Consider the following 114428-nt stretch of genomic DNA (forward strand, 5'->3'; position numbering starts at 1 on the left):
TGCCAGGCAGGTCCGCGACAAGTGGTTCGGCCTGCGCACTTCGGACGGGCAGTAACCCTTCGTTAACCATACTTAACGACGATACCGGGTCATGAGCGGTGGAAGGCTCTTGCCCAGCCTTTTGTCCGCGCATTCGAATTGCGATAATCCGACGTCGAGTTGATTCTTTCCTTGCACGGCACGGGGCAGACCGCGCAAGGCAGGCCATGCACATGGCGGAGCGGGGCAGATGTCGAAAGCGGCGCAACAAAGCGAACCGTCGATGGAGGAAATCCTCGCTTCCATCCGGAAGATCATCTCGGATGAGAACGATGGACCCGCCGCGGCACCGGCTGCCAAGCCGGCAGAGGCTGCCGCTCCGGCGCCCGCGCCCGCAGAACCCGATCCGGAGCCGGAAGCAGCAGAAGACGCCGATGACGGCATCTTCGAACTGACCGACGAGATGGTCGCGGCCGAACCGCAAAAGGTCGAGCCGGCAGCGCCCGAGGTCGATTTCGATCTGGACGCCATGGTCGCCGAGGCAGCCGCAGAGCCCGATCCGGAACCTCAACCGGCGCCCAAGCCTCAGGCGAAGCCGTCTGCTGCCACGATAGATGCCGAGCGACTGATCTCGCCGGCGACCAATGCGGCCGTTGGTTCCGCTTTCGGCAAGCTGGCCAGCACCATCCTCAGCAAGGATTCGCACACGCTGGAAGATCTCGTGAAGGAGATGCTCCGGCCCATGCTGCAGGAATGGCTGGACGACAATCTTCCCACGCTCGTCGAGAAGCTGGTGCGCGAAGAGATTGAACGGGTCTCGCGCGGCCGATAGCGCCTTCCGGTTGACACTGCACCAGAGGCTGGGCTTTACCACCTGACGGCTCGCCGCCGCGGCTCCTCGCCGCGTGCGCACGCCGACCTTCTTCACTGGCGGTGTTTCAACATGCTCGACAAGACCTACGCGCCCGCATCCGTCGAGGCGCGCATCTATGCTGACTGGGAAAAGCAGGGCGCATTTGCAGCCGGAAGCGGCGCGAAGCCCGGCGCGGACAGTTTCTGCATCGTGATTCCGCCGCCGAACGTGACCGGCTCCCTGCACATGGGCCACGCGCTCAACAACACGCTGCAGGACATTCTCATCCGCTGGAAGCGGATGCTCGGCCTCAACGTGCTTTGGCAGCCCGGCACGGACCATGCGGGCATCGCCACGCAGATGGTTGTCGAGCGCGAACTGGCGGCCAATGGCGAGCCGTCACGCCGCGATATGGGCCGCGACGCCTTCGTCGACCGCGTCTGGCAGCAGAAATCATCGTCCGAGAACACGATCCTCGGCCAGCTCAAGCGGCTCGGCTGTTCGTGCGACTGGTCGCGCACACGCTTCACCATGGATGACGGGCTGTCGGCAGCCGTCCTCAAGGTCTTCGTGGAACTGTATCGCGAAGGGCTGATCTATCGCGGCAAGCGGCTGGTCAACTGGGACCCGAAATTCGAGACCGCCATTTCCGATCTTGAGGTCGAGAACCTCGAGGTCGACGGCCACATGTGGCACTTCAAGTACCCGCTGGCGGGCGGCGAGACCTACGAATACATCGAGAAGGACGAGGACGGTAACGAGACGCTGCGCGAGACGCGCGACTACATCTCCATTGCCACGACCCGTCCGGAGACGATGCTGGGCGACGGCGCGGTTGCGGTGCACCCCTCCGACGAGCGCTATTCCTCCATCGTCGGCAAGCTGTGCGAGATTCCTGTCGGCCCGAAGGACCAGCGCCGCCTGATCCCCATCATCACCGACGAATATCCCGACCCGGAATTTGGCTCGGGCGCGGTGAAGATCACCGGCGCGCATGACTTCAACGACTATGGCGTCGCCAAGCGAAACAGCATTCCCTGCTACCGCCTGATGGACACGCAGGCGCAGATGCGCGCCGACGGCGAACCTTATGCCGAGGCCGCCGCGACCGCGCAGAAGATCATCGAGGGGTTGCAGCTCGGCGAAGCCGAGATCGACGCCATCAACCTCGTGCCGGACGAGTTCCGCGGGCTGGATCGCTACGAGGCGCGCAACCGCGTTGTCGAGCAGATCACGGCGGAAGGCCTAGCCGTCATGGTGCCGGAAACCGATCCGCGCCTTGGCCCGGTCAAGGCGCCCCTGGCACCGGAGGAGGGCGGCGAGGTTCGCGCCGAGGTGCCGCTGGTCGAAAACAAGAAGATCATGCAGCCGTTCGGCGACCGCTCGAAGGTCGTCATCGAGCCGATGCTCACCGACCAGTGGTTCGTCGATGCCGAAAAGCTCGCCGGCCCGGCCATCGAGGCGGTGCGTGACGGGCGCACCAAGTTCGTCCCTGAGAACTGGGACAAGACCTATTACAACTGGATGGAAAACATCGAGCCGTGGTGCATCTCGCGCCAGCTCTGGTGGGGCCACCAGATCCCGGCCTGGTACGGGCCGGACGACACGGTCTTTGTTGCAGCCGACGAGGCCGAGGCACTCGATCAGGCGATCCAGCACTACCTGGCCGAGGAAGGTCCCTGGAAGGCATGGGTCGAGGAGCGCATCGACAACATCGAGCCGGGCGACATCCTGCAGCGCGACCCGGACGTGCTCGACACATGGTTCTCATCCGCGCTGTGGCCATTCTCGACGCTCGGCTGGCCGGACAAGACCGATGAACTGGAGCGCTATTACAAGACCGACGTGCTGGTCACCGGCTTCGACATCATCTTCTTCTGGGTCGCCCGCATGATGATGCAGGGGCTGCACTTCCTCGACGAGGTGCCGTTCCACACCGTCTACATCAACTCCATCGTCGTCGATAAGAACGGAAAGAAGATGTCCAAGAGTCTGGGCAACGTTCTCGACCCGCTCGAACTGATCGACGAATTCGGCGCGGATGCCACGCGCTATGCGCTGGCGAGCCAGGAGGTGCAGGCCCGCCGCACGCTGCGCATGTCCGATCAGGCGGCCGCCGGCGGCCAGCGCTTCGGCACCAAGCTGTGGAACGCTGCCCGCTTCACCGAAATGAATGGTTGCGAGCGCGTGGACGGGTTCGACCCGCAGGCGACCACGGTCGCGCTCAATCGCTGGATCATCGGCGAACTGGATGCAGCCGTCGCGTCGGTCACGGCAGCGCTGGAGGCCTACCGCTTCAACGACGCGGCGAACGCGATCTACCGCTTCATCTGGAACACCTATTGCGACTGGTTCCTGGAACTCGCCAAGCCCGTTCTGATGGGCGAGGATGGCGCGGCGAAGGACGAGACGCGCGCGACCACTGCGCATGTACGTGACGAGATGCTGAAGCTGCTGCATCCCATCATGCCTTTCATCACCGAGGAACTGTGGCAAAGCGCCGATGGTGCCAAGCCGGGCGACACCGCGCTCATCCAGGCCGAATGGCCGGTTGCGACGGGCCGCGTGGACGAGGGCGCCAAGAGCGAGATTGACTGGGTCATCGATCTGATTTCCACCGTCCGCTCGGTTCGCACGGAACTGAACGTGCCGGCGGGTGCCAAGGTGCCGCTGGTCTTCGTAGCGGCGAACGACACCACGCGCGAGCGCTTCACCCGCAACGAAGAATCCATCCTGCGCCTGGCGCGGCTGGAATCGGTCGGGTTCGCCGACGCCGCGCCGGAAGGCTCGGTCCAGCTGGTGGTTGGCGAGGCGACCGTAGCGCTCGTGCTCAAGGAACTGGTGGACGTTGCAGCCGAAACCGCACGCCTCACCAAGGAGCGCGGCAAGCTGGAGAAGGAAGCGGGCGGGCTTGAAAAGAAGCTTTCCAACGAGGGCTTCCTCGCCAAGGCGCCGGAAGAGGTGGTCGACGAGCAGCGCGAGCGGCTCGCCGAGGCACAGGGGCGTCTGGCCAAGGTCGATGAGGCAATCGGGCGGCTGAAGTCGCTCGGCTGACACCATCCATGCGGTTGACGCGTTGCAGGTTTGCAACAGCGTCAACCATTACAAACGATCGTCCCAGCCTCGCCGCAATGCGCCGCGATTGCGCCACAATACCGCGCGTAATCGTTGCTATCTGCAGTGCTGAGCTGCTGTCGTGTTGTCGCCGTCGGGCTTTCGGCTGACACCGCGCGGGAGGGATCACCCATCACCGGGCAGGCTATGTTGCGCGCTTGCAACGCTGCATCGGGAAGGAGCAAGGCACCTGCGGTTTGCCTTGCCGATGGCATTTTCACCGTGGCAGGACAGCAGGCAGATTGCGCCAAATCCGCGCACGTTGTGCGGGTGCGCGTTTGCGTATGAGGGATATTGCGTCGTGGACGCCAAAACATTCGACAAGAGCCGCCTACCGAGCCGCCACGTGACGGAGGGGCCGGACCGTGCCCCGCACCGTTCGTTTCTCTATGCCATGGGCCTCACCGAAGAGCAGATTCACCAGCCGCTGGTTGGCGTGGCGAGCTGCTGGAACGAGGCTGCGCCGTGCAACATTTCGCTGATGCGCCAGGCGCAGGCCGTGAAGAAGGGCGTTGCGGCGTCTGCCGGCACCCCGCGCGAATTCTGCACCATCACCGTGACCGACGGCATCGCCATGGGCCACCAGGGCATGAAGGCGTCGCTCGTCTCGCGTGACACGATTGCCGACTCTGTCGAACTCACCATGCGCGGCCACTGCTACGACGCGCTCGTCGGCCTCGCAGGCTGCGACAAGTCGCTGCCGGGCATGATGATGTCCATGGTGCGCCTCAACGTGCCGTCGATCTTCATCTATGGCGGTTCCATCCTTCCCGGCACCTTCCGTGGCCGTCCCGTGACGGTTCAGGACGTGTTCGAGGCCGTCGGCCAGCATTCGGTCGGCAACATGGACGATGAAGCCCTGCACGAGCTGGAAATGGCGGCTTGCCCGTCTGCCGGTGCGTGCGGCGCGCAGTTCACCGCCAACACCATGGCCTGCGTCAGCGAGGCCATCGGCCTTGCCATGCCGTATTCCTCCGGTGCGCCTGCGCCCTACGACCTGCGCGATGCCTTCTGCATGGCGGCTGGCCGCCAGGTGATGAACCTGGTGCGCAACAACATCCGCGCCCGCGACATCGTAACCCGCGAAGCGCTGGTCAACGCGGCGGTCGTCGTCAGCGCCACGGGCGGCTCCACCAATGCGGGCCTGCACCTTCCGGCCATCGCGCACGAGTGCGGCATCGACTTCGACCTGCTCGACGTTTGCGAAATTTTCAGGCGGACGCCGTATATCGCTGACCTGAAGCCCGGCGGCAAATACGTCGCCAAGGACCTGTACGAGGTCGGCGGTATCCCGCTCGTCATGCGCACGCTGCTCGACGGCGGCTACATGGACGGCAAGTGCATGACGGTCACCGGACGCACCATGGAAGAGAACCTGGCCAGCGTTAAGTGGAACGACGAGCAGGATGTCGTGCGCCGTCACGACAACCCGATCACCGAGACCGGTGGTGTCGTCGGCCTGCAGGGCAACCTTGCTCCCGATGGCGCGATCGTGAAGGTCGCCGGCATGGCCAAGCAGGTCTTCTCCGGCCCGGCGCGCTGCTTCGACTCCGAGGAAGAGTGCTTCGCCGCCGTCAAGGATCGCAAGTACAAGGAAGGCGAGGTTCTCGTCATCCGCTACGAAGGCCCCAAGGGCGGCCCCGGCATGCGCGAAATGCTGTCGACCACTGCCGCGCTCTACGGGCAGGGCATGGGCGACAAGGTCGCGCTCATCACCGATGGCCGGTTCTCCGGCGCAACTCGCGGCTTCTGCATCGGCCACGTTGGCCCGGAAGCCGCCGTTGGCGGGCCGATCGGCCTTATCCGCGATGGCGACATCATCGAAATCGACGCCACGACGGGCAAGCTGGACGTGCGGCTGTCCGACGAGGAACTGAACAAGCGGCGCGAGGCCTGGACCGCGCGCACCAATGACGGGACCTCGGGCGTGCTGTGGAAGTACGCCCAGCAGGTCGGTCCGGCACGGGCAGGCGCGGTCACCCATCCCGGCGGCGCCGCCGAGGTAAAGTGTTATGCGGACGTGTAATCGAGTTCTGGGTTCTGCGTTGCTGGTTGCCTCGCTGACGCTTAGCGGCGTCATTGCGAGCCAGCCGGCATGCGCCGACGACTACCCTGAGCTGAGCGAAGATGTCGGCCCGGTGAAGGCGTTCCGCTTCGGCGCGCGCGCCTACCTGTCCGGTGACTTCCGCTATGCGCTCAAGGCGCTGGAGCACGCCGCCAAGGCAGGCCACGCCATCGCCATCTGGAAGCTCGGCAAGATGTATGCCGACGGTGACGGCGTGGACGAGGACGACCAGCGCGCCTTCGACTACTTCCGCCAGATCGCCAACGCGCATGCCGACGACAACCCGCATTCGCAGATGGCGAGCGTCTACTCCAACGCCTTCGTGCAGCTTGGCAACTATTACAAGGCCGGCATTCCGGGCAGCCAGGTCGAGCAGAACTACGGCGAGGCGGCGCGCATGTACATGCACGCGGCGACCTATTTCGGCGATGCCGACGCGCAGTACGAGCTGGCCCGCATGTATCTCGACGGCAGCGGTGTGCCGCGCGACCCGGCGCAGTCCATCCGCTGGCTGTATTCGGCTGCCAAGAAGGAGCATGTCGCCGCACAGGCGCTGCTGGGTGACCTGCTGATCTCCGGCGCGGACGTTCACGCCCGCCCGGTGGAAGGCCTCAAGTGGCTGCTGATTGCCAAGAACAAGGCAGGCCCCGCCGACCGTGACTGGGTGCTGTCGCTGCACTTCAAGGCGATGCAGGCAACCAGCGCCGACCAGCAGAGCGCAGCCGAAACCGCCGCCAATGCGTGGATTTCGTCCGCCGCGCAGTAGGTTTTGAAGACTTGGCCTGAACCCTCAGGCCGCGATTTCCGCAATGACCGGCACGTGATCCGACGGCTTCTCCCAGCCGCGCACGTCCTTGTCGATCTCCACGCCCTGGAGCAGGTCGGCGGCCTGCGGCGAGAGCATCAGGTGGTCGATGCGGATGCCGTTGTTCTTCTGCCAGGCGCCAGCCTGATAATCCCAGAAGCTGTAATTGCCGGGTGAGGCGTCGCAGGCGCGGAAGGCATCCGTGAAGCCGAGCGCCGTCAATTCCCGGAACAGCCCGCGAGACTGCGGCTGGAACAGCGCGTCGTCGCGCCAGTTCTCCGGGTGGCGGGCATCTTCCGGCATCGGGATGACGTTGTAATCACCCGCCAGCACCAGCGGCTGTTCCTGTTCAAGGCTGTCGCGGGCATGGTCGATGAGACGGCGCATCCAGGCGAGCTTGTAATCAAACTTCTCGGTGCCCAGCGGATTGCCGTTGGGCAGGTAGAGCGATGCGATGCGCACCGCGCCGTTGTCGGTTGAAACCGTCGCCTCGATGTAGCGGGCCTGTTCATCGCTGTCGTCGCCGGGCAGGCCGCGCGTCACGTCCTCCAGCGGGCGCTTGGAGAGCAGGGCGACGCCGTTGAAGCTCTTCTGGCCGTGAGTCTCGACATTGTAGCCGAGCCGCTCGATGGCCTCGCGCGGCACGGTCTCGTCCATGCTCTTGAGTTCCTGCAGACACACGACATCGGGCTGCCGGTCCTCAAGCCAGGCGCAGACATTGTCGATGCGCGACTTGATGCCGTTGACGTTCCACGTGGCGATGCGCATGCCGGTCAGATCGAGAAGCTGGTGCCGCAGCCGCAGGACGCGGTCGCGTTCGGGTTCTTTACCTGGAAGGACTGGCCGATCAGGTCGTCGACAAAGTCGATTTCCGACCCTTGCAGGTACATGAGCGAGACAGAATCGACCAGCACGGCGATACCGTCCTTCTCGATCACCAGATCGTCGTTCTCACGCTCCTTGGTGAGATCGAATTCATACTGGAAGCCCGAGCATCCGCCGCCCGACACGGCCACGCGCAGGCACGTGCCTTGCGGCTCACCGGCAATGATCTTGCCGATGCGGCGGAATGCGCGGTCGCTGACGGTAACTGTTTCCGGATTTGTCACGAATGATGCCTTTCGACTGGTGCCGGGCGCTTCGAGTCGACCCGCACCTGTGAACAGGGTTAAACGTAAGATCGCGCGGGCCGGAGTCAATCCGGCTGCCTCAGCTTCATTCGGACGGATCGCTTGCAGTTCAACTCACACGGCCTCGCGCCCTATGCCTCGCAGGACGCGGACAGCAAGGGGAGGCTCGTCTCCGAGCCAACCAGCCCGACACGCAGCGAATTCCAGCGCGACCGCGACCGGATCATCCATTCCGCGGCGTTTCGCAGGCTCCAGTTCAAGACGCAGGTTTTCGTCTTGCATGAAGGAGACCATTTCCGCACCCGCCTGACCCACACCATCGAGGTGGCGCAGGTGGCGCGCTCCATCGCGCGCAATCTGAAGCTGGACATCGATCTCGCCGAGGCCATCGCGCTGGCTCACGACCTTGGTCATTCGCCGTTCGGCCATGCAGGCGAACGGGCGCTGGACGCGAAGATGCAAGGGTACGGCGGGTTCGACCACAATGCCCAATCGCTGCGCGTCGTCACTCGGCTGGAGCGCCGATACGCGGGCTTTGACGGGCTGAACCTCACGTGGGAGACGCTGGAAGGCATCGTCAAGCACAACGGGCCGCTGCTGGATGCGCACGGCAACCCGGCTGGCGACTACGCGGGCAAGACGATTCCCGGCGCCATCACCGAGTTCGATGCGCTCTTCCCGCTGCGGCTGGACAGCTTTGCCTCGCTGGAAGCGCAGGCAGCCGCCGTCTCCGACGATATCGCCTACAACGCCCATGATGTGGACGATGGTTTGCGGGCCGGGCTGTTCACGCTGGACGACATTGCAGGCGGCGTCGAGATCGTCGGCATGATCGTGCGCGAGGTCGACCGGATCTACCCGCATCTCGACAGGGCGCGCCGCATTCACGAGACCTTCCGCCGCCTCATCACCATCGCCATCGAGGACGTGCAGAAGACGGCCGCATCGCGGCTCGGAAAACTGCACCCGGCCAGTGCCGAGAGCGTGCGGGCCACTGACGCGGCCATCATCGGCTTTTCGGATTCCTTCCTGAAGGAGGTCGCCGTCCTGCGCACGTTCCTGTTCGAGCGCATGTACCGGCACCCGCACGTCAACGCGACGATGAACGCGGCAGCTGGCATAATCGGCGACCTGTTCGACACTTATTTCGCCGATACAGAATTGATGCCGCAGGACTGGCGGGCAGGGACGGCGCAGATGGACGAGACGCGCCGCGCGCGCCGCGTGGCCGACTACATTGCCGGCATGACCGACAGATACGCCATTTCCGAGCACCGCAGACTGTTTGACCACACGCCGGATTTGCGTTAGGCGGCGCCAACACAAGGCTGCGCCACCGCGGCCCGACCCTTAAGGTACATTTTGATGGACGTTTTCAAGGACTTCGCCGGGCGCGTCGAGCGCGCCGTTGCCGCGCTGGCGGCCGAGCGGGGCACCACGCTTCCCGACGGGCTACGCATAACCGTCGAACCGCCGCGCGATGCAACCCACGGCGATATCGCAACAAACGCCGCGATGCTGCTCGCAAAACCCTTTGGCGCAAAGCCGCGCGACATCGCCGAGGCGCTCGCCCCGAAGCTTGAAGCCGACGACGTGCAGGCCATCGACATTGCCGGGCCGGGCTTTATCAACCTGCGCCTGTCGGACAGCTACTGGCAGCACATGCTCTCGACCATCGTGAGCGCTGGCACCGACTACGGCATCTCCGACATGGGCGGTGGCGAGAAGGTCAACGTGGAGTTCGTGTCCGCCAATCCGACGGGGCCGATGCATGTCGGCCATTGCCGTGGCGCGGTCGTGGGCGATGCCCTTGCGGGCCTTCTGGCGCGTGCCGGCTTTGACGTGACGCGCGAGTACTACATCAACGATGCCGGCGCGCAGGTCGATGTCCTGGCCCGTTCCGCGTACATGCGCTACCGCGAAGCTTGCGGCGAGGATATCGGCGAGATCCCCGAGGGGCTTTATCCCGGCGATTACCTCAAGCCGGTTGGTGCGATGCTGCGCGAGGCACATGGTGACGCACTTCTCGGCAAGCCCGAAGGCGAGTGGCTCGCCACCGTGCGGCAGACCACGATCGACGCCATGATGGAGATGATCCGCGCCGATCTGGCGGAACTCGGCATCGTGCACGACGTGTTCTTTTCGGAGCAGACGCTCATCAACGGCCCCGACGGCGACCTCGTGGCCGAGACGATTGCCGACCTGCGGGACCGCGGCCTGATCTACGAAGGCCGTCTGCCGCCGCCCAAGGGGCAGCTCCCCGAAGACTGGGAAGACCGCGAGCAGACGCTGTTCAAGGCGACCGAGTTCGGTGACGACGTCGACCGTCCGCTGATGAAGTCGGACGGCTCCTACACCTATTTCGCCAACGACATCGCCTACCACCGCAACAAGTACCTGCGCGGCTACATGCGCCAGATCGACGTCTGGGGCGCCGACCACGGTGGCTACGTCAAGCGGATGACGGCTGCGGTGAAGGCGATCAGCAACAGCGAGGCCTCGCTCGAAGTGCGGCTGTGCCAGCTCGTGAAGCTGTTCCGAGCCGGTGAGCCGGTGCGCATGTCGAAGCGTTCCGGCGACTTCATCACACTGCGCGACGTGACCGATGAAGTCGGGCGCGACGTGGTGCGTTTCATGATGCTGATGCGCAAGTCCGACGCGCCGCTCGACTTCGATTTCGCCAAGGTGGTGGAGCAGTCAAAGGACAACCCGGTCTTCTACGTGCAGTATGCGCACGCCCGCGCCAAGTCGATCTTCCGCAACGCCGCCGAAGCCTTCCCGGCGATCTCGTTCCCGCTTGCGCCGCTTGAGCCGGGCGATCTGGACGCGGTCGCGGAAGAGCCCGACCTGGCGCTCGTTCGCCAGCTGGCGGCCTTCCCCAGACTGATCGAAGGTGCCGCTGAAGCAGGCGAGCCGCACCGCCTTGCATTCTACCTTTATGACCTCGCCAGCAGCTTCCACGGCTTGTGGGCGCTGGGCAAAGACATGCCACAATTACGTTTTATTCACGAAAATAACGAACAACTAACCAAGGTTCGATTGCATCTCGTAGCTGCCGTGGCGAACGTGACCGCGGCAGGGTTGGGCGTACTCGGGGTCAGGCCTGCTGAAGAGATGCGATGATGACCTCAGCCGGTCGCGTTTTTGGGGAAACGACGCTCGAGGCCCCATGAAACACCGGCAAATCGTGGCGAATCCGGCGTTCTTGCCGTTTCACGCCGTGCGATTATGCATGAGAGGACATTGCGTATGACGCATGATCGATCCACCGGGGGAGAAGACACGCTTTTCGCCGATCTGGAGCGCGAGCTCGATTCGGCACAGTCTTCCAACACTCCGCAGCCTGAGGCACCGTCCGACGATCCGTTGGCGGAACTTGCCCGGCTGATCGAATCCAGCAAGGGCCAGCCGGCGAAACCCGGCGCGCCGCAGCCGGCACCCGCCAGCCAGCCGCGGGCCAGCCATCCCGCTGCAAGCCACCCGGCTGCGAGCCATCCGGCCGCCGGCGGAGCCGACAGCATCGCGCAACCGCCGCGCCCGCCCCAGCCGCAGGCACGTCCGGCGGCACCGCCCCCGCCGCCGAAGCCCGAACCGGCTGCTTCGGTCGCCTATGAAGACGATCTCACGGCACAGCTGGAAGCCTCGCTCCAGGGCATGGACTTCTCGGCCGGGTCTGACCCGTTCGCCCATCCCGGCGACACCGCAAGTGACATGGTTGCGCCCGAGCGTCCCGCGCCGAAGCCAGCCCAGCCGCGCGTCCACGCCGCGCCCGCGCGCCCCGCGCCGCAGCCCGAGCCGGAAGACGATGATCCGTTCGCGAGCCTTGAAAGCGCGCTGAGCCAGGTGGTTGCCGAAAGCACCCCGCAGGCAGCGCCCGCATCGCGCCCGGCCATTGCCGCGAGCGCCAGTGCCAACCCGTACGCCGCGCACTCCCAGTACGATGAAGGCTACCAGTCGAGCTATGACGACCTGGAGCCCGGCGTTCAGTACGAGGACGGTGCGCCGGAATTTGAAGACGTCGACGAGCATGGCTCGCCCTATGATGATGACTACGAGTACGACGATGAACCGCGCTCGCGCCGTGGCGTCTACATCGTCGGTGCGCTGCTTGGCCTCGTGATCGTTGGCGGCGCGGCTGCCTACGGCTTCAAGGCCGTCATGGGTGGCGGCGGGGACGATGTTCCCTTCGTTGCCGCTTCCGATGAGCCTGTGAAGACCACGCCGGAGGCGACCGACCAGTCGGGTTCGTCCCAGCAGGGCAAGCTCGTCTATGACCGCATCGGCGGCAACAGCGACGATCCCGACGACAGCCAGATCGTCTCGCGTGAAGAACAGGTCGCCGTGAATAATGATGGCCGCGCCGTTCGCGTGATTTCGGGCGAGGGTGCTCCGCCGACTCCGAACGTCGAGTCAGACGAGGATTCCCGCCGCGTTCGTACGCTGACCGTGCGTCCCGACGGGCAGATCGAAACACCCCCGCCGGCGCCGCGCGCGCCCGAGCCGGAACCCCAGCAGATCGTTCAGCAGCAGCCGGCAGGCCAGGCCCCGACTTCGGGTCAGGCCGCACCGGGCAACCAGCCCGTCGCCGTGGCCCCGTCCGCAGCGCCGCCGCCGGTTCCCTCTGCTGTTGCGACCAACACCGGTCAGAACAGCCAGCCGCCGTCGCAGCTTGATGTGGTGCGTCAGAACGCCCAGCAGCAGGCCCAGAGCCAGGGTGTGCCGCTGCCGCTGACGCGTCCGTCCACGAGCCAGCAGGACCAGGGCCAGACCCCGGTCGCGGTTGCACCGGCACAGATTCCGCAGGCACCGCCCGCGGCGATCCCGCAGGCACCGCGCCAGGTTCCGCAAAGTGTGCGCATTTCGCGACGTGGCTCCGACGATGCCGCAGCACCTGTCATCGCTTCGCAGCCCCAGCAGACGCAGATCGCGCAGGCGCCCCAGTCCGTGCCGGTCGCCGTTGCCCCGCAGCAGCAGGCACCTGCCGCCGCGCCGCAGCAGCAGGCCAGCGTTTCGCAGCAGGCCGCCGCGCCGATCACCTCGGGCTATGTCGTGCAGATCGCTTCCAGCCGCAGCGAGGATGATGCCCGCTCGGCCATCGGTCGCGTCGAAGGGCAGGCCGGAAGCGCGCTGAATGGCTATCGCGGGCAGGTCCAGCGTGCCGATCTCGGCAGCCGTGGCGTGTTCTACCGCGCAGCCTTCGGGCCGATGCAGTCCATGTCGGAAGCGACGTCTGTCTGCAATCGCCTGAAGTCGAACGGGATCGACTGCTTCGTTCGCTAAGCTCGCGCGGGTTTGCCCGCAGCGAGAACCAGATTGTGCAAAGGCGGTGGCGTCGCTTGACGCTGCCGCCTTTGTGCGTCTAATCCGATTGTGGCCATTTTCTCCTACATCAGCGGCGTTGCCGGCACCGAACTGACCGAAACGGAGCGCGCGCTCTTCAGAGAGCGTCCCCCGTGGGGCGCGATCCTGTTTGCCCGCAATATTGCCGATCCCGATCAGGTCCGTGCGCTGGTCACCTCCATCCGTGAGATTCTGGGCCGCGAGGATGCCCCCGTCCTGATTGACCAGGAGGGAGGCCGCGTACAGCGTTTGCGCCCGCCGCACTGGCCGGAATATCCGCCAGCCAGCGTCTATGCCGACATCTTCGACGACGACAGTGACGCCGGGCACCGCGCCGCGTGGACTGGCGGGCGGCTGATCGGCGAGGACCTGCACGAGCTCGGCATCAACGTCGATTGCCTGCCTGTCGCCGACATCAGCTTCCCCGAAACCCATGACGTGATCGGCGATCGCGCCTATGGCGATTCGCCTGAAAAGGTCATCGCACTGGCAACTTCCGCCGCCGAAGGCCTGATGCAGGCGGGTGTTCTGCCGGTTCTCAAGCATATTCCCGGGCATGGCCGCGCGAAGTCCGACAGCCACAAGGAGCTGCCCATCGTCACCGCCAGCCGGACGCGGCTGGAGACAATGGACTTCGCAGCCTTTGCAGGTCTGCACCACCTGCCGATGGCGATGACCGCCCACGTCGTCTACACGGCGATCGACCGCGACAACTGCGCCACGAATTCCCGCAAGGTCATTCGCGAGATCATTCGCGGCGATATCGGCTTCGATGGACTGCTGATGAGCGACGATCTGTCGATGAAGGCGCTCACCGGAGCGTTCGAGGAGCGTGCCGCGCAGGCGCTGGATGCCGGTTGCGACATCGCGCTCCACTGCAACGGCGATATCGACGAGATGCGAGCGGTTGCTGCCGGCTCGCGCGTTCTGGCCGGCGATTCGGCTGACCGGGCCGAGCGCGCCATGAAGCAGGCAGTCCGGCGCAGTTGCGACACGCACGCACTGCGTGAAACGTTCCGCGCGCTGACCGGCTACGGGGTGGCGTCGTGACGAACGTTTTCGAGGAAGACGTCGCCACCAAGCCTCCCGAAGAGGGCACGCCGCTCATCGTCGACCTCGAAGGCTTCGAAGGTCCGCTTGACCTGCTGCTGGCGCTGGCGCGCACCCAGAAGATCGATATTGCGAAGATGTCGATCCTGGCGCTCGCCGAGCAGTATCTCCATTTCATCCAGCAGGCCCGCCAGCTTCGCCTGGAGCTCGCCGCCGACTATCTCGTCATGGCGGCTTGGCTCGCCTACCTGAAATCGCGCCTGCTACTGCCCGAACCCGAGGACGATGAGCCGACGGGCGAGGAACTCGCCGAAGTGCTGGCGTTCCGCCTGCGGCGGCTTGAGGCCATGCGCGAGGCGGCCGCCAAGCTGATGAACCGCAACCGGCTCGGGCGCGACGTGTTCGCGCGCGGCCAGCCGGAAGGCGTGACGTCGATCCGCAAGAGCGAATGGGAAGCCGACCTCATCGACTTGCTGAAGGCCTATGCCGAACGCCGCCAGCGGGCCGCGCCGCGCACCTACGTGATGCGCAACCGCGACGTCTGGCAGCTCGGCGAAGCACGTGCGGCGCTCACGCGGCTTCTGGGGCCAATTGCCGAATGGACGCCGATTGACCGTATCCTGGCAGAGTACATGGGCGAGGGGCCAAAGCGCGGCACCGTGCTGGCCACGGGCTTTGCCGCGAGCCTTGAACTGGTTCGCGAAGGCATGGCGGAGGTGCGGCAGGACAGGCACTTCGCGCCGCTCATGTTACGGTCGGCACGCAGCGAGTAGAGTTTGGACATGGCGAAACCCGACAACGACGAACGCGCAGTGACAGGCGAGGCCGGTTCTCTCGGCGAGAACGTGACGGTGCTGACCACGCACGCCACGCAACTGCGCATGGTCGAGGCGCTGCTGTTTGCCGCCAGCGAGCCGCTGGATGAAGCCTCCATCGCCGCCCGCATGCCGGAAGGCTGCGACGTGCCGAAACTGCTGGAGGAGCTGCGCGAGGACTATTCGCGGCGCGGCGTGAACCTCGTGCGCTCCGGCAACGCCTGGCGGATGCGCACGGCAGACGATCTCGCCTTCCTGCTCCGCATGGACAAGGTCGAGCAGAAGAAGCTCTCGCGCGCAGCCCTCGAAACACTGTCGATCATCGCCTACCACCAACCGATTACGCGCGCCGAGATCGAGGAGGTGCGCGGCGTCTCGCTGAGCCGCGGCGTTCTCGACGTGCTGCTGGATACTGGCTGGATCCGCATGCGCGGCCGCCGTCGCACCCCCGGTCGGCCGGTCACCTACGGGACAACACCGGATTTCCTCGACCATTTCGGTCTGGAGAACATTCGCGATCTGCCCGGAATCGACGAGATGAAGGCGGCGGGCTTCCTCCAGACCGATATTCCCGACCACCTCAAGGTGCCGGTGCCAAACGACGATGAGGCGCTGGCAGCTGACGAGGATCCGCTCGACGAAGAAGGTACCGATGCCGAGTTCGCCGAACTCGCAGATGAAGACGACGCTCCGACGCAGTAACGCCAGCCCTCAAGCTTTTCCTTGCATTTGGCGGCGTCAGGCGCGATTGCCTCGGTGCAAGAGCGTTTCAGGTAGCCAGGTTTGCGTATGACCCCAGCAGCGACGAAAGAACGCCCCCCGGAACCGGCTGGCCGGGCAAAGGCACGCACGCGTGCCGGCGCAAGCATCGCGGCGGAGGTTTCCTTTGCCGGTGTGTGCCATGCCTACGGTGCCGTGCCCTCGCTGCGCGGGGTCGATCTCGACATCGCGCCTGGCGAGGTGATCTGCCTGCTCGGTCCCTCCGGTTGCGGGAAATCGACCTTGCTGCGGCTGACGGCCGGTCTCGACGCGGTCACAGCCGGCGCGATCCGCATCAACCGGCGCGACGTCTCCTCGACCAAGCTGACTGTGCCGCCTGAAAAGCGTGGCGTCGGCCTGATGTTTCAGGACTACGCGCTGTTTCCCCACCTGACGATCCTCAAGAACGTCATGTTCGGCCTGCGCGAACTGTCGCGCGCCGACGGCGAACGCGAGGCGATGAATGCGCTGTCGCGCGTCGGTCTCGATTCGTATGCCCGGCAATATCCCCATGCGCTTTCGGGTGGCGAGCAGCAGCGCGTTGCGCTGGCGCGCGCCATCGTGCCGCGCCCGAGCGTGTTGCTGATGGACGAGCCGTTCTCCGGCCTCGACAAGCGGCTTCGGGATTCGGTGCGTGACGACACGCTGTCGGTGATGCGCGAGACGCGCGCGACCGCGATGCTGGTGACGCACGACCCCGAAGAGGCCATGCGCATGGCCGACCGGATCGTGCTCATGCGCGAGGGGCGAATTGTCCAGATCGGCACGGCGCTCGAGCTCTACAATCAGCCCAACGACATCTACGCTGCGCGCTTCTTTTCGGAGGTGAACGAACTTGCCGGAACCATCCATGATGGGATGGTCGATACGCCGGTGGGACGGTTTGCCGCGCCGGGGCTGGAGGAGGGGCAGCGGGTCACGGTCTGCATCCGACAGCAGGGCATCGAGCCGGTGGGTGACGCCGAGACCATCGGAACAGTGCCCAGCGTCGTCGGGCGCGTTCTGGCCCGCCGCTTTCTCGGAGAGGTGGATATCCTTGAACTTGCCTTGGAAGGACTCGACCAGACGCTGACCGCAAGGGCGCGAAACGTCGGCGATCTGGCGGTGGGTGGTGACATCCGGATACGGGCCAACCCGCAGGACGTGCTGGTATTTCCCGCCTGAAATTTCAGCGTTAATCAGACGAATGAATGGGCATGAAGGTGTGTTGCGACAATGCGTTGCGCCCTATATCTTCGCCCACAACGATTTTTCCAGTTTCCAGGGAGTACCCGGTCATGATGCCGAGTTGGTTTCAAATTCTGCTTGTCGTCGTCTTGCTCGTGCTGCTGTTCGGCCGCGGCAAGATTTCCGAGCTGATGGGCGATGTCGCGAAGGGCATCAAAAGCTTCAAGCAGGGCATGTCGGACGACGATGACGCGACTGCTGACGTGCCTGCCGAATCCAAGACGATCGACCATCAGCCGACCGAAACCGTGAAGCCGGCCAAGGCCAAGACGAAGGTCAGCTAAGGCACTTGCAGGTTCGCGAAACCGGGGACAGCAGCGCGCACTGAGTGAAACTCGCCGCGCTGCGTCATGGAAGGCGCATGTTCGATATCGGCTGGACGGAAATGGTGGTGCTCGCCGTGGTCGCGATCCTTGTGGTCGGGCCGCGCGAGTTGCCGCGCATGTTGCGCTCGATTGGCCAGATCGTTGGCAAGCTCAAGCAGATGAGTGGTGAATTCAAGCGCCAGTTCAATGACGCGCTGAAGGAAGCCGAGCTCGACGATATCAAGTCGAGCATCGACAGCGCCAAGAGCGCGATCCCGAAGAACCCGATGAAGCAGGGCTTCGACAGCCTGACAAAGACCGGGAACGAGGTGAAGTCGGCCATCGAGACGCCAAGCATGGCCAACCAGAAGTCGACCCCGCCCAAGCCCGCTGCCAGTGCCACGACCGGCTCCGCGACGCCGAATGCTGCCGGCGCTGCCGGTACCACGGCGGTTGCGACCTCTTCCAAGGCCAAGGTTTCGGCGAGCGCGGCCGACAAGAAGCCCGCCACAACGACCGGAACAAAGGCGGCAGCGGCAAAGCCGGCGGCATCGAAGCCCGCGGCGAAAAAGCCTGCTGCGACGAAGAAGCCTGCCGCCGCCAAACCTGCTGCCAAGGCGACGAAGACGACCAGCAAGCCCAAGCGCACCTCCACGGCGAAAACGCCGGCGAGCGGCGCCAAGAGCTGAACTGACAAGAAAGCGATCCGGCCTTGAGCAAATCGGACACGGACGACGAGGACATCGAATCCTCCAAGGCGCCTCTCGTCGAGCACCTCATCGAGCTCCGCCAGCGCCTGATGTGGGCGATGGGTGCGCTTCTGGTGTGCTCCGTCGCGTGTTTCTTCGTCGCGACCGAGATCTTCAACCTGCTGCTGTTCCCGTATGAGTGGGCCGTGGGCGACCGGCGCGAGCTGGAACTGATCTACACCGCACCGCAGGAATTCTTTATCACGCAGCTCAAGTTGAGCGTGTTCGGCGGGTTCTTCATCGCGTTCCCGATCATTGCCACGCAGCTTTATCGTTTCGTTGCGCCGGGCCTGTACCGCCACGAGCGCTCCGCCTTCGTGCCGTACCTGATTGCGACCCCCCTTCTGTTCGTGTTGGGCGCGTCCATCGTCTTCTTCATCGTCATGCCGCTGGCGCTCACCTTTTTCGCTGGCATGGAGCAGACGGGCGCGGAAGGCCTTGCCTCGATCACGCTGCTGCCGCGGGTCAGCGAGTACCTTGGCCTGACGATGACGATGATCCTGGCGTTCGGCATTTGCTTCCAGCTGCCGGTGATCCTCACGCTGCTGGCGCGGGCAGGGGTGCTCACCTCCGATACGCTGCGTAACGGACGGCGCTACGCCGTCGTCGCGACCTTCGCCGCCGCCGCCATCCTCACGCCGCCGGATCTGTTCAGCCAGACCGGGCTTGCGCTGCCCACACTGCTTCTCTACGAAGCTTCCATCCTGGCAGTTCGGCAGGTCGAGAAGCGCCGCGAGCGCGAAGCAGCCAAGGCCGAGAAGGCCTGAGGCAGGTCCGACCGCAGGTGCCGGGTGCGGTGTCGCGCTTTGCGCGCGTGTTTCCCGCGTAGCGTTCTCCCATTCATCAGTGGTGGATAGATGCACGATATCAATTGGATACGCGAAAACCCTGAAGCTTTTGATGAAAAGCTGAAAGCTCGTGGGGCGGAACCCCAATCCGCCGCCGTGCTGGCACTGGACGAGAAGCGTCGCGCCCGTATCGCGGAGCTTCAGGCGATGCAGGAAAAGCGCAACGCCGCCTCTAAGCTTATCGGGCAGGCCAAGCAATCCGGTGACGAATCGCGTGCATCCGAACTGATGGGGGAGGTTTCGCAGCTCAAGTCGGCCATCCAGCAGGGCGAGGAAGACGAACGAACCCTTGAGGCGGAGATGGAGGCGCTGGTTGCCGCGATCCCGAACCTGCCGCTCGACGGCGTGCCGGAAGGTGCCGACGAAAACGACAATGTCGAACTGCATAAGTCCGGCGAGAAGCCTGCGCTCGATTTCGAGCCGAAGCAGCATTTCGAGCTGGGCGAAGCGCTCGGCCTGATGGACTTCGATACCGCGACGAAGTTGTCCGGCGCGCGGTTCGTGGTCCTGAAAGGCGCATTGGCGCGGCTTGAGCGTTCGATCGCGCAGTACATGCTGGACACGCACACACAGACCAACGGCTACACGGAAGTTAACCCGCCGCTGATGGTGCGCGACGAGGTGATGTACGGCACCGGCCAATTGCCGAAATTTGCCGACGACCAGTTCCGCACCGAGGATGGCCGCTGGCTGATCCCGACCGCCGAAGTGCCGCTGACCAACCTGGTGCGCGAATCCATCATCGAGGACGAGACGCTGCCGCGCCGCTACACCGCCTATACGCCGTGCTTCAGGCTTGAGGCCGGTGCTGCGGGTCGCGACACGCGCGGCATGATCCGCCAGCACCAGTTTTCCAAGGTCGAACTCGTCTCGGTGACTCGGCCGGAGGAATCGCTCGATGAACTGGAGCGGATGCGCGAATGCGCCGAAGGCATCCTCAAGGGCCTCGGGCTGCACTACCGCGTCGTGACGTTGTGCACCGGCGACATGGGCTTCGGCGCGCGCAAGACCTATGACATCGAAGTATGGCTGCCCGGGCAGGACGCATACCGCGAGATTTCAAGCTGCTCGGTCTGCGGAGATTTCCAGGCTCGCCGCATGAATGCGCGCTACCGCCCGAAGGACGCCAAGAAGCCGGCCTTTGTCCATACGTTGAACGGTTCCGGGCTTGCTGTCGGCCGCACGCTCGTCGCAGTTCTGGAAAACTACCAGAACGCCGACGGTTCGATCACCATTCCAGATGCGCTGCAGCCCTACATGGGCGGGCTGAAGAGCATCACCGCGGCAACCTGACCTGAAAGCGAAGAGAATATATGCGCATCCTCATCACCAATGACGACGGCATTCACGCACCTGGCCTGAAGTCGCTGGAAAAGATTGCGCGCGATCTCTCCGATGATGTCTGGGTCGTGGCGCCGGAATTCGACCAGAGCGGCGTGTCGCATTCGCTCTCGCTCAATGACCCGATGCGGCTGCGCGAGGTCGGCGACCGACATTTCGCGGTGAAGGGAACGCCGACCGACTGCGTCATCATGGGCGTGAAGCACATCCTCGATACCGCGCCGGACCTGGTGCTGTCGGGCGTCAACCGTGGCCAGAACATTGCCGAGGACATCAAGTATTCCGGCACAATCGCCGGTGCCTTCGAAGGCGCGATCCTCGGCCACCGGGCCATGGCGCTGAGCCAGGCCTACGGTTTCGCGGAAGGCCGCTCGATCGACTATGCCTGCGCCGAGGCGCACGGCGCGAAGACGATCTCCAAGTGCCTGGAGATGGACCTGCCGCGCGACGGGGTCATCAACATCAACTTCCCCGACCGCCTGCCGGACGAGGTGGAGGGCGTGCAGGTGACCCGCCAGGGGCGGCGCGACCAGGCGCTCATGCATATCGATGCGCGCAAGGACGGGCGCGGCAACCCGTATTTCTGGCTCGGATTCTCGCGTCACCGGTCCAACCCGGCGACCGAAACCGACCTGCATGCGATCTACAACGGCTATATTTCGGTGACGCCGCTGAAACTCGACATGACCGACGAAGACCTGCTGTCGCGGCTGGCAGACCACTTCTAGACAATGCCGCGCGGGGCGGGGCAGCAACGAACCCATGGCAACTGAGGCGCAGATCGAGGCCGGCCCATCGCACAACAGTCATGTTGCGCGCGCCGAACTCGTCATGCGGCTGCGCGGGCAGGGCTATTCCGATGTCCGGTTGCTGGCAGCCATCGAGCAGGTCCCGCGTGACCTCTTCCTGCCGCGCCGTTTTGCGTCCATTGCCTACGCCGACCGGCTCATCCCGATTGCGTGCGGGCAGACGGCGTCCAGCGTGCAGGAGGCCGCACAGCTTGCGGTGGCAGCCCGCATCCAGCCCGACCACCGCGTGCTCGAAGTGGGGACCGGCAGCGGCTACCTGACCGCCGTGCTGTCGCGGATCGCGTCCAATGTCTATTCGGTCGAGCGCTACCGGCGCCTCGTCGACCAGGCCACCGAACGTCTCCTCCAGATTGATGCGCAGAACGTGATCCTCGCCCACGCGGACGGTTTTCTCGGTCTGTCGGAATACGCCCCGTTCGACCGCATCATCGTCGGCGGATCGTGCGAGGCGGTGCCCGAGCATCTGGTCGACCAGTTGGCTGAAGGCGGATCGCTGGTTCTGCCGCTGGGGCCGATTGGACGCTCACAGCAACTGACACGTGTCAGCCGCAAGGATGGTGCAACCACGCGCGAACAGCTTGGCGAAATACGCATCGCGCCACTGGTGAAGGGCAGGTCGAGACAGATTTAGTCGGTGCCTTAAACCCTTGTTTACGCCAATGAGGTTAACTCAACTCACGTAATTTTTGGCGTTTCAAGTGTGAGTGTACCGATGCGTAGCGTTATCTCGGAAAGTGCTGTCCGTTGTTCCATCCGGTTGACGGCGGTGTCCATGCTGGCATTGACGGTTGCCGCGTGCAGCACGGACACGACCCGCTTCAGCCAGCCGATGTTTACCTCCTCCAACGACTACACAGGCTCCATCACCCCGCGTGAGGGTGTGGGCTACGGCGGTGTTTCGCCCGACGGTCAGGCTGCCCCGACCGGCGGTGGGATACAGCAGGCACCGATTGCGGCGCCGGGCAACTACCCATCCCAGACCTATCCCTCGCAGTCCTATCCATCCAGCCGCCCTGGCTCGTACGGTTCGGATGATGCATCCGCCCCCGTCTACAGCCAGCAGACCTACACACCGCCGCCGCAGAACTCGCCATATGGCAGTGCGCCAGGCGGTTATGACGGTTCGCCTTCGACAGTGTCTTCCACGCGCCCCGGACCTTCGGCTTCGCCGGCTGGCGGCACGGTTGTCACGGTCGAGCCCAGTGAGACGCTCTATTCCATTTCGCGTCGCTACGGCGTGCCGGTCGATGCGATCATGCAGGCCAACGGCATCACCGATGCGCGTTCTGTCCGCGTCGGCCAGCAGCTGACGATCCCGCAGTACTCGGCCACCCGCTCTGGCTGGGTGACCGGGCCGCAGCCGGCTGCAAGCCGCGCTTCACCGCCCATCATCACAACGCCGACCCCGCGTGCTGCGTCTCCGGTTGCGACCTCAACCTATTCCGCGCCAAAGTCCACGCCGGCTGTCCAGCGCAGCTCGGCCTCCGGCAGCCACACGGTTCAGTCCGGCGAGACGCTGTATTCGATCTCGCGCCGCTACGGCGTCAGCATCGAAGCGCTGCAGGCACAGAACGGCATCACGTCACCGTCCCAGATCCGTGTCGGCCAGTCGCTCTCGATCCCGAATGCAGGCTCGACGGCTGCCGTCATCAACACCCAGGCGCAGCCCGCCGTTTCGCGCAGCAGCGACCCGGCACCGGTTCGTCAGGCTTCCGCACCAGCAGGGCCGCAGCCCGAGCCGGAACCGTCTGCCGCATCGGCTGACGAACCCGTCAACACGGCTTCGATCCCCGCGCCGCAGGCAATCAACGAAGGCTTCCGCTGGCCGGCCCGTGGCCGCGTCATCAGCGGCTTTGGCGAGCCGAACTCCGGTTCCGTAAACGAAGGCATCAACATCGCCGTGCCAGAAGGCACATCTGTCCGCGCCGCCGAGAATGGCGTCGTGATCTACTCCGGCTCGGAGCTGGAAGGTCTCGGCAACCTCGTGCTGGTGCGCCACAGCGACAACTGGGTGACAGCCTACGCACACAACCGCGACCTGCGGGTAAACCGCGGCGACAAGGTCACCCGTGGCCAGATCATCGCCACGGCGGGGCAGACTGGCAAGGTCAAGTCACCGCAGCTGCACTTTGAATTGCGCAAGGGATCGAAGCCTGTCGATCCGCTGCGCTACCTGTCCGCCCTGTAGGGGCCCAGGACGGGGCACGAGGGGGAATACCGCGCACTCTGACCTCCAGCGCGGGTGACGGCGCGGGCGGCTCGAAGACGCATCAAAGGCGAACTTCGAGTCGTCCGGCGACGTCCTGGATGAACTGCCAGGCCACACGCCCCGAACGTGCTCCACGCGTCGTCGACCATTCCAGCGCATCGCGGTGCAATTCGTCGCGGCCGACCTTCAGGCCGAAACGCTCGGCATAGGCGTCCACCATCTCCAGATATTCGTCCTGGCTGCACTTGTGGAAGCCAAGCCACAGGCCGAACCTGTCCGACAGCGACACCTTTTCCTCGACCGCTTCGCTGGGATTGATGGCGGTTGAACGCTCGTTCTCCATCATGTCGCGCGGCAGCAGGTGCCTGCGGTTTGACGTCGCATAGAACAGGACGTTGGTCGGGCGTCCCTCAAGGCCACCTTCAAGCGCTGCCTTCAAGGACTTGTAGGACGTGTCGTCACCGTCGAACGACAGGTCATCGCAAAAGATCAGGAACCGTTCCTCCGCATCACGAAGGCGCGAGAGGAGGAGCGGCAGGCTGTCGATGTCCTCGCGGTGGATCTCGATCAGCTTGAGGCTGCCCGGCTCGATACCGTGGCTTGCGGCTTCCGCGTTGATGGCCGCATGGCAGGCCTTCACGAGCGAGCTCTTGCCCATGCCCCGCGCGCCCCAAAGCAGGGCGTTGTTGGCGGAAAACCCGCGCGCGAAGCGCAACGTGTTGTCAAACAGCAGGTCCTTGGCCCGGTCGACGCCCTTGAGCAGGTCGATGGCGACGCGGTTCACATTCTGCACCGGCTTCAGCACGCCTTCACTGGCCGACCATACGAAGGCGTCCGCGACGCCCATGTCGGTCGGCTGGGGCTGCGGCGGGTAGGCGCGCTCCAGCGCTTCGGTGATGCGGTCGAGGCGGGACAGAAGGGCGTCTTGATCGGTCGGTGTCGAGGTCGTCATGGGGGCGGGCTTACCTGAAATGTTTTTGCGGGGTGCCGCCAGCGCGGCGAGGCTTGCTAGCACGTGGTGCGCAGAGACTTCAAAGTCGCAATCACGAAGTGTGACGGTGTGATTGCAATGCCACGCCGCATTTGTATAGTCCGCGCGGTCTTGACCAGTGACTGGCGAGAGCCGATCTGTGTCGCAAATCCCGCGTGCAGCGCGCAGCGAAGAGTTGGCATCGCCAGCTTCGCGTCGACCACGAGACGCTGCGCCATGCTGAAGAACGAAAGAGACGTGTAATGTTCATTACCCCGGCCTTTGCGCAGAGCGGCGCGTTTGGAGGCGGCGACTTCCTCTTCCAGATTCTCCCGTTCCTGATGATCTTCGTGATCATCTACTTCCTCATTCTGCGCCCGCAGCAGAAGCGGATGAAGGAACACAAGGAGCTGATCGCCAACCTGCGCCGCGGCGACAGCGTCGTGACCTCCGGTGGCCTGATCGGCAAGATCAACAAGGTGAACGACGACGATGTGCAGCTCGAGATCGCGCGCGACACGGTTGTGACCGTCCTGCGCTCGACCATCGCCGAAGTCCGCTCCAAGAGCGAGCCGGTCAAGGATCGCAGCTGAGCTTCAGCTTCGACGGCACTTACCCCAGGAACAGGCGACCGGCCCCGTCCGGTCCTCTTTTGAAAGTTCGATCACCGGGCCATGCTTTATTTCGCGCGCTGGAAAATCCTGCTCATTCTCGCGGTTTCGCTGCTGGGCATCTTGCTGACGATCCCCAACTTCCTTCCGCAGAGGGTGGTGGATTCGCTCCCCGAGTCCTTCCAGCGGGAGATCGTGCTCGGCCTCGACCTCCAGGGTGGCTCTCACCTGTTGCTGGGTGTCGAGACGGACGTGGTCGTGTCGGAACGGCTCGACACGCTGCGTGACGATGTTCGGCAGGCTCTGCGCGACGATCGCATCGGTTATACTGGCCTCGGCATCCAGGGGCAGGCCGTGCAGGTTCGCCTGCGCGACGTGGCTGATCGTGAAAAGGCCCGCACGGCGCTGAACGCGTTGGCGGTGCCGGTTTCCGGTTCGCTGTTCGGCGGCGGTCAGATCACCGAGGTCGAGGTGTCGTTCAACGAGCCGGACGTGTTCCTGCTGACCCTGAGCGAGCAGGGGCTGCAGCAGCGCATCAGTTCCGCCGTCGACCAGTCCATCGAGATCGTGCGCCGCCGTATCGACGAACTCGGCACGACCGAACCGCTGATCCAGCGTCAGGGCACTGACCGCATTCTCGTGCAGGTGCCCGGCCTTGAAGACCCGGCCCGCCTGAAGGATCTGATCGGCACCACGGCGAAGCTGGCCTTCCGCCTTGTCGACCTGTCCATGCCGGCCCAGCAGGCCATCGAGACGCGCCCGCCGGCGGAATCGGAAGTTCTCTACTCGACCGATGACCCGCCGCAGCCCTACGTGATCCAGAAACGCGTGATGGTGGCGGGTGAAGACCTCGTCGATGCGCAGCCCGGTTTCGACCAGCGCACAAACGAGCCGATCGTCACCTTCCGCTTCAACACCTCCGGTGCCCGCAAGTTCGGTGCGGTGACGCAGCAGAACGTCGGACGCCCGTTTGCCATCGTGCTCGACGAGCAGGTCATTTCCGCGCCCGTCATTCGCGAGCCGATCCTCGGCGGCACGGGCCAGATTTCCGGCAGCTTCACCGTCGAGGGCGCCAACGACCTCGCCATCCTGCTGCGCGCCGGCGCGCTTCCCGCGCCGCTGACCATCCTCGAAGAGCGCACGGTCGGTCCGGGCCTTGGCAGTGACAACATCATTGCCGGCGAGACGGCTGCCATCATCGGCGCGCTGCTGGTGCTGGGCTTCATGCTGGTGGCCTACGGCCTCTTCGGCATCTTCGCCAACATCGCGCTGGCCATCAACGTGATGATGCTGCTGGGTGCGCTGACGCTGCTGCAGGCCACGCTGACCCTGCCGGGCATCGCCGGTATCGCGCTGACCATCGGCATGGCGGTGGATGCCAACGTGTTAATCTACGAGCGCATCCGCGAGGAGATAAACGCCGGACGATCGGCGATATCCTCAATCGATTCCGGTTATCGCATGGCGCTCGGCACGATCCTCGATGCCAACATCACGACGCTCATTGTTGCGCTCATCCTCTTCAATCTCGGGTCCGGCCCGGTTCGCGGCTTCGCCGTGACGCTGGCCATCGGCATCCTGACGTCGGTCTTCAGCGCCTTCACGCTGAACCGCCTGATCGTCTCGTCCTGGCTGAAATGGCGCCGGCCCACCAAGCTGCCGATCTGACGCCAGCCTGAACACGAACAACGGAACGGATACACATGCGCGGCTTGCGACTGGTTCCCGACAAGACCTACTTCACGTTCATGAAATGGCGGACGATCAGCTTTGCATTCGCTGTCGCCACCACGATCCTGTCGCTCGGCATCGTCGCCGTGCTCGGGCTGAACTTCGGCATCGATTTTCGCGGCGGCACGCTGATCGAGGTCCAGACCAAGGACGGTCCGGCCAATATCAGCGCGATGCGCGAGATCCTCGGCGATCTCGGTCTCGGTGACGTTCAGATCCAGGAATTCGGTGCACCCAACGATGTGCTGATCCGCGTTCAGGAGCAGGAAGGCGGCGAGCTGGCCCAGCAGGCCGTCATCGAGAAGGTGAAGGGGGCGCTCGGCGACCAGGTCGAATACCGGCGCGTGGAAATCGTCGGCCCGCAGGTATCCGGAGAATTGGTCGAAAGCGGCATCATCGCCGTCATTGCAGCCCTGATCGCGATCCTGATCTACATCTGGTTCCGGTTCGAATGGCAATACGCCATCGGCGCGGTCATATCGACCACGCACGACGTAATCCTCACGCTGGGACTGTTCGCGGCGATCCGATACGAATTCAACCTGTCGTCCATCGCCGCCGTTCTGACCATCGTCGGCTATTCGCTGAACGATACGGTGGTGGTCTACGACCGCATCCGCGACAACCTGCGCCGCTACAAGAAGATGTCGATTGCCGACGTGATCGACCTGTCCATCAACGACATGCTGTCGCGCACGGTAAATACCTCCCTGACGACTCTACTTGCGCTCCTCGCGCTCTATATCTTCGGCGGAGAGATCATACGCGGATTTGCCTTCGCCATGATCTGGGGCGTGATCATCGGGACCTACTCCTCGACGTTCATCGCGGCCCCCATCCTGATCTTCCTGAACCTGCGTCCCCATGCAGGCAAGAAGGACAGCGATACCGCGGAGGCACCTGCGGCCACCTGAGCCGGCGCCGCGCCGGCCAGGTGCGGAAAAACCGGAGACAGCAGTGGCGGACAAAACGGCGCACTTTCCCGGGCGCGCGCAGATCGACACTTACGGCAATGGCGGCTTTCGCTTCGCGGGCATGTCGCATCGTGGCTCGATCATCGCGCTTCCCGGCGGCATCAGCGAATGGAACCCGGCGAATGGGACAGACTTCCGTGTGGACGATTTCCGTCTGCTCGAAGACGAGGCCGACAAGCCGGAAGTCCTGCTGATCGGCACCGGCGCGTCCATTTCGTTTGTCGAACCCGAGGTGCGCGCCTATTTGCGTGATATGGGTATCGGAATTGATTTCATGGACACCGGCGCAGCCGTCGGCACCTACAACATCTTGCTCGCCGAAGACCGCAGCGTCGGCGCGGCGCTGCTGGCGGTGGATTGAGGCGGCATGTCCGATCTGTCTGCAGCATACGCGTTCTGTGGCGCCCAGCTTCGGGCGCACGACAAGGACCGGTTCCTCTCGATCCTGTTCTCGCCAGCCGAAAAGCGTCCGCACCTTTACGCGCTCCACGCGTTTTCAGCCGAGATCACCAATGTCCGTGACAAGGTGAGCGAGCCGATGCCGGGTGAAATCCGCCTGCAATGGTGGATGGATGTCGTGCGCGGTGAACGCGCAAGCGAGGCCGCCTCCAATCCGATTGCCCACGCGCTGACCGAGACGATGGCGCGCTTCTCGCTGCCGGCCAAGGCGTTGGTCGACATGATCGACGCGCGCATCTTCGACCTTTACGACGATCCGATGCCGACGCTTGGCGATTTCGTCGGCTATGCCGGCGAGACGAGTTCCGCGCTCATGCAGATGTCGGCGATCATCCTGAACGATGGCGAAGCGCCGAACACCGCTGATATCGCAGGCCACGGCGGCGTCGCATGTACGATGGCCCGCGTTCTGTGCAACCTGCCCAAGCACATCGCCCACGGGCAGCTCTACATTCCGCTCGACATGCTGAACGCCCACGGCGTCTGCCGCGAGGATGTATTGGCCCGCGAGACGACGCCTGAAGTGCGCGCAGTGCTGAAGGATTTCCACGATGCGGCCGATGATCACGTCGCCGCAATGGGACGCTATCTCGACCAGATACCGGCCAAGGTCGCCCCGGCCTTCCTGCAGACGGCGCTCGTACGCCACTACCTTGCGGCACATGCCGCCCTCAGCGATCCGCTGAACGAGGTCGCGACAGTTCCGCAGTGGCGGCGGCAATGGATCCTGTGGCGGGCAGCGCGCAACGCACGGAAGATCTGCTGCGGCCAGTGCTGACCCGAGCGGTTATTCCGCAGCAGCGAGCGTGCCGCTTTCTCCATCCAGCCAGTTTTTGAGATCTGCACGCGCGCGGTCCGTCATGGCGTGCCTGCGCGCAACGGACTTGGCCTTGCCCTTCGGCTTTCTGCCGTTCTCGTCGAGCGGGTAGGTCCAGTCGTCGTCAAGCGGCGGAAACAGCCCGAAATTGACGTTCATCGGCTGGAAGCTGCGTTGCCCCTGAACCGTTTCCGCCGAGATGTGTCCGCCCGTCACGTGGTTCAGCAGCGCGCCAAGCGCCGTTGTCGGTGGCGGGTTGGCCAATTCGCATCCCATCGCCTCCGCGGCGGCAAAGCGTCCGGCCATGAGGCCGCAGGCCGAGGATTCCACGTAACCTTCAACGCCGGTCATCTGGCCTGCAAACCGCAGGTGCGGCCGCGACCTCAGGCGAAGCTGCGTGTCGAGCAGGCGCGGGCTGTCCATGTAGGTGTTGCGGTGCAGGCCGCCGAGACGCGCGAACTCGGCGTTCTCCAGTCCCGGGATCATGCGGAAGATGTCGGCCTGCGCGCCGTAGCGCATCTTGGTCTGGAACCCGACCATGTTCCACAGCGTGCCAAGCTTGTTGTCCTGACGAAGCTGGACGACCGCGTAGGACTTGGACGTGCCCGGATGCGGGTTGGTGAGGCCGACCGGTTTCATCGGGCCATGCCGCAGGGTTTCGCGACCGCGCGCGGCCATTTCCTCGATGGGCAGGCAGCCGTCGAAATAGGGCGTGTTCTTTTCCCATTCCTTGAACTCGACCTGTTCGGCCGCGAGCAGGGCATCGACGAAGGCATTGTACTGCGCCTCGTCCATCGGGCAGTTGAGATAGTCCGCGCCGGTCCCGCCGGGGCCGGCCTTGTCGTAGCGCGACTGGAACCAGGCCTTGTCCATGTCGATGCTCTCGCGGTGGACGATGGGCGCGATCGCATCGAAAAAGGCAAGCTCGTCGGCCCCGGTCGCCGCGGCGATCTCGGCAGCCAGACCATCTGAGGTGAGGGGGCCGGTCGCGAAAATCCACAGTCCGTCATCGGCGCCCGGCAGCGTGGTGACTTCCCCGCGCCGGATTTCGATGTCGGGATGCTCCCTCAGCGCCTTTGTGATCGCTGCGGAAAATCCGTCGCGGTCAACGGCCAGCGCGCCGCCTGCGGGCACCTGGTTGGCGTCGGCGCTCGCCATGACGAGCGAATTGCAGCGGCGCATTTCCTGGTGGATCAGGCCCACGGCATTGGCATTGGCGTCATCCGACCGGAACGAGTTGGAGCACACCAGCTCGGCGAGGCCGTCGGTGCGGTGTGCATCCGTGCCGCGCGTCGGGCGCATCTCGTGGAGAATGACGCGCGCGCCGGCATTTGCCGCCTGCCAGGCTGCTTCGGTCCCGGCGAGGCCGCCGCCCACGATGTTGATGATCGGTTTGTCCTGCATGGGCGCGAACCATAGCGCCGCGCGGTGCAGGATCAAGCAGGATCGACCGCACCTCAAGCGTTGCCGGACCGCCACATCGGCGCGTTTTCCGCAACGTCGCCTCCCGCAACCCTTTACGAGTCAGTCTCGCAGGTTTAGCAGCGAAGACTTCCGAACATTTCCGAACACGGGATTTGCATGATGACGATCCGTCGCTTCGCAGTTTCTCTGGTCGCCGTAGCCTGCCTTCTGGCCGGTGCGTTCACAACGACGAGCGCATTCGCGCAAGGGTCCGTGCGCTCACAGTCGGCATTCGTGCGCATCACCGCGACGCAAGCCGAGGTGACCATGTGCCATGGCTTCGGCTGCGCGTTCGAGTCGGTCATCCCGTTCCGCGAGGACGACATGGCCAAGCTGCGCGACATCATGGCGGAAGGCACGTCGAGCGCGGCCATGGAGCGCGAGGCGATCAAGCGCGCCGTGGCGTATTTCGAGGAGCACGCCGCGATCTTTGCCGGGACCGCGAAGGACATCGCCGGGAACTACACGACCGGCGGCGATCGCAGCCAGCTCGATTGTGTGGACGAAGCCCGCAACTCAACGCGCTTCCTCATCATGCTGGAGAAGAAGGGCCTGCTGCGCCACCACACGGTCGCCAAGATCGAGGGACGAGGCAACTTCCTCGACACGCGCTATCCGCACAACTCGGCCGTCATCAAGGACAAGAAGACCGGCGTGAAGTGGAGCGTCGACTCATGGATGCGCCACAATGGCGACATTCCCGAAGTCATGACGCTGAAGCGCTGGTTCAAGGAAGGCTATTCCTGATCGCTGACGGCTGAACGCCGGCGCGCCTATTCAGCCGCCGGCTTTGCCACAGCCTTGCGCCTGCGGCCGAGCAATTCCGCCAGGAACTGCCCCGTATAGCTGCGCTCAACGGTCGCGATCTTCTCCGGCGTGCCTTCCGCAACGATCTCGCCGCCGCCGTCACCGCCTTCCGGTCCAAGATCGACGATCCAGTCCGCCGTCTTGATGACCTCGAGGTTGTGCTCGATCACCGCAACGGTGTTTCCGCTGTCGACAAGCTCGTGCAGCACCTCGAGCAGCTTTGCCACGTCATGGAAATGCAGCCCGGTCGTCGGTTCGTCGAGAATGTAGAGCGTGCGTCCGGTGGCGCGCTTCGACAGCTCCTTGGCAAGCTTGATGCGCTGGGCCTCGCCACCTGAAAGGGTCGTCGCCTGCTGGCCGACCTTCACGTAGCCCAGGCCCACGCGCTGCAACGTCTCCAGCTTGTCGCGGATCGACGGCACCGCGTCGAACAGGACGCGGGCCTCCTCGACCGTCATGTCGAGCACGTCGGCAATCGACTTGTTCTTGAACTTCACGTCCAGCGTTTCGCGATTGTAGCGCTCGCCCTTGCAGACATCGCAGGTCACGTAGACGTCCGGCAGGAAGTGCATCTCAATCTTGATGACGCCGTCGCCCTGGCAGGCCTCGCAGCGCCCGCCCTTCACGTTGAACGAAAAGCGGCCCGGCCCGTAGCCGCGTGCCTTGGCTTCCGGCAGCCCGGCAAACCACTCGCGGATAGGCGTAAACGCGCCGGTATAGGTGGCCGGGTTGGAGCGCGGCGTGCGCCCGATGGGGCTCTGGTCGATGTCGATGATCTTGTCGATATGCTCCAGCCCCTCGATGCGCTCGTGCGGGGCAGGGTGCTCGCGCGCGTTGTTCAGCTTGCGCGCGGCGGCCTTGTAGAGCGTGTCGATGAGGAAGGTCGACTTGCCGCCGCCCGACACGCCGGTGACACAAGTGAAGGTGCCGAGCGGGATGTCGACGGTCAGGTTCTTCAGGTTGTTGCCGCTGGCATCGACGACGCGCAGCTTGCGGCCCTTCTTGCCCTTGCGCCGCTCAGCGGGAAGGTCGATCTGACGCATGCCGGTGAGATACTGCCCAGTGAGGCTCGCCGGGTTCGCCATCACCTGCTCAGGCGTGCCGAAGGCAATGACCTGACCACCGTGGACACCGGCTTCCGGGCCAATGTCGACGACATGATCTGCTTCGAGGATCGCGTCCTCGTCATGCTCGACGACGATCACCGTATTGCCGAGGTCGCGCAGGTGCTTCAGCGTTTCCAGCAAGCGGGCATTGTCGCGCTGATGCAGGCCGATGGAGGGTTCGTCCAGCACGTAGAGCACGCCGGTCAGCCCGGAGCCGATCTGCGAGGCGAGCCGGATGCGCTGGCTCTCGCCGCCGGACAGGGACCCGGAATTGCGCGACAGCGTGAGGTACTGCAGGCCGACATCGTTGAGGAACTTCAGGCGTTCGCGAATTTCCTTCAGGATCGAGGGCGCGATTTCCTTCTGCTTGTCGGTGAGACTTTCCGGCAGCTCGGCGAACCAGTCCGCCGCCGCCTTGATCGACAGCGCGCCCACTTCGCCGATGTGCTTGGCATCAAGCTTCACCGCCAGCGCCTCGGGCTTGAGGCGGTAGCCGTTGCAGGCCTCGCACGGATGGTCGCCCTGGAAGCGCGCAAGCTCCTCGCGCACCCACTGGCTCTCGGTCTCGCGCCAGCGCCGCTCGATATTCCCGATGACGCCCTCGAAGGCCTTCTTGGTCTCGTATTTGCGCAGACCATCGTCGTAGACGAACGTGATCTCCTCTTTGCCCGAGCCGAACAGGATCGTGTCGCGCACTTGTTCCGGGAGTTCTTCCCACGGCGTCGCGTTGGAGACCTTGTAGTGACGCGCGATGGCATCCAGCGTCTGCGCGTAATAGGGCGAGGAGGTGCCCGTCTTGGCCCAAGGCAGCACCGCGCCGTCGCGCAGCGAGATCTGCGGGTCGGGCACCACGAGGTTTGCCTCGAACTTCAGCTGCGTGCCGAGCCCGTCGCATTTCGGGCAGGCGCCGTGGGGCGAGTTGAACGAGAAGAGGCGCGGCTCGATCTCGGCAATGGTGAAGCCGGAGACGGGGCATGCGAACTGCTCGGAGAACATCATCCGCTCCGCATTGCCCTTTTCGTCCTGCCTGTCGGCGAACTCGGCGACCGCGAGGCCTTCGGAAAGCTGCAGCGCGGTTTCAAGGCTGTCGGCAAGGCGCGAGGCAATGTCGCCGCGGATGACGATGCGGTCCACGACCACGTCGATGTCGTGCTTGAATTTCTTGTCGAGGGCAGGGACGTCCGGCAACTCGTGGAACGTGCCGTCCACCTTCACGCGCTGGAAGCCGCGCTTCATCAGGTCGGCCATTTCCTTGCGGTACTCGCCCTTGCGCCCGCGCACGATGGGACTGAGCAGGTAGAGCCGTGTGCCTTCCTCAAGCTCCATCAGCCGGTCGACCATCTGGCTGACGGTCTGGCTCTCGATGGGCAGGCCGGTGGCGGGCGAATAGGGAATGCCCACACGCGCGAACAGCAGGCGCATGTAGTCGTAGATTTCGGTGACGGTACCGACCGTGGAGCGCGGGTTTCGCGAAGTCGTTTTCTGCTCGATGGAAATCGCCGGCGACAGACCCTCGATGTGGTCGACGTCCGGCTTCTGCATCATCTCCAGGAACTGGCGCGCATAAGCCGACAGCGATTCCACGTATCGGCGCTGCCCCTCGGCATAGATCGTGTCGAAGGCAAGCGACGACTTGCCGGAGCCGGACAGCCCGGTGAAGACGATCAGCTTGTCGCGCGGAACATCGAGGTCGACGCCCTTGAGATTGTGCTCGCGCGCACCGCGTATCGAAATCGTCTTGTTGGTCATCTGGGCCTCGGAAAAACCCCGGCAGAGGGTGCGGTTATCGATGGCGGCCGGATGCCGCGATATTCCTGTTTTCTGGCGTCTCGCGCAGCCGCTTGCAACGATAGCGACTCGCGCCTAGAACAATACAGGAACATGGGCCGGCAAGGCGAGCCTTCTGTGGAAAATTGACAGCGCGGCGGGCAACCGTCGGACAAAGCAGATAGGGTCCGCCATCGCCGGAGACAACGCGACATCGCGACCGGAACGTAGCAGGCAAGGAGTTTGAGAACATGGCGGGTAGCGTCAACAAGGTCATCCTGATCGGAAATCTCGGGCGTGACCCGGAAATCAGGCGCACGCAGGATGGCCGGCCGATCGCCAACCTGCGAATTGCGACGTCGGAAACGTGGCGCGACAAGAATTCGGGCGAGCGGCGCGAGCGCACCGAATGGCACACCGTGGTCATCTTCAGCGAGGGCCTGTGCCGGATCGCGGAGCAGTATCTGCGCAAGGGGTCGAAGGTCTATGTCGAAGGCCAGTTGCAGACGCGCAAGTGGCAGGACCAGTCCGGCCAGGATCGCTACTCGACGGAAGTCGTGCTGCAGGGCTTCGGCGGCACGCTGACCATGCTCGACGGCCGCAATGAAGGCGGCGGCGGTGGCGGCGGTGACTACGGCGGCGGCTCCGATTTCGGCCAGTCCGGCCCGATGGGAGGGGGCGGCGGTGGTCGCGGCATGTCCGGTGGCGGTAGTGGCGGTGGCGACCTCGACGACGATATCCCGTTCTGATGCCAGCAGGGGGCAGGCCGGTCAGCCGGCCTTGCCCTCGTTTTCAAGCGCTGCTTCCTCGCCGACGATTTGCGCGTGGCGGTAGACGGATTGCGCCTCGATGAAGACCCGGCGCACCGAGGGGAACTGGTGCTTGATGGCCCGTTCCAGCGCATAGACGATCTCTTCCAGTTCGCCCGCGGCAATGTCGTCGCGGAAATCCAGGCTGATCGCCAGCAGGATGTCGTGCGGCCCGTTGTGCAGCGAGCGCAGCTCGTTGATGGATGAAATCCGGTTGCCGTGGTCGGCAATGATCTGCCGGATACCGGCAACCATTTCCACCGACGCCGATTCCCCGATAAGCAGGCTCTTGGTCTCGATGGCCAGGGCGACGGCCGTTCCCGCAAGGATCAGGCCGATCACGATGGATGCCGCGCCATCGAGCCAGATGGCACCGGTCAGTTGCGCGGCGAGAATGCCGGCAAACGCAACCACCAGCCCCAGCATGGCGGCGGTATCTTCAAACAGCACCGTGAAGACCGTCGGGTCCTTGGACTCGCGAACCGCCTGCACGATGCCGCGCGTGCCACGCTGGACGCTGAATTCCTTGAAGGCGATGTACCAGGCGACGCCCTCGAAGATCATGGCGGCAGCCAGCACGACGTAGTTGACGACCGGGCTGGTTACCGGGTGCGGGTCCTGGATCTTGTGTATGCCTTCGTAGATCGAGACGCCCGACCCGACCGCAAAGATCAGGATCGCGACGACAAAGGACCAGAAATAGAGCTCGGGTCCGTAGCCGAAGGGGTGGTTGTCGTCGGCGGGCCGGCGCGCCCGGTGCATGCCGTAGAGCAGCAGCCCCTGGTTGCCTGTGTCCACGAGGCTGTGGATGCCTTCCGACAGCATGGCCGAGGAGCCGGTGTAGAGGGCGGCTGCAAACTTCGTCACGGCGATCAGCGCGTTGCCTGCGAGCGCGGCGTAGATGACCTTCTTGGAACCCGTCGCCATTGTTCAGATCACTCCACGCCGTTCGCCGCGATGGCGAGCACGCCATCGGCCACGAATTGCACCGCGAGCGCGGCAAGGATCACGCCGAGCAGCCGCGTCAGGACGATGCGCCCGGTGATGCCGAGCAGCTTCTCGATGCGGATGGCGGCAAGGTAGAAGGTGAAGCAGATCCCCAGCACGATGGCGAGCGCCGCAAACAGCAGCCCGAGACGCAGCGGGTCACCGCCGGCCTGGCCGGACAGCAGGATGATGGCGGTGATGGCACCGGGACCCGCCATGAGCGGAACGGCAAGCGGGAACGCCGCGACGTTTTCGATATGATCCTGCGAGACGGATTGGCGCGCGGTGGATTCCTTGCGCTCCTGCCGTTTCTCGAAGACCATTTCAGCCGCCGTCCAGAACAGCAGAAGTCCGCCCGCGATGCGGAACGCGGGCAGCGAGATGCCGAGTGCGCCAAGCAGCGGCTTGCCGATCAGCATGCTGAGGACGAGGACGATCACCGCGATGAACGTAGAGCGCACGGCGACCTGCCGGCGCTGATCGCGCGTCATGCCGTCGGTGAGGCCGATGAAGATCGGGACGAGGCCCGGTGGATCGACCACGACAAAGAGAGTCACGGCGGCGCTGATGACGAATTCGAGCGGGAAATCCATGCCTCACCTCGACGATTTCAGGCAGGGCGCAGCACCCCGCCTGCACTCCAGACTTACTGTGCCGTGGCGGCAGAACGCAACCTTGGGCAAGGCGGATCGCGGCGCGCCGGGAAGAAAACTGGAAAATCATTGTTCTTATTGGGTTTTTTAAGCCCCGCAACGCTAGGCCCGGCCCCAAGGAATCGGCTATTGTGACGGCCAGTTATCACGTCGAACGGACGATCTCTTGTCAGACACCGAAAACCCAGACGGCCCGACCTCGGGTCCGCAGGACCCTTCCGACATCAAGCCGGTCTCGATTGCCGACGAAATGCGCCGGAGCTACCTCGATTACGCGATGAGCGTGATCGTCAGCCGCGCGCTTCCGGACGTGCGCGACGGGTTGAAGCCTGTCCATCGCCGCATCCTCTACTCGATGCACGAGAACGGCTACGACTGGAACAAGCCGTACCGCAAGTCGGCCCGCGTGGTCGGCGACGTCATCGGTAAGTACCACCCGCACGGCGACCAGGCCGTCTACGATGCGCTGGTGCGCATGGCGCAGGATTTCTCCATGCGCATGCCGCTAATCGACGGGCAGGGCAACTTTGGCTCCGTCGACGGCGATCCGCCCGCCGCGATGCGTTACACCGAGGTGCGGCTGGAAAAGGTCGCGCACCAGATCCTCGAGGACATCGACAAGGACACCGTCGATTTCCAGGAGAACTACGACAATTCCGAGCAGGAACCTGTCGTTCTCCCGGCGCGCTTCCCCAACCTGCTGGTCAACGGTGCCGGTGGTATCGCCGTGGGCATGGCGACCAACATTCCGCCGCACAACCTCGGCGAAGTGGTCGATGCGGTCTCCGCGATGATCGACGATCCGAGCATCGGCATCGAGGAACTGATCCAGATCGTGCCGGGGCCGGACTTCCCGACCGGCGGCATCATCCTTGGCCAGTCCGGCGCGCGCTCGGCCTACGAGACGGGCCGTGGTTCGGTCGTGATCCGCAGCCGGGTCGCCGTCGAGGAGGTCCGCAAGGAGCGCCAGGCACTCGTTGTCACCGAGATCCCCTATCAGGTGAACAAGGCGACGATGATCGAGCGCATCGCCGAACTGGTCCGCGAAAAGCGCATCGAGGGTATTTCGGACATTCGCGACGAATCCGACCGCGACGGCATGCGCGTCGTGATCGAGCTGAAGCGCGATGCGGTTCCGGACGTGATCCTCAACCAGCTGTATCGCTTCTCCTCGCTGCAGACCTCGTTCGGCTGCAACATGGTGGCGCTGAACTCCGGCAAGCCGGAACAGATGAACCTGAAGGACATGCTCCAGGCGTTCATCCAGTTCCGCGAAACGGTCATCAGCCGGCGCACCAAGTTCCTGCTGAACAAGGTGCGCGACCGCGCCCACGTGCTCGTGGGCCTCGCGATTGCTGTGGCCAATATCGACGAAGTCATCCGTCTCATTCGCGCAGCGCCGGACCCCGTGTCGGCGCGTGAAGCGCTGATGGGGCGCGATTGGCCGGCCCACGACATGGCGCCGCTGATCGCGCTGATCGACGATCCGCGCCACAAGCTGAACGAAGACGGCTCGTATCGCCTGTCCGAACAGCAGGCCCGCGCGATCCTCGAATTGCGCCTGCAGCGCCTCACCGCGCTTGGACGCGACGAAATCGCCGACGAACTGAACGAAATCGCCGGAAAGATCCGCGATTACCTCGAAATTCTCGGGTCCCGCGCCCGCATGCTCCAGATCATCAAGGACGAGATGATCGCAGTGAAGGACGAGTTCGGCACACCGCGCCGCACCGAGATCGGCGAGCATGGTCCCGACGTGGACGACGAGGACCTGATCGAGCGCCGCGACATGGCGGTGACCGTCAGCCATTCCGGGTACATCAAGCGCGTGCCGCTTTCCACGTACCGGGCGCAGCGCCGCGGCGGCAAGGGCCGGTCCGGCATGTCGACCCGTGACGAGGATTTCGTCACCCGCATCTTCGTCGCCAATACCCATACGCCGGTGCTGTTCTTCTCGTCGCGCGGCATGGTCTACAAGATGAAGGTCTGGCGATTGCCGGAAGCAGCCCCTCAGGCGCGCGGCAAGGCACTGGTCAACCTGTTGCCGCTCGACCAGGGCGAGCGCATCACCTCCATGATGCCGCTGCCCGAGGACGAGGGGCAGTGGGACAAGCTGAACGTGATGTTCGCCACGCAGGCAGGCACCGTGCGGCGGAACAAACTGTCCGACTTCGTGCAGGTCAATCGCAACGGCAAGATCGCGATGAAGCTGGAGGAGGGCGACGGGATCGTCGGCGTGCAGATCTGCACCCCCGAAGACGACGTGCTTCTCACGACCAGGCACGGCCAGTGCATCCGCTTCTCTGTCACCGACGTGCGCGTGTTCGCGGGCCGCAGTTCGACCGGCGTGCGCGGCATCTCGCTTGCCAAGGGCGACGAGACCATCGGCATGACGATCCTTCGCCACTTCGATGCCAATTCGGAGGAACGCGGCCAGTATCTGAAGCTGTCGCGGCTCATGCGCGGTGAAACCGACGAGCCGACCGGCGAAGACGAGCTTGCAGGCGGCGAACTGACCCAGGAGCGCTACGCCCAGATGGGGGCTGCGGAGCAGTTCGTGCTCACGGTCTCCGAAAACGGCTACGGCAAGCGCACCTCGTCGCACGAGTACCGGCGCACCGGGCGCGGCGGCAAGGGCATCACGGCCATCGCCACGACCGAGCGCAACGGCGAGGTTATCGCATCCTTCCCGGTGGAAGACGGCGACCAGATCATGCTGGTGACCAATGGCGGTCAGCTGATCCGCTGCCCGGTCAACGAGATCCGCATCGCCGGGCGCGCCACGCAGGGCGTGACGATCTTCAACACCGCCGAGGACGAGCAGGTCGTTTCCGTCGAGCACATCCCCGAGGAGAGCGAAGACGAGAACGCCGAGGCCGAAGTGCCGGTGGTTCCAGATGCGCCTGAAGGTAGCGCAGACGACGGTCCGGACGATGCAACGGACGCATCCGGGGACGGCCCTGACGAGGACGGCAGTGACGACGAGGGCGATGACGCGTAATCTTGCGTGTCACGCGTCACTTCGGCCGCTCGAAAACGAGGACAGTCCATGCTCATCGATCCGGCGCTTTTTGCTGCCTACGTGATTGCCTGCGCGGCAGTCGTTGTCGTTCCCGGTCCGACAGTCACGGTCATCATCGCCAACAGCCTCCGGCATGGTGCGCGCGCTGGCCTGCTGAATGTCGCGGGCACGCAGGCCGGTCTTGCGATCATGCTCGTGGTGCTGGCGCTCGGCCTTGAAACCATTGTCCAGCAACTCGGCGAGGTCTTCTTCTGGGTCAAGCTTGCGGGCGCGGCCTATCTGGTCTGGCTCGGCATCAAGCTCTGGCGGGCAGATGGTGCACTGATCGACCAGGACGGGGCACACGCCCCGGCGAAGACCAATTTCTTCCTGCAGGGTTTCATCGTCATCCTGTCGAACCCCAAGGCGCTGTTCTTCTTCGGCGCGTTCATCCCGCAGTTCATCGATCCGGCGCGCGGGTCCGCCGCGGTTCAGGCGATGGTCCTGGCTGCGACCTTCATGGTGGCGGCAACACTGCTGGATGGCGCCTACGCCGTGCTTGCCGGAAGCACCGGGAAACTCTTCACCCGCAGCCGCGTGCGCCTCGTCGAGCGCATCTCCGGCTCCTGCCTGATCGGCGGCGGCATCTGGCTGGCTCTGAGCCGCCGCCCCGCCTGACACGAGACAGACCATGACACGCACTGCCTTCTATCCGGGAAGCTTCGATCCCGTTACCAACGGCCATCTCGACGTCATCGCGCGCGCAAGTGGCTTGTGCGACCGGCTGGTCGTCGCCGTAGGCGTTCATCACGGCAAGGTGCCGGTATTTTCGTCCGACGAGCGCATCGACATGCTGAAGGAGCAGGCGACAGCGATTGCCGCCAAGGGCTGCGAGATCGAGATCGTGACCTTTGCCGGCCTCGTTGTGGATGCTGCGCGCGAACACGGCGCGACGGCAATCATTCGCGGGCTGCGCGATGCGACCGATTTCGACTACGAAATGCAGATGGTCGGCATGAATCGACAGCTTGCCGAAGATATCGACACCGTGTTCCTTCCCGCCTCGGCACATGTGCGCCATATTGCGGCCAGTCTTGTGCGCCAGATCGCCGCGATGGGCGGCGATGTGAGCCATTTCTTGCCGCCTGCCGTGGCCGAAGCGCTGGTCGCCCGGATCGGGCGCCGCGACGGCTGAGATAATCACCAACGGGAGACATTCATGCGTTCTGCCATCCACGCGCTTGCGCTCGGCCTTGCCCTGCTTATCGCGCCCACGTTCCACGCCAATGCCCAGTCCGATGACGGCGACATGCTCGTCATGGAACTCAAGAGCGGCACCGTGAAGATCGAACTGCTGCCCGACGTTGCGCCGAAGCATGTCGCGCAGATCAAGACCCTGACCAAGCAGGGTTTTTATGACGGCGTCATCTTCCACCGCGTGATCGACGGCTTCATGGCGCAGACCGGCGACCCCACTGGCACCGGCATGGGCGGGTCCGACCTGCCGGACATCCCGGCAGAGTTCTCCAAGGAGAATTTCGGCCGTGGCACCGTCGGCATGGCGCGCTCGCAAAACGTCAATTCCGCCAACAGCCAGTTCTTCATCTGCTTCAACGACTGCTCGTTCCTGAACGGCGACTACACCGTCTTCGGGCGCGTGGTCGAAGGCATGGAACACGTCGACGCGATCACCCGTGGCGAGCCGCCGCGCAACCCTGACCAGATCATTTCCATGAAGCTCGCCAGCGAGTGATCGCTGCACCTTCATGAACTTGCGCCAACTGCGCGCTCACTAAGGAGACATTCATGGCCGACATCAAGGACCCGGAAAACACGCTCGTCCTGGAGACGACCAAGGGCAACGTCATCATCGAGATGCGCCCGGACCTCGCGCCGACCCACGTCGCGCGCATCAAGGAACTCGCCCGCGACGGCTTTTATGACGGCGTGCCGTTCCACCGCGTGATCGACGGGTTCATGGCCCAGACCGGCGACCCGACGGGCACCGGCATGGGTGGCTCCGGCCAGAAGCTGCGCGCGGAATTCAGCAAGGAATCCCACCAGCGCGGCACGGCCTCCATGGCGCGCGCGCAGGACCCGAACTCCGCGGATAGCCAGTTCTTCATCTGCTTCGGTGATGCGAGCTTCCTCGACGGCCAGTACACCGTCTGGGGCAACGTGATCGACGGCATGGACAATGTCGACCAGATCAAGCGCGGCGAACCCGTCGCTGATCCCGACAAGATCGTGTCCATGAAGGTCGCTGCCGACGCAGCCTGAATGGTTGCCTGACACCAAACCCGGACCGGGCGTATGCGCGTCGAACTGTTCGATTTCGATCTGCCTGAAGAGCGGATCGCGCTGCGCCCGGCCGAACCGCGCGAAAGCGCGCGCCTGCTTCACGTGCGTCCCGGTGGCGACGCTCCACTGAGTGACCGCGTGATCGGCGATCTGCCGGACCTGCTCCGGCCCGACGATCTCCTCGTCTTCAACGACACCCGCGTTCTGCCTGCAGCGCTTGTCGGATCGCGCGTGCGTGGCGAACACGTCGCCGTCGTATCCCTGAATCTGCACAAGCGGCTGGACGGTGCGACATGGCTTGCCTTCGCGCGGCCTGCCAAGAAGATCGCGGCCGGCGACCGGCTGGAGTTCACCGCCGGGCAGGGCGGGGCGCCGCTCGGCGCGACCGTGAAAGAGCCCCTCGGCGGTGGTGAAATCCGCCTGCGCTTCGATGTTGCCGGCGATGATCTCTCACATCGGCTGAACCAGGTGGGGGCGATGCCGCTCCCGCCCTATATCGCCTCGCGCCGCAAGCCCGATGCGCAGGACCGCGACGACTACCAGACCATCTTCGCGCGCGAGGAAGGCTCCGTCGCTGCGCCAACGGCTGGGCTGCACTTCACCAAAAACCTTCTCGGCAAACTCGACGACCGCGGGATCGAGCGCGTCTTCGTGACCCTGCATGTCGGCGCAGGGACCTTCCTGCCGTTTCGCGCCGACGACACCGACGATCACGTCATGCATGCCGAGTACGGCGAGGTCAGCGACGAGGTCGCCGCGCAGATCAACGCGGCCAGGCAAGCCGGACGGCGCATCATTCCTGTCGGCACGACGGCACTGCGGCTGATCGAGGCGGCGGCAGCGGGTGGCGACGTTCAATCCTTTGCCGGCGAAACGGATATCTTCATCCAACCGGGGTACCGCTTCCGCGTCACCGACGCGCTCTTCACCAATTTCCACCTGCCGCGCTCGACGCTGTTCATGCTCGTCAGCGCGCTGGCCGGACGCGAGACCATGCTGAACGCCTATCACCACGCCATTTCCGCGCAGTACCGCTTCTATTCCTACGGCGATGCCTGCCTGATCGAAGGCAGCGGGAGCGCGCCATGACTGGCTTCTCGTTCCGCATCGACGCGCGCGAAGGTAATGCGCGCACCGGTGTCATACAGACCCGGCGCGGGCCAATTCGTACGCCGGCTTTCATGCCGGTCGGCACGGCAGGCACCGTGAAGGCGATGTTTCCCGAAACGGTGGCTGAGACCGGCGCCGATATCGTGCTGGGCAACACCTATCACCTGATGCTGCGCCCCGGGGCTGAACGGGTGGCGAGGCTCGGTGGCCTGCACAAGATGATGCGCTGGGACAAGCCGATCCTGACGGATTCCGGCGGGTTTCAGGTCATGTCGCTCGCGGGACTTCGCAAACTCGACGAGAACGGCGTGACGTTCCAGTCCCATATCGACGGCAGCAAGCACGCGCTGAGCCCTGAGCGCTCCATCGAGATCCAGGCGCTGCTGGGAGCGGACATCCAGATGCAGCTGGACGAGTGCGTCGCGCTTCCCTGTGAACATGCCGAGGCCGAGCGTGCGATGGAGCTTTCGCTGCGCTGGGCGGAACGCTCAAAGCGCGCCTTCGATGAACCCAGCGGAGCGGCGCTCTTCGGCATCGTACAGGGAGGAACGGAGCCCGATCTTCGGGCGCGCTCGGTGAAGGGACTGGCCGATATCGGCTTCCACGGATACGCCGTAGGGGGTCTGGCGGTCGGCGAGCCGCAGGACGTGATGTTCAGTGTACTGAACGATACGGTTCCGCAGCTTCCCGATGCGCACCCGCACTACCTCATGGGCGTCGGCACGCCGGACGATATTCTCGGGTCCGTGGAACGCGGCATCGACATGTTCGATTGCGTCATGCCCACACGCGCCGGGCGCCACGGGCAAGCCTATACCCGTTTCGGGCGCATCAACCTTCGCAATGCGCGCCACGCCGAAGACCCGGGCCCGCTGGACGAGGACAGCCCGTGCCCGGCTGCGCGGGACTATTCGCGCGCCTACCTGCACCACCTCGTGCGCTGCGGAGAATCGCTGGGCGGCATGCTGCTCACTTGGGTGAACGTTGCCTACTACCAGGAGTTGATGTCGGGCATCCGCGCAGCCATCGCAGCCGGCCGCTTTGCCGACTTCGCCGCCGAGACCCGTGCGGCATGGGCGCGCGGCGATATCGAAAAACTTGACTGACAGGACCAAATTTTCGAGACAATAATCTCGTAGCGCCGTTGACGGTGTTGATGACGCGCGTCCCCGGCGCCAGATACGACATGAACCGACCGATTTGCAGTCCATCCGACTTGGCAGCAGTTTTGAATTATTCTAAATTGTAAAGCAGATGATCGTTTGCAGTTGCAACATAATCTCGCGCGCCGAGATTGAGGAAACCATCATGGCGCTGCTGCAGGACGATCCTTGGCGCTTCGTGACGCCCGGGATGGTCTACCACGCTCTGAAGAAGCGCGGGCAGTGCTGCGGGTGCTTTCCCAACGTCGTGAACATCATCTCAGAGACCACCGCTGCGTATCACCGGATGCTGGATACGCCGGCGGAGAAGGTGAACGCGCACCTTCAGCGGCTTTTCGATGAGCACGAGCGGTTTGAGACCATTCGGCGCCATCGCAAGGTTGCAACCAGGATCACCGCTCCAGCCAAGGCGGAGCGTGAGAAGATCGATATTGAATAGGACAGTTTGGCCGGAAAGGAATTGCCCGTGAAACGCAGTCAGAAAGTCATCGAATGCCTCAACGAGGCGCTGAGCATGGAACTCGGCGCCGTGAACCAGTACTGGCTTCATTACCGCCTGCTGGAGGATTGGGGCTACACGAAGCTTGCTGCCAAGGAACGTGCCGAGAGCATCGAGGAGATGCACCACGCCGACAAGCTGGTCGAACGCATCATCTTCCTCGGCGGCCACCCGAACCTGCAGACGATCGCGCCGCTGCGCATCGGCCAGACCGTGAAGGAAGTGCTGGAGGCTGACCTCGCCGGCGAGGAAGATGCCTGGGCCGCCTACACGAAGTCCCGCGACGTCTGCGAGGCCGAGGGCGACTACGTCTCCAAGAACCTGTTCGAAGAGCTGATTGCCGACGAGGAAGGCCATATCGACTTCATCGAAACGCAGCTGGAACTGATGGGCCAGATCGGCGAGGCCAACTACGGCCAAATCAACGCGACCGACGCCAACGGCGCTGAATAAGCCCCCGGCAGACGACAAAATTCATCGCGCGCCACGCTCCGTTAAGAGTGTCGCGGCGCGCCTGGTCTTTAGGGGTTGCAGGGCTGCGCCTGCCTGCCTATACCCACACGCGTCCGCTTCGCGGGAGCCCTTAGCTCAGTTGGTAGAGCAACTGACTTTTAATCAGTAGGTCCACGGTTCGAGCCCGTGAGGGCTCACCACTTTTCCCGAAGCAAATCCCCGGGGATTATCCACTGATTTGAGAAGCATTGCGCTTCGTGGATTGATCCGAGACTAGCCCGTCAGGCCTCTTCGCGCTTGAACGCGGAGTCGGGCAGGGACAGCACCCAGTCAGCAAGTTCGCGGAGGTGATCCTGCATCGCTTCTTCCGCGCGCTTGGGATCGCCGTCGAGAATGGCATCGGCAATCAGCGCGTGGTCGTGTTCGGACTGGTCGATATTGGTGTCTTCCATCAGCCGTCCGACCTGCACCATCATGATGGGCAGCTGCAGCTTGTCGATGGCGTCCTTCAGCAGCAGGTTGCCGCCGACATTGACGATGGTGCGGTGAAACAGCCGATTGTGCTCGATGAATACGTCCCACGCCAGGCGCTGGTCGCGGGGGCGGACGGTTTCCCACATGGCCTCGAAGACAGAGCGGTTCTTGTCGACGCCGATGCGCTGGGCGGCGAGCTTGGCAGCCAGTCCTTCCAGCACTTCACGGATTTCGAACAGGTCGCGGGTCTGGCGGCGTGACAGGCGGCGAACCGTGACACCCTTGTTGGGGACGAGATCGACCAGTCCGTCGGATGCCATGAGCCGAAAAGCTTCGCGAACGGAGCCGCGGCTGATTCCCATTTCCTCGGTGAGCTCGCGTGCGACCAAGCGCTGACCGGGCGCGAACCGGCCATGCAGAATTCCCTCGAGCAGGTGCTGGACGACGAAATCCACAGTCTCACCGCGCTTCTGGTCTGAATTTCTTTCACGGACCAGCTCAACCGACATCCGTCGTCATCCCTCCTGAAATAACCGCAGTCGTTGCGGCAAGTTACCGTGCTGCAGCATGGATACGCAGCAAGTATCGCCCTGGGTCATATAGCACCGAAGTGCGCGGATTATCACACCGTCAAATCTCTACGACCTGCATTATGCGTTGACAGTGAATGTTTGTCGAATATGATTGTCGGACAATCGTGACGGACAGACCGTTCTGAACCGTCCACAAAACCGGACTGCTCGCAAAAAGAGGCAGCCGGTCATGGGAGGAAACGACGTGCCGACATCCGTTGGCAGTAATCCGCCGCGCTTGCGCGAAGGGCGGACCTTGCAGCTTCGTGCCGGAGACGGCCATGCGCTCGACGCGTGGTGCACCGGCCCGGAAGGTGAGGCGCGCTGGGGCGCGGTCGTCCTCCAGGAAATATTCGGCGTCAACGCCCACATCCGCGAAACCTGTGAACGCTACGCCGCGCTGGGCGCTTATGCCCTCGCGCCGGCCCTGTTTGATCGTGCGCAGCGCGGCACCGAACTCGACTACACAGCTGACGGCGTCGATACCGGGCGCAAGCTGCGCGAGCAGATCGACTGGGATGCCGCGGTCGCCGACGTTCAGGCCGCCGTGGATGAAGCGTCCAGGGCCGGGCCGGTCTGCGTCATCGGCTACTGCTGGGGCGGCACGCTCGCGTTCCTTGCAGCCGCCCGCTTCAACAACGTCGCCTGCGCCATCAGCTACTACGGCGGGCAGACGGTTCCCTTCGCCGACGAGAATATCCAGGTGCCGGTCATCATGCATTTCGGCAGCGAGGACCCGCGCATTCCCGAGCGCGATCGCAAGATCATCCTCGACGGCAATCCAGACATCGAAGCCCACGTCTACCCATGTGACCACGGCTTCAATTGCGACCACCGCAAGGAATTCGACGCGCCGAGCGCGGCCCTCGCGATGGAGCGCAATCTCGCATTTCTCTCCGCGCATATCGGCGCGGAGCGGATCTATCATCCCGAAACTTGAGGAAGAACGGAGTTCTCGAAATGGATCTTGGCATCAAGGATCGCGTTGCGATCGTGACAGGCGGCAGCCGCGGTATCGGACGGGAAACCGCCCGCGAATTCCTCGAAGCAGGCGTCAAGGTGATGACGTGCTCGCGCCACGGTGACGATGCCGCGAAATCGGCAAAGCAGCTGGCCGAGCAGACGGGGGGCGAAATTCACTCCGTCGAGGCCGACACCAGCACCCAGGAAGGCGTCGACACGGTTATGAAGGCGACGATGGACACCTATGGGACCGTCGATATCCTCTTCAACAATGCCGGCACCATGTATTCCGGCCGCTTTGCCGCCCTGACCGACGAAGGCTTGCAGGAACAGCTCGACACCAAGCTCTTCGGCTTCATGCGGATGATGCGCGCCGTCTTCCCGGTGATGAAGGAGAAGCAGTGGGGCCGCATTGTCAGCGCCATCGGCGGCGCGGGCAAGGAGCCGGATCCGTATATGTTCGGCTCAGGCATGACCAACAGTGCGCTGCTCAACCTGACGAAATCTCTCTCCACGGAATTTGCGCCGCACAACGTCCTGGTCAACGCGATCTGCCCCGGCTGGGTGAAGACAGCGCTGTGGGAACGCAATCTCGGCAATCTCCAGGAAGAACTTGGCGTCGACAACGCCGAGGAGGCCACGCGCCTCGCACAGAAGAAGAACGCGCTGGGCCGCTTCGGCCGCCCGGAAGAGCTGGCAAACGCCGTCGCCTTCCTGTGCTCGGAGCGGGCTAGTTATATCACCGGCGTCTCCCTGAACTGCGACGGCGGCCGCCTCAAGGGTCTGTGGTAGGAGCCTGAACCATGGACCTTGGCCTGACGGGAAAGGTTGCCATCGTCACTGGCGGATCGCGGGGCATTGGCCTAGCGACTGCCAGTCGGCTGGCGGGTGAAGGTGCCTCGGTCACGATCTGTGGCCGGGACGCCGATGCCCTCGATGCGGCGTGCGAACAGCTTGGGCTGCGCGGCTGCCCCGTGCTTCCCTTCAAGGCCGATATGGCCGACGCGAGGGACAGGCAGGAGCTGGTCGACGCGGTGCTCGCCGAATACGGACGCATCGATATTCTCGTCAACAATGCCGGGACCCATGTGCGCGCGAACCTCGACGACATGACCGAGGACCAGTTGCAGCATCATCTCGACGTGAAGCTGTTCGGGTCGCTTGGCATGATCCGGGCGGTGCTTCCGGCCATGCGCAATCAGGGCGGCGGGGCCATCGTCAACGTGGTGGGGCAGGCAGCGCGCCACCCGCACCCGGACCGGCTGCCCTCCGGCATCACCAATGCGGCGGTCATGGCCATGTCCAAGTCGGTTGCCGACGGGGTCGCACGCGACAACATCCGCGTGAACACGGTCTGCCCGCAATACATCGCCACCGAACTGGTGGACTCGATCATCGAGAACGAAATGAAGAAGCGCGGCGTGTCGCGCGAAGTCGCGGCAAGTGGCTTCACGCGGGCCAACCCGATGGGCCGGCTCGGCACCCCGGAGGAGATCGCCGATGCGGTCGCATTCCTGGTGTCGGATTGCGCCGGATATGTCGCCGGGTCCTCAGTTTCTGTGGATGGCGGATATCACCGCTATGTCTTCGGTTAGGAGCACGACGTGGAACTGAACCTCGAAGACAAGGTTGCAATCGTCACCGGTGCCGGCAGCGGCATCGGCCGGGCCATCGCCATGCGCCTGGCAGGCGAGGGCGCTCGCCTGATGATCTGCGGCCGCGACGAATCCAAGCTGACCGAGACCGCCGCGGCAATTGCCGCTGGCGACCGCGTCAGCCAGTGCGTGGCGGATGTCGACACACCTGCCGACATTGTTCGGCTCGTCACCGAGACAGCGGAAACTTTCGGGCAACTCGACATTGTCGTCAGCAACGCGGGCACGCACCTGCGCGGACGCATCGAGGATGTGAAGGCGGACGATGTCGCCGCGCATTTCCGAACCAAGGTTCTCGGTCCGTGGGAGCTGATGAAGGCCAGCGTGCCGCACATGCGCAAGGCCGGCGGTGGCCGGTTCATTCTCATAATAGGGCAGGCGGGCAAGGTGCCCGGCGCCAATGTTCCCGGCTCCGCGGTGGTGAATGCCGCGCAGCACGCTCTGGTGAAGTCCGCCTCTGACGATTTCGGACGCGATGGCGTCCTCGTCAATGCGGTCTGCCCGAGCCGGATCGAAAGCCCGCTCTCGCGGTCCATCGACATCGACGAGGAACAGTTCCTCGGGCGCAGCCTGGAACAGCAGGAGAGCGGTTGGGGCAAGACCGTGCCGCTCGGGCGCTGGGGTGTTGCCGACGATATCGCCAACGCCGTCGCATTCGTTGCGTCTGGTCGGGCAAGTTTCATGAATGGTGCCAATATCGACGTCGATGGTGGCCACCAGCGGATGATTTTCTGAAGGGACGGACGGACCGGATGATTGAACTGCAGAACATCAGCAAGACTTTCCGCAAGGGCTCGGAAGAGGTTCACGCGGTCGAACGGGTAAACCTGTCCGTTGATCCGCATTCCATCGTCGCGCTCATCGGGCCGTCGGGCTGCGGAAAGTCGACCTTGCTGAACATGATCGCCGGGCTTTATCCGCCGACCAAAGGCAAGGTTTTCTACGACGGGCAGCACGTCACGGGCGTCAACACGCACGCCGGGTACATGACGCAGAAGGACAACCTTCTGCCGTGGCGAACCGTTATCGACAACGTGGCCCTGCCACTGGAAATTGCCGGCGTTTCCGAAGAGGAACGCTACGAGAAGACACGCAAGATGCTGGCGGAAGTCAGCCTCGACGGGTTCGAGGACAAGTTCTCAAGTGAGCTGTCAGGTGGCATGCGAAAGCGCGCGTGTCTGGCCCGCATGTTGCTGTACGAACCGCAGGCGCTGCTGCTGGACGAGCCCTTCGCCGCGCTGGACGCGCAGCTGCGGCTCGCGATGCACGACTTGCTGCTGCAACTGTGGACGCAAAACCGGCAAACCATCCTGCTTGTCACCCACGACCTCGTGGAAGCCGTGACGCTTGCCGACCGGATTGTCGTGTTCTCCAAGCGTCCGGCGTCGATCACCTACGACGAGACTGTCGACATTCCCCGACCCAGGGACGTGCGTGAAGTGCGATTCACCGAGAGATTTCGCGAAATCTACAACTCGGTCTGGGAGCACCTCAAGGACCAGTACGACGAGGAGCGGATATGAGTCAGGACGATATCGGCGCCACAGGCATGGAAGACGTTGGAGAAAATGCGAGCGATGGAAGCTCGTGGTTCGACAATGTCAGTCGTCCGGTGATGCTGCTCATGCAGGCACTCGTCGGCGTGCTCATCATGCTTGCGTGGTACGCAAGTTCGGGAACGCTGGTTGACAGCTTCATGATCTCCGACCCAGTCGCCGTGGCGCGACGCACTTACGGTTGGTTCGCCTCCGGCGAAATCTACAAGCACATGTGGGCGACGATCTACGCCACCCTCATCGGCTTCGCGATCGGGTCCATAGCCGGGATCGTCGGCGGTGTCTTGCTTGGGCTGTCACCATTCTTGAGCCGGCTTCTCAACCCGTATATCTGGGCCTTCAATGCGCTACCGAAGGTCGCACTCGCGCCGCTGTTCATCCTGTGGTTCGGGCTTGGCATCGAATCCAAGATCGCACTTGCAGCGGTGCTGGTGGTCTTCATCGTCTTCGTGAACACCTTTGCGGGCGTTCGCGAAGTCGACCGCGACCTCGTCGACAGCCTCAAGCTGATGAAGGCCAGCCGTGCGCAGTTGCTCACCAAGGTTGTGCTGCCATCGGCGACATCGTGGATCTTCGTCGGCCTGAAAACCGCTGTTCCCTACGCGGTCATCGGCACGATCATCGGCGAGCTCATCGCGGCCAACAGGGGCCTCGGTTATCTCGTTCAGAAGGCCGGCAGTGAATTCGATACCGCCGGCGTTTTCGCCGCGCTCTTTGTCATCGCGATCATCGCGGTGGTCATCAACGAACTAGTTGGACTTCTCCAGACTCGTCTCGAGAGCTGGAAAGTTGTCGGAAGGTAAGGCCGCAAGAAGCCACGCCCCGATGCATCGGCAGCAATGTCTGCCAAACCGGAGGAAAGGAAGTTTGCAATGAAACGCCTCATCCAGGCTGCAGCAGGGGTGCTCGCGCTCCTCTGCCTGCAAGTACCAGCATCCGCCCAGAAGAACCTCGAAATCGCGGTTGCCGGCCACGGCTATTTCGTCGGCCCGCTCTACGTGGCGGTGCGTGACGGGATCTTCGAGAAGAAGGGTTACAACGCCAACGTCACCTACACGAAGGGTGGCGCGCTGGCTTTCCAGGCCTGTTTCACCAAGCAGGCCGATGTCTGCGTCACGAGCTTCGAGCACGTGCTTACCGCCGCCGCACAGGGTCGCCAACTGGTTGCCATCTTCGCGATCTCCAACCGCCCGCTGAACAATGTCGTCGCCGACAACGAGCTTGTCGAAGCCGGCAAGGGCAAGACGCTGGAAGAACGCATCCAGCTTCTCAAGGGCAAGCGCGTGGGCACCCCGTCGGCCGGTGGGTCCGGTGAAAAGATGCTCACCGTTCTCGCACGCCAGTACGGGCTGGAACTGCCCGGCGATATTGAACTGGTCTATCTCGGCGGCGCGGCGTCAGCCTATGTCGGCGCGATGCAGAACGACCTGATCGATGCCGGCATGCCGTTCGAGCCTGCAGGCGTCCTGATCGAGGAAAAGGGCCTTGGCGGCACGCTGGTCAACATGATGGATGGTGAAGTTGAAGCCTTCAACGACATCATCTTCATGACGGTCGTCGCCCATCCCGATGTCATCGCCGAGAACCCGGACATGCTGAAGGATGTCGGTGCGGCCTTCGCGGAAGCCCAGACTGTGCTGCTTGATGCCGAGCGCGGCCCGGCCATCATGAATGCCGAGTTCAACAACCTGACGCCGGAAGCCAACCAGGCCGCCTACAACAAGGTGAAGGCGATCTGGAGCCCGACCGGCCGCATGAGCGCGGAAGGTGCCAAGAAGGTGCACGATTACCTTCAGCCGGAAGGCACGGCAGAGATCGACTTCGAGTCCACCTTCACGAACGAGTTCATCCCGGAATGACCACGTCGATGGACGTCACATCAAACGATCACTGGGCCCGAAAGGGCCCAGTGTCCCTCTACATGCGCAACAAGTTCGTGCCCGAGTTGAAGGACACGAGCAGCAAACGTCCGCCCGTCATTCTCGTGCACGGTTCGTCGCTGTCGGCGACACCCAGCTTCGACATGCAGATCGACGGCTTGCCGGACTACTCCTTCATGGACTGGCTCGCGCGAAAGGGCTGGGACGTGTGGACGCTGGACCACGAAAGCTACGGACAGTCCACGAAAACCGATTCCAATTCTGACGTCGCCTGCGGCGTCGAGGATCTCAAGGAAGCCACCAAGGTCATTGCCGAGGTCACTGGCAAGTTGCAGTTCCACCTCTACGGCCTTTCGTCCGGCGCATTGCGGGCCACATCCTTCGCGCAAGCCCAGCCCGATCAGGTCGTTCGCCTCGCACTCGATGCCTTCGTGTGGACAGGCGAGGGGTCACCGACACTCACCAAGCGCCGCGAGGGCGTCGAGCAGTACAAGGCCAGCCCGCGACGGCAGATCGACGAGGCGATGATCGCCAGCATCTTCACCCGCGACGAACCAGGCACCAGCGACCCGCGCCTGATCGATGCCTGCGCGAAGATGCAGCTGTCCTACGCCGACTTCGTTCCGACCGGCACCTATCTCGACATGACGACCAGGCTGCCGCTCGTTCAGCCCGAGAACATCACCGCGCCGGTGCTTGTCGTGCGTGGTGAGCATGACGGGATCGCCACCATGGCGGACCTGCTGGCTTTCTTCGAAAAGCTGCCCAATGGCGACCGGCAATTCAGCGTACTGGCCGGTCTGGCCCACTGCACGCCGCTGGGACTGCGCCGCCATGTGCTGTGGCAGACGGTCGAGGATTTCCTGCGCGTTGGCGAGGCGGAGCAGGGCGCTTGAACACAGAGGTCCTTGCGCTGATCTTCCTCAGCATTGGCGCAGGGGCAATCTGCAAGGGCATCACCGGCATGGGGCTGCCGCTGATTGCGATTCCGTTGATGGCAAACTTCATCGACGTGCCGCAGGCCATCGCGATCACCATCGTTCCCTCCATTGTCTCCAACGGCTGGCAGGCAATCAGCTACCGGGCCGAGCGCGGCCACGTCGATTTCCTGCCGCGCATGCTCGTCGCCAGCGCAATCGGCGTCGGCATCGGCACGCTGTTCCTGAAATCCGCCCCCGGCGAGGTCACGTTTCGCGTGCTTGGCGTGATGATGCTGGCCTTCGTTGTGTTGCGGCTGCTGCGCCCGCAATTTGTGCTGGACATGGACCGCGCCCGGACGCTGTCGGCACCCGCCTTCCTGGCAGCCGGCGTGCTGCAAGGGGCTGTCGGCGTGGCCGCGCCCATCGTGGTGACGTTCCTGAACGCGATCCGGTTCGACCGGCCGCTCTACATTTTCACGATCTCGACGGTCTACTGCTTCCTGGCGACCGTACACATGGTCAGCTACGCGGCAGCCGGGCTGATCACGCCGGTCAATTTCGCCGAGAGCGTGTTCGCGCTCTTGCCGGTGGCGATCTTCATGCCGGTGGGTGCGTGGATCGGGCGGCGTTTCGACTCGAAGATGTTCGACCGGGCCGTTCTTGTCGTCATATTGCTGATGGCGATCCGGTTCCTGACCGTGACGCCCTGATCGTTCGTTCAACGCGCGTTCGCACGAAACGTCTGGTCGGCGTATCGCGCGACAAAGTCCGCGTAGGCGAGCTTCAACCCGTCCTTCAGCCGCGTCGTCGGCCGCCAGCCAAGCTGCGTCATGCGGCTTGAGTCCACCAGCTTGCGCGGCGGCCCGTCCGGGCGTTCGGTGTCGAGTTCGATCGAACCCTCGAAACCAACGACCTGCGCCACGAGTTTCGCGAAGTCCAACACCGTCACGTCCTCGCCGTACCCGATATTGAGGATTTCGCTGTCGTCGTAATTCCTCATCGCGAAGAGACAAGCTTCGGCAAGGTCATCGACGTAGAGGAACTCGCGGCGCGGCGTCCCGCTGCCCCAGACGATGACGCTCCGCGCCTCCGAAACCTTCGCCTCGTGGAACCGGCGCAGCAGCGCGCCGACGAGATGGCTGTGCTCGGGGTGATAGTTGTCGCCCGGCCCGTAGAGGTTCGTCGGCATGACCGAGATGAAGCTGCAGCCATACTGGTCGCGATAGGCCTGGCACATCTTCACGGCCGCGATCTTGGCAATCGCGTAGGGCTCGTTGGTTGGGTCGAGTGGGCCTGTCAGCAATGCAGATTCCGGCATGGGCTGTGGCGCCAGGCGTGGGTAGATGCAGGTCGAGCCAAGGTTGAGAAGCTTTTCGACGCCGCTCTCCCAGGCTGCGTGAATGACGTTGCCGACGATCATCAGGTTGTCGCGGATGAACTCCGCGCGCAGCGTGTTGTTGGCCGCGATTCCGCCGACCTTGCCGGCCGCGAGAAACACGGCATCCGGCTGTTCGCGGGCGAAGAAGCCCTCCACATGGTCCTGCCGCGTCAGGTCGACCTGCGCGCGCGTCGCCGTCACCAGGGTGCAGTTTTCGCGCTGCAGCCGGCGCAGCAAGGCCGAACCGACCATCCCCGTATGCCCGCAGACATAGACCCGTTTGCCAGCCAGTTCGTACATTGTCGGCCACCCCGAACTATCGACCCCGCCCGCTTCATGGACTAACACGAGACCTGCAACAAGGTCGCGTATGCCGGAGGCACGCCTGCAATGCCATCGAAACCGAAATTGTCGGTCAGCTTCCACAATTTCTGGCCGGGGTTCGGGGCGCATAATTTCGCCATCACGCGGGCCCTGCAGGATGACTATGACGTGTCGATCGTCGCCGCGGGCCGCGACCTGCAGATTTCCAGTTGTTTCGGGGATGACGGGCTGCCGACACCGCGATCCAGTCGGCCCTTGCGCATCTGGTGGACCGGCGAGGCGCGCGATCCCCAGAGCCAGATCTTCGACCTGTTCTTCGGCTTTCGGCCCGACATGCCTCTGATGCGCGACCGCTGGCATCGCTTTCCTCTCTGGGTGAACGACATCGACTGGTGGGACGAGAGCAGCCCGCACCACGTCTCGCAGCTGACGACCAACCGCGTGATCCCGAAAGACCCGGACCGCTTCTGCAGCTTCGTCTACTCCAACGATACCTCCGTGCGTTCGGAATTCTTCCTGCGGCTGGATGCAGCGCATCGCGTCGACAGCTATGGACGCATCCTAAACAACAGGGGCGAGAATCCGAAGGACACGAAGGAGAAGGTGCGCCTTCTTGCGCACCACAGGCTGGGCATCGCGTTCGAAAACCAGATCGCACCCGGCTACGTGACCGAAAAGCTGCTCCATGTCCTGCAAAGCGGATCGGTGCCGGTCTACTGGGGCGCGCGGGAGGCATTCAGCGACTTCAATCCGGAGGCGTTCATTGACGCGACGGCCTTCGACACCCTGCAGGACCTTGTCGATCACCTGATCCGTTTGGACGATTCAGCTGATGGCCTTGACCAGTTTCGACAGGCGACGCCGTTTCGCGACGACCGCATTCCCTATGAACACACGATGCGGTTCTTCCTCGACAGGGTGAACGACGCGCTGTCCGGGCCGCCCGATCCACTGACGCTTGATGCGCTGCGCGGACGCTGGCACCCGCGCGTACCACGCCCGGGGCTGAAGATGGAGCGCAAGTTCCGGCGGTTTCGAGACCGGTTGCTTGGGCGGACTTGAAGCGCTACCGCCACGGCCCCCTGGCAAGCAGCGTACGCGCGTACCACTTCCAGAAATTGGTGCCGCGCTTGCGGTGAATGTCGAATATCGGGCCGTAGCTTGTGGCTGGCCGCCGGATCCCGTCCGGGCCGGTTTCAGGCTGTAGCCGGGGCCGGCAGCCTTCAAAGGACGGGTCCGGAAACCGCGGTAGGCCCGCCTTGCGCGCCATGATCGTCAGGACCGACTGATCGTGACGATGCTCCTCGAACTCCGGGAAATTGTCACGGCCCAGTTGGTTCGGCTCGTCGTCCAGGGCGTGCGGCACAGTCATCGCAGCGCACAGGTTCTGCACGAACACCCGCGCCTCAGCGCCAGCGCGGTAGAGCTGGATGCCGCCGACAAGCTGGGAGATGTCGTGGAAATTGGGCGCGTCGGCATCGAGCCCGATGAAGCAATCGCGCTTGGTCCAGCGCCGCATGGAGAAGCGTTCGCCGGGCAATTCGAAAAGCACGATGGGTTCGTCTTGTGCGCACGCAAGCATCGGCTCGGGATCAGCGACGAACCGCATGGCGGCATCGGTGTAGAGAACAAGGTCGCCGTCCGGCACGTTCGCCAGTGTCTCGCGCAGGATAAACGGCTTCCACAGCCAGTAACCAGCGCCACGCGGCTTCGCCATGGTTTCGGGATATCGGCGAGCGAGGTCCTGCGTCACGGCGTCAGCCTCACTGAAAATGCGTGTCCTCAGGCCGTATCGTAGCGCCGAAGCTGCGAGCAACTTGGCAGCTCCGCGAAAGCGGCGCGAGGCAAACGTGATGTGATGGACGCGGGCGATTCTGGTTCTCCGTGCGGTGGCTTCGCCGCGCGGCTGACTTTAGCCGGGTCAGCGCCCGAGCGCGAATGCAGCGATGGCTGGCGACAACCCGTCGGCTTCGCGAAAACCCTCGCGCGGGCAGGCCCGGCGTTCGGTGTCCACCATGCACATGGCGACGCCGCCCTTGACCGTGACCTCCGCGCCGAGCCGCCCGGCGAGGGACAGCATCTGGCCGTTGTCTGCCCCGCAATACATGACGGCGGCATGCGGCCTGATCTCGGCGATGGCGCGCGTGGCAAGCAAGGTGCCGAGACCGAAGCCCTGAAAATCGCGCTCGACCGAAAAGGCGAGTTCGCGCGGCACGTCTATATCGTCGGACGGTGGTGAGATTTCGGCTGCGGCGCGCGTTTGCCCTTCGACCTGCAGCGCAAGGATGGAAACACCGGAACCTGTAAGCTGGAGACAGTGCGCATCGAGCGCTGCTGCATCCATCGGCTGGTTGAAGCGCCGCTCCATGGCGGCCTCATCCAGCCGGAGCAGATGCGCCCGGTAGGACTCCATCTCGTGTTCAACGAGAAAGCGCAGGTTCGTCGTCTCGCTCATGTGCCGCTCCGATTGCCGAACGGCACCCTCGCAGCTTTCCGTCAACATCCCGCTAAATTGTCTCAAACCCACGAAAAAGGGCCGGTGCAATGCACCGGCCCCCGTATTGGCAGATCCGCGAAAGCGGAGAGGTCTTAGAAGAGACCTTCGATCTGGCCTTCGTCGTTCAGGAAGATGGTTTCCGAAGACGGCTTCTTGGGCAGACCCGGCATGGTCATGATCTCGCCGCAGACGACCACGACGAAGCCGGCGCCGGCAGACAGGCGGACTTCACGGACCGGCACGGAGTGGCCGGTCGGCGCGCCACGCAGGTTCGGATCGGTCGTGAACGAGTACTGCGTCTTTGCCATGCAGACGGGGAGGTGGCCGTAACCGTCGGCTTCCCACTGCTTCAGCTGGTCGCGAATCTTCTTGTCGGCGATGACCTCGTTGGCGCGGTAGATGCGCTTGGCGATGGTCTCGATCTTCTCGAAGAGCGGCATCTCGTCCGGGTACAGCGGAGAGAACTGTGCCTGGCCGCTTTCGGCGATCTCGGACACGCGGGTCGCGAGTTCCTTGATGCCTTCCGAACCCTTGGCCCAGTGCTTGCAGAGAATGGCTTCCGAACCGAGGTTCTGGACGTATTCCTTCACGGCCTGCACTTCGGCGTCGGTGTCGGTGACGAAGTGGTTGATGCCGACGATGGCGGGCACACCGAAGTTCTTCACGTTCTCGATGTGACGGCCAAGGTTGGCGCAGCCCTTCTTGACGGCCTCGACGTTCTCGTTGCCGAGATCGTCCTTCTTGACGCCGCCATTCATCTTCATGGCGCGAACGGTCGCGACAATGACGATGGCATCCGGCGCAATGCCGGCCTTGCGGCACTTGATGTCCATAAACTTTTCGGCGCCGAGGTCGGCACCGAAGCCGGCTTCCGTCACCACGTAGTCGGCGAGCTTGAGCGCCGTGGTGGTGGCGACAACCGAGTTACAGCCGTGCGCGATGTTGGCGAACGGGCCGCCGTGCACGAATGCCGGGTTGTTTTCCAGCGTCTGCACGAGGTTCGGCTGCATGGCGTCCTTCAGCAGGACGGTCATGGCGCCATCGGCCTTGATGTCGCGGCAGTAGACGGCGGTCTTGTCTCGGCGGTAGCCGATGATGATGTCGCCGAGGCGCTTCTCGAGGTCGGCCAGGTTGTTGGCCAGGCACAGGATGGCCATGACTTCGGAGGCCACCGTGATGTCGAAGCCGGCTTCACGCGGGAAGCCGTTGGCAACGCCACCCAGCGAGCAGACGATCTGGCGCAGGGCGCGATCGTTCATGTCCATCACGCGGCGCCATGCGACGCGGCGAATGTCGATTTCCTGCTCGTTGCCCCAGTAGATGTGGTTGTCGATCATCGCCGACAGCAGGTTGTGGGCAGAAGTGATGGCGTGGAAGTCACCGGTGAAGTGGAGGTTCATGTCCTCCATCGGGACGACCTGGGCGTAACCGCCGCCGGCTGCGCCACCCTTCATGCCGAAGCACGGGCCGAGCGAGGCTTCGCGAATGCAGATCGCGGCCTTCTTGCCAATGGCGTTGAGGCCGTCGCCGAGACCAACGGTCGTGGTCGTCTTGCCTTCGCCAGCCGGCGTCGGGTTGATGGCGGTGACGAGGATCAGCTTGCCATTGGGCTTGTCGGCCTGCTTGGCAATGAACTCTGCGGAAACCTTCGCCTTGTCGTGGCCGAAGGGCAGCAGATCGTCAGAAGGAATGCCGAGCTTGGCGCCGATCTCCTGGATCGGTTTCTTGTTGGCTTGGCGTGCAATTTCAATATCGCTCATTTGTCGTCCTTTCCAGGCGTATCCTGAGTCTTCCGGGCCCGCGGACGGGCCCGGTTTTCTTGGTTTTTCCGGTTTTGTTATTCAGCCGCCGCGAGCTTCGGGTCGGCCGGTTCGATACGGCAGGCGGAGAACTTGAACTCCGGAATCTTGCCATAAGGGTCGAGCTGCGGGTTGGTCAGCGTGTTGGCCGCCGCCTCAACATAGGCGAAGGGCACGAAGACCATGTCCTCGGCAACCGCGCGGTCAGCACGGGCCATGATCTCGATTTCGCCACGACGGGTGGCGATGCGGATCATGTCGCCCGCCTGAACGCCCAGCTTGCGCAGCGTCTTGGGGTGCATCGACGCGTTGGCCTGCGGCTCGACATTGTCGAGGACCGTGGCACGGCGCGTCATCGAGCCGGTGTGCCAGTGCTCCAGCTGGCGCCCCGTGGTCATGATAAACGGATACTCGGTATCCGGCGTCTCGGCGGGGGCGATGATGCTGGCCGGGGTGAAGCGGGCACGACCGGATTCGCGCGGGTAGCCATCGGAGAACACGATTGGCTGGCCCGGATCTTCCGGCGACAGGGACGGGTAGGTGACCGCACTCTGGTTCTCCAGGCGCTCCCACGTGATGTTGTCGAGGGAGTTCATGGAGCGCTTCATCTCGGCGAAGACCTCGCTCGGGTGCGTGTAGGTCCAGTCGAGACCCAGACGCTTGGCGAGATCCACGGTGATGGCCCAGTCCTCACGCGCTTCGCCGGGGGCCTCGAGGGCCTTGCGGCCCATCTGCACCTGGCGGTTCGTGTTGGTGACCGTGCCGTTCTTCTCCGGCCATGCGGAGGCCGGAAGCACCACGTCAGCATAGTAGGCCGTCTCGGTCAGGAAGATGTCCTGCACCACGAGATGTTCCAGCTTGGCCAGCGCGTGGCGGGCGTGGTCGACATCCGGGTCGGACATGGCCGGGTTCTCACCCAGGATGTACATGCCGCGAATGTCGCCGTGATGGATCGCGTGGATGATCTCGACCACGGTCAGGCCCGGCTTGGCGTTCACTTCCGTGCCCCAGATCTCCTTGAACAGATCGCGGACCTGGACATTGGCGACGCTCTGGTAGTCGGGCAGGACCATCGGGATCATGCCGGCGTCGGACGCGCCCTGCACGTTGTTCTGGCCACGCAGCGGGTGGAGGCCCGCACCGGGACGGCCAACGTGACCGCACATCAGCGCCAGCGAGATAAGGCAGCGGGAGTTGTCCGTGCCGTGAATGTGCTGGGAAACGCCCATGCCCCAGAAGATCATCGCGGCTTCGGCCCGTGCGAAGGTGTAAGCGACCTCGCGCAGGGTTGCAGCCGGGATACCGCAGATGTCTTCCATCTTCTCCGGAGCGAAGTCCTTCAGGTGGTCCTTCATGGCTTCGAAGTTCTCGGTGAAGCCGTCGATGTACTGGCGGTCGTAGAGCTCGTCCTCGACGATGACGTGCATGATCGCATTGAGCATGGCGACGTCGGTGCCGGGGCGGAACTGAAGCATGTGCGAGGCATGGCGGCGCAGGGCCTGGGCACGCGGATCCATGACGATCAGCTTGCCGCCGCGCTTGGCGAACTGCTTGAAGTAGGTCGCCGCGACCGGGTGGTTCTCGGTCGGGTTGGCGCCGATGACGATGGCGACGTCGGCGTTCTCGATCTCGTTGAAGGTCGCGGTCACGGCACCCGAACCGACGTTCTCCATCAGCGCCGCCACCGAGGAGGCGTGGCACAAACGGGTGCAGTGGTCGACGTTGTTATGGCCGAAGCCCTGACGGATCAGCTTCTGGAAGAGATAGGCTTCCTCGTTCGAGCACTTGGCCGAACCGAAGCCGGCGATGGTCTCGCCGCCGCTTTCGCCGACCAACTTCTTCAGGCCGTTGGCCGCGGCGTCCAGCGCCTCGTCCCAGGTGGCTTCACGGAAGTGCGTCCACGGATTGGCCGGATCGACATTCATGCCCTTTTCCGGCGCGTCTTCGCGGCGGATCAACGGCTTGGTCAGGCGGTGCGGGTGGGAAACATAGTCGAAGCCGAAGCGGCCCTTCACGCAAAGGCGCTGCTCGTTGGCAGGCCCGTCGACGCCGTCGACCCAGGCGATCTTGTTGTCGCGGATCTTGTAGCTGATCTGGCAGCCGACGCCGCAATACGGGCAGACCGACTGGACTTCCTCGTCGACGTTTGCGCTGTCGCCGCGCTCGGCTGCGTCGAGGATGGAGGATTCCATCAGCGCGCCGGTGGGGCAGGCCTGGACGCATTCGCCGCAGGCGACACAGGTCGAGTTGCCCATCGGGTCGTCGAAGTCGAAGACGATCTTCTCGTCGTGGCCGCGGCCGGCCATGCCGATCACGTCGTTGACCTGGACTTCGCGGCAGGCGCGCACGCACAGGTTACAGTGGATGCAGGCGTCGAGGTTGACGTGCATCGCCACATGGCTGGCATCCAGCAGCGGGATACGGTTGTTTTCCAGCTTCGGAAAACGGCTGTCGGACACGTCCTGAACGTCCGCCATTTCCCACAGGTGGGACGAGCGGTCGTGGGCGTCGGAACGTTCCGGCTGGTCGGTGACGAGAAGTTCCATCACCATCTTGCGGGCCTTGTCGGCACGCTCGGAGTCGGACTTCACGACCATGCCTTCGTTTGGCGTGCGAATGCAGGACGCAGCCAGCGTGCGCTCGCCGTCGATCTCGACCATGCAGGCGCGGCAGTTGCCGTCCGGCCGGTAGCCCGGCTTGTTGGCGTGGCACAGGTGGGGGATGCGGTTGCCCTGGCGCAGGGCCACTTCCCAGATCGTTTCGCCCGGCGCAGCGGTTACGCTTTTCCCGTCGAGGGTGAAGGTGATCTGCTCGGTCTTGGTGGTGGCATCGGTCATATCGGCCTCCCTTGAAAATCTATGTTCCGTACTGGCGGGGTCGATTACTGTTTGTCGCGCTCGATGGACTGTTCGGTCCCGTAACCGGTCTTCGGCGGCGCGATATCGGTGTCGCCGAGTTCATCGGCGAAGTGCTTGATCGTCAGGCGGATCGGGTTGGGTGCTGCCTGTCCAAGGCCGCAGATCGAGGCGTCGGCCATGGCGGTCGCAAGTTCCTCAAGCAGCGGCTTGTCCCAGGTGTCCTTCTCCATCAGCTTCACGGCCTTCTCGCAGCCGACGCGGCAGGGCGTGCACTGGCCGCAGCTCTCGTCCTCGAAGAAGCGAAGCATGTTGAGCGCGGCATCGCGCGCCTTGTCCTTGTCGGACAGCACGACGACAGCAGCAGAACCGATAAAGGTGCCGTGCGGCTGCAACGTGTCGAAGTCGAGCGGAATGTCGTCCATGGACGCCGGCAGCAGGCCGGAAGAGGGGCCGCCCGGCTGGTAGGCCTTGAAGGTGTGACCGTCCGTCATGCCGCCGCAGGCCTCGATGAGGTCGACGATGGTGGAACCGGCGGGCAGCAGCTTCACGCCCGGGTTCTTCACCCGGCCGGAAACGGAATAGGCACGCATGCCCTTGCGGCCGTTGACGCCGTGGGCACCGAAGACATCGCCGCCTTCGCGGCAGATCTTGGCGATCCAGTAGAGCGTCTCGACGTTGTGGACCAGCGTCGGGCGATTGAAGATGCCGACCTGCGCCACGTAGGGCGGGCGGTGACGCGGCAGGCCGCGCTTGCCCTCGATGGATTCGATCATCGCGGATTCTTCACCGCAGATGTAGGCGCCTGCGCCGCGGCGCAGATCGATGTAGCCCTTGGTGACGATCCCGGCGTTCTCCAGTTCGGCGATCTCCTTGCGCAGGAGGTCGATCACGAACGGATACTCGTCGCGCATGTAGATGAAGGCCTTCTCGGCTTCCACCGCCCAGGCGGCGATCAGCATGCCTTCGAGGAAGAGGTGCGGGTCGCGCTCAAGGAAGTAGCGATCCTTGAAGGTGCCCGGCTCGCCCTCGTCACCGTTGACGGCGAGGTAGCGCGGGCCCTGTTCGGCGCGCACGAAGGACCATTTCTTGCCGGACGGGAAGCCGGCGCCGCCCATGCCGCGCAGACCGGAGTCGAGGACTTCTTGCTGCACCTGGTCCGGCGTCTTCGCGCCGTCGCGCAGGCTCTTCAGGGCCTTGTAGCCGCCATTGGCAACGTAGGACGAAAAGGCTTCGTAGTCGGGCAGGTGCGCGTGGGTGTCGTCGTTGGCAATCGCCTCGGCGACCTTTTCAGGCGTCGCGTGGTCGATGTGGTTGTGCCCGATTTCAAGAACCGGCGCGGTGTCGCAGCGGCCCATGCAGGGCGCGCGCAGCACGCGGACCTTGGCGGGATCCTGGCCATCCTGCAGCGCCTTCATGAGCTGCTGTGCGCCGGCCATCTCGCAGGAGAGGCTGTCGCAAACGCGGATGGTGAGGTCCGGAGGCGGGGCCTCGCCTTCCTTCACCACGTCGAAATGGGCGTAGAAGGTCGCAACTTCGTAGACTTCGGCCTGCGCCAGGCGCATTTCCTCGGCGAGCGCACGCATGTGCTCGGCCGACAGGTGACCGTATTCGTCCTGAATCAGGTGCAGGAACTCGATCAGCAGGTCGCGGCGGCGTGGGCGCTCGCCCAGCAAATCGCGGACCTGCAACAGGGCCTGATCTTCATACTGACGGCCCTTGGGGGTCTTGCGCCCCTTGCCTGCGCCGCTTTTCCATACGCCGAGCTTGTCGTCGTGCGTGGCCATAATCACCAACTCCTTCAGGAAACGTTTCCCACCGTTCTTTCGACGGCGTTTAGCAGGGAATTTGCAAGTTATCTTGATGCGGTGTGGAGAAAGTCCTCGACTTCACCGCACATGATGGCTGATCCGATCCAGTCGCCGTTTGCGCCGTCTCGAGGTGTTCAACCCTCGTCATGGCTTTGCTGATCGGCGACAGGGGGAGGCTCGGCAAGGACCGAAGGCCCGATTCTGCGCAGGCGCCGACGCGTGTGAACGCGTATGCCGCGTGCTTCGCCGTCGCGCATGTGCCATTGCTGGCCGGATGCCCGGCGTTACAGATCGGTGCCGAATGATGCATCGGTCTTTGACTTCCTCCCAATCAGCCTATTGTGGCCATGGGACGCTTTCTTGACTTTCGCCTACACGCCGTATTTTTATCTAATACCGCCATGTATGCAGAGGCTTGAATATGTCTGCCGTTCCATTCCGGGTCGGATTCCTGCTGGTCGACGGATTTCCATTGCTGTCCTACGCCGCAGCCATCGAGCCATTGCGCGCCGCCAACACGGTTTCGAGCGAAAAACTTTACGATATCAAGAACCTGCCGATGTCCGGCGCGCGCTCGACCAGTGCCTCGGGAACGGAAACCCGTGCGCAGGCCCATGTCGGTGAGACGGTGGATTTCGACCTGCTTTGCGTGATTGCAGGCGAGCTGAAGAGCTTTGGCGACCGCCGCGTGACCGGTTGGCTGCGGCTCCTGGCGCGGCGGGGAATCGCATTGGCGGGAATCGCGGGCGGGGCCGCAGCACTCGCGGAGACAGGCTTGATGGCCAACCGGCGCATGACAGCGCCGGTGATGATGCTGCCGCGCCTGAGCGAGCAGCATCCCCATCTTCTGCTGGAGCCGGTGCCCTACGTCATCGATCGCGACCGCATGACCGCAACCGGGGGTGCTGCGTCCGGCGACATGATGCTGGCGCTCATCAGCAGCCATCACGGCGCGGCGATGGCTGACGACGTGCGTGAACTGGTGCTGCACGGCGCCACGCGCCCTGCATACGCTTCCGCGGCAAATCTGGAGGACCGCGCCGGGCAGGGCGGGAACTCGAAGGCGGTGATCGCCGCGATCCAGACCATGAAGAACAATATTGCCGAGCCACTGCCGGTGGAGGAACTTGCGCGACTGTCGGGCATCAGCGAGCGGCAGCTCGTGCGGCTCTTTTCCCAGCGCATGGGGCAGGGGCCGGCGGCCTACTACCGCGACCTGCGACTGGAAACGGCCCGCAGCCTCGTGGAGCAGTCGAGCCTCAGCCTGACCGAAATCGCGTTGGCGTCCGGCTTTTCGAACTCCGCGCACTTCTCCAAGGCGTTCTCCGACCGGTTCGGCGAAGCGCCCTCACGCCTGCGCAAGGCACGCTGGAAAACCGGCTGATGCGCGCTGAACCCTAGCGCGCAAATATCTGGGCTGCGAAATAGCCGGCCGTTGCGGCAAGCCCGGTGAGGAAGGTGCCCCACGCAACGTCGATCGCCACCATCGAGACCGGCCAGTCCTTCAGCGTCGCGTGGTTGGTCATCTCGTATGTCGCGTAACAGAAGAAGCCGAACAACGCGCCGTAGAGCGTCGCGGTCCCCGGCGCATTGGCCTTGAGGGCAGGCGAGATTGCGAAGAACACGATGCCGACCACGTAGACGAGGTAGAAGCCGGCGGCGGCAACCATCTTGGGCTGGTCGAGCAGCAGGTGGCCGATCCGCTCGACGAATATCTGCCGCGCGATGTGGGCGAGCCAGACGTAGTCCAAGCCGAGAAAGACCACTGCTGTTGCGATATAGGCGATGACATATTGCATGGGTTGCCTCCGTGATGCGCAACCGATACGCGGGGGCCGCGTCACCGGATCAAGCGTTGGTTAAATTCCAACGCCGGCTGTGTGATCCGCGTTCCAGGTGGTGGCGTATCACGCCCAACACGTCCCGCACGCAAGGTTCTTCATGCGCCCTCTTAAAATCGCAGTCATCGGCTCCGGCATCTCCGGATTGTCGGCAGCCTGGTTGCTGTCGAAAACGCATAACGTCACGCTGTACGAGACCGATGACCGTCTTGGCGGACACGCCAACACGACGCATGTCGACATGCCCGATGGAACGGTCGCCGTGGACACCGGATTCATCGTCTACAACGAGCTGACCTATCCCAACCTGACTGCGCTGTTTGCACATCTCGACGTGCCGACGCAGGCAAGCAGCATGGGCTTTTCGTTTTCGTCCGACGCTGGCGCCTACGAATATTCCGGCACGGGAGCGAACGGTTTCTTCGGCCAGCGCCGCAACCTTCTCAAGAAGCGCCACTGGCGGATGCTGTCCGACATCAAGCGGTTCTTCGAAACGGCGACGACGCGCGTCACAGCCTACGACCCGCAGATCAGCCTTGGCGCGTTCCTCGCAACCGAGGGCTACTCGACTACCTTCATTGACGAACACATCGTGCCGATGGGCGCCGCAATCTGGTCGACACCGGCTCAACGCATGCTGGATTTCCCGGCCCGCGCCTTCGTCGACTTCTATGACAACCACCGCCTGCTGCAGTTCAACGATCAGCCGGTCTGGCGCACGGTGCGTGGCGGCAGCCGCGAATACGTCCAGCGCATCTGCGACGATGGCGACTTCGAGATCGTGCAGGGTGTCGGCGCGCGCGCCATCCGCCGAACCGATACCGCGGCATTGGTTGAGGATGCGCGCGGCGCCGTCCGCCCGTTCGACCAGGTGGTGATCGCCACGCAGGCCGACCAGGCGCTCGGCCTGCTGGATGCGCCTGCCGACGAAGAGGCGCGCCTGCTGGGCGCATTCGCCTACCAGGAGAACCTTGCCATCCTTCACAGCGACCGCCGGTTGATGCCGAAACGCCGCCGCATCTGGTCTGCGTGGAACTTCCTGAAGAGCGGCGCGCAAGGTCGCAGCGAACTGTGCCTGACCTACTGGATGAACGAACTCCAGTCGCTGGACACGCGCTGGCCGGTTCTCGTGACGCTGAACCCCTACGATGAGGTTCACCCCAAGGCCGAGCACGGACGCTTCGCCTACCGCCATGCAGTCTTCGACAATGCCGCGCTGACCGCCCAGAAAGATCTCTGGTCCCTGCAAGGCCAGAAGCGAACATGGTTCTGCGGCAGCTATTTCGGTTACGGTTTCCACGAAGACGGCTTGCAGGCCGGGCTTGCGGTTGCCGAGGCCATCGGCGGCGTGCGCCGCCCCTGGTATGTCGACAACGAATCCGGTCGCATCCATTCGATCCGTCCGCGCGACGTGCGGGCAGCGGAGTAACAATGACGGCAGCGCCGACAAACGCGATCTATGCAGGCGACGTGGTTCACAACCGCGTCCAGCCGGTGCATCACGCCCTGCGCTACCGGGTGTTCTCGCTGTTCGCCTTCGTCGACGAGCTTCCGGCCCTGTCGAAACGCAGCAGGCTTTTCTCCTACAATTCCGCCAATCTCGTTTCGCTGCACGACAAGGATCTCGGCAAGGGCGGGCCATTGGAGCCGTATCTGCGCGGCATCGCGAATGAGGCCGGTCTTGCCGAAGAGATCCAGCGTTTCGCATTGCTGTGTTACCCGCGCGTGCTCGGCTGCGCGTTCAACCCGCTGACGGTCTATTTCGGATATGACGCGGCCGATGCCACGCGGCTGGTCGTCTACGAGGTGAGCAACACGTTCGGCGAGCGCATGACCTACGTGATGCCAGTCGTTAGCGATGGCAAAATGCTTGAGCAGGATTGCAGCAAGCAGCTGTACGTGTCGCCGTTCAATGCCGTGGAGGGCACGTATCATTTTTCGGTTCGCGGTCCCGGCGATATCCTCAAGCTCGCCATAAGGCTGGAAGTCGAGGGTCGCACCTGCATGACCGCTTATTTCAACGCCGCGCGAAAGGCCTTTTCCGACGCCGCGCTGGCGCGCGAGTTGATCCGTGTCGGCTGGCTCGGCGCCAAGGTAATCGGCGCGATCCATCTGGAAGCCGCGAAGCTGTGGCTGAAGGGCCTGCGGCTGCAGCCACGGCCGACCGCGCCGCGGCAGGCGGTGTCGATTAAGACGAACGACTATGCGGAGGCGAGAGACGCATGATCGAACTGGTTGCAACCGAAGCCGGTATCCGCCGCGGCCTTCGCATTCCGCTCAAGGAGCGCGTGCTGTACCGGCTGGCCCGCCGCTTTCTGCAGTTTCAGCCGCAAGGCAGCATCATCGTGGAAATGCCGTCCGGCCAGCGCTACCGATTTGGCGAGGACAATGGCGCTGAACCCGCCATGATGAAGTTGAACGACTACGCGCTGCTGCGCAAAGCCATCCTGCGCGGCAAGCTGGGATTCGCCGAAAGCTACATCGCCGGCAACATCGACATTCCCGACCTGACGCGGCTGTTTCACTTCTTCCTGCGCAACGAGGATGCCTTCGCGCAGGCCGGACGCGAGATGTTCAAGGTCCGGCTTCCCGACAGGCTTGCCCACCGCCGCCGTCGCAATTCGCGGCGCAACTCCCGTCGCAACATCTCCGACCACTACGATCTGTCGAACGAGTTCTTCGCGCTCTGGCTCGATCCGGAAATGATTTATTCGAGCGGCATCTACCGTGATGGGCGCGACACGCTGGAAGACGCGCAGTCCACCAAGCTCAAGCGCATCGTCGATCTTCTCAACCTGTCACCCAATCAGGATGTGCTGGAAATCGGTTGCGGCTGGGGCGCATTGGCGCGCGCCATTGCCAGTGTCGCCGGCGCCAACGTGACCGGCATCACGCTGTCGCGCGAGCAGCTCGCGGCAGCGCGCGCGTCCGCTGTCGCACAGGGGCTGTCAAACCACGCCAATTTCGTTCTGGAAGATTACCGCGACACGGTGGGACAGTACGACCGGATCGTCTCCATCGAGATGATCGAGGCCGTCGGTCAGGAATACTGGCCGCGCTACTTCGAGACGCTCCGCGAGCGCCTGAAGCCGGGCGGGTCGGCGGTGGTCTAGGCCATCACCATTGCCGACAAGAACTTCGAGACCTACAGCCGCAGCACCGATTTCATCCAGCGCTACATCTTCCCGGGCGGCATGCTGCCGACCGTCGACATCATGCGCGAGCATGCGGAGCAGGCAGGCTTGAAGCTGGGTCACGAGGAGCGCTTTGCGGCGAGCTACGCCGAGACGCTTCGCGAATGGCGCCGGCGCTTTGAGGCGGCATGGCCGCAGATCGAGGCGCTCGGCTTCGACGCGCGCTTCCGGCGACTGTGGCGCTACTACCTGACCTATTGCGAAGCGGGATTTGATGCCGGCGAGATCGATGTCGGCCTGTATCGGTTCGACCGCATCTAGAGACCGGCTGGCTAGGCGCTGCGTTCTTCGACCATGAAGCGGCGCAGGACCCAGAAATAGACCGGGTCGGGCAGGGCACGCAGCAGCTTCATCGCCATCGCGAACAGGCAGGGGAAGGTAATCTCGAACTTGCCCTTCGCCACGCCTGCCATGATCTCGCGCGCCGCACGCTCTGCCGAAACCATGCCGGGCATCGGAAACGGGTTGTCCGCCGTCATCGGCGTGTCGACGAAGCCGGGATTGACCACGCTCACCCTGATTCCGAATTGGTGCAGCTCGGCGTTCAGCGTTTCGGCAAGGTTGATGAGTGCTGCCTTCGTCGGCCCGTACGCACCGGATTTCGGAAGGCCGCGATAACCTGCCACCGAGGCGACGATCACGATATGGCCTTCGCCGCGCGCACGCATCGCGGGAAGCAAAGCCAAGACGGCCTGGTAGACACCCAGAACGTTGATCTCCAGAGCCTGCCGCGCCTGATCCACGGTCAGGTCTATCACGTCCGTCATGTGCCAGACGGCGGCACACAGGATCGCAACGTCGATCTCGCCGACACCGTCGCGGATACCGGCGACGGTTTCGAGCACCTTGTCGTTGTCGGTCACATCGAGCGGGTAGGGGTGCAGCCTCGCCGCCGCCTCCGCGATGTCGCGCAGCTTGTCTTCGCTGCGCGCGGAAATCGCGACGCGGTTGCCGTCGCGCGCATAGCGTTGCGCCAGCTCCAGGCCGATCCCGGAACTGGCGCCAACAATCCAGATTGTCTTGTCGGTGAGCTTGCTCATACCCCGAAGATCGGCTGCAGCAGCCGCATCAGCAGGCCGCGGAAGCGCGTCGGGGCTTCGGTCGCCACGAGGCAGATGCAGGGTGCATCCTGCTCCACGACCGGCTCGTGCTCGACATGCTCGTCGAGGTCGGCGATGTCGCCGGCGGCAAACCGCCCGAACTCGTCGCGATATGCGCCGCTGAGGATCAGGGTCATTTCATCACCGCCGTGACCATGTTCGGGCATGGCGCGGCCGGGACCGATACTGAGCATGTAGAGCCGCGACTTGCCGTCAGTGTCGAGCGCAATGTCGTGCTTGCGTACGCCCGGTGCGATCGTCTTCCACGCAATGCCGTCCAGCGACTTGCCGACGTGGCGCGCAAGCGGTGCGGGGACATCGGACCCCGGATCGCGTGCGACGCGTCCGGAGATGCGAATGGCGTCATCGTCATTGACCGTCGCGAGCCTGTTCATCAGCGCGTCGAATGAACCGGGTTCGACACTGGTCGGCTCGCAACGCTCCATCAGCTCACCGCCCATGTCTTCGGCGGCGCGCACAGCGTTGCGGCACGTATCGCACATGGTGAGATGTGAACTGACGACGATGGCGAACGCCTCGTCCAGATCGCCTGCGGCATAGCGCAGGACGGTCGCGTCATCGAGATGATGCGAAACACTCATTGCAGCACCTCCAGTTTGCTGCGCAGCTTTGAATAGGCGAGCCGCATGCGCGACTTCACGGTGCCGAGCGGGAGCGTCAGTTTCTCTGCGATCTCGCTTTGAGGCATGTCCTCGACGAAGGCCATTTCCATGATCTGCTTCTGCTCGGGCGGCAGATCATCGAGCGCTGCCGCGATCAGTTCGGCGCGCTGGCTGGCAAAGGCCTCGTCCTCGCCGTCGGCTGCTTCCGACGGCAACTCGATATCGTCTATATCGACGTAAGGCCGCGACGAGGCACGCCGCAGCCGGTCAATTCGCGCGTTACGCGCAATGGTGAAAATCCACGTGCTGGCGGCACCGGCCTGGGGGTTGTAGAGCCCGACCTTGCGCCAGACCGTCATCATGACGTCCTGCATCAAATCCTCGGCGAGTGCGGCATCTGCACCTGACTTCAAAAGCCAGGCCTTGATCCGCGGCGCGAAATGTTCAAACAGCTCGCGAAACGCCTGCCGGTCGGCCGTTTCGGCCACGCGCGACAGCAAATCGCGATGGTACGCAACGAGGTTGATATCCCTTCCGTCGCTCTTCATCGCCACATTGCTGCCCGTGATCATCATGCGCATCGCGAACCCTCCGCGCCTCATACGGGCCGAGTGTTCGATTGGATCAGGTGTCTGCCGCAGTTGATTGCTGCGGCACGAGAACCTTCAACTCGCCGGGATGCGACTTGATGGTGATCTCTCTTGGAAGGTCATAAAGCTCGCCGTCCCGGACGCATTTTGCCCGCCGCGACGCGCGTAAGACCTTCACGTCCACCTGTTGATGCGCCGTCTCCTCCAGAATCCCGTTTTCCGCCCACGCACCCATGAACACATCGGCTGCGAGCGAAACGCTGTCGCTGACGCTCAGCGGAGGAGCAAGGTAGAGTCCGAGTTCGCCACCGTCCACCTTGTCGGCATAGGGAAGATGGCCTTCGCCGTACCGGTTGTTGGCGCAGGCCAACACGGAAAGCGTTCTGCTGAACGGTTGAGCGTTGTCCGGCGTGATCTCGACTGTGAAACGAGGAGCCTGTGTCACCGCGTCGAATGCGCCGCGCACGCTGGCGAAAATCTTGCTGGCGCGCGAGGAGTAGGGATAGGCCTTGCGCGATTCGACCATCTTGGAATGCAGGCCGACCGAGAACTGGTGGACGAAGGCATCGCCGTTGACCGTGGCGATATCGGCATCGACCACGCGTCCCGCGGCCACCGCCTCCACCGCTTCGTGGATATCGAGCGGGATCTGGAGGGTGCGGGCGAACAGGTTCATCGTGCCGGCCGGAATGACCGCGAGCACCTTGCCGCACTTCCACAAGGTGCCGGCGGCGGTGGAAATGGAACCGTCTCCGCCGCAGACGCTGACGCATTCCCACTCCGGGTCCTTGCAGGCCGCGTCGAGCGCGTCCGTCAGCGTCTTGCCTTCGATGATGTCGACGTCGGGGTCGTGGCCGGACTTGCGGAACGCCTCGGCGGCGAACCGGGCATACTCGTTCACATCTTCCGTGCGCAGCGACCCTGCCTCACGGTTGAGAATGACTTTCACGCGCATGTCGCAACGGTCCCCAAGGTGGAATTGTACCGGCACGCTAGATTGTTGCGGCCTGCCTTGGAACGTTTCACGCGCATTTAAGTTTCCCATCCGCGCGGCTTTACTGCCATTATCGGGAGGCCGCAGAGGCAACAACCTAATCTGGGGGACCAATCGTGATCGACGTTCAAGTGGGTGGCCTGCTCGGCCTGATCATTCTCGCACTCGACATCTATGCCATCGTGAAAATCGTCGGCTCCGGCGCATCGACCGGCTCCAAGGTACTTTGGATCCTGATAATCCTGTTCCTGCCGCTGCTGGGCCTGATCCTGTGGTACCTGTTCGGACCCAAGGGCTGACGCAGCCGCTCAACCCTGCCGGGTGAGCGCGGCGATGTGATTGTCCCAGGCCAGCGCGTCGAACGGGCGCGCCGTGCCCGTGTCTACGTGCATGATGCCGGCACCATCGCTTGCCAGAAATCCGGAATGCTCGGGCGCAAGTCCGCAGACATCTGCAATCGACCGGCGGGAGACGATCCCGCCGGTCTTGCTGTCCCAGACATAGAGAACGCCGCCGCGCGGGCTGCTCATGGCGATGCGCTCGCCATCGGCGCTGGCTGCGACCGACCCGACATAGTTGTCGAAGGCCTGCCAGTCCGCGTTGTCGACGTCACAGAACCGGATGTCCTGGCCGCGCGCATGGAAGCCGGCCAGTGGCGGCCCATCCAGCGGTGATCCCTCGAACTGCCCTCCGAACCAGATACGACCCTGCGCGTCCTCCGCGATATGGCGAATGGAAAGCTGGTGAAAGTCTTTGGGGAGGGACACCTGCTCCACGATCTCGCCGCTGGCGATATCGAGATAGGCGAGCGAGGGCGTCATCGTCGGGATGTTCAGCTTCTGGCGCGGAAAATCCGGATGCGTGAGGATGCCGCCATTGGCGATCGCGACCGTGCGCTGGTCGCGCATCAGCAGCACTTCGTGCGGACCGATCCCAGCCGTCTCCACCTCGCCGATCCGCCGGTAGCCGTTCGCCACGTCGTAAAGGCCCATGACGCCGCGCTCGCCGTCGAAATCGTTTTCCGAGGCAAACAGCAGCGCGCCATCGCGGGTGAAGAATCCGTGGCCCATGAAATGCCGGTCGGCCGGCGGCTCGAACGCGGCGACACGGCGCTGCGCCTTCAGATCCAGCACAATCGCGAAGCGCCCCGGACGGCGGGCGAAGACAACGGCTTTCGTCCCGTCGGGCGAGAACGCGGAGTCGTGCCCGCGCGCATCAAGGTCTTCGGTGAACAGCAGCCGGGCGTCCTCATCGAGGACGGCCGCCGCGAATGTCCCGTCGCCCTTGCGGCAGCAGGCGACAAAGTGCGTCTGGCTGGACGTGTCGGCAAATGCGGTGAGGGGCAGGGCGCCGGTAGCCGCCAGCCCGAGGATCACGCTGCGCCGATCAGGGCCTTGTGCCATCAGTCGCCGTCCATCGAGTTGAATCCGAGCACGAGGGCGAGTGCCGCCGGATAACGGTCGGACAGAACAGTGACCGCGCCGCCAAGCGGGATCAGTGTGTAGGTGAGTTCCTTGTGGTGCTCGGGGCTTTCCACCAGCGCTACCCAGCTGTCGCCCGTTTCGTCGAGTTCGCGCAGCACGTGGGTCGCCGACCTGATTTCGAACGCCAGCGCGTTGGCGACCTCGCCGTCGTCGGTGCCCAGAAGCGGATTGAAATGCCCTTCGAACAGCGCGGCAACGGCTTCAAGATTGGCGATGAGCGAGGGGACCGTCTCGTTCGAACGCCAGAACGGCGCGCGCTTGGCGTGCGACGCGTCCGGGCTTTCTTCGATCACCGCCTGCAGCTTCAGGTCGCGCACCATCTGCACCTGTTCGCGAGCGGCCTGGATGATCGCCTGCAGGACTTCCGCGTCGTCGCGGAAAAGCGGGTTCTCCGGGCCGGGGTTCAGCATCAGCTTGCGGTATCCGTCCGGGTCCCGCCAGTCCGACAGGATATTGCCGGCAATTACGTGCAGCGACTGCGCGACCGCGCTGACATAGCCACAGACATAGCTGCCTTCGGCGAGCAGTCGCTTCTCGTAGGGGCCAAACAGCAGGAAATCGAGCGCCGGCAGCCCTTGGACGGCGACGCTTTGCTCGTAGAGCGTCTTCGGGTCGAGAGCGGCCGGTTCCTTTGCGCCGACGAAACCCTGCACCTGCCGCAGACCGCGGCCCTTCCTGTCCGGCCAGAAGAAGATGCGCTCGAAGCGGTAATCCTCGCGCGCCGGCCCGAAGCGGATCATCTCCACGCGCGACCACGCATCGACGGTCGCGGCGAACTGGTCGCGCAGCGCCGAAAGGCTGTCTGGCGAGGGGCCTTGGCAATGTGCGCCGGCTGCCTCCGCTAGCGTGCCGGTTGCAGCGTCGAACGCGGCATAGCGTGTGACGATTTCCGTCTCGATGACATCCTCGACGACAGCCAGACGCTCGGGCGTCTGCGCGAGACAAGCCGTCGCGGCGAGCACGAGCGCGGCAAGGCCAAGGATCGGTCGCATCAGCATCTACAGGGACTCCAGGAAACGGATGAGGTCGTCGCGCTCGGCCTTCGACATCTCGGTTACACGGTCCCGCGCGGATTGCGCTTCGCCGCCGTGCCACAGGATCGCCTCCAGCAGATTTCGCGCGCGCCCGTCATGCAGAAAGTATGTGTGGCCGTTCACGGTTTCGGTCAGCCCGATGCCCCACAGCGGCGGCGTGCGCCACTCGTTGCCGGTCGCATCGCCCACGGGGCGGCCATCGGCAAGCCCTTCGCCCATGTCGTGCAGCAGAAAATCGGAGTAGGGCCAGATCAGCTGGAAACGATGTTCTTTCTGCGCCGTCTTGCGGCTGGTGACGAATTTCGGTCGGTGGCAGCTGGCGCAACCCGCCTCGTAGAACAGCTTCTTGCCGCGCAGAACCTGCGGATCGTCCACGTCACGGCGAACCGGAACGGCGAGGTTCCTCGCGTAGAAGACGACGAGGTCGAGCACCGGGTCAGGCGCTTCGCTGTCGCCTAGGTTCGTCTGGATGCCGGTCGGCATCGCGAGGCATTCATGCTGGTTCTCGGTGCAGTCGCCGTAAGGCGCCGGGATATCCGGCGAGGAAATGCCGATATCGCCCGAAAAGGCTTCCGCCGACTGGGCCCGGATTGACGGGTTGCTCGCTTTCCACCCGAACAGGCCGAGTACCGGCTCACGTGTTTCCGGGTCGCGAACCCAGCTCGCCTTGCCGGAGATCCCGTCACCGTCCGCGTCATTCGGGTCCTCGCCTGAAAGAATGTCCGCCGGGTGGATCGCCTCGACGAGACCGAGGCCGATCATCTGGTTGGCGACGCGCGGCGACAGCATCACGTCGGGGTCCATCGGACCGAAGCCCAGATCGGTGACGGAGTAGGTCGGCTTGCGCAGGTTGATCTGCGTCCCGTCGCCAAGCGTGATCGGCATGTCCGCGTAGTCGATCTTCATCAGACCTTCGGCCTTGAGGCCCGGAACCGCGAAATCCTGCAGCTGGCCGCCATAGGTCGGCTCTTCGATGCGCAATTGGGTCTTGTCGGCGAGCAGCGCCTTTTCGTACGCGGTCCGTGCCGGCACCGAGAGCCGCAGGAACATGGACGTCGCGCTGTCTTCCGGCGTCTCCGGCGGGTGGCCGCGCCCGTCCTTCAGGTGGCATCGCTGGCAGGAGCGCGCGTTATAGAGCGGGCCGAGACCATCGGAGGCCTGGGTGGAGGAGGGGGAAGAAACCCAGAGCTTCTTGAACAGGCCGTTGCCGACCTTGAAATCCTGCTCGCCCTCGTTGGTGAGGTTTGCAAGCGACTGGGAAAAGGCATCGCGGTTGGGTGTCGCGGTGGATGTCGTGGCACCTGCGCTCATCGCCTCGAAGGGTTCCGGCTTGGAGAAGTCCGAGGCAGGTGCCGTTACGGCGTCGACGCGCGCCCGGTCCTTGTCGTTCAGGTCGTCACGCATCCGCACATCGCCGGCGTTTGCACCGGCGAAGGTGAGAAGAACCGAAACGATGATGCCGGCGGGCCAGGAGAGGCGACCCGCCGGCGGCGTTCTAGAGAGTGTCATTCAGTTCACTGGTTCAGGTGTCTCACTGAAACACGGCGTTGGGGTTGTCGAGGCTGTCGGAGCCTTCAAGCTCAATGGAGCCGAGGTCAAGAGCTGCGACTGCACGCTCGATGGACCGAGTCTGCGCGACGAGGCCATCAATCGCAGCCTGGACGGTCGCGTTGCCCTCATCGTTGCCCTGACCGATCATCTGGTCGTAGGCCTCGCCACCCTCGGCGCGGTCCTTCATGGCCTGCATGGCATCCATTGTCGCATCAAGGCTCTTGCGAACCTCTTCATCCAGCGCGGCTTCCTTGGCAACGACAAGACCGGAAAGAGACGGACCGGAAACCGTGCTGCCATCAACGCGCTTGTACTCGCCCTGATACACGTTGCGCACGCCAAGGGCATCGTAATAGTGCGAATTGTGCGTGTTGTCGGAGAAGCAGTCATGCTCTTCCTCCGGATCGTGCAGCAGCAGGCCAAGCTTCATGCGCTCGCCGGCCAGTTCGCCGTAGGAGAGCGAACCCATGCCGGTGAAGATCGCGGTCAGCCCGGCTGCCGGATCTTCGGTCACCGCGGCACGGGCCTCGCCACCTTCGCCCCAGCTTTCGACCATCTCTTCGAGGTCGGAAATCAGCAGTTCGGACGCAGCCTTGAGATACTGCGCGCGGCGTTCGCAATTGCCGCCGGTGCAGTTGGCCGGGTCGAAATCGGTTGCAGGACGCGCGCCTGCGCCCGCGTCGTTGCCGTTCAGGTCCTGGCCCCAGAGTAGGAACTCGATGGCGTGGTAACCCGTCGCGACGTTGGCTTCGACGTCCTCGGCTTCGTGCAGCGTCTCGGCCAGAAGCTCCGGCGTGATCTGCGACACGTCAACGCTCTCGCCGTTCAGCGTGATCTGCTCGTTGGCGATCACGTTGGTGGTGTAGAGGCCGTTTTCGTCCGACTGCGAACCATAGGAGGCATCGACGTAATCGATCAGGCCTTCATCCAGCGGCCAGGCATTCACCTTGCCCTCCCAGTCATCCACGATCGGGTTGCCGAACCGGTAGACCTCGGTCTGCTGGTAGGGAACGCGGGCCGCGAGCCATGCGGCGCGGGCGGCATCCAGCGTCTCTTCGCTGGGGGAGGCGATCAGCTTGCCGATTGCCCCGTCGAGCGCCTTCGCGGTGATCAGCGAGTCTTCGTATCCGGCATGGGCAATGTCGGCATAGGTCTCGACGACCTCTGCGGGCGTCTGCGCCGCGGCGGGCAGCGCGATCAGGCAAGCAAGGCCTGCGGCTGCGAGTGTCAAAGGCTTCATGGTGGCTCCTTCCGAGTTCAAGGTTCGTGGGAGTTTGGTTGTCAGCGCACCGCCCTTTGCACGGCACGCCAATGCGATTGGGTCAGTGGTACTGCACCTGCTGCGGGCGACCTGCGATCTCGTCGATCACGTGGGCCGGGACCGGCATCAGTGTCTGGCCGAACTTGTCGAGGGTGGCGGCATAGCGCCGGGCGGCTTCCTCGATCTCGCCCGCACGGTCGCACCCGCCGAGGCAGGTGATGCAGTTGCCGCGCGTCAGCGTGTCGCCATGCTGGCAAGCCGAGATGAGGGCTGCGGCCAGGCATTCCTCGCGACACATGCGTTTTGCGCCAAAGGGGAAGCTTCGCAGCGGGCAACCGGCACAGACACGAAGCGACCGCACGAAGCACGAGAGGTCGGCAATGGCACGGCGGCCGTCCACAGCGCCGAGTTCCTGGGAATAAAACGTCCAGGCCAGTTCCCACGGGTCGATGGAACCGGTGTCATATCCGGCGACCCAATGGCGATAGCCCTCGACGACGAGCCGTTCCGGCGTCCGGTCGAGGTAGGATTCGCGGTTTCCGCTCGGGAGTTTGAATTTCATCGCAGCAGACCTCTCGCCCCGGCGGACACCGGCGCGTGAAAACGGTCTACCGCGCAGCCCGCATGGCGGGCGCACGACGAAAAGGCACACATGGGAACCTCCAACAGCCCGGGTTCAAGGCCCGGATGAGATGGCTCATTTCAGGATACAAAATCCGCGGGGACGATAAAAAGCGACAAAATCACCGTCAATCATTATGTTTTGGAACGATTCCAGAAAACTTGACTCTACGCGTCAATTTGCCGGGATTGACCCATAAAAAAACCGGCCCCGTTGCGGGGGCCGGCTCCTCTCTGAGGGGAGAGTTGGTCGTGCTTAGATCTTCTCCATCCAGGAGTCGACTTCCTTCTCGGCTTCTTCCTGCGTCTTGCCGTAGCGCTCCTGCAGGCGGCCTTCGAGTTCCTTGCGGCGACCGGAAATCACGTCCATGTCGTCGTTGGTGAGCTTTCCCCACTGCTGCTGGGCCTTGCCCTTGAACTGCTCCCAGTTTCCTTCGACCTGATTCCAATTCATGACATCTTCCTTTCGGGGTTTCACTTCGGGGGTCTTGTTGTTCAGGGGGCGCGGTGTGCTGTGCGCTCCATGGGAAGGGAAACGCGAAATCGGGTTTGCTGGTTCCTGTAAAAAAGTCGTCCCTGCGATCACAAATTCGCGGAACCAAATCGCCTGGTCAGGGGTTGATGCGTCCATAATCACACGCGCCCATCGCGGGCACGTCCTGACCATGAAGGGCCGAGCGACCCCCCGATCGCGACAGCCTGACGCCAACACCAGGAGCGACATCATGAAGGGTATTCTCATGTGGCTGATCGGTATTCCGATCCCGATCATCATTCTTCTGTATCTTTTCGTTTTTTAGAATTGCAGCCGCTTCGGCAAGACCTCCAGTCAGCCGCGCAATGCCACCGAACAGTCATTGAAGGCGCTCCTCACCGAGCGCCTTTTTTGTTTATTCGTCACTTTAATCAAATCCCAAAAATATTTGATATTTTTCGTGATTTCACGGAACCAATATGTCACCCACGCATTGTCGCTGCTGTTAACGGACGCGGCCAACGCCCCCTCGTTGGAACAGCGTTTCGAGCCACAACAAACACGGACAAGGAGACCCCGACCATGTTCCGCAAGCTTCTTACAACGACAGCCCTTTCGGTTGTGATGGCCACCGGTGCCTATGCTCAGAGCACCGCCCCCAGCAACGAAGACATGCAGGCTCAGGAGTCTGGCAAGACGAACCAGACGATGACCGACACCCAGGCGACCGACAACAAGGCCGCGATGAATTCCGAGCAGTATGTCAATGCGAATGCTGACGACATGCTCGCCAGCAACGTCATCGGTTCTGCCGTCTACAATGGCTCCGGCGAAGATGCCGAGACCGTTGGCGACGTCAACGATCTAGTGATCGGCGCAGAAGGCGACATCGAAGCCTACGTGATCGGCGTCGGCGGCTTCCTTGGCCTCGGCGAGAAGAACGTCGCCGTGAGCTTTGACAATGTCGAGCACTTCACGAAGGACGGTGAGACCCGACTGATCGTGGCTGCTTCGAAGGAAGAACTGGAGCAGGCTCCCGAGTATGAGCTCCAGGTGAGCGATGCCAGCCGCGAGAGCGCCGACAATATGGCCTCCAGCGACACCAGCTCCGTAAATGAGTCCACTGCCGTCTATGACGAGCAGAAGTCCACCGACGAAGCGACCGCTGACCGTGCGGACGCCGCCGAGCAGCCGCAGCAGGACACCGTTCGCGAAGAAACCGCTGAGCTGAATGCACCGGCGATGAATCGTGACGAAGCAGCCAAGGCGTCTGGTGCCGAAGAAGAGCGCATGCAGATCGCCACTGGCGAGCTGAGCACGGACCAGCTGATCGGTGCCACCGTCTACGGTGCAGACCAGCAGTCGGTTGGTGAGATCGGCGAGATCATCGTCGACTCCAACGACAACATCGAAGCGTTCGTGATCGACGTTGGTGGTTTCCTGGGCATTGGCGAAAAGGCGGTTGCCGTCGACCCCAACTCTCTGAAGATCATGGCCAATGCGGATGGCGACATCCAGATCCAGTCTTCCTTCACCGAGGAACAGCTGGAAGGCCAGAACGAGTACACGCGTGAAGCGTGGGACAGCGACCGTGAATCGGTGATCGTGCGCTAATCAGCCACCACTGAATTCCGAAATCAGGGCGCCGGCCGCGAGGCCGGCGTCCTTTTTTGTATGATTTGCCGAGGGAAACTGGAACCTTAATGCGCAACCTGCGTTGGTCAGCCAACAATGGAGGTACTTTTCATGGCAACATCGACAACCACCACCCCGAAAACCGCCAGCACCAACGGCCGCCCCGGCAACAAGGCTGGAAGCGACGATCTCGAGCGCCAGGTCGAGCAGCTGCGCGGCGACATCCAGTCCCTTGCGCAGACGATCGGCTCGATCACCTCGGACCAGATCACCCGCTACCAGGCCAAGGCCGCTAGCGCCAAGCGCGACGTCGTCAACTCATCGACGGAAGCACTGGAAAGCCTCCAGGGACAGATCAAGGTTTATGAGCAGTCGCTGACCTCGCAGGTTCGCGAAAAGCCGCTGCAGGCCATCGGCATTGCCGCCGGTGTCGGCTTCCTGCTCGCCATGTTCACGCGCCGATAAGGCGTGCGCGCAATGAACAGCGCAATACCGATGCTTGCCAGTGCGCTCACGACCGACATCAAGACGGCCGTGCGGCGCACTCGGCGCAATGTCCTCATATACACCGTCGCTCTTGTCGCCCTGATCACGGCCTACGCCGCCGCGGTGGTAGGGGCCGGCATCTTTGCCGCACAGGAGTGGGGTGGATTGGCCGCCGCCTGGCTGATAGCAGCCATTGCGTTGGCAACCGCGATCCTGCTTGTCGGAATCGTGGCCCTGCTGAACCGGCTGGAAAAGCGCAAGCGCAAGGTGTCGGCTGGCGGGCAGCGACTCTTGGCCCTCACGGCCATTTCGCTGGCTCCGGCGCTGATCCGCTCGCGTTCCATCCTGTTGATCGGTGGCGCGCTGGCGGCAGGCTTTGCGGCCAACTACGCGATGAACAACCATGATTCCACTGAGTAGGACATGAGTAGGACAGGGGAGGTTGCCGCGATCCCGTCGCGGCCCCATCTCCAACTCAGCTGGCAACAATGAAAAGGAATGCCTCATGAGCACCGAACCCAAATACGACGCAGAGACCAAGGCGCTGATCGAGGAATACTGGAATGCGCGTCAGGAAATGCGCGCTGCGACCGAAAGCCCGATGGTTGAATCCTCGGAGCCCGGCGACCGCATGCAGGCGATCGCGGACAAGCTTTCCGCTCGTGGTGTCGACCTCGAAACGCTTGAGGAGGAGGGCGCCAGCACGCTGTAACGCGTCCCGGCTCCAACTGCCTGTCTAAACGACCTGATGCCGCGCCTTCCTAGATGAAGGGGCGGCATTCTTCTGTCAGGCCTTCCCATTTTGCGATGTCGAAAAGACCTTCGATATTGACGACCTCGCAGCCACGATCCAGCCAGCGAATGAAACCGCGCGCGGCCAGCTTCTTCAGCGTCTTGTTGGTGTGGACCACCGACAGGCCCAGGGTATCGGCCACGTGCTGCTGGGTGATGGGGAGGCGGACATCACCATTGAGCAGTCCGACGGACATGGCCTTCTGGTGGATCAGTGCCAGCAGGTATGCGGCACGTTCCAGCGCCGTGCGCCGGCCGATCGAAAGAAGGTTCTCATCCAGGATGCGTTCTTCGCGCGAGGCGATCCACGTCAGGTCGTAGCCAAGATCCGGGTGTTTGGAGAACAGTTCGCGCGTGCGGTCACGCTCGAAAACGCAAAGCCGCATGTTCGAGAGCGCCTCGACAGAATGCTGCATCTCGCCCATGAGCGTGCCTTGCAGTCCGATGAGATCACCCGGCATGACGTAGTTGAGGATCTGGCGGCGCCCGTCTTCCAGCGTCTTGTAGCGGAAGCCCCAGCCCGTCAGGACCGTGAACAGGTGCGCACTGTGCGACCCCTCCACGAGCACCGTTGAACCGGGATCGACAGACAGCTCGCCGGTCTTGAAGGACCGGACGAATTCGAGCTCGGATTTGGTGAACGCGCGAAACTCTGAGCGGTCGCGCAACGGGCAGTTTTCGCAAGAATACGTGGAACTGCTCTTCGCCTTGTCTGCCAACTCACTGACCCCTGATGAAAAAATGCCTCCCCGGCAATCGCCGAGGAGGATACGGGGATCAACAAATTTTCTCTATAGGCAGCGTGAAAAAACGCGGATCAGGAGAGAAATGCCCGCCCTGTTACGGCGGCCGAATTTCCATCCGGGCCATAGTCGGCGTGGCCCGAGATCTGCAGAATGTCCTGGAGCCGCGAGCGCGCGCGGTTCACGCGGCTCTTGATCGTGCCCACGGCGCACTCGCAGATTTCGGCAGCTTCCTCGTACGAAAAGCCCGAAGCGCCAATCAGGATGATGGCTTCGCGCTGGTCGCTCGGCAGTTGATCGAGCGCCTTCTGGAAGTCCTGCAGATCGACCGAGCCGTCCTGCGGGGCGTGGACGGCCATCGACAGCGTCCCGTCGGCATCAGAGACCTCACGGCCTCGCTTGCGCATCCGGCTGTAGAACTCGTTGCGCAGGATCGTGAACAGCCAGGCACGCATGTTGGTGCCCATCTGGAACGATTCCTGTTTCGCCCAGGCCTTCATGATCGCGTCCTGAACGAGATCGTCCGCACGGTCATGCGTGCCGGCAAGCGACATGGCGAAGGCGCGCAGGTTGGGTATGTGCTGGAGAAGCTCGGTCTTGAACCCGAGAGATTCAGCAGGCGTGCGCTCAGCTGTCATCGTCAGCGCTCCAACCCTTGGCAGACTGTTCAGCCTGATCGAGCTTGTCGAGCAGCTCGATGAAGCGCGGCGGAACCGGCTCTTCTTCAAGGGAGGAATAGAACGCTCGCAGTTTTCGCGCGATCTCGTTGTTCGGATCGAACCCGGATCTGCCTCCGGAATCCTTGTCGCTGGTAGGATCAATCATAACTCACCCGAATTGACGCTCATTTAAAGGGTGCCAACGTCCGTGACGCAAACTGGTTCCATTTCGTCGGAACTTTTTTTCAACCCGCGCGTTGAAGCGTTGCCGAAAAGAACTATACCCGCAGCGAGCAACAGATTCGCTCGGAGTTTCAAGGGGTACATAATGTCACTATCCGCCCGTATCGCAACGCATCTCGCGTTTCTTCGTCGCTATGCCCGTGCGGTGGCAGGCTCGCAGACATCGGGAGATGCGTATGTCGCGGCGACACTCGAAGCCCTCATTGCAGACGTGTCCGCGTTTCCTGAAGCCTCGAGCGACCGCGTCGCACTCTTCAAACTTTTCACGATGCTGTTCGGTTCCACGACCGTCGATCTGCCTGAAGCGGAATCGCCGTTTGCGTGGGAGCAGCGCGCCCAGGCCAACCTCCAGACAATCTCTCCGCGCGCCAGGCAGGCCTTCCTGCTCGTCTCGATCGAAGGGTTCACGTCAGCCGAGGCCGCCGAAATTCTCGGTACAGACAGCGAGGAATTTTCCGAGCTGATCGACCAGGCCGCCGGCGACATTTCCCGCCAGATCGCGACCGAGGTCATGATCATCGAGGACGAACCGCTGATCGCCATGGATATCGAGGAGATGGTGTCGAGCCTTGGCCACTCCATCACCGGCATCGCGCGCACGCACAAGGAAGCCACCAAGCTGTTCGCGGAAAAGACCCCCGGTCTCATCCTCGCCGACATTCAATTGGCGGATGGCAGTTCGGGCATCGAAGCTGTGAACGACATCCTGAAGGTGAGCTCGATCCCGGTCATCTTCATCACGGCGTTCCCGGAGCGCCTGCTGACGGGCGAGCGGCCCGAGCCGGCGTTCATTGTCACCAAGCCGTTCAACCCGGACATGGTGAAGGCGCTCATCAGCCAGGCTCTCTTCTTCCGCGATGTCGCTACGGAAGCTGCCTGAAAATTTATCGCGCAGAACTCCGGAACAATTCCCGCATGACCGGCATTTGTATGGCATCAGCAACGAAGGAGACATGCAATGCTGTACTATGCTCTGGTATTTCTGGTGATCGCCATCATTGCGGGTGCTCTAGGCTTCGGCGGAGTTGCAGGCGCGTCGGCGGGTATCGCCCAGCTTCTGTTCTACGTCTTCCTGGGACTGCTCGCGATCTCTCTCATCTTTGGTCTGTTCCGCAGGGCCTGATGCCCCGCGCGACTGAAGACAGTTAGAGGCAACTGACATGGGCGTCGCTTTTGGCGGCGCCCATTCACTTGATTAAGGTACTGCCTGCATCACATGAGTTGGCAGGCGAACAGTTAGAGGTCGCAATTGACGGCTGGAGGCGGAAATCCCATCTGGCAATCGTCTGGAGACAGCCGATTTGCAGATGCCAGCAATTTGCTGGAAGCGCTCTATAGCGCCAGGGTATCCGTGATTATCAGCGACCTCGAAGGCGCCGTTCACCTCATCGTCAATCTCCCCGACTGCTGGGACATGCCGGACGCCGATACCGCCACCATGGCAGCGATCTTCGGTGAAGCGACGGCCGCGCGGATCGGCGATGTTGTCGACAGCGCATCCCAGTCCCAGTCCGTTCGCCAGCGCCAGTTCGACGTCGTGCGCGGCGACAGGAATTTTGAACTCACCATCATCGCCGATACCGACGCCGAGATGCTGCGTGTCATCATCAAGGACGTGACGGAGTCCCGGCGCAGGGAACGGCTGCTGCGCAGCCTCCTGATGGAAGTGTCACACCGCTCCAAGAACCTCTTGGCCATCATCCAGAGCATCGCCAGCCAGACCGCGCGGCGCTCGACGGATATCGAGACGTTCCTCAACAAGTTCCGCGGGCGTCTGTTCTCCATGGCCCGGTCGCAGGATCTGGTGACGGATACCAACTGGAGCGGCGTCGACTTCAATTCGCTCGCACGCAGCCAGTTGCGCCTCTACACCAATGACGGAGAGGCCAATATCGAGATTGATGGCGAGAACGTGCAGCTATCACCGAACGAGAGCCTGCACATCGGCCTGGCGCTGCACGAGTTGATCGTGAATTCCGCCACCTATGGCGCTCTCGCCGGCGTCTCTCCCAGCATTTCATTGAGCTGCAACCGCTACACCGAGAGCGGGACGCCGATGATCGAGATCATCTGGCACGAAGACATATCGGGCGCGACCGACGAGGCAGGGGAACAGCCTGCCATCGAGCGCCGGTTCGGCAGCAGCGTGCTGGAGGCAGCCGTACCCACTGCGGTTGGTGGCAACGCCACATTCTCGATCAGCGATTCCCAGGTGAACTACCAGCTACGCTTTCCGGAGAATGCCGAAGCGGCGTAAACGCTGGGCGCGCTGGGGTGCACGCAGCATTTTCTCCGGCGGTACGTCTGCGATGATTTTTCAGGAGGGCAAAAACCAAAATGCACGACACTGCCGGGGTAAACAGTGTCGTGCGTTGGCATGGGGACTTGCCATTTGGTGCAATTGCAGAGCGTCGGGGGGGTGGGGTGGGTCCCTGCAAATTAACGACTGGTAAACGGACCTATTCCCCGAAGGTTCCCCTGCGTTTGAAATTTTTTTGCAAAAAAGTTCGACCAATCGATATACGAGCAGAAAACCGCCGGAGTTCGTTGTTTTTCATCTCCTCCATCGTGCTCTCTGACGCACAAAGTTCCGGAACAAGACCGACTTGAACAGATTTCTGCCAGCGATCGTTTTCGTGGTGACCACCGGCATCGGGCTTGCGATGAGTGCGATGGTCTACCAGTCGGTTGCCGACTCCTCTCAGTCGCGCTTTTCACGCATAGCGGTGGAAACGGCCGGAAGCGTCAAACTGCGCGTCGAGCAGCATATTTCTCTGCTGCGCGCGACGAATTCCTTCTTTGAGGCATCGTCGGATGCCATCGACCGCTACGAGTTCCGCACATTCGTGGAAGGTCTGGATACCGAGCGCACATACGATGGCATCCAGGGCATCGGCTTTGCCAAGTTGATATCGACCGGGACCGAGTTGGTCGCCGAGCAGCAGATGCGCCGCGATTACGACCTGACCCGCGAAATCTGGCCCGTGACCGATCAACCGGTCCGCACCGCAATCGCGCTGCTGGAACCTGCCAACGCCCGTAACCGCACGGCCATCGGCTACGACATGTTCGCCGACGAGGTCCGCCGCGAGGCGATGATCCGGGCGTTCAAGTCCGGCGAGCCGGCAGCATCCGGTCCGGTGGAGCTGGTGCAGGAGATCACCACAAACAAGCAGGTCGGGTTTCTGGTCTATCTCTACCGGGGACCGAAGGAAGACCTGGCGCTTGCCGCGCGGGAAGGTGGCTTCGGCACCGGCTTTGTCTATGCACCGTTCCGTGCCGGCGACCTTCATTCGGCCGCCTTGATGCGAACGGCGGAACTGCCTGTCGTGCTTGAATCGTTCGACGTGACGGATGGGGCAGAGGTCGCGCTGTACCGCAGCCCCGGCCACGACGACGACATGGTCGAAGGCGGCGAACGGTCCGAGATCGTGCTGGATGTTGCCGGTCGCAAGTGGAAATTTGTCGTCTCGGCCACAAACCAGTTCCGCGAGCCGTATTTCGAGTACATCTCGCCGATCCTTGCGGGCCTGACGATCCTGCTGGCCGGCGCGTTGGCGGCTACCACCCACGCGCAGTTCAAGTCGATCCGTGCCGCGCAGGAACTCAACCGCGTCAGCAACACGGCTCTTCAGCAGAAGGAGTTGATGCTGGGCGAGATGAAGCACCGCATCAAGAACTCGATCGCGCGCATCATGGCCATCGCGCGCCAGGCCGCGAACGGTGCTGAATCACTCGATGAATTCAAGGACTCCTTCTCCGCCCGGCTCCAGGCCATGGCAACGGCGCAGGATGCGCTGACGCGCTCGCACTGGGAGCGCGCCGACCTGCGTGAACTGCTGCTAGCCGAGCTCAAGCAGGTCTTTGGCGAAACGATGAAGAATTACGAGCTCGTCGGCCCACCTGTGAACGTCAATGAGAAGGCGGCGCAGTCGCTCGGTCTCACGTTCCACGAACTCGCCACCAACGCGCTGAAATACGGCCTGGAGAATGCCGACGATGGAATCGCGATTTCGTGGTCATTCAACAAGCAGTCCAAGGGCCGTGTGTTTACGCTGCTTTGGCGCGAGAAGGCTGGTACACTGCCGCCGGAACCTGACCGTGTCGGGTTCGGCACGCGGCTGATGCGAGCCAGCGTTGGCGGGGAGCTTGGCGGGACGTTTGATCGGACGCTTGATGAGCACGGACTGACGGTCCGCATCGAAGTGCCCGCGAAGAACCTGACGTAGCCGCTGGCAACCGGCTGAACCGGAACCAACAACCCGGGAAGACGTTGATATCGGCACCTCGGGGAGATCCATGAGACACGAACGCAACCCAGTTCAGTATGTCGGGTCTTTCCGCCATCAGCCCAGCATCGATTCCGTCATGACATTTTCATCCCGCGTCGCGCTCATCGCGACGGGGCTGATCGTGGTCATCGCGGCAGCGTATTACGCGCGGATGCTGCTGGCGCCGATTACGCTGGCCATCGTCATCGGGTTGATGTTCGGCCCGGTGGCTGACCGCATCGAGCGGTTCGGAATCTCCTCGCATTTCTCCGCGATCGTCGTCCTGTTGGCTTTCATCCTCATCCTGGCGATCGCGCTGACGTCCGTCGTCCTGCCGATTTCGATCTGGATCGACCGATTGCCCCTGATTTGGCAGAACATTCGCTCGATCATGGCGGAGTACAACGGCATCATCGAGAGCTTCTCGCAGATGCAGGACGGTATGCGGGAGATCATGGGGTCGGACGAGTCCATGCGCGTGGCGGTGGACGATGAATCGCCGGTCTCTCAGGTCGCTTGGCTTGCTCCGACAATCCTCGCGCAGATCCTGCTGTTCCTTGCCAGCCTCTATTTCTTTGTCGTGGCCCGCAATGACGTGCGGGCAGCAATCCTCAGCATCTGCGTGAACAGGCGGCTGCGCTGGCGCATCGCCCGCGTCTTCCGCGATGTCGAGCATCTCGTGTCGCGGTACCTGCTGTCCATCACGGCCATCAATGTCGGTCTGGGCATTGCTGTCGGGCTTGCCATGTGGGCTGCCGGCGTGCCGTCGCCGTACCTGTGGGGCCTGCTGGCTGCCTGCCTCAACTACGCGATCTATGTCGGGCCGGCGGTCATGGCCGTCATCATGCTCGGCGTCGGGCTTGCGACTTATTCCGGGGGGGCTGTGCTGTTGCCGGTCGCGGTCTACCTGTCGATCAATATGATCGAGGCGCAGTTCGTGACACCCTTGGTTGTTGGCCGCTCGCTGACGATCAACCCGTTCCTGGTGTTTCTGGCCCTGGCTTTCTGGCTGTGGCTCTGGGGTCCGGTGGGTGGCTTCATTGCAGTTCCCATGTCGTTGATCTTCGTGGTGATTTTGCGGAATCTGCTCCCCCAAAGGCCCTCTCAGCCAGCACGCTGAATCCCGTCCCGACAGGGTGCCCGGGAACTCTTTCCAGTCATCGACGTTATTAATGCACCAGACCGGACATGGTCTGGGCACGTTCAAACTTACTCGGTTTCGACCGGGTCCAGACTACGAAAGAGAACGCCATGTCCCTCGGCACCATTCTGATCATCATCCTCATCCTGCTTCTCATCGGCGCGCTTCCGGCGTGGCCCTACAGCCGTTCCTGGGGTGCTGGCCCCGGCGGTATCGTCGGCGTGATCCTCGTGGTCGTGATCATCCTGTTCCTCTTGGGCCACATCTGATCCGGGTTCTGACCAGGGAGAAAACAATGCTCAAGAAAATCACAGCCCCCATCTGTCTCTGCGTGTTCATGACCGTGCCTGGCCTCGCCATGGCTCAGTCCGGTTGCGAAATGGAAGCCAAGCAATTGCTCCAGGAAGCGACCGCCGAACAGGAGCAGGTGGTGGACGAAAAGGGCGAAGTCGTCGTCAAGATGAAGAACGGCGAAGAGACCGATCTCTCCGAAGAGCAACAGCCGGCTGAACCGCGCGAAAACTGGTTTGGCAACAACCCGGCCAATGAAGCAGCCGTCGAAACGCTGGAAAACGCCATCGATCTTGCCGAACAGGGCAAGGAGAAGGAGTGCAGCGAGATGCTTGCCGATGCCAAGGACATGCTGTCCGAGGAAGCGGCGGAAGAGAGCGTCGAAGGTGACATGGCGAAGTCCGAAGAAAACGGCATGTCCAACGACGACTCGACGTCCTCGACGGGTGGCGCCGCCACCATGTCACAGGAAAGCAACACCACAGGCAAAACAACGAACTGACACAATTCGCCGCCGGAACGTCACAGTTTCGGCGGCACCCCTCCGGAGTATGCATCTCAACAGGGATTCCAGCCCCCCATGGAGCTTCCAATGAAGATCGACACCAAAGCACCGATGACTTTCCCGATCGTTCTCGCAATCTTCGCGGTTGCGCTTGCCGTCCCCGCCATTGCCACCGGCAATTCGGGCGACGGGAGCCTGGTTTCCGCACTCGCGCCGCACGGCGCAGAAGGCAAGACCGACCGTCGTATCGTGACCAAGCAGATGCCGGCGTCCGCAGCCGCGACCCACGTTGAAGTTGTGGGCAATTTCGGCGGCGAACAGCCTGAGATCGTCCTACTCGGCCCCGATGGCACCGAGATCTACCGCAACGATCCGGCCAATAATCTCACCATCGTGGCGCGTGATGCGATCATCCCCTCGATCACCGTTCGTGACGATGCAGACGCGACAGCACAGCTTCTCGTCGTTGCAGCGGAGAATCCGACGGGTGCAAATCCGGCTCTCGACATCGACTAACAGACGCGATGGCTGCCCCTCGGGGGAGACGGCAGCCACAGCAACCAGGTTCAGAGAAGCCGCCGTGTCGTCACGGCGGCTTCTTTGCATTTGGGGCAGCTGAATGCCAGGCCGCAGGCTTGGATGCTCATCGCAAAGCGACAGCCACGCTGAAGCCTGCGAAAGTTGATAGCGGCGTCACACGCGGGGCGCGTGCCAGCGTCCGCGCTGATCTGAGGCTGCTTAAGGCCTCTGCCGTCGCCTCCAGCTGTTGCTGATCCGTTGAAGAGGAAATACAGGCCACTGAGGTTTCCAACCGGAGTCGACCACAGCCCCCGCATGAAAAAAGCCGCAGGCGGGTACCACCTGCGGCTTTCATGTCCTGCACGTGGGCAGGCGAGGTCAGATCGTCGGCAACTGATCGATCATGCGCTCTAGGGTGACGGGGTATTGGCGCACCCGGATGCCCGTTGCGTTGTAGGCGGCGTTGGCGATTGCGGCGGCGACGCCGCAGATGCCCAGTTCACCGACGCCCTTGGCCTTCAGCGGTGTGGCCACGCCATCGACCGTGTCGAGGAAGTGAACTTCCTGGTCGGGAATGTCGGCGTGGACGGCAACCTCATAGCTGGCAAGATCGTGGTTGGCGAAGAAGCCGCGTCCCGTGTCGATGGTCAGATCTTCCGACAGGGCAGCGCCGATACCCATCACCATGCCGCCCAGCACCTGGCTGCGCGCCGTCTTGGGATTGAGGATGCGTCCCGCGTCGCAGACGGCCAGCATGCGGCGCAACCGCGTCTCGCCGGTGCCGACATGGACGCCAACCTCGACGAAATGCGCGCCGAAGGTCGCCATCTTGTAGTCTTCGGTCTGGAAATCACCGAACTTCATGGTGTCTTCAGCGGTGACGTCGCCGTCGATGTCTGCCAGCGCGGTCACGTCATTCCCGGCGACGACATTGCCATCGCGGAAGTCAGGGTTTTCAACGCCCAACTGCTCAGCGATCTGGTCCCGCAGCTTCACGCAGGCGGCATAGACGCCCGCCGTGGAGCTGCCGGCACCGAACTGGCCACCGGAACCGGACGAGACCGGCGAATTGGAATCGCCGAGCTTCACGTCAACGTCTTCAAGCGGCAGCCCGAGCATCTCGGCTGCGGTCTGCGCAATGATCGTGTAGGAGCCGGTGCCGATATCTGTCATGTCCGTCTCGATCGTCAGCTTGCCGCCGGACAGGGTGGCGCGTGCACCGGACTTCATCGTCATGTTCCCGCGATAGGCACCAGCCACGCCGTGGCCAATCAGCCACTGGCCATCGCGGCGCGTTCCCGGCTTGGCATTGCGGGCAGACCAGTCGAAGCGCTTGACGCCTTCGCGCAGGCACTCGACGAAGTGACGGTCGGAAAACGGAACAGATGGGTCGCTCGGGTTGACCTGCGTGTCGTTGAGGATGCGGAACTCGACAGGATCGAGGCCGAGCTTCTCGGCCATCTCGTCCATGGCGATCTCCAGCGCCATCAGGCCGGAGGCTTCACCAGGAGCGCGCATGTCGGAGGATTCCGGCAAGTGCATCTCGATCAGGTGATTGCGGGTCAGCAGGTTCGGGCTGCCATAGAATTCCGACGTCGGCGCAATGGGCGTTTCGCCCTTGCCGCCGGGCAGCGCATGGGCGGCGGCTTCATGGGAGATGGCCGTCAGCTTGCCGTCCTTCGTGGCGCCCAGCCGAATGTGCTGGATCGTGCGCGATCGATGCGTCGCGTTATTCATGATGAGCGGGCGGGGCAGGGCGACCTTGACCGGCTTGCCGGTAGCTCGTGACCCCAGCGCCGCGACGACCGCGTCAGCACGCAGCCACAGTTTGCCGCCGAAGCCGCCACCAATATAGGGACTGTCGACGCGCACCTTGTCGACATCGAGCTTGAAGGTCTGGGCCAGCGACTTGCGCGTCCAGTTCACCATCTGGGTCGACGTCCACACCGTCAGGGTCTTTCCATCGGACCAGTCGGCGATGGAGGCCTGCGGCTCCATCTGGGCATGGGAGTGCGACGGGGTGTGATAGACGGCATCGAGTGATACCTCGGCGTCCGCAAACGCCTTGTCGAAGTCGCCGACATCCGTATCGGCTTCGCCGCTGCCGTCCTTCTGCTCGAAGGCCGAGGCGAGGTCGAAGTCTTCATCGGTCTCCTCGTCGTAATCGACCTCAATGAGGTTGGCCGCCGCGCGGGCCTGTTCGAACGTGTCGGCCACAGCAACCGCAATGACCTGATGGTAGTGGACGATCTCCGCGCCACCGAACAGGGGAGCGACGTTGAGCTTTGCCTTGCCGAGATCGGGTTCGTCGAGCGCAGTGATGACGACGTGCACGCCTGGCGCAGACTTCGCGGCATCGACGCGGATCGCCGTGATCTTGCCCTTGGCGATCGTCGCGCCCAACGGATAACCCACCAGGTGATCGGCGACCACGTCGTTGCGCTCGTAGGCGTAGGGCGCGGTGCCGGTGACCTTCAGCGGTCCCTCGACGCGCGAATGAGGCTTGCCGACGATGCGGGCATCGTCGAACAGGTTCGATCCTGCCGGTTCGTTGAATTCCATGATGTCAGTCCTTTGCCAGCATCGCGGCAAGCGTGCGCTCGGCCAGCGTGATCTTGAATGCGTTTTCAGGGGTCGGCCGCGCTTCGTCGAAGAGTTTCGCGGCGACAGCGGACGCACCGTTCGGCAGCTCGGCGTCGGCTTCATCCATCCGCCACGGCTTCGGCGCGACACCGCCCATGGCGACGCGGCCCGTGCCGTCTTCCTGCAGGATCAGCGCCACGGAGACGAGCGCGAAGGCATACGACGCGCGGTCGCGCACCTTCTGGTAGGCCTGGCGCCCGCCAGCGGGCGGGGGGAGGGTGACGGCTGTGATGATCTCGCCCGGCGCAAGCGCGGACTCGATATGCGGCGTGTCGCCCGGCAGCTTGTGAAAGTCCGCCAGCGGAATGATGCGCTCATTGCCATCGGCGTCGAGCGATTCGACAACCGCATCGAGCACGCGCATGGCAACCGCCATGTCGGAAGGATGCGTCGCGATACAGTGGTCCGACGTACCGACGACGCCGAGCTGCCGCGTGACGGCGCCCTTGTGAAGCGCCGCGCAGCCAGCACCCGGCTCGCGCTTGTTGCACGGCATGGCCGGATCGAAGAAATACGGGCAGCGGGTTCGCTGCAGCAGGTTACCCGCCGTGCTCGCCTTGTTGCGAAGTTGACCGGAGGCACCGGCCACCAGTGCACGCGTCAGCACGGGGTAGTCGCGACGGATGCGCTGGTCGGCGGCAAGCGCGGTGTTGGAGACAAGCGCGCCGATGCGCAATCCGCCATCGCCGGTCCGCTCGATTGAGTCCAACCCGGTGCCGTTGACGTCGATGAGGTGCATCGGCGTCTCGATCTCGTGCTTCATCAGGTCCAGCAGGTTGGTGCCGCCGGCAATGAACTTCGCGCCGTCTACCTGCGTGGCGCGGGCTGCGGCCTCGGCGGCATCGCCTGCCTTTTCGTAGGAGAACGCCTTCATGCCTCGGACCCCGCGCTGTCCTTGATGGCCGCCAGGATGTTGGCATAGGCACCGCAGCGGCAGATGTTGCCGCTCATGCGCTCGCGGATTTCCGCGTCGCTCATGGCGATGCCGGCTTCCAGGTCGTCGGTCACGTGGCTCGGAATGCCCTCGGCAATCTCCTTGAGCACCGCCTTGCCGGAGCAGATCTGGCCTGGCGTGCAATAACCGCACTGGAAGGCATCATGCTCGACGAAGGCCGCCTGCATCGGGTGCAGGTCGTCCGGCGTGCCAAGTCCCTCGATGGTGGTGATCTCGTCGCCCTGGTGCATCACCGCAAGGCTCAGGCAGGCATTGATGCGCTCGTCGTTGACGAACACGGTGCAAGCTCCGCACTGGCCGTGATCGCAGCCCTTCTTGCTGCCGGTCAGGTAGAGATGCTCACGCAACGCGTCGAGCAGCGACGTGCGGTTGTCGAGCTGCAGCGTGTGGCTCGTGCCGTTGACCATGAACGTAACGCTGGAATCGTGGGCGCTGGATGCCCGGCGGGCGTGGCCGGATTCCGAGCGTTCACCGGTTTCGGGCGCACGGTCGGACGGGTGCGAATCCGTGTCGAGGGGAGGTGTCATGGACGCTCCTTGCGAGGGCGAAATAAGGCAGGGGTGTATCGTCGCAACGCAACTGCGGATGGAACGTTCCCCATGCCGCGCCTGCAGCCTGATTTTTCAGCAAACTGGCCAATTCGGGCTTCTTCTGTCCACCGGTGAACTGGGACGATTTTGCCGCTTTTCAAGCGTTTGGGCAGCAACGCGGCACGGGCGCCCAGGGCCTGCCTGCGTCATGGGGGTCAAGTGACTGAAATTTGGCGTCTCATTTGTGTAAAAGGTTCTTTCCCTGAGACCGCAAGCGCCTTAAAGACTCCGCATCACAACCCAACAAAACAATCGAAAGCCCCCAAAATGTCGACTGTTTCGTCCAAGAAACCTGCCGCGTCCAGCCGCGTCCGCGGACTGGTTGTCTCCAGCTTCGCCATGGCTGCGCTCGCGCTTGCTGCAATCTTTCCGGCCGGCAGCGCATTTGCCGATGACACGACCCCTGTCAGCCAGCGAGGCGGCCAGCAGTATTGCGTTTCCTGCTACGGGGAAACGAATGACATGACCTCGAAGCGCACCTGTTACGAAATCTCGGTCCCGACGCAGATTCACATGCGCGCGTTCGGCATCCGCCAGTGCACCGCGCTGAGCGGCAACCTCTGGTACAATTTCGCCGACGGTTCCTGCAAAGGGAAGCGCTACTGCAACAAGGTCATCAAGAAATAGGCAGGCCCGGATCACCTGCCAGACATGCCATCGACCTGTCGGATCGTTGACGGGGGTGGCAGAGGCGCTGGACGGCTCCGGTCTGCGTGTTAGTGGGTTCCCTGAGTTGGGCGACCGAACACGCCATCACCGATTGTGCGACCTCGTTCAGTTCTCGATCGGCCTCAGCTGGGGGCCAGCGTCTCGTCGTCCGCATCGACTACCGGCCGAACGACCAGGTCGATATTCACTTCTCGCTGACCGGGTTCACCAACGCCTGACGCGCACCGGGTGCACATGCCTCGGCGGCCGCAGATCCGCTGGCCATGCACTTGGACGCATTTGAGGCGAACAGGCGATGTTCAGTCGATTGGCGGATGGGGTGGGATTCGAACCCACGAGACGGTTCCCCGCCTGCCGGTTTTCAAGACCGGTGCCTTCAACCACTCGGCCACCCATCCACGAGCTTCGGGGCCTGACCCCGCGCTGCCGGCATTGTCTTATATGAGTTTTCTCGCGCTGCAAGGCATGGCGGGCCCAAGTTTGGCAAGAATGCAGCGTTGAGCCCGGAATTCGCCGCATTTGCGAGTCATGGCGTGAAGCCACCTTGGCGCGCGTTAATGGGGCGTTTACCATGCCGCCATCGGGGCTCACGCATTAACGGCCGGTTAACGGGATGAATGGGATTCTCCCGACCGCGTTAAGGTTTTCGAAACCGCCGCCAGAAGGGCACGCACCACGCTTTTTCCAAGCGCAGATGTGCGAAGCGCGATGGGCGGCGTATAAACGGGCAGGGCAGTTGCAGCACGACCATTCCAGCATCGATCAGCCGCGACAGGGTGTGGCCCTCAAGGCCGTTGCCGTCACGGCGATGGCGCTCGTCCTGAGCGCCTGCGGCTCGCTGCGCGAGGAATCGCGGTTCGATTCAAAGCTCGGCGTCAGCTCCAGCCAGCGTGTCGTGGCAGCCGGAAAGCCCGTCCCCAAGGGTGGCGGCGTCTACAAGGTCGGCAAGCCCTACAAGGTTGCCGGTCGCTGGTACTACCCGCGCGAGGACACGGCCTACCAGGCAGTGGGAACCGCGTCCTGGTACGGCGATGCCTTCCATGGCCGCCAGACGGCCAATGGCGAAGTCTTCGACATGAACGCGCTGACCGCCGCGCATCCCACGCTTCCGCTGCCGACCTATGCGCGCGTTACCAACCTGACCAACAACCGCTCCGTCGTCGTCCGCGTCAATGATCGCGGACCCTATGCGCATGACCGCCTGATCGACCTGTCGTCGCGCACCGCGCGCGTGCTGGGTTTCGACCAGCAGGGCACGACGCAGGTCAAGGTCGAGTATGTCGGCCGCGCACCGCTCGACGGCGATGATTCCTGGCTCAGCACAACCTATGCTGAAGCAGGGCAGGCGCTTCCGATGCCGGATAGTCAGTTTGCCTCCGACGACAAGGCCCGCAAGAGCCTGCGTCCGCAGAATGTCGTCTCGCAGGCACCGACGCCCTCCGGTGACCCAGGATCCTTGCTGTCGTCCTACACGCCGACCTGGGCGACGATGCCCAACCGCGTGGCCGAGGCATTCGGCGCGATCGATGCCGCTGAAGTCGCACGCAATGGCGTCTCGAAGGATCTCGAGGCCTACATCCTGAACGATCCGTCCGTCGTCGACGGACGCTAGCACCTTCAACGTCGAAGGACCGCCATCAGCACCGCACCGGGCTTTGCCTGATCGCAATGTCGCGTTAAGGTAGCTCCGGCCTGTCGCGGGGTGAGCGTCAGGCTGCCGCCAATTTCCGGAAATCGTGGCCAGCCGGCGAGGTGGTCGATCCCCACAAGGGACGGTGTCATGGTGCATGTGTTGTACAGGGCTTTTGCGTGCGCGCGGCGTATCGCCCTGATCGTATTCCTGGGTTTTGCCGGGCAAGTTTCCCAATCAATCGCTCAGCCGTTCGAAACGAGCGCGCCCTACGCGTTCCTGCTCGACGTGGATACCGGCTCGGTTCTCCTCGACAAGCAGAGCACGGAGCGCATGCCGCCTTCGAGCATGGCAAAGCTCATGACGATGGCCGTTGTCTTCGACATGCTGAAGGACGGCCAGCTGTCGCTGGAAGACGAATTCATCATTTCCGAGGATGCATGGCGGCGCGGCGGCGCAGTATCCGGCGGCTCAACGATGTTTGCGGAACTGAATTCCAGCATCGCGCTGAAAGACTTGATCCCCGGCGTTGTCGTCATGTCCGGCAACGACGCGTCCATCGCAATTGCCGAGGGACTGGCAGGCTCCGAGCAGGGCTTTGCGCGGGTGATGAATGCCAAGGCGCGTGAAATCGGCCTTGAAAACTCCAACTTCACAAACGCCACTGGCCTGCCGGACGAGGAGATGTACGTGACGGCCCGCGATCTCGCGAAGGTCGCCCTCTACATCATCGAAAACCATCCCGAGTTCTACAAATACTACGCGATGGAGGACTTCACCTGGAACGGCGTGCGCCAGCGCAACCGCAACCCGCTGCTGTCCATGAGCATCGGTGCGGACGGGCTGAAGACCGGCTACACGGGTGCGGCCGGCTACGGCCTTGTCGGGTCCGCGGTGCAGGATGACCGCCGGCTGATCGTCGTCGTCAACGGATTGAAGTCGACGAAGGACCGCGCGCAGGAAGCGCAGAAGCTGCTGGCGTGGGGCTTGCGCGCCTTCGACAAGGCGGTCCTGTTCGATGAGGGCGTCGCGGCTGGCAGTGTCAGTGTCTATGGTGGGGAAATCTCGCGCCTGCCCGTTGCCGGGAAAGGCCCGATCAATCTCCTGGTTCCTAAGGGATCGCAGCCCGACCTTCGCGCGCGAATCGTCTATCAGGGACCGGTCGACGCTCCGGTTCGCAAGGGCGCACGCATCGCCAAGCTGCGGATCTTCGACGGCGACAGCCTGCTGCTGGAAACGCCGCTCTACGCGCAGCAGGATGTCGAGGTCGGCCCGTTGCACAGCCGCGCGCTCGATGCCGCGCTGGCCCTGTTCAAACAGCTGTTGCGGCAAGTCTTCTGACGCCCCGTCCGCATCTTTGAGGATACCGCAACTTGGAGCGAGGCCGCTTCATAACGTTCGAAGGCGGCGAGGGTACCGGCAAAAGCACGCAATCGCGGCGGCTGGCCGGCACCTTGCGCAATCGCGGGCTGGACGTCGTCGAGACGCGCGAACCGGGCGGCTCGCCCGCCGCGGAACTCATCCGCAAGATCATCCTGTCAGGTGCCGCCGAACCGCTCGGCGCGGAAGCCGAGACGATGCTGTTCTTTGCCGCGCGGGACGACCATCTTAACACCGTGATCCGTCCGGCGCTTGAGCGCGGCCAGTGGGTTGTTTGCGACCGGTTCGTCGATTCCACGCGCGCCTACCAGGAGCATGCGGGCAATGTTCCCGCGGAGTTGATACGCTCACTTGAACGCGCCGTGATCGGCGATACCTGGCCGGACCTGACGGTGATCCTGGATATCGACGCACAGACCGGCCTGACGCGGGCACGCGGCGAAACCGGAAACGACGATGACCGCTTCGAACGCGCCGACGTTGCCTACCACGAACGCATCCGCGATGCCTTCCGCAAGATCGCACAGGCCGAACCCGACCGCTGCGTCCTGATCGATGCCGCCTCGTCGCCGGGCAAGGTCGCCGAAGCGGTCTGGAAAGCGGCTTCAAAACGGATTGAACTGACGGACTGAACGGAGACGACGCACGCGCATGGCCCGCCGACCCGCCAAGACCGCCGCACAGGAGACTGCCGCCGAGCGCCCGTTTCGCCATCCGCGCGAAACCATGGAGTTGTTTGGCCATAACGCGGCAATGCGCGACCTTGTGGCGGACTGGGATGCCGGGCGTCTTCATCACGGTCTGCTCATCACCGGGCCCCACGGCATCGGCAAGGCGACTTTGGCTTACGCACTCGCGCGCCGCCTGCTGACCGGTGAAACCGGGACTGAGGCCGACAACCTGCAACTGCCCGCCGTTCGGCAGATCATCGCCGGCGCACACCCGGATCTTCTGGTTCTCGACGGCGACGAGAGCACGGGCGCGACGCGCACCATCAACGTCGAGACGATCCGTTCGCTCATCTCGTTCTTCAACATGACGGCGAGCGGGTCTTCGGGGGGCGGGTACCGGGTCGGCATCATCGACCGGGCAGACGACCTCAACACGGCATCCGCCAACGCGCTGCTGAAGCTGCTGGAAGAACCGCCGCGCCGCGCCGTCCTGATGCTCCTGTGCGAGACGCCCGGCCGCTTGCCGGCGACCGTCCGCTCGCGTTGCCGCAAGGTTCCGCTGCGCGGCCTTGAACCGGACGCGCTGGATTCCGCCGTGCAGGCCGCCGGCGGGGAGGGGACGCCCGCCAATGACGGGCTTCAGGCCTGGATCGCGGGGAGCGTTGCGCGCGCGCTGATGGCGCAGGACAAGTCGCTGGCGCGCGTGGTGACGCGCACGCGAAAACTCGTCGCGGCCCTTCCAAATGCCGATGCGAAGGACATATCCGACTACGCCGCCACCTTCGGCCCGCGCGAGGCGCGACCCATGTTCGACATCGCGTTCGAGGTTCTGGACATGGAGCTTGCCGCACTGGCGCGCACCCGTGCGGTCAATTCAGCCGGGGAGGGCGAACGGATCGCGGCGTGCGCCTCCCGCATCACCGACATGAAGCGCGAGGCGGACGTGCTGAACCTCGACAGGGCGCGCAGCGTTATAACGGCCTTTCGCGAATTGGGGCTTGCACTCCAACCGCCACGCTGATTGGTACCCCTGACGCGATCCACGCATCCCAGTTTGCAACGACCCGAAGGACACCGCATGTCGCGGCCCAGCTACTACCTGACGACTGCCATTTCATATCCCAATGGCGCGCCCCATATCGGCCACGCCTACGAGATCATCGCGACCGATGCGCTCGCCCGCTTCAAGCGGCTTGACGGGTATGACGTCCACTTCCTGACCGGCACCGACGAGCACGGCATGAAGATGGCGCAGACGGCGGCCAAGGACGGCCTGTCGGCGAGCGAACTGGCTGACCGGAACGCCCCGATATTCCAGCGCATGGCCTCGGCGCTGAACTGCTCCAACGACGATTTCATCCGCACGACCGAGCCGCGCCACCATGCGGCATCGCAGGCGATCTGGCAGCGCATGGAAGAGGCCGGCGACATCTATCTCGGCAGCTATTCCGGCTGGTACTCGGTGCGCGACGAGGCGTTTTACGCCGAGGGCGAAACCATGGTCGGCGAAGACGGTGTGCGCCGCGGCCCGAACGGCACGCCCGTCGAATGGAACGAGGAAAAGAGCTACTTCTTCAAGCTGTCTGAATTCGGCGACCGCCTGCTGGCCCACTACAAGGCCAACCCCGATTTCGTACTGCCGAAGGAGCGCATGAACGAGGTTCGCAGCTTCGTGGAAGGCGGCCTGCAGGATCTCTCCATTTCCCGCACCACGTTCGACTGGGGCATCCCGGTCCCCGGCACCGCAGGCCACGTCATGTATGTGTGGGTCGATGCGTTGACCAACTACATCACCGGAGTCGGCTATCCCGACACCGAAAGTGACACGTTCAAGCGGTACTGGCCCGCCGACCTGCACGTGATCGGCAAGGACATCGTGCGCTTTCACGCTGTCTACTGGCCGGCCTTCCTCATGTCCGCAGGCGTTGAGCTGCCCAAGCGCGTCTTCGCCCACGGCTTCCTGTTCAACAAGGGTGAGAAGATGTCGAAGTCGGTCGGCAACGTCGTCGATCCCTTCGCGCTGTCGGAGCATTACGGCGTCGACCAGCTGCGATACTTCTTCTTGCGCGAAGTGCCGTTCGGCCAGGACGGCAACTATTCGCACGATGCCATTGTTTCGCGCATCAACGCAGACCTCGCCAACGATCTCGGCAACCTGGCGCAGCGCTCGCTTTCGATGATCGCCAAGAACTGCGACGCGCAGGTTCCGCAATACGGTGCGTTTTCCGACGAGGACCAGGCACTGCTGAATGCGGCTTACGGCATTCTCGACGTGATGCGCAGCGAGCTGGAAACCTTCCAGATTCACAAGGCGATTGCCGCGATCTGGTCGGTCGTCGCCGATGCCAACAGGTATTTTGCCGCGCAGGAGCCATGGGCTCTCAAGAAAACCGACCCCGAGCGTATGGCCACGGTGCTGTATACCACGGCGGAAGTGCTGCGGGTTGCCGGCGTGGCGGCCCAACCCTTCATCCCCGAAGGCGCTGCGAGATTGCTCGATCTGCTCGCCGTTACGGATGAGAAGCGTCAGTTTCGGGTGGAGACGGCCGCACTGGTTCCCGGCATGGCGCTGCCGAAGCCCCAGCCGGTCTTCCCGCGCTATGTCGAGCCGGAGCCGGACGAAACGTCCAACTGATCACTTCAAGGCGAGGGCGTCATGGCCTATCTGATGGACACCCACTGCCATCTCGACTTCCCCGATTTCGACGAGGACCGGGCAGAAATGCTGACCCGCGCCCGCGCGCGCGGCATCGGCGGTTTCATCACCATTAATACGCGTGTGCGCCGGTTTGCGGAAATCCACGAAATTGCTGCGGCGAATCCGGATGTCTTCTGCACGGTGGGCACGCATCCGCATAACGCCGCCGAGGAAGCGGACCTTCCGCTCGACGATATCCTCAAGTTGGCGGACGACCCGCTGGTCGTCGGCATCGGCGAAGCCGGTCTCGACTACCACTACGACAACGCGCCCCGTGACGTTCAAGCGAACGTCTTCCGCAAGCATATCGACGCGGCGCGGCGTACCGGGCTGCCGCTCGTCATCCACAGCCGTGATGCCGAGAACGACACGGCCGACATTCTGGAAGACGAGATGGGGAAGGGCGCCTTCACCGCTGTCCTTCACTGTTTCTCGTCGCGAGCCGAACTGGCCTGGCGCGGCATCGAGATTGGGCTTTACGTCTCCTTTTCGGGGATCGTGACCTTCAAGAAGTCAGACGACTTCCGCGAGCTTGCCGCCGCACTACCCGCAGATCGGGTTCTTGTCGAAACCGACGCGCCTTATCTCGCGCCGGTCCCGAACCGTGGCAAGCGCAACGAGCCGTCCTTCGTCGCCGACACGGCTCAGGTCGTGGCCGACGCACGCGGCGTATCGCTGTCGGACCTTGCCGAACAGACCACTGAAAACGCGCTGCGGCTGTTCAACCGGTTTCCGAAAGACGCAGTGGGCAGCGTTGCAGGCACGGCGGCTGCATGAGCCTCGTCGTCACGATCCTTGGCTGCGGGTCCTCCGGTGGCGTGCCGCGCGTCGGCAACGACTGGGGCGCCTGCGACCCCGATGAGCCAAGGAACCGGCGTCGGCGCTGTTCGATCCTGCTGGAGCGCTCGAGCGCGAACGGCATCACGCGTGTGCTGGTCGACACGTCACCGGACCTGCGCGAGCAACTACTTGATGCGCGTGTTGATGCGCTCGATGCCGTGGTCCTTACACATGACCACGCCGACCACACGCATGGCATCGACGACCTGCGGCCGCTCGTCATCCGGCACCGGCGGCGCATTCCGGTCCATGCGGATGCCGCGACCTGCGAGACGATGCGCATGCGTTTCGGCTACTGTTTCTTCGCGCCAGCCGGTTCGATCTATCCGCCGATTCTCGAACTCAACGAGTTCGCGCACAAGCAACGCATCCGGATCGACGGCGCGGGTGGAGCAATCGAGTTGGTGCCAATCCCGGTGCAGCACGGTCCCACCAAGGCGCTGGGCTTCCGGATCGGCGATTTCGCCTATGTGCCGGACGTGAGCGAGATCCCCGAGACGAGCGCAAAGCTGCTTGAAGACCTCGAAACGCTGTTGCTGGACGCGCTGCGCTACACGCCGCATATCAGCCACCTGAACGTTGAACAGGCGCTCGACTGGATCGCACGGCTTGGACCGTCAAACGCCGTGCTGACGAACCTGCATTGCGACATCGACTACGCAACGTTGACGGATGAGCTTCCAAAGGGCGTGACGGCCGCACATGACATGATGCGGCTGACGCCACGCACTTGAAACAAAATCGGCATCGCGCTGATATTGCTTCGAATTGTCCGGTTTGGCCCAAGCTTCGATACACACCACGCACCATGCCACTAGGTTCCATAATATATATTATGCGACAATTGGATTGACCTGAATTGACGGTGTGGTGACAGCGTCTGCCGACACGTGGTGGCCGATCCGCACAGCCTCCTGTAAGCCTTCCCTGTCCGCCAGTCCTGCAAGCTTCGAGGAGACGCGCCGCATGTCCAGACCCATCGACGATCTGCTCGCCGTCATGGCGCAGCTGCGCGATCCCGACACGGGATGCCCGTGGGACGTCCAGCAGGATTTTGCATCCATCATCCCGTACACGATCGAGGAAGCCTACGAGGTCGCCGACGCAATCGAACGCGATGACATGGCCGACCTGAAGGACGAACTCGGCGACCTTCTGCTACAGGTCGTATTTCACGCGCGCATGGCCGAGGAAGCCGGACTGTTCGCGTTCGGTGACGTGGTTGCATCGATCCACGACAAGATGGTGCGTCGGCATCCGCACGTCTTCGGCGATGGACACGCGACTGACGCCGATGGCGTGCGCGAGACATGGGAAGCGATCAAGGCCCGCGAACGCGCCGCCAAGGGCAAGATGGACGCGCGGCGCTTCCTTGACGACGTTCCGGCGAACCTGCCTGCCCTGCTGCGCGCCCAGAAGCTCCAGAAGCGCGCGGCACGTGCAGCCTTCGACTGGCCGGATGTCGACGGCGCACTCGAAAAACTGACCGAAGAGCTCGACGAGCTTGAAGCCGCGCGCAACGGCGACGGCAACGTTGCCGAGGAAGCAGGTGATGCACTGTTTGCAATGGTCAACGTGGTCCGCAAGCTCGGCGTGGACGTGGAAGACGCACTGCGTGGCACCAACGCGAAGTTCTGCCGCCGCTTTGCCCAGATTGAGGACGAGGTCGTTGCTGCCGGTCACAAGCTAGGCGATGTGCCGCTGGAAGAGCTTGATGCCGCCTGGAACCGCGCCAAGGCGCGCGAGCGTCAGTAACTAACGGTCAGTAGTCCTCGGTGCGCGGCGGCGCGTGTTCGGGAAAGCGGCGCTCGAACGAGGCAACGGCTGTCTTCGGCACCCGTAGCGAAAGCGGGATCTTGCCGTCTTCCGTCACCTCGCCACGTGCCATCACCTCGCAGTTTTCATAGAGCCAGTTGATGGTGCTGCCATCGCCCGCATCGACATTCACGTGCCGCGTCAGGCTCTCGGTTGCAAACCACGTCTCGATGGCCTGCAGCAGGTCGTCGATTCCCTCGCCCGTCAGCGCGGACACAGCGATGGGACGGTTGGCGCCGTGACTTCCGGTCAGCCGGTCTAGGCGCTCGCGCACGGCCGTGCGGTCCTCGGCCAGCACGAGATCAAGCTTGTTCCAGACCTCGATGAGGTTTGCCGGTTCATCGCCAAGGCCGAGCGCCTTGAGAACCGACGAGACGTCTGCCGCCTGCGCAGCGGTGTCCGGGTGGCTGATATCGCGCACGTGGAGGATCAGGTCGGCTTCCGTCACTTCCTCCAGCGTTGCGCGGAAGGCGGCGACGAGGTCGGTCGGCAGATCGGAGATGAAGCCCACCGTGTCCGACAGCGTCACCTGCCGCCCGTGCGGCAACGTGATCGCGCGCACGGTCGGGTCGAGCGTTGCAAACAGCATGTCCTGCGCGAGGATGTCGGCGCGCGTCAGCCGGTTGAACAGCGTCGACTTGCCGGCATTGGTGTAGCCGACCAGCGCAACGGAGGGATACGGCACACGCTCCCTGCCCTTGCGGTGCAGCGTGCGATGGCGCCGCACGGCTTCCAGTTCCTTCTTGATCTTGGTGATGCGTTCCTGGATCTGGCGGCGGTCCGCCTCGATCTGGGTTTCGCCGGGACCGCCGAGGAAGCCGACGCCGCCGCGCTGACGCTCAAGGTGCGTCCACGAGCGCACGAGACGGCTCTTCTGGTAGGTCAGGTGCGCAAGTTCGACCTGCAGTCGCCCTTCCGCCGTCTGCGCGCGCCGCCCGAAAATCTCGAGAATCAGGCCCGTCCGGTCGATGACCTTGGCCTTCCAGGCCTTCTCCAGGTTTCTCTGCTGGATCGGGCTGAGCGAGGTATCCACGACGACCAGCCCGACATCGGACATGCGAACGCGCGCACCGATCTCTTCCACCTTGCCGGTGCCGAAGAGCGTCGCGGGACGCGGCGACTTAATCTGCACCACGCCGCAATCGACGGTTTCGAGATCAATGGCCTGTGCAAGACCGATGGCTTCAGCCAGGCGCGCGTCATCGTCCCGGTCAGAGGGCTGATCCTCCGAACGGTCCTTGATGATGGGAACGAGTACGAATGCCTTTTCCGGCGAACCGGGGGGCTCCCCCTGCCCCTCGTCCTCGGAAACGCGTCTTCCGCGTGCGTCTCCGCTCTCCAACGATCAGTCGCTGCTGTCGTCGCCGTCGCCAGCTTCGAAAAGCTGAACGGGCTGGTTGGGCATCACCGTGGAGATCGCGTGCTTGTAGACAAGCTGCGAATGGCCGTCGCGGCGCAGAAGCACGCAAAACTGGTCGAACCAGGTCACGACACCTTGCAGCTTGACGCCGTTGACCAGAAAGATCGTCAGCGGTGTCTTGGTTTTTCTCACGGCGTTCAGGAACGTGTCCTGAAGATTTTGTGGTTTTTCTGCCGCCATAGTCAGGGTGCCCCGGTTTTCTTTCATCACCGGCTGGAAACGCAGCCGGCTGGCCTCTTCTTGACACACCTATAGAATGGCAGGTTGCGCCGCATAAACAACCCGTTCATGCCATCATAGTTCTGTCGCCGCATTGAAAAAACTCAACCGCGCCAGTTTGGCAGGAAGAGCACGGCGAGCGCGGCGAGCACCTCCAGCCGCCCGACGATCATCACAAAACAAAGTGCGCCCTTGGTGACTATGGGCAGCGTTTCGAACCGCACCAGCTGATTGCCATCAGCGAACAGGTCCACCGCCATGTTGGAGACGGCCCCGAATCCCCCCAGGATCGCCTGGTCGACCGGAAGACCTGCAAACCCCAGCGCGCACGCCGCCAGAAGCGAGGCGAAAAGCGCGGCAAACAGCAGGCTCCAGACCGATTTCATGATCTGGATGTTGTAGGTCTGGGTGCCGAAACGCGCCGCACGGATGGCGTGCGGATAAACCAGCCGGATCAGCTCCCGCATGGACTGGACCGCCATCGCCCCGACGCGGAACATCTTGATTCCGCCTGCGGTGGAAAAGCTCGACCCGCCAACGAACACGAGGATCAGCAGCAGCGCATAGGGCAGCGTGCTGTGCCCCCCCACGCGCGTCTCAAGCCCGCTGGTCGTGACGATGGAGGCAGCGATGGAAAACCCGTCGCGGATATTTCCAAGAATCGTGCCGCCGCCTGCCGCCGTCAGCAGGTAGGTCAGGACGAAGCCGATTCCCCCCACCGTGATGATGACGTAATACGATTCCCGGTGGCGCAGCGCCGACGGTTCACCACGCAGCAACCGCCGCAGCCACAGGAAGCTGGTTGCGGCAAGCGTCGAAAACAGCGTCACGATCCAGATGGCGGAGTCCGGCAGGTAGTCACCGATCGGCTCCGTGCGTGCGGTGAACCCGCTTGTGGACAGGCTTGCCGTGGACAGCACGAAAGCGTCGAGCAGGTCGATCCCCGTCAGCGCCAGAAGCGCAAGGCACGCCATCGTCGCGCCGATGAACAGCGGCAGCACCCGCGACAGCGCAAAGCCGACCCGCTGGCGCTCGTAGTTGCCGGTGTAGTCGATGGGGCCGGCCTGCGAATCCGGCAAGCCGCCGACGCGCGCCGGCGACAGCATGAAGATCACGATGAGCAGGATCATCGCCCCACCCATCCATTGCAGCAGCGATCGCCACAGGACGATGGAAGTCGGCAGCGTGTCGGTTTCCGGCAGCACGCTCCAGCCGGTTGTTGTCAGGCCGGACACGGTCTCGAAATACGCATCAAGAACCGCGATCTGCGGCTGGAACACAAGGATGGGAAGCGCAGCCAGCAGCGGCATCGTCAGATAGACGGCGAAGGCCAGCGAAAACCGCTCGCGCGGCCGCAGGCGCCGCTCGCTGCCCCGGATGGCGAGGTTGATGCAGCCGGCCGCAAACAGCAACAGGGCGGCCGAAATGACGAAGGCCTGCCCTCCCCCGTCCGACACGGTTATCGCGGAGACGACACCGTTCACGAACATGAGCAGCGCCAGCCCGGCCACGAAATAGGAGTAGACGAACAGAACCGGGATCATGGCCTGAAAGCTCCGGGCCCGCGCACGATCAGAAGAATTCGATGGAGACGCGGAACATCTGTTCGACGCGGCGCACCGCCTTCTGCATGGCGAAGATGATCACGCGGTCATGGGCGCGCACGATGGTGTCGCCGCGCGGGATGATGAGTTCCCCCTCGCGGAAAATGGCGCCAATGCGCATGTTTTCCGACAACCCGATTTCCTTGAGCGGCTTGCCGACAAGCGGCGAGGTATCCAGCGCCTCGGCCTCGATCACTTCGGCAAGGCCGTTCTGGATCGAGTGGACGCCACGGATGCGGCCACGGCGCACGTGCTGGAGTATCTTGGAAACCGTGATCTGTCGCGGGTTCACGTGGGCGGAAATGCCGAGCGAGCGGGCAAGATCCGGATAGGCCGCATTGTTCACCAGCGCCAGCGTGTTCGCCACGCCCTGGCGGCGCGCAATGACGCAGGAGAGAACATTGACCTCGTCGTTGTTCGTCAGCGCAACGAATGTATCGGCATCTGGTGAATCGGCCTCCAACAGAAGCGTTTCATCCAGCGACGAGCCGTGCAGCACGACGGAGCGGTCCAGGTTGTCGGCAATCTTGATGGCGCGGTCGCGATCATTCTCGATCAGCTTGATCTTGGCGCCCTTCTGGCGCTGCTCGAGTTCCTTGGCGACATACAGGCCGATATTGCCACCGCCGGAAATGATGACGCGGTTGGCCTCTCGCTCCTCGTGGCCGAAGATCGCGAGCGTGCGGCGGACCTGCCCCTTGGCGGCGACGAAATAGGCGATATCGCCAACGAACATCTGGTCGGAACTGCGCGGCACGAACAGGTGCCCGTCGCGGTAGATGCCCACCACCACGGCCTTCAGGTCCGGGAAAAGGTCGGTCAACTGGTGCAGCGGCGTGTCGACGATCGGGCAATTCTCGTCGCAGCTCACGCCCGCAACGACCGCCTCCCCGTCCGCAAAGGACACCGTGTCGAACGCACCCGGCAGTTCCAGCCGGCGCAGCACCATTTCGCCCACCTCGATCTCCGGCGAGATGATGACGTCGATGGGCATGTTGTCGGTGGAGAACAGGTCGCGCCAATGCGGCTGCAGGTAGCTCTGTTCGCGGATACGCGCGATCTTGGTGGGCACATTGAACAGCGAATGCGCTACCTGGCAGGCCACCATGTTGACCTCGTCATAGAGGGTGGCGGCGATGATCATGTCGGCTTCGTCGATGCCCGCACGCACGAGCACATCAGGGTGCGCACCGTGGCCGACGATGCCGCGCACGTCGAGGATTTCCGTAATCTGTTGAATGAGTTTCGGGGAAAAGTCGACGACCGCAACGTCGTTGTCTTCCGCCGACAGCCGTTCGGCGATGCCGAAGCCGACCTGGCCGGCCCCACAGATAACCACTTTCATTGCACCGTCCCGTCCTGCGTGCGCCCCGTGCGAATGCTGGAGCACGGGTACGCGGCGTTTTATACGTTCAGGCTGCGGAGTGAAAGTGCGCACGCCATGCGCGGCGTGCGGGGCTCACAGAGTTCGCTCAGCCGATACCGAGCGATTTCAGTTTCCTGTGCAGTGCGGAGCGTTCCATGCCGATGAACTCGGCCGTGCGCGAAATATTGCCGCCAAACCGGTTGATTTGGGCGGTCAGGTATTCGCGTTCGAAAATCTCGCGCGCATCGCGCAGTGGCATCGACATCAGCTCTTCCGCGCGCACCCCACCGGGGACCGGGGGCAGCGTGTCGCCGACTTCCGCCGGCAGCATGTCGGAGGAGATAACCACTTCAGGGTCGCCGCCAGCCAGAATCATCAGCCGCTCCACGTTGTTGCGAAGCTGGCGCACGTTGCCCGGCCAGTCATGGGCCTGCAGAACGGCCATGGCATCGTCGCCAACCTGTCGCTTGGGCAGACCGCTGGACTGGCCGATCTGGTCCATGAAGTGTTCGATCAGCGCGGGAATGTCGTCGCGTCGTTCCGACAAGGCCGGCACGCGCAGCGGTACCACGCCCAGCCTGTGAAACAGGTCCTGCCGGAATCGGCCTTCCGCAACCTCCGTTTCGAGGTCGCGCGCGGTCGAGGAGATGATCCGCACATCGACCTGCACCTTCTTGGCACCACCGACGCGCTGGAAGCTCTGGTCTGTCAGCGCGCGCAGCACCCTGCCCTGTGTTTCCAACGGCATGTCGGCGATCTCGTCGATGAACAGCGTGCCGCCATGGGCCTCTTCAAGTGCACCGACCTGTTTCGGTTCGCCGTCTTCCTCGACGCCGAACAGTGCCGATTCAAGGTTTGTCGGCGTGATGGAGGCCGCGTTGATGATGACGAACGGACCGGACTTGCGCGCCGACTGGCCATGCAGCAATCGCGCGGTGAGTTCCTTGCCCGCGCCGGACGGACCCGTCACGAGCACACGCGAATTCGTCGGTCCGACGCGGTCGATGCTGGAGCGAAGGTGGTTCAGCACGGTGGAGCTGCCGATGAGCTCGTAACTATCGGTGGAGCGCTGCTTGAGGTCGCGCACCTCGCGGTGCAGCCGGGAGGCTTCCAGCGCCCGCATGGCGATGAGCACCAGCCGGTCAGCCTGGAACGGCTTCTCGATATAGTCGTAGGCGCCGGACTTGATGGCCGATACGGCGGTTTCGATGTTGCCGTGGCCGGAGATCATCACCACCGGCAGGTCCGCATGGCGCTTCTTGATCTCGTCGAGCAGTTGCAGGCCATCCAGCTTGCTGCCTTGGATCCAGATATCGAGGAAAGCCATGGACGGCCGGCGCTCGGCGATTGCCGCAAGCGCACTGTCGCTGTCGCCGGCCGTTCGCACGGAGTACCCCTCGTCTTCGAGGATTCCCGCAACAAGTTCGCGGATGTCCTGCTCATCGTCGACTATCAGGATGTCCTTGGCCATTATCTGCCCTTGTTTTGCGTACCGGCGAAGCCGGCACTGTCCTTATTGCGCCGGCTCAAGCGAGGCGTCGGCTATCTGCTTCTGATCTGATTTCGTGAGATTGGCTGACGGGTCGTGGTGCATCCGAAGGCGCACGCGCGCGCCGCGGCCGCCATCGGCAACCGCCGGTGCGTCTTCCAGCGAGACGAAGCCGCCATGCTCTTCCATGATGCGCGACACGATCGCCAAGCCCAGCCCCGTCCCCTTTTCCCGCGTGGTCATGTACGGCTCCAGCAGGCGTTCCCTGTTCTCGGCCGGCAGGCCGACGCCGTTGTCGGTCACAGTCATGTCGATCCAGTCCGGTCCGGTTTCAACCGCTACGACGATTTTTCCCTTGCCCCCGCGTTCCTCGTCGCTGATTGCGGTGACCGCTTCAGTGGCGTTCTTCACCACGTTGGTCAGCGCCTGCGAGATCAGCCTGCGGTCACAACGCGCGACGAGTGCTTCCTCGGCGTTGCGCGTCTCGATGGTGATCTCCGGGTTGCCGACGCGCATCATGAAGACGGTCTGGCGCACGATGTCGGCCACGTCGTCATTGGCAAATGTCGGCTTGGGCATCCGGGCGAAGCTGGAGAACTCGTCCACCATTCGCCCGATATCACCGACCTGGCGCACGATGGTCTCGATGCACTGCTCGAAGATGTCCTTGTCCTCGGTGATCTTCTTTCCGTACTTGCGGCGCAAGCGCTCGGCGGAAAGCTGGATCGGCGTCAGCGGATTCTTGATCTCGTGCGCGATGCGGCGCGCGACGTCGGCCCACGCGGCGCTACGCTGGGCGCTGACAAGATCCGAGATGTCGTCCAGCGTCACAACGAGGCTGTGGTCGGACGGGTCCGCCTGCTCGGAACTCACTCGAACAGCAATGGTGCGGTCCTTTTCACCGCGCGTCAGCGCGATTTCGCCGCGCACGATCCGGCGTGGCTGGGCTTCGGCCTGCGAAATCATGCTGCTGATTTCCGGCAGAACGTCCTCGATGGGCAGGCCCACATGCCGGCCGGGTCCAAGGAACGTCATGGCGGACCGGTTCACCACTGTCACCTTGCCTTCACGCCCGACGCCGATGACGCCGGCGGTGACGCCCGACAGCACGGCTTCCATGAACCGGCGGCGCCCATCCAGCATGGTGTTGGCGCGCAGCAGCTCGTTGCGCTGGGTGCGCAGTTCGCCGGTCATGTTGTTGAAGGTCGACGAGAGCATTGCCAGATCGCTCTCGGTTTTCTGCACCGGGACTCTCACGTCGAGCTTGCCCTGGGCGATCCCGTCGGCGGCGTCGATCAGCCGCCGGATGGGCGCGACGAGCCTGTCGGCAAACCGGATCCCGAGCAGGATGGCCGACAGCATGAGAACCAGAGCGAAACCGATATAGACGAGCGCAAATGCGAACTGCACCCCGAAGCGCCCCTGCTCCAGCAACCGGAACTCGGCGAAATTGGCCTTGGTCCGCTGCAGGTAGGATATGACCTGCTGGTCCACCTTGCGGGTGACGAAAAGGTACAGGTCGTCGTAGTTGCGCAGCTTGATGACCGCGCCGACCTGGTCGCTCTGCCCCGGCGCGATAACCACAGCCGAGCCGCCCTCGGCGCGTTGGATGGCTTCCGGCGGCGGCAGCAGCGGGTCGACGCCCCCGTCCTTCTCGGCCTTGAAGACGATGGTGCGGTCGCCCTTGATGATGAAGGCGCTGGCAACGGCGCGGATATTGGCCTGCGCGTTGATGAAATCCTGCATGCGGCGCGGATCGACCTGCAGGATCTCGCGGGTGCGGTCAAAATCGCCCGCCATGGCGACGATATCGGCGCGAATGACCTGGCCATGCTCGCGCAGATAGGCCTGCGCGACGGAAATCGACGTTTCCACGATGGCGCGCGTGCGGTCCGAGAACCAGCGGTCCAGCCCCCGGTCGAGCGTGACGCTGGCAACGATGGCCAGCAGGATCGCAGGCACGGCGGCGACAATGGAAAACAGCCCAACGACGCGCACGTTGAGCCGCGAACCCGGCTCGCCGCGCAGGCGCGCTTTTATCAGCCGGTAGGCCTCCCGCATGATCAGCAGCAGCAGCGCCACCACGAAGGCGAAGTTCACGCCGACCGCGATCTTGATGACGTCGGAATCCGGCTGGATGGGCGTGAAGCCGGTGAAGATCGCGAAGGTGAGTGAGGAACAGACGAGCGCCAGGAAGATGACAACTGCGCCCAGCTGCCTCAGGAAGCGGTGCAGGCCGCTCCGGTCACCGTTGGTGTAGGACGCAGCCTTGCGGGCCGGACGAGCACGCGACGGACGCGCGGCAGCCGGGCCGGAAATGGCCCTGCCTGCGGCGGCCGCAGTCTGCTCTGCTGTCTCCGGCTGCAAACCGATTGCTCCGTCTGTACGGTGGCTAGAGGCCACGGGAAGCCCAACACGCCGTCCATAACGGGAATCGTGCCTTTCAAGCCACAGTTATTGTGGCCAATATGGCACATATGTGACCACGCACCTAACGCTGGCCACGCAGGAGCGGTATTTCCAGGTCACGGATCTTCTTGCGCAAGGTGTTGCGATTCAGACCCAGCAGCTCGGCAGCGCGGATCTGGTTGCCGTTGGTTGCCGCAAGGGCTGCGCTGATGAGCGGAATCTCGATTTCGTGCAGTACCCGGTGATAGAGACCGGGCGGCGGCAGGTTCTCGCCGAACCCTGAGAAATACTCCGCCATGTGCCGCTCGACCGATGAGCTGAGCGTCTCTTCCGCATTGGGCACCGGCACAGACTTGGCCTGGTCCGGCGACAACAGCTCCTGCTCGACGATGGACGCCGAAATCGAGTCCTGCGGGTAGAGCGCTGCAAGGCGGCGGGCGAGGTTTTCAAGCTCGCGTACGTTGCCCGGCCAGGCATAGGTGCGCATCACTTCCAGCGCTGCCGGCTCTATCTGCTTGCGCGGCAGGCCCTCGCGCTCGACCATCGCGAAGAAGTGGCGCAGCAGGTCGGGAATGTCCTCGGTTCGCTCGCGCAACGGCGGCAGGCGCAGCGGCACCACGTTCAAGCGGTAATACAGGTCCTCGCGGAACAGCCCCTGCTTGATGAGTTGCAGCAGGTCCTTGTTGGTGGCGGCCACGATGCGAACGTCGCTGCGGATCGGCACACGGCCGCCGACGGTCGTGTATTCGCCCTGTTGCAGCACGCGCAGGAGCCGCGTTTGAGCATCCATCGGCATGTCGCCGATTTCATCGAGGAACAGCGTGCCGCCCTCGGCCTGCTCGAAGCGTCCGGCATTGCGCGTCTGCGCGCCGGTGAACGCGCCCTTCTCATGGCCGAAAAGCTCGGCCTCGATGAGTTCGCGCGGGATCGCCGCCATGTTGATCGCAACGAACGGCCCGCGTGCGCGCTTGCCGTAGTCGTGCAGCGCCTTGGCGACGAGTTCCTTGCCGGTGCCGGATTCGCCCGAAACCATGACCGTGAGGTCGGTCTGCATGAGACGCGCCAGCACCCGGTAGATTTCCTGCATGGCCGGCGAACGGCCAACAAGCGGCATGCCGTCCTGTTCGGACTCCCGGTTGGTGGTCGTCTTGTTGCGCGGCACCGTCATGGCGCGGCCGACCGTCGCCACCAGTTCGTTCAGGTCGAACGGCTTGGGCAGGTATTCATAGGCGCCGAGTTCAGACGCCTTGATGGCCGTCATGAACGTGTTCTGCGCGCTCATGACGATGATCGGCACCTCTGGGCGCGCCTTGCGGATGCGCGGAATGAGGTTGAAGGCGTTCTCGTCCGGCATCATGACGTCGGTAACGATGATGTCGCCCTCGCCCGCCGAGGACCAGCGCCACAGCATCGCCGCCGTGCCCGTGGCGCGCACGGTGTAGCCGGCGCGCGACAGCGCTTGGTTCACAACCGTGCGGATCGCCGCGTCGTCATCAGCGACAAGTACCGTTCCGCTCGCCATTATCTGCTCTCCGTGGTTTCGGCCTCGTCCTGAACATCTTCCGCGTCTTCCTTGCCGACATACTGGGGCAGCAGGATGCGGAACCGCGTCTTGCCCGGCTGGCTCTTGCAGTCGATCACGCCGCCGTGGTCGCCGATCACCTTGGCAACCAGCGCAAGCCCGAGGCCCGATCCGGAAGATTTCGTCGTGACGAACGGGTCAAACAGGTGCGGCACAAGCTCGTTGGCGATTCCCGGACCGTTGTCATCGACACAGAATTCCAGCGGCAGGGAAATGCGCTCGGACGTGCCGGGAACCGACATGCGCACACCCGGCCGGAACGCCGTCGACAGTACGATTTCGCCACCGCTTGCATTCGGGCCGATGGCCTCGGCCGCGTTCTTCACCAGGTTCAGGAACACCTGCACCAGTTGGTCGCGATTGCCCCAGACCGGCGGTAGCGAGGGATCGTAGTTCTCGGTCAGCTTGATGTGTTGGGCGAACCCGTTGCGCGCGATGCGGCGCACGTGCTCCAGCACGCGGTGGATGTTCACCGGCTCCCGGTCAATCGGCCGCTCATCGGAGAAAACCTCCATCCGGTCGACCAGCTTGACGATCCGGTCGGCCTCGTCGCGGATCAATTGTGTCAGGACACGGTCGTTCTCGCCGACGGTTGACTCCAGTAGCTGCGCCGCGCCGCGAATGCCCGACA

General features: G+C 63.4%; 109 protein-coding genes, 2 tRNA genes and 1 pseudogene (2 of these 112 running past the window's edge). 72 read left to right on the forward strand and 40 right to left on the reverse strand.

The window, feature by feature from the left end; translation table 11 throughout:
• The 5 genes from ACKTEK_RS06720 to ACKTEK_RS06740 all read left to right on the forward strand — a co-directional run.
• Nucleotides 1–55, forward strand: the end of a protein-coding gene (locus tag ACKTEK_RS06720; RefSeq protein WP_409164461.1) for a TolC family outer membrane protein. It extends 1289 nt beyond the left edge of the window; the window shows 55 of its 1344 coding nt (coding positions 1290–1344); the start codon falls outside the window, past its left edge; the stop codon is at nucleotides 53–55.
• A gap of 174 nt (nucleotides 56–229) precedes the next feature.
• Nucleotides 230–811 carry a PopZ family protein gene (locus ACKTEK_RS06725; protein ID WP_409164462.1) on the forward strand — a complete coding sequence of 194 codons (582 nt, stop codon included), beginning with the start codon at nucleotides 230–232 and terminating at the stop codon, nucleotides 809–811.
• A gap of 111 nt (nucleotides 812–922) precedes the next feature.
• Nucleotides 923–3886, forward strand: a complete 2964-nt coding sequence (locus ACKTEK_RS06730) for a valine--tRNA ligase (protein WP_409164463.1) — start codon at nucleotides 923–925, stop codon at nucleotides 3884–3886.
• 361 nt (nucleotides 3887–4247) lie between these two features.
• On the forward strand, nucleotides 4248–5972 hold the full coding sequence (gene ilvD / locus ACKTEK_RS06735; RefSeq protein ID WP_409164464.1) for a dihydroxy-acid dehydratase: 1725 nt from the start codon (nucleotides 4248–4250) through the stop codon (nucleotides 5970–5972).
• On the forward strand, nucleotides 5959–6777 hold the full coding sequence (locus ACKTEK_RS06740; protein WP_409164465.1) for a tetratricopeptide repeat protein: 819 nt from the start codon (nucleotides 5959–5961) through the stop codon (nucleotides 6775–6777). Before ilvD ends, ACKTEK_RS06740 begins: the two co-directional genes overlap by 14 nt.
• 24 nt (nucleotides 6778–6801) lie before the next feature.
• Here the strand turns inward: ACKTEK_RS06740 and xth are convergent, their stop codons facing one another.
• Together xth and erpA are read right to left on the reverse strand one after the other, a co-directional pair.
• Nucleotides 6802–7584, reverse strand: a complete 783-nt coding sequence (gene xth, locus ACKTEK_RS06745; RefSeq protein WP_409164466.1) for an exodeoxyribonuclease III — start codon at nucleotides 7582–7584, stop codon at nucleotides 6802–6804.
• A gap of 5 nt (nucleotides 7585–7589) precedes the next feature.
• On the reverse strand, nucleotides 7590–7925 hold the full coding sequence (gene erpA / locus ACKTEK_RS06750) for an iron-sulfur cluster insertion protein ErpA (RefSeq protein WP_409164467.1): 336 nt from the start codon (nucleotides 7923–7925) through the stop codon (nucleotides 7590–7592).
• Between the two features lie 108 nt (nucleotides 7926–8033).
• Between erpA and ACKTEK_RS06755 the strand changes: the two genes are divergently transcribed.
• The 14 genes from ACKTEK_RS06755 to ACKTEK_RS06820 all read left to right on the forward strand — a co-directional run bounded on the left by ACKTEK_RS06755 (nucleotide 8034) and on the right by ACKTEK_RS06820 (nucleotide 23377).
• Nucleotides 8034–9257, forward strand: coding sequence for a deoxyguanosinetriphosphate triphosphohydrolase (locus ACKTEK_RS06755; RefSeq protein WP_409164903.1), 1224 nt, complete (start codon nucleotides 8034–8036; stop codon nucleotides 9255–9257).
• Between the two features lie 54 nt (nucleotides 9258–9311).
• Nucleotides 9312–11069, forward strand: coding sequence for an arginine--tRNA ligase (gene argS / locus ACKTEK_RS06760; RefSeq protein WP_409164468.1), 1758 nt, complete (start codon nucleotides 9312–9314; stop codon nucleotides 11067–11069).
• Between the two features lie 126 nt (nucleotides 11070–11195).
• Nucleotides 11196–13226: an SPOR domain-containing protein gene (locus tag ACKTEK_RS06765; protein ID WP_409164469.1), complete on the forward strand. Its 2031-nt coding sequence runs from the start codon at nucleotides 11196–11198 to the stop codon at nucleotides 13224–13226.
• 90 nt (nucleotides 13227–13316) lie between these two features.
• Nucleotides 13317–14336 (forward strand): beta-N-acetylhexosaminidase, encoded by a 1020-nt coding sequence (gene nagZ, locus ACKTEK_RS06770; protein WP_409164470.1) that lies wholly within the window; start codon nucleotides 13317–13319, stop codon nucleotides 14334–14336.
• A complete protein-coding gene (locus ACKTEK_RS06775; protein ID WP_409164471.1) occupies nucleotides 14333–15109 on the forward strand; it encodes a segregation and condensation protein A in 777 nt (258 codons plus the stop codon). Before nagZ ends, ACKTEK_RS06775 begins: the two co-directional genes overlap by 4 nt.
• A gap of 9 nt (nucleotides 15110–15118) precedes the next feature.
• Entirely contained in the window at nucleotides 15119–15853 is a 735-nt protein-coding gene (gene scpB, locus ACKTEK_RS06780; protein WP_409164472.1) for an SMC-Scp complex subunit ScpB, read from the forward strand.
• Between the two features lie 87 nt (nucleotides 15854–15940).
• The gene (locus tag ACKTEK_RS06785; protein WP_409164473.1) at nucleotides 15941–17074 is read left to right on the forward strand and encodes an ABC transporter ATP-binding protein; all 1134 of its coding nucleotides are present in this window, start codon (nucleotides 15941–15943) and stop codon (nucleotides 17072–17074) included.
• Between the two features lie 26 nt (nucleotides 17075–17100).
• On the forward strand, nucleotides 17101–17421 hold the full coding sequence (locus ACKTEK_RS06790; protein WP_409164474.1) for a twin-arginine translocase TatA/TatE family subunit: 321 nt from the start codon (nucleotides 17101–17103) through the stop codon (nucleotides 17419–17421).
• A gap of 77 nt (nucleotides 17422–17498) precedes the next feature.
• Entirely contained in the window at nucleotides 17499–18131 is a 633-nt protein-coding gene (tatB, locus tag ACKTEK_RS06795; RefSeq protein ID WP_409164475.1) for a Sec-independent protein translocase protein TatB, read from the forward strand.
• Between the two features lie 23 nt (nucleotides 18132–18154).
• Nucleotides 18155–18958 carry a twin-arginine translocase subunit TatC gene (gene tatC, locus ACKTEK_RS06800; RefSeq protein ID WP_409164476.1) on the forward strand — a complete coding sequence of 268 codons (804 nt, stop codon included), beginning with the start codon at nucleotides 18155–18157 and terminating at the stop codon, nucleotides 18956–18958.
• 90 nt (nucleotides 18959–19048) lie between these two features.
• Nucleotides 19049–20332, forward strand: coding sequence for a serine--tRNA ligase (gene serS / locus ACKTEK_RS06805; protein ID WP_409164477.1), 1284 nt, complete (start codon nucleotides 19049–19051; stop codon nucleotides 20330–20332).
• A 20-nt stretch (nucleotides 20333–20352) separates the two neighbouring features.
• Complete coding sequence (surE, locus tag ACKTEK_RS06810) at nucleotides 20353–21108, forward strand: 5'/3'-nucleotidase SurE (protein WP_409164478.1); 756 nt, start codon at nucleotides 20353–20355, stop codon at nucleotides 21106–21108.
• Between the two features lie 34 nt (nucleotides 21109–21142).
• Nucleotides 21143–21820, forward strand: coding sequence for a protein-L-isoaspartate(D-aspartate) O-methyltransferase (locus ACKTEK_RS06815; protein WP_409164479.1), 678 nt, complete (start codon nucleotides 21143–21145; stop codon nucleotides 21818–21820).
• A gap of 141 nt (nucleotides 21821–21961) precedes the next feature.
• Complete coding sequence (locus ACKTEK_RS06820; RefSeq protein WP_409164480.1) at nucleotides 21962–23377, forward strand: LysM peptidoglycan-binding domain-containing protein; 1416 nt, start codon at nucleotides 21962–21964, stop codon at nucleotides 23375–23377.
• An 82-nt stretch (nucleotides 23378–23459) separates the two neighbouring features.
• Here the strand turns inward: ACKTEK_RS06820 and ACKTEK_RS06825 are convergent, their stop codons facing one another.
• Nucleotides 23460–24350 (reverse strand): ATP-binding protein, encoded by an 891-nt coding sequence (locus ACKTEK_RS06825; RefSeq protein ID WP_409164481.1) that lies wholly within the window; start codon nucleotides 24348–24350, stop codon nucleotides 23460–23462.
• Nucleotides 24351–24631: 281 nt separating this feature from the next.
• Between ACKTEK_RS06825 and yajC the strand changes: the two genes are divergently transcribed.
• The 5 genes from yajC to ACKTEK_RS06850 all read left to right on the forward strand — a co-directional run bounded on the left by yajC (nucleotide 24632) and on the right by ACKTEK_RS06850 (nucleotide 28921).
• The gene (gene yajC / locus ACKTEK_RS06830) at nucleotides 24632–24961 is read left to right on the forward strand and encodes a preprotein translocase subunit YajC (RefSeq protein ID WP_409164482.1); all 330 of its coding nucleotides are present in this window, start codon (nucleotides 24632–24634) and stop codon (nucleotides 24959–24961) included.
• Between the two features lie 81 nt (nucleotides 24962–25042).
• Nucleotides 25043–26647, forward strand: coding sequence for a protein translocase subunit SecD (gene secD / locus ACKTEK_RS06835; RefSeq protein ID WP_409164483.1), 1605 nt, complete (start codon nucleotides 25043–25045; stop codon nucleotides 26645–26647).
• Between the two features lie 35 nt (nucleotides 26648–26682).
• The gene (gene secF, locus ACKTEK_RS06840; protein ID WP_409164484.1) at nucleotides 26683–27624 is read left to right on the forward strand and encodes a protein translocase subunit SecF; all 942 of its coding nucleotides are present in this window, start codon (nucleotides 26683–26685) and stop codon (nucleotides 27622–27624) included.
• Between the two features lie 43 nt (nucleotides 27625–27667).
• Nucleotides 27668–28045: an Mth938-like domain-containing protein gene (locus ACKTEK_RS06845; protein WP_409164485.1), complete on the forward strand. Its 378-nt coding sequence runs from the start codon at nucleotides 27668–27670 to the stop codon at nucleotides 28043–28045.
• 6 nt (nucleotides 28046–28051) lie between these two features.
• Complete coding sequence (locus ACKTEK_RS06850; RefSeq protein ID WP_409164486.1) at nucleotides 28052–28921, forward strand: phytoene/squalene synthase family protein; 870 nt, start codon at nucleotides 28052–28054, stop codon at nucleotides 28919–28921.
• Between the two features lie 9 nt (nucleotides 28922–28930).
• Here the strand turns inward: ACKTEK_RS06850 and trmFO are convergent, their stop codons facing one another.
• The gene (gene trmFO, locus ACKTEK_RS06855) at nucleotides 28931–30364 is read right to left on the reverse strand and encodes a methylenetetrahydrofolate--tRNA-(uracil(54)-C(5))-methyltransferase (FADH(2)-oxidizing) TrmFO (RefSeq protein ID WP_409164487.1); all 1434 of its coding nucleotides are present in this window, start codon (nucleotides 30362–30364) and stop codon (nucleotides 28931–28933) included.
• Between the two features lie 180 nt (nucleotides 30365–30544).
• Between trmFO and ACKTEK_RS06860 the strand changes: the two genes are divergently transcribed.
• A complete protein-coding gene (locus ACKTEK_RS06860) occupies nucleotides 30545–31171 on the forward strand; it encodes a hypothetical protein (RefSeq protein WP_409164488.1) in 627 nt (208 codons plus the stop codon).
• A 26-nt stretch (nucleotides 31172–31197) separates the two neighbouring features.
• Here ACKTEK_RS06860 and uvrA read toward each other — a convergent pair whose 3' ends face one another.
• Nucleotides 31198–34086 carry an excinuclease ABC subunit UvrA gene (gene uvrA / locus ACKTEK_RS06865; RefSeq protein WP_409164489.1) on the reverse strand — a complete coding sequence of 963 codons (2889 nt, stop codon included), beginning with the start codon at nucleotides 34084–34086 and terminating at the stop codon, nucleotides 31198–31200.
• 269 nt (nucleotides 34087–34355) lie between these two features.
• On the opposite strand from uvrA, the gene ACKTEK_RS06870 reads away from it, so the two are divergent.
• Nucleotides 34356–34853, forward strand: a complete 498-nt coding sequence (locus ACKTEK_RS06870) for a single-stranded DNA-binding protein (RefSeq protein WP_409164490.1) — start codon at nucleotides 34356–34358, stop codon at nucleotides 34851–34853.
• 21 nt (nucleotides 34854–34874) lie between these two features.
• Here the strand turns inward: ACKTEK_RS06870 and ACKTEK_RS06875 are convergent, their stop codons facing one another.
• Nucleotides 34875–35840, reverse strand: coding sequence for a cation diffusion facilitator family transporter (locus ACKTEK_RS06875; RefSeq protein WP_409164491.1), 966 nt, complete (start codon nucleotides 35838–35840; stop codon nucleotides 34875–34877).
• Between the two features lie 8 nt (nucleotides 35841–35848).
• Nucleotides 35849–36493 carry a MarC family protein gene (locus ACKTEK_RS06880; RefSeq protein WP_409164492.1) on the reverse strand — a complete coding sequence of 215 codons (645 nt, stop codon included), beginning with the start codon at nucleotides 36491–36493 and terminating at the stop codon, nucleotides 35849–35851.
• 310 nt (nucleotides 36494–36803) lie between these two features.
• Here ACKTEK_RS06880 and gyrA point away from each other — a divergent pair, with 310 nt between their 5' ends.
• The 10 genes from gyrA to ACKTEK_RS06930 all read left to right on the forward strand — a co-directional run bounded on the left by gyrA (nucleotide 36804) and on the right by ACKTEK_RS06930 (nucleotide 45280).
• Nucleotides 36804–39554, forward strand: a complete 2751-nt coding sequence (gene gyrA / locus ACKTEK_RS06885) for a DNA gyrase subunit A (RefSeq protein WP_409164904.1) — start codon at nucleotides 36804–36806, stop codon at nucleotides 39552–39554.
• Between the two features lie 48 nt (nucleotides 39555–39602).
• Complete coding sequence (locus ACKTEK_RS06890; protein WP_409164493.1) at nucleotides 39603–40232, forward strand: LysE family translocator; 630 nt, start codon at nucleotides 39603–39605, stop codon at nucleotides 40230–40232.
• 13 nt (nucleotides 40233–40245) lie between these two features.
• Nucleotides 40246–40749, forward strand: a complete 504-nt coding sequence (coaD, locus tag ACKTEK_RS06895) for a pantetheine-phosphate adenylyltransferase (protein WP_409164494.1) — start codon at nucleotides 40246–40248, stop codon at nucleotides 40747–40749.
• 24 nt (nucleotides 40750–40773) lie between these two features.
• Nucleotides 40774–41307: a peptidylprolyl isomerase gene (locus tag ACKTEK_RS06900; protein WP_409164495.1), complete on the forward strand. Its 534-nt coding sequence runs from the start codon at nucleotides 40774–40776 to the stop codon at nucleotides 41305–41307.
• A 53-nt stretch (nucleotides 41308–41360) separates the two neighbouring features.
• Nucleotides 41361–41834, forward strand: coding sequence for a peptidylprolyl isomerase (locus ACKTEK_RS06905; RefSeq protein WP_409164496.1), 474 nt, complete (start codon nucleotides 41361–41363; stop codon nucleotides 41832–41834).
• A 33-nt stretch (nucleotides 41835–41867) separates the two neighbouring features.
• Nucleotides 41868–42944 carry a tRNA preQ1(34) S-adenosylmethionine ribosyltransferase-isomerase QueA gene (gene queA / locus ACKTEK_RS06910; RefSeq protein WP_409164497.1) on the forward strand — a complete coding sequence of 359 codons (1077 nt, stop codon included), beginning with the start codon at nucleotides 41868–41870 and terminating at the stop codon, nucleotides 42942–42944.
• Nucleotides 42941–44071 carry a tRNA guanosine(34) transglycosylase Tgt gene (tgt, locus tag ACKTEK_RS06915; RefSeq protein ID WP_409164498.1) on the forward strand — a complete coding sequence of 377 codons (1131 nt, stop codon included), beginning with the start codon at nucleotides 42941–42943 and terminating at the stop codon, nucleotides 44069–44071. Before queA ends, tgt begins: the two co-directional genes overlap by 4 nt.
• Nucleotides 44072–44273: 202 nt before the next feature.
• Entirely contained in the window at nucleotides 44274–44567 is a 294-nt protein-coding gene (locus tag ACKTEK_RS06920; RefSeq protein WP_409164499.1) for a (2Fe-2S)-binding protein, read from the forward strand.
• 27 nt (nucleotides 44568–44594) lie between these two features.
• Entirely contained in the window at nucleotides 44595–45080 is a 486-nt protein-coding gene (gene bfr, locus ACKTEK_RS06925) for a bacterioferritin (protein WP_409164500.1), read from the forward strand.
• Nucleotides 45081–45204: 124 nt separating this feature from the next.
• Nucleotides 45205–45280 (forward strand) — tRNA-Lys (locus ACKTEK_RS06930).
• An 81-nt stretch (nucleotides 45281–45361) separates the two neighbouring features.
• On the opposite strand, the gene ACKTEK_RS06935 is transcribed toward ACKTEK_RS06930, so the two are convergent.
• A complete protein-coding gene (locus ACKTEK_RS06935) occupies nucleotides 45362–46063 on the reverse strand; it encodes a GntR family transcriptional regulator (protein ID WP_409164501.1) in 702 nt (233 codons plus the stop codon).
• Nucleotides 46064–46331: 268 nt separating this feature from the next.
• Here ACKTEK_RS06935 and ACKTEK_RS06940 point away from each other — a divergent pair, with 268 nt between their 5' ends.
• The 9 genes from ACKTEK_RS06940 to ACKTEK_RS06980 all read left to right on the forward strand — a co-directional run bounded on the left by ACKTEK_RS06940 (nucleotide 46332) and on the right by ACKTEK_RS06980 (nucleotide 53810).
• On the forward strand, nucleotides 46332–47066 hold the full coding sequence (locus ACKTEK_RS06940; RefSeq protein ID WP_409164502.1) for a dienelactone hydrolase family protein: 735 nt from the start codon (nucleotides 46332–46334) through the stop codon (nucleotides 47064–47066).
• 20 nt (nucleotides 47067–47086) lie between these two features.
• Entirely contained in the window at nucleotides 47087–47881 is a 795-nt protein-coding gene (locus ACKTEK_RS06945; RefSeq protein ID WP_409164503.1) for an SDR family NAD(P)-dependent oxidoreductase, read from the forward strand.
• A gap of 11 nt (nucleotides 47882–47892) precedes the next feature.
• Nucleotides 47893–48684 carry an SDR family NAD(P)-dependent oxidoreductase gene (locus ACKTEK_RS06950; RefSeq protein WP_409164504.1) on the forward strand — a complete coding sequence of 264 codons (792 nt, stop codon included), beginning with the start codon at nucleotides 47893–47895 and terminating at the stop codon, nucleotides 48682–48684.
• Nucleotides 48685–48693: 9 nt separating this feature from the next.
• Nucleotides 48694–49479, forward strand: a complete 786-nt coding sequence (locus tag ACKTEK_RS06955; protein WP_409164505.1) for an SDR family NAD(P)-dependent oxidoreductase — start codon at nucleotides 48694–48696, stop codon at nucleotides 49477–49479.
• A 17-nt stretch (nucleotides 49480–49496) separates the two neighbouring features.
• A complete protein-coding gene (locus ACKTEK_RS06960; RefSeq protein ID WP_409164506.1) occupies nucleotides 49497–50267 on the forward strand; it encodes an ABC transporter ATP-binding protein in 771 nt (256 codons plus the stop codon).
• Nucleotides 50264–51103 (forward strand): ABC transporter permease, encoded by an 840-nt coding sequence (locus ACKTEK_RS06965; protein WP_409164507.1) that lies wholly within the window; start codon nucleotides 50264–50266, stop codon nucleotides 51101–51103. Before ACKTEK_RS06960 ends, ACKTEK_RS06965 begins: the two co-directional genes overlap by 4 nt.
• A gap of 69 nt (nucleotides 51104–51172) precedes the next feature.
• Complete coding sequence (locus tag ACKTEK_RS06970; RefSeq protein WP_409164508.1) at nucleotides 51173–52159, forward strand: ABC transporter substrate-binding protein; 987 nt, start codon at nucleotides 51173–51175, stop codon at nucleotides 52157–52159.
• 50 nt (nucleotides 52160–52209) lie between these two features.
• Entirely contained in the window at nucleotides 52210–53076 is an 867-nt protein-coding gene (locus ACKTEK_RS06975) for an alpha/beta fold hydrolase (RefSeq protein WP_409164509.1), read from the forward strand.
• A complete protein-coding gene (locus ACKTEK_RS06980; RefSeq protein ID WP_409164510.1) occupies nucleotides 53073–53810 on the forward strand; it encodes a sulfite exporter TauE/SafE family protein in 738 nt (245 codons plus the stop codon). The genes ACKTEK_RS06975 and ACKTEK_RS06980 overlap by 4 nt, the downstream gene beginning before the upstream one ends.
• Nucleotides 53811–53818: 8 nt before the next feature.
• Here the strand turns inward: ACKTEK_RS06980 and ACKTEK_RS06985 are convergent, their stop codons facing one another.
• Complete coding sequence (locus tag ACKTEK_RS06985) at nucleotides 53819–54778, reverse strand: GDP-L-fucose synthase family protein (RefSeq protein ID WP_409164511.1); 960 nt, start codon at nucleotides 54776–54778, stop codon at nucleotides 53819–53821.
• Nucleotides 54779–54868: 90 nt separating this feature from the next.
• Between ACKTEK_RS06985 and ACKTEK_RS06990 the strand changes: the two genes are divergently transcribed.
• On the forward strand, nucleotides 54869–55864 hold the full coding sequence (locus ACKTEK_RS06990; RefSeq protein WP_409164512.1) for a glycosyltransferase family 10 domain-containing protein: 996 nt from the start codon (nucleotides 54869–54871) through the stop codon (nucleotides 55862–55864).
• 4 nt (nucleotides 55865–55868) lie between these two features.
• Here the strand turns inward: ACKTEK_RS06990 and ACKTEK_RS06995 are convergent, their stop codons facing one another.
• From ACKTEK_RS06995 to ACKTEK_RS07015, 5 genes are all read right to left on the reverse strand, one after another.
• Nucleotides 55869–56555: a hypothetical protein gene (locus tag ACKTEK_RS06995; protein WP_409164513.1), complete on the reverse strand. Its 687-nt coding sequence runs from the start codon at nucleotides 56553–56555 to the stop codon at nucleotides 55869–55871.
• 168 nt (nucleotides 56556–56723) lie between these two features.
• Nucleotides 56724–57257 (reverse strand): hypothetical protein, encoded by a 534-nt coding sequence (locus ACKTEK_RS07000; RefSeq protein ID WP_409164514.1) that lies wholly within the window; start codon nucleotides 57255–57257, stop codon nucleotides 56724–56726.
• A gap of 134 nt (nucleotides 57258–57391) precedes the next feature.
• Nucleotides 57392–59059, reverse strand: a complete 1668-nt coding sequence (locus ACKTEK_RS07005; protein ID WP_409164515.1) for a formate--tetrahydrofolate ligase — start codon at nucleotides 59057–59059, stop codon at nucleotides 57392–57394.
• Between the two features lie 77 nt (nucleotides 59060–59136).
• On the reverse strand, nucleotides 59137–61935 hold the full coding sequence (gene fdhF, locus ACKTEK_RS07010; RefSeq protein ID WP_409164516.1) for a formate dehydrogenase subunit alpha: 2799 nt from the start codon (nucleotides 61933–61935) through the stop codon (nucleotides 59137–59139).
• Nucleotides 61936–61979: 44 nt separating this feature from the next.
• On the reverse strand, nucleotides 61980–63740 hold the full coding sequence (locus ACKTEK_RS07015) for an NAD(P)H-dependent oxidoreductase subunit E (protein WP_409164517.1): 1761 nt from the start codon (nucleotides 63738–63740) through the stop codon (nucleotides 61980–61982).
• Nucleotides 63741–64185: 445 nt separating this feature from the next.
• Between ACKTEK_RS07015 and ACKTEK_RS07020 the strand changes: the two genes are divergently transcribed.
• A complete protein-coding gene (locus tag ACKTEK_RS07020) occupies nucleotides 64186–65148 on the forward strand; it encodes a GlxA family transcriptional regulator (protein ID WP_409164518.1) in 963 nt (320 codons plus the stop codon).
• Nucleotides 65149–65161: 13 nt separating this feature from the next.
• On the opposite strand, the gene ACKTEK_RS07025 is transcribed toward ACKTEK_RS07020, so the two are convergent.
• Complete coding sequence (locus ACKTEK_RS07025; protein ID WP_409164519.1) at nucleotides 65162–65563, reverse strand: DUF2177 family protein; 402 nt, start codon at nucleotides 65561–65563, stop codon at nucleotides 65162–65164.
• Nucleotides 65564–65705: 142 nt separating this feature from the next.
• On the opposite strand from ACKTEK_RS07025, the gene ACKTEK_RS07030 reads away from it, so the two are divergent.
• From ACKTEK_RS07030 to ACKTEK_RS07040, 3 genes and pseudogenes are all read left to right on the forward strand, one after another.
• A complete protein-coding gene (locus ACKTEK_RS07030; RefSeq protein ID WP_409164520.1) occupies nucleotides 65706–67034 on the forward strand; it encodes an NAD(P)/FAD-dependent oxidoreductase in 1329 nt (442 codons plus the stop codon).
• 2 nt (nucleotides 67035–67036) lie between these two features.
• Nucleotides 67037–67831, forward strand: a complete 795-nt coding sequence (locus ACKTEK_RS07035; RefSeq protein WP_409164521.1) for a DUF1365 domain-containing protein — start codon at nucleotides 67037–67039, stop codon at nucleotides 67829–67831.
• Nucleotides 67832–68175: 344 nt separating this feature from the next.
• Nucleotides 68176–69060, forward strand: a pseudogene (locus ACKTEK_RS07040) (class I SAM-dependent methyltransferase).
• 11 nt (nucleotides 69061–69071) lie between these two features.
• Here the strand turns inward: ACKTEK_RS07040 and ACKTEK_RS07045 are convergent.
• Genes ACKTEK_RS07045 through ACKTEK_RS07060 form a run of 4 tightly spaced genes read right to left on the reverse strand, consistent with a single transcriptional unit; the run spans nucleotide 69072 to nucleotide 72067 of the window.
• Nucleotides 69072–69839 carry an SDR family NAD(P)-dependent oxidoreductase gene (locus ACKTEK_RS07045; RefSeq protein WP_409164522.1) on the reverse strand — a complete coding sequence of 256 codons (768 nt, stop codon included), beginning with the start codon at nucleotides 69837–69839 and terminating at the stop codon, nucleotides 69072–69074.
• Nucleotides 69836–70501: a ChrR family anti-sigma-E factor gene (locus tag ACKTEK_RS07050; protein WP_409164523.1), complete on the reverse strand. Its 666-nt coding sequence runs from the start codon at nucleotides 70499–70501 to the stop codon at nucleotides 69836–69838. The genes ACKTEK_RS07045 and ACKTEK_RS07050 overlap by 4 nt, the downstream gene beginning before the upstream one ends.
• Entirely contained in the window at nucleotides 70498–71103 is a 606-nt protein-coding gene (locus tag ACKTEK_RS07055) for a sigma-70 family RNA polymerase sigma factor (protein ID WP_409164524.1), read from the reverse strand. Before ACKTEK_RS07055 ends, ACKTEK_RS07050 begins: the two co-directional genes overlap by 4 nt.
• A gap of 43 nt (nucleotides 71104–71146) precedes the next feature.
• Nucleotides 71147–72067, reverse strand: coding sequence for a diacylglycerol/lipid kinase family protein (locus tag ACKTEK_RS07060; protein WP_409164525.1), 921 nt, complete (start codon nucleotides 72065–72067; stop codon nucleotides 71147–71149).
• Between the two features lie 158 nt (nucleotides 72068–72225).
• Here ACKTEK_RS07060 and ACKTEK_RS07065 point away from each other — a divergent pair, with 158 nt between their 5' ends.
• Nucleotides 72226–72405: a PLDc N-terminal domain-containing protein gene (locus ACKTEK_RS07065; RefSeq protein WP_409164905.1), complete on the forward strand. Its 180-nt coding sequence runs from the start codon at nucleotides 72226–72228 to the stop codon at nucleotides 72403–72405.
• 9 nt (nucleotides 72406–72414) lie between these two features.
• On the opposite strand, the gene ACKTEK_RS07070 is transcribed toward ACKTEK_RS07065, so the two are convergent.
• From ACKTEK_RS07070 to ACKTEK_RS07095, 6 genes are all read right to left on the reverse strand, one after another.
• Nucleotides 72415–73509, reverse strand: a complete 1095-nt coding sequence (locus ACKTEK_RS07070; protein WP_409164526.1) for a DUF1513 domain-containing protein — start codon at nucleotides 73507–73509, stop codon at nucleotides 72415–72417.
• On the reverse strand, nucleotides 73509–74588 hold the full coding sequence (locus ACKTEK_RS07075; protein WP_409164527.1) for an imelysin family protein: 1080 nt from the start codon (nucleotides 74586–74588) through the stop codon (nucleotides 73509–73511). The genes ACKTEK_RS07070 and ACKTEK_RS07075 overlap by 1 nt, the downstream gene beginning before the upstream one ends.
• Nucleotides 74589–76133 (reverse strand): di-heme oxidoredictase family protein, encoded by a 1545-nt coding sequence (locus tag ACKTEK_RS07080; RefSeq protein ID WP_409164528.1) that lies wholly within the window; start codon nucleotides 76131–76133, stop codon nucleotides 74589–74591.
• A gap of 22 nt (nucleotides 76134–76155) precedes the next feature.
• The gene (locus tag ACKTEK_RS07085) at nucleotides 76156–77415 is read right to left on the reverse strand and encodes an imelysin family protein (RefSeq protein WP_409164529.1); all 1260 of its coding nucleotides are present in this window, start codon (nucleotides 77413–77415) and stop codon (nucleotides 76156–76158) included.
• Nucleotides 77416–77497: 82 nt separating this feature from the next.
• Entirely contained in the window at nucleotides 77498–77998 is a 501-nt protein-coding gene (locus tag ACKTEK_RS07090) for a hypothetical protein (protein ID WP_409164530.1), read from the reverse strand.
• Between the two features lie 315 nt (nucleotides 77999–78313).
• Nucleotides 78314–78511: a CsbD family protein gene (locus ACKTEK_RS07095; RefSeq protein WP_409164531.1), complete on the reverse strand. Its 198-nt coding sequence runs from the start codon at nucleotides 78509–78511 to the stop codon at nucleotides 78314–78316.
• A 603-nt stretch (nucleotides 78512–79114) separates the two neighbouring features.
• Between ACKTEK_RS07095 and ACKTEK_RS07100 the strand changes: the two genes are divergently transcribed.
• The 4 genes from ACKTEK_RS07100 (at nucleotide 79115) to ACKTEK_RS07115 (ending at nucleotide 81365) form a co-directional block, all read left to right on the forward strand.
• On the forward strand, nucleotides 79115–80146 hold the full coding sequence (locus ACKTEK_RS07100; RefSeq protein ID WP_409164532.1) for a PRC-barrel domain-containing protein: 1032 nt from the start codon (nucleotides 79115–79117) through the stop codon (nucleotides 80144–80146).
• Between the two features lie 132 nt (nucleotides 80147–80278).
• The gene (locus ACKTEK_RS07105; protein WP_409164533.1) at nucleotides 80279–80632 is read left to right on the forward strand and encodes a YqjD family protein; all 354 of its coding nucleotides are present in this window, start codon (nucleotides 80279–80281) and stop codon (nucleotides 80630–80632) included.
• 12 nt (nucleotides 80633–80644) lie between these two features.
• Nucleotides 80645–81073 carry a hypothetical protein gene (locus ACKTEK_RS07110; RefSeq protein ID WP_409164534.1) on the forward strand — a complete coding sequence of 143 codons (429 nt, stop codon included), beginning with the start codon at nucleotides 80645–80647 and terminating at the stop codon, nucleotides 81071–81073.
• 85 nt (nucleotides 81074–81158) lie between these two features.
• Complete coding sequence (locus ACKTEK_RS07115; RefSeq protein WP_409164535.1) at nucleotides 81159–81365, forward strand: hypothetical protein; 207 nt, start codon at nucleotides 81159–81161, stop codon at nucleotides 81363–81365.
• Nucleotides 81366–81414: 49 nt separating this feature from the next.
• Here ACKTEK_RS07115 and ACKTEK_RS07120 read toward each other — a convergent pair whose 3' ends face one another.
• From ACKTEK_RS07120 to ACKTEK_RS07130, 3 genes are all read right to left on the reverse strand, one after another.
• A complete protein-coding gene (locus tag ACKTEK_RS07120; RefSeq protein ID WP_409164536.1) occupies nucleotides 81415–82164 on the reverse strand; it encodes a Crp/Fnr family transcriptional regulator in 750 nt (249 codons plus the stop codon).
• A 98-nt stretch (nucleotides 82165–82262) separates the two neighbouring features.
• Entirely contained in the window at nucleotides 82263–82826 is a 564-nt protein-coding gene (locus tag ACKTEK_RS07125) for an RNA polymerase sigma factor (protein WP_409164537.1), read from the reverse strand.
• The gene (locus ACKTEK_RS07130) at nucleotides 82816–83013 is read right to left on the reverse strand and encodes a NepR family anti-sigma factor (RefSeq protein WP_409164538.1); all 198 of its coding nucleotides are present in this window, start codon (nucleotides 83011–83013) and stop codon (nucleotides 82816–82818) included. Before ACKTEK_RS07130 ends, ACKTEK_RS07125 begins: the two co-directional genes overlap by 11 nt.
• A 162-nt stretch (nucleotides 83014–83175) precedes the next feature.
• On the opposite strand from ACKTEK_RS07130, the gene ACKTEK_RS07135 reads away from it, so the two are divergent.
• From ACKTEK_RS07135 to ACKTEK_RS07170, 8 genes are all read left to right on the forward strand, one after another.
• Complete coding sequence (locus ACKTEK_RS07135; RefSeq protein WP_409164539.1) at nucleotides 83176–83970, forward strand: response regulator; 795 nt, start codon at nucleotides 83176–83178, stop codon at nucleotides 83968–83970.
• A 78-nt stretch (nucleotides 83971–84048) separates the two neighbouring features.
• The gene (locus tag ACKTEK_RS07140) at nucleotides 84049–84213 is read left to right on the forward strand and encodes a DUF1328 domain-containing protein (protein ID WP_409164540.1); all 165 of its coding nucleotides are present in this window, start codon (nucleotides 84049–84051) and stop codon (nucleotides 84211–84213) included.
• 228 nt (nucleotides 84214–84441) lie between these two features.
• Nucleotides 84442–85347, forward strand: coding sequence for a sensor histidine kinase (locus ACKTEK_RS07145; RefSeq protein ID WP_409164541.1), 906 nt, complete (start codon nucleotides 84442–84444; stop codon nucleotides 85345–85347).
• Between the two features lie 349 nt (nucleotides 85348–85696).
• Nucleotides 85697–87319, forward strand: coding sequence for a CHASE domain-containing protein (locus ACKTEK_RS07150; protein ID WP_409164542.1), 1623 nt, complete (start codon nucleotides 85697–85699; stop codon nucleotides 87317–87319).
• A 139-nt stretch (nucleotides 87320–87458) separates the two neighbouring features.
• On the forward strand, nucleotides 87459–88481 hold the full coding sequence (locus ACKTEK_RS07155; RefSeq protein ID WP_409164543.1) for an AI-2E family transporter: 1023 nt from the start codon (nucleotides 87459–87461) through the stop codon (nucleotides 88479–88481).
• A gap of 131 nt (nucleotides 88482–88612) precedes the next feature.
• Nucleotides 88613–88771, forward strand: coding sequence for a DUF3309 family protein (locus ACKTEK_RS07160; RefSeq protein ID WP_409164544.1), 159 nt, complete (start codon nucleotides 88613–88615; stop codon nucleotides 88769–88771).
• Between the two features lie 26 nt (nucleotides 88772–88797).
• Nucleotides 88798–89295 carry a hypothetical protein gene (locus ACKTEK_RS07165; RefSeq protein ID WP_409164545.1) on the forward strand — a complete coding sequence of 166 codons (498 nt, stop codon included), beginning with the start codon at nucleotides 88798–88800 and terminating at the stop codon, nucleotides 89293–89295.
• A 90-nt stretch (nucleotides 89296–89385) separates the two neighbouring features.
• Nucleotides 89386–89814: a hypothetical protein gene (locus tag ACKTEK_RS07170; RefSeq protein ID WP_409164546.1), complete on the forward strand. Its 429-nt coding sequence runs from the start codon at nucleotides 89386–89388 to the stop codon at nucleotides 89812–89814.
• 381 nt (nucleotides 89815–90195) lie between these two features.
• Here the strand turns inward: ACKTEK_RS07170 and ACKTEK_RS07175 are convergent, their stop codons facing one another.
• From ACKTEK_RS07175 to paoA, 3 genes are read right to left on the reverse strand one after another with little or no spacing between them, the layout of a single operon-like run.
• Complete coding sequence (locus ACKTEK_RS07175; RefSeq protein ID WP_409164547.1) at nucleotides 90196–92379, reverse strand: molybdopterin cofactor-binding domain-containing protein; 2184 nt, start codon at nucleotides 92377–92379, stop codon at nucleotides 90196–90198.
• A gap of 4 nt (nucleotides 92380–92383) precedes the next feature.
• Nucleotides 92384–93334: an FAD binding domain-containing protein gene (locus tag ACKTEK_RS07180; protein ID WP_409164548.1), complete on the reverse strand. Its 951-nt coding sequence runs from the start codon at nucleotides 93332–93334 to the stop codon at nucleotides 92384–92386.
• Nucleotides 93331–93942 (reverse strand): aldehyde dehydrogenase iron-sulfur subunit PaoA, encoded by a 612-nt coding sequence (gene paoA / locus ACKTEK_RS07185; RefSeq protein WP_409164549.1) that lies wholly within the window; start codon nucleotides 93940–93942, stop codon nucleotides 93331–93333. Before paoA ends, ACKTEK_RS07180 begins: the two co-directional genes overlap by 4 nt.
• A 402-nt stretch (nucleotides 93943–94344) precedes the next feature.
• Here paoA and ACKTEK_RS07190 point away from each other — a divergent pair, with 402 nt between their 5' ends.
• On the forward strand, nucleotides 94345–94632 hold the full coding sequence (locus ACKTEK_RS07190; RefSeq protein WP_409164550.1) for a hypothetical protein: 288 nt from the start codon (nucleotides 94345–94347) through the stop codon (nucleotides 94630–94632).
• A gap of 350 nt (nucleotides 94633–94982) precedes the next feature.
• Here ACKTEK_RS07190 and ACKTEK_RS07195 read toward each other — a convergent pair.
• Nucleotides 94983–95072: transfer RNA gene (locus tag ACKTEK_RS07195), tRNA-Ser, on the reverse strand.
• 338 nt (nucleotides 95073–95410) lie between these two features.
• Between ACKTEK_RS07195 and ACKTEK_RS07200 the strand changes: the two genes are divergently transcribed.
• From ACKTEK_RS07200 to mazG, 8 genes are all read left to right on the forward strand, one after another.
• A complete protein-coding gene (locus ACKTEK_RS07200; RefSeq protein ID WP_409164551.1) occupies nucleotides 95411–96286 on the forward strand; it encodes a septal ring lytic transglycosylase RlpA family protein in 876 nt (291 codons plus the stop codon).
• Nucleotides 96287–96454: 168 nt separating this feature from the next.
• The gene (locus tag ACKTEK_RS07205) at nucleotides 96455–97645 is read left to right on the forward strand and encodes a D-alanyl-D-alanine carboxypeptidase family protein (RefSeq protein ID WP_409164552.1); all 1191 of its coding nucleotides are present in this window, start codon (nucleotides 96455–96457) and stop codon (nucleotides 97643–97645) included.
• Nucleotides 97646–97677: 32 nt separating this feature from the next.
• Entirely contained in the window at nucleotides 97678–98316 is a 639-nt protein-coding gene (tmk, locus tag ACKTEK_RS07210; RefSeq protein WP_409164553.1) for a dTMP kinase, read from the forward strand.
• A 19-nt stretch (nucleotides 98317–98335) separates the two neighbouring features.
• The gene (locus ACKTEK_RS07215; protein WP_409164554.1) at nucleotides 98336–99376 is read left to right on the forward strand and encodes a DNA polymerase III subunit delta'; all 1041 of its coding nucleotides are present in this window, start codon (nucleotides 98336–98338) and stop codon (nucleotides 99374–99376) included.
• Between the two features lie 57 nt (nucleotides 99377–99433).
• Entirely contained in the window at nucleotides 99434–100990 is a 1557-nt protein-coding gene (gene metG / locus ACKTEK_RS07220) for a methionine--tRNA ligase (protein WP_409164555.1), read from the forward strand.
• Nucleotides 100991–101011: 21 nt separating this feature from the next.
• Nucleotides 101012–101830: a TatD family hydrolase gene (locus ACKTEK_RS07225; protein ID WP_409164556.1), complete on the forward strand. Its 819-nt coding sequence runs from the start codon at nucleotides 101012–101014 to the stop codon at nucleotides 101828–101830.
• A complete protein-coding gene (locus ACKTEK_RS07230) occupies nucleotides 101827–102627 on the forward strand; it encodes an MBL fold metallo-hydrolase (RefSeq protein WP_409164557.1) in 801 nt (266 codons plus the stop codon). The genes ACKTEK_RS07225 and ACKTEK_RS07230 overlap by 4 nt, the downstream gene beginning before the upstream one ends.
• A 232-nt stretch (nucleotides 102628–102859) precedes the next feature.
• Nucleotides 102860–103648, forward strand: coding sequence for a nucleoside triphosphate pyrophosphohydrolase (mazG, locus tag ACKTEK_RS07235; RefSeq protein ID WP_409164558.1), 789 nt, complete (start codon nucleotides 102860–102862; stop codon nucleotides 103646–103648).
• Between the two features lie 7 nt (nucleotides 103649–103655).
• Here the strand turns inward: mazG and hflX are convergent, their stop codons facing one another.
• From hflX to ACKTEK_RS07275, 8 genes are all read right to left on the reverse strand, one after another.
• Nucleotides 103656–105050, reverse strand: a complete 1395-nt coding sequence (hflX, locus tag ACKTEK_RS07240) for a GTPase HflX (RefSeq protein WP_409164559.1) — start codon at nucleotides 105048–105050, stop codon at nucleotides 103656–103658.
• A gap of 3 nt (nucleotides 105051–105053) precedes the next feature.
• A complete protein-coding gene (gene hfq / locus ACKTEK_RS07245) occupies nucleotides 105054–105308 on the reverse strand; it encodes an RNA chaperone Hfq (RefSeq protein WP_409164906.1) in 255 nt (84 codons plus the stop codon).
• A gap of 143 nt (nucleotides 105309–105451) precedes the next feature.
• Nucleotides 105452–106891 carry a potassium transporter TrkG gene (locus ACKTEK_RS07250; protein ID WP_409164560.1) on the reverse strand — a complete coding sequence of 480 codons (1440 nt, stop codon included), beginning with the start codon at nucleotides 106889–106891 and terminating at the stop codon, nucleotides 105452–105454.
• Nucleotides 106892–106919: 28 nt separating this feature from the next.
• On the reverse strand, nucleotides 106920–108296 hold the full coding sequence (gene trkA, locus ACKTEK_RS07255) for a Trk system potassium transporter TrkA (protein WP_409164561.1): 1377 nt from the start codon (nucleotides 108294–108296) through the stop codon (nucleotides 106920–106922).
• A gap of 127 nt (nucleotides 108297–108423) precedes the next feature.
• A complete protein-coding gene (locus ACKTEK_RS07260) occupies nucleotides 108424–109788 on the reverse strand; it encodes a sigma-54-dependent transcriptional regulator (protein WP_409164562.1) in 1365 nt (454 codons plus the stop codon).
• Between the two features lie 42 nt (nucleotides 109789–109830).
• Complete coding sequence (locus tag ACKTEK_RS07265) at nucleotides 109831–112173, reverse strand: ATP-binding protein (protein ID WP_409164563.1); 2343 nt, start codon at nucleotides 112171–112173, stop codon at nucleotides 109831–109833.
• 124 nt (nucleotides 112174–112297) lie between these two features.
• Nucleotides 112298–113737: a nitrogen regulation protein NR(I) gene (ntrC, locus tag ACKTEK_RS07270; RefSeq protein WP_409164564.1), complete on the reverse strand. Its 1440-nt coding sequence runs from the start codon at nucleotides 113735–113737 to the stop codon at nucleotides 112298–112300.
• Nucleotides 113737–114428, reverse strand: the 3' portion of a protein-coding gene (locus ACKTEK_RS07275; RefSeq protein ID WP_409164565.1) for a two-component system sensor histidine kinase NtrB. 484 nt of this gene lie beyond the right edge of the window; the window shows 692 of its 1176 coding nt (coding positions 485–1176); its start codon lies off the right edge, out of view; it ends in the stop codon at nucleotides 113737–113739. Before ACKTEK_RS07275 ends, ntrC begins: the two co-directional genes overlap by 1 nt.

The organism is Tepidamorphus sp. 3E244 (assembly GCF_046159835.1).
Taxonomy (GTDB): domain Bacteria; phylum Pseudomonadota; class Alphaproteobacteria; order Rhizobiales; family Tepidamorphaceae; genus JACKJK01.

Coding starts and splice junctions, on each gene's coding strand:
- ACKTEK_RS06725 (WP_409164462.1), top strand. CDS start 230: ATGTCGAAAGCGGCGCAACAAAGCGAACCGTCGATGGAGGAAATCCTC.
- ACKTEK_RS06730 (WP_409164463.1), top strand. CDS start 923: ATGCTCGACAAGACCTACGCGCCCGCATCCGTCGAGGCGCGCATCTAT.
- ACKTEK_RS06740 (WP_409164465.1), top strand. CDS start 5,959: ATGCGGACGTGTAATCGAGTTCTGGGTTCTGCGTTGCTGGTTGCCTCG.
- xth (WP_409164466.1), bottom strand. CDS start 7,584: ATGCGCATCGCCACGTGGAACGTCAACGGCATCAAGTCGCGCATCGAC.
- argS (WP_409164468.1), top strand. CDS start 9,312: ATGGACGTTTTCAAGGACTTCGCCGGGCGCGTCGAGCGCGCCGTTGCC.
- ACKTEK_RS06765 (WP_409164469.1), top strand. CDS start 11,196: ATGACGCATGATCGATCCACCGGGGGAGAAGACACGCTTTTCGCCGAT.
- scpB (WP_409164472.1), top strand. CDS start 15,119: ATGGCGAAACCCGACAACGACGAACGCGCAGTGACAGGCGAGGCCGGT.
- ACKTEK_RS06785 (WP_409164473.1), top strand. CDS start 15,941: ATGACCCCAGCAGCGACGAAAGAACGCCCCCCGGAACCGGCTGGCCGG.
- ACKTEK_RS06790 (WP_409164474.1), top strand. CDS start 17,101: ATGGGCATGAAGGTGTGTTGCGACAATGCGTTGCGCCCTATATCTTCG.
- tatB (WP_409164475.1), top strand. CDS start 17,499: ATGTTCGATATCGGCTGGACGGAAATGGTGGTGCTCGCCGTGGTCGCG.
- serS (WP_409164477.1), top strand. CDS start 19,049: ATGCACGATATCAATTGGATACGCGAAAACCCTGAAGCTTTTGATGAA.
- surE (WP_409164478.1), top strand. CDS start 20,353: ATGCGCATCCTCATCACCAATGACGACGGCATTCACGCACCTGGCCTG.
- ACKTEK_RS06815 (WP_409164479.1), top strand. CDS start 21,143: ATGGCAACTGAGGCGCAGATCGAGGCCGGCCCATCGCACAACAGTCAT.
- ACKTEK_RS06820 (WP_409164480.1), top strand. CDS start 21,962: ATGCTGGCATTGACGGTTGCCGCGTGCAGCACGGACACGACCCGCTTC.
- ACKTEK_RS06825 (WP_409164481.1), bottom strand. CDS start 24,350: ATGACGACCTCGACACCGACCGATCAAGACGCCCTTCTGTCCCGCCTC.
- yajC (WP_409164482.1), top strand. CDS start 24,632: ATGTTCATTACCCCGGCCTTTGCGCAGAGCGGCGCGTTTGGAGGCGGC.
- secD (WP_409164483.1), top strand. CDS start 25,043: ATGCTTTATTTCGCGCGCTGGAAAATCCTGCTCATTCTCGCGGTTTCG.
- secF (WP_409164484.1), top strand. CDS start 26,683: ATGCGCGGCTTGCGACTGGTTCCCGACAAGACCTACTTCACGTTCATG.
- ACKTEK_RS06850 (WP_409164486.1), top strand. CDS start 28,052: ATGTCCGATCTGTCTGCAGCATACGCGTTCTGTGGCGCCCAGCTTCGG.
- trmFO (WP_409164487.1), bottom strand. CDS start 30,364: ATGCAGGACAAACCGATCATCAACATCGTGGGCGGCGGCCTCGCCGGG.
- ACKTEK_RS06860 (WP_409164488.1), top strand. CDS start 30,545: ATGACGATCCGTCGCTTCGCAGTTTCTCTGGTCGCCGTAGCCTGCCTT.
- uvrA (WP_409164489.1), bottom strand. CDS start 34,086: ATGACCAACAAGACGATTTCGATACGCGGTGCGCGCGAGCACAATCTC.
- ACKTEK_RS06870 (WP_409164490.1), top strand. CDS start 34,356: ATGGCGGGTAGCGTCAACAAGGTCATCCTGATCGGAAATCTCGGGCGT.
- ACKTEK_RS06875 (WP_409164491.1), bottom strand. CDS start 35,840: ATGGCGACGGGTTCCAAGAAGGTCATCTACGCCGCGCTCGCAGGCAAC.
- ACKTEK_RS06880 (WP_409164492.1), bottom strand. CDS start 36,493: ATGGATTTCCCGCTCGAATTCGTCATCAGCGCCGCCGTGACTCTCTTT.
- gyrA (WP_409164904.1), top strand. CDS start 36,804: ATGCGCCGGAGCTACCTCGATTACGCGATGAGCGTGATCGTCAGCCGC.
- ACKTEK_RS06890 (WP_409164493.1), top strand. CDS start 39,603: ATGCTCATCGATCCGGCGCTTTTTGCTGCCTACGTGATTGCCTGCGCG.
- coaD (WP_409164494.1), top strand. CDS start 40,246: ATGACACGCACTGCCTTCTATCCGGGAAGCTTCGATCCCGTTACCAAC.
- ACKTEK_RS06900 (WP_409164495.1), top strand. CDS start 40,774: ATGCGTTCTGCCATCCACGCGCTTGCGCTCGGCCTTGCCCTGCTTATC.
- ACKTEK_RS06905 (WP_409164496.1), top strand. CDS start 41,361: ATGGCCGACATCAAGGACCCGGAAAACACGCTCGTCCTGGAGACGACC.
- queA (WP_409164497.1), top strand. CDS start 41,868: ATGCGCGTCGAACTGTTCGATTTCGATCTGCCTGAAGAGCGGATCGCG.
- tgt (WP_409164498.1), top strand. CDS start 42,941: ATGACTGGCTTCTCGTTCCGCATCGACGCGCGCGAAGGTAATGCGCGC.
- ACKTEK_RS06920 (WP_409164499.1), top strand. CDS start 44,274: ATGGCGCTGCTGCAGGACGATCCTTGGCGCTTCGTGACGCCCGGGATG.
- ACKTEK_RS06935 (WP_409164501.1), bottom strand. CDS start 46,063: ATGTCGGTTGAGCTGGTCCGTGAAAGAAATTCAGACCAGAAGCGCGGT.
- ACKTEK_RS06945 (WP_409164503.1), top strand. CDS start 47,087: ATGGATCTTGGCATCAAGGATCGCGTTGCGATCGTGACAGGCGGCAGC.
- ACKTEK_RS06950 (WP_409164504.1), top strand. CDS start 47,893: ATGGACCTTGGCCTGACGGGAAAGGTTGCCATCGTCACTGGCGGATCG.
- ACKTEK_RS06960 (WP_409164506.1), top strand. CDS start 49,497: ATGATTGAACTGCAGAACATCAGCAAGACTTTCCGCAAGGGCTCGGAA.
- ACKTEK_RS06965 (WP_409164507.1), top strand. CDS start 50,264: ATGAGTCAGGACGATATCGGCGCCACAGGCATGGAAGACGTTGGAGAA.
- ACKTEK_RS06970 (WP_409164508.1), top strand. CDS start 51,173: ATGAAACGCCTCATCCAGGCTGCAGCAGGGGTGCTCGCGCTCCTCTGC.
- ACKTEK_RS06985 (WP_409164511.1), bottom strand. CDS start 54,778: ATGTACGAACTGGCTGGCAAACGGGTCTATGTCTGCGGGCATACGGGG.
- ACKTEK_RS06990 (WP_409164512.1), top strand. CDS start 54,869: ATGCCATCGAAACCGAAATTGTCGGTCAGCTTCCACAATTTCTGGCCG.
- ACKTEK_RS07000 (WP_409164514.1), bottom strand. CDS start 57,257: ATGAGCGAGACGACGAACCTGCGCTTTCTCGTTGAACACGAGATGGAG.
- ACKTEK_RS07005 (WP_409164515.1), bottom strand. CDS start 59,059: ATGAGCGATATTGAAATTGCACGCCAAGCCAACAAGAAACCGATCCAG.
- fdhF (WP_409164516.1), bottom strand. CDS start 61,935: ATGACCGATGCCACCACCAAGACCGAGCAGATCACCTTCACCCTCGAC.
- ACKTEK_RS07015 (WP_409164517.1), bottom strand. CDS start 63,740: ATGGCCACGCACGACGACAAGCTCGGCGTATGGAAAAGCGGCGCAGGC.
- ACKTEK_RS07020 (WP_409164518.1), top strand. CDS start 64,186: ATGTCTGCCGTTCCATTCCGGGTCGGATTCCTGCTGGTCGACGGATTT.
- ACKTEK_RS07025 (WP_409164519.1), bottom strand. CDS start 65,563: ATGCAATATGTCATCGCCTATATCGCAACAGCAGTGGTCTTTCTCGGC.
- ACKTEK_RS07030 (WP_409164520.1), top strand. CDS start 65,706: ATGCGCCCTCTTAAAATCGCAGTCATCGGCTCCGGCATCTCCGGATTG.
- ACKTEK_RS07035 (WP_409164521.1), top strand. CDS start 67,037: ATGACGGCAGCGCCGACAAACGCGATCTATGCAGGCGACGTGGTTCAC.
- ACKTEK_RS07045 (WP_409164522.1), bottom strand. CDS start 69,839: ATGAGCAAGCTCACCGACAAGACAATCTGGATTGTTGGCGCCAGTTCC.
- ACKTEK_RS07050 (WP_409164523.1), bottom strand. CDS start 70,501: ATGAGTGTTTCGCATCATCTCGATGACGCGACCGTCCTGCGCTATGCC.
- ACKTEK_RS07055 (WP_409164524.1), bottom strand. CDS start 71,103: ATGCGCATGATGATCACGGGCAGCAATGTGGCGATGAAGAGCGACGGA.
- ACKTEK_RS07060 (WP_409164525.1), bottom strand. CDS start 72,067: ATGCGCGTGAAAGTCATTCTCAACCGTGAGGCAGGGTCGCTGCGCACG.
- ACKTEK_RS07070 (WP_409164526.1), bottom strand. CDS start 73,509: ATGGCACAAGGCCCTGATCGGCGCAGCGTGATCCTCGGGCTGGCGGCT.
- ACKTEK_RS07075 (WP_409164527.1), bottom strand. CDS start 74,588: ATGCTGATGCGACCGATCCTTGGCCTTGCCGCGCTCGTGCTCGCCGCG.
- ACKTEK_RS07080 (WP_409164528.1), bottom strand. CDS start 76,133: ATGACACTCTCTAGAACGCCGCCGGCGGGTCGCCTCTCCTGGCCCGCC.
- ACKTEK_RS07085 (WP_409164529.1), bottom strand. CDS start 77,415: ATGAAGCCTTTGACACTCGCAGCCGCAGGCCTTGCTTGCCTGATCGCG.
- ACKTEK_RS07090 (WP_409164530.1), bottom strand. CDS start 77,998: ATGAAATTCAAACTCCCGAGCGGAAACCGCGAATCCTACCTCGACCGG.
- ACKTEK_RS07095 (WP_409164531.1), bottom strand. CDS start 78,511: ATGAATTGGAATCAGGTCGAAGGAAACTGGGAGCAGTTCAAGGGCAAG.
- ACKTEK_RS07100 (WP_409164532.1), top strand. CDS start 79,115: ATGTTCCGCAAGCTTCTTACAACGACAGCCCTTTCGGTTGTGATGGCC.
- ACKTEK_RS07105 (WP_409164533.1), top strand. CDS start 80,279: ATGGCAACATCGACAACCACCACCCCGAAAACCGCCAGCACCAACGGC.
- ACKTEK_RS07110 (WP_409164534.1), top strand. CDS start 80,645: ATGAACAGCGCAATACCGATGCTTGCCAGTGCGCTCACGACCGACATC.
- ACKTEK_RS07115 (WP_409164535.1), top strand. CDS start 81,159: ATGAGCACCGAACCCAAATACGACGCAGAGACCAAGGCGCTGATCGAG.
- ACKTEK_RS07125 (WP_409164537.1), bottom strand. CDS start 82,826: ATGACAGCTGAGCGCACGCCTGCTGAATCTCTCGGGTTCAAGACCGAG.
- ACKTEK_RS07130 (WP_409164538.1), bottom strand. CDS start 83,013: ATGATTGATCCTACCAGCGACAAGGATTCCGGAGGCAGATCCGGGTTC.
- ACKTEK_RS07135 (WP_409164539.1), top strand. CDS start 83,176: ATGTCACTATCCGCCCGTATCGCAACGCATCTCGCGTTTCTTCGTCGC.
- ACKTEK_RS07140 (WP_409164540.1), top strand. CDS start 84,049: ATGCTGTACTATGCTCTGGTATTTCTGGTGATCGCCATCATTGCGGGT.
- ACKTEK_RS07155 (WP_409164543.1), top strand. CDS start 87,459: ATGACATTTTCATCCCGCGTCGCGCTCATCGCGACGGGGCTGATCGTG.
- ACKTEK_RS07160 (WP_409164544.1), top strand. CDS start 88,613: ATGTCCCTCGGCACCATTCTGATCATCATCCTCATCCTGCTTCTCATC.
- ACKTEK_RS07165 (WP_409164545.1), top strand. CDS start 88,798: ATGCTCAAGAAAATCACAGCCCCCATCTGTCTCTGCGTGTTCATGACC.
- ACKTEK_RS07170 (WP_409164546.1), top strand. CDS start 89,386: ATGAAGATCGACACCAAAGCACCGATGACTTTCCCGATCGTTCTCGCA.
- ACKTEK_RS07175 (WP_409164547.1), bottom strand. CDS start 92,379: ATGGAATTCAACGAACCGGCAGGATCGAACCTGTTCGACGATGCCCGC.
- ACKTEK_RS07180 (WP_409164548.1), bottom strand. CDS start 93,334: ATGAAGGCGTTCTCCTACGAAAAGGCAGGCGATGCCGCCGAGGCCGCA.
- paoA (WP_409164549.1), bottom strand. CDS start 93,942: ATGACACCTCCCCTCGACACGGATTCGCACCCGTCCGACCGTGCGCCC.
- ACKTEK_RS07190 (WP_409164550.1), top strand. CDS start 94,345: ATGGCTGCGCTCGCGCTTGCTGCAATCTTTCCGGCCGGCAGCGCATTT.
- ACKTEK_RS07205 (WP_409164552.1), top strand. CDS start 96,455: ATGGTGCATGTGTTGTACAGGGCTTTTGCGTGCGCGCGGCGTATCGCC.
- ACKTEK_RS07215 (WP_409164554.1), top strand. CDS start 98,336: ATGGCCCGCCGACCCGCCAAGACCGCCGCACAGGAGACTGCCGCCGAG.
- metG (WP_409164555.1), top strand. CDS start 99,434: ATGTCGCGGCCCAGCTACTACCTGACGACTGCCATTTCATATCCCAAT.
- ACKTEK_RS07225 (WP_409164556.1), top strand. CDS start 101,012: ATGGCCTATCTGATGGACACCCACTGCCATCTCGACTTCCCCGATTTC.
- ACKTEK_RS07230 (WP_409164557.1), top strand. CDS start 101,827: ATGAGCCTCGTCGTCACGATCCTTGGCTGCGGGTCCTCCGGTGGCGTG.
- mazG (WP_409164558.1), top strand. CDS start 102,860: ATGTCCAGACCCATCGACGATCTGCTCGCCGTCATGGCGCAGCTGCGC.
- hfq (WP_409164906.1), bottom strand. CDS start 105,308: ATGGCGGCAGAAAAACCACAAAATCTTCAGGACACGTTCCTGAACGCC.
- ACKTEK_RS07250 (WP_409164560.1), bottom strand. CDS start 106,891: ATGATCCCGGTTCTGTTCGTCTACTCCTATTTCGTGGCCGGGCTGGCG.
- trkA (WP_409164561.1), bottom strand. CDS start 108,296: ATGAAAGTGGTTATCTGTGGGGCCGGCCAGGTCGGCTTCGGCATCGCC.
- ACKTEK_RS07260 (WP_409164562.1), bottom strand. CDS start 109,788: ATGGCCAAGGACATCCTGATAGTCGACGATGAGCAGGACATCCGCGAA.
- ntrC (WP_409164564.1), bottom strand. CDS start 113,737: ATGGCGAGCGGAACGGTACTTGTCGCTGATGACGACGCGGCGATCCGC.